We start from the raw sequence: 115343 nt of genomic DNA, 5'->3' as shown, positions 1-115343 counted from the left end.
GTTACTTCGGTACGCATTTCCGGAGCTTTGCATGAGTTTACGACTCTGCCAGGTGTTGAAGAAGATGTCACTGAAATTCTGCTGAACATCAAGGGCATCGTGCTCACCAGTGAGTACGACGAGCCTGTAGTGATGTATTTGCGCAAGAATGGTAAAGGTGAAGCTACTGCTGGAGACATTACTCCTCCAGCTGGTGTGACTATTGCCAATCCTGACTTGCATATTGCTACACTCGCCGAAGATGGTGAACTTGAAATTGAGTTTACTGTTGAACGCGGTCGCGGCTACGTGCCAGCTCAGATGAACAAGCAGGAGAACAGCGAAATCGGCCGCATTCCTGTGGATTCGATCTACTCACCAGTTTTGAAGGTGAGCTATAAGGTCGAAGCTACCCGCGTGGAACAGCGCACGGACTTCGATAAGCTCATCCTGGATGTGGAGACCAAGCCAGCTATTACACCGCGCGATGCTGTTGCATCCGCTGGTTCGACCTTGGTAGAGCTTTTCGGTCTTTGCCGTGAGCTTAACGTTGAGGCCGAAGGTGTAGAAGTTGGTCCAGCGCCAACTCGTGATGATTCTGATTCTCAGTTGGCTATACCGATTGAAGAAATGAATCTTACCCAGCGCAGCTACAATTGCTTAAAGCGCGAGGGTATTCATACAGTCGGCGAACTGGTAGTTCACACTGAGCAGGATTTGCTCGATATTCGTAATTTCGGCATGAAATCCATCGATGAGGTCAAAGAAAAGTTGCAGACTATGGGTCTGTCTTTGAAGGCTTCGCCGATTGGCTTCGACGCCAACAATCTCGAAGGTGGCACTTTCTTCTCGCCTGAAGACGAGTAAAGTCCATCTGCAATCGTCGTAACATTCGGATGTTCGGGTTGATGCCCACCTGAATGATGCGACAATAAGGAGTAATAATGCCTACACCGAAACAAGGCCCTCGTCTGGCTTCCAGCCCGGCTCATGAGCGCCTGATGCTGGCCAACATGGCGACCAGCCTCTTCCAGCACGGTCGTATCGTGACGACGTTGCCAAAGGCAAAGCGTCTTCGTCCGCTTGCTGAGCGTTTGATTTCATTCGCTAAGCGCGGCGATTTGCATTCACGCCGTCGCGTGTTGCGCGTGATTCGCAACAAGTCCGTAGTTCACGTTCTTTTCACTCAGATTGCTGAGCAGATGAAGCAGCGTGAAGGTGGCTACACCCGTATCGTGAAGATTGCTCCACGCCGTGGTGACACCGCTCCTCAGGCTATTATTGAGCTCGTAACTGAGCCAGTAAGCCCAAAGAAGGCTGTTGTGAAAGAAGCTGAAGCAGCTACTAAAGTAGCAGCTAAAGAAGAAGCTGCAGAGTAGTTGGAAATCCAGCTTTACGCATCGGTAAGTAAATCTTAAAAATTAAGCGTTTAATCGCTTCTGTTTAATCGCTTATTTAAAGAATTGCTATAACGGGTCGAGGTTAATTCCTCGATCCGTTTTTTATTTGTATTTTTATTTGTATTTTTATTTATTATTATTAAATTATGTCGAATATTCTTGATTTGTTGCGTAACGATTTTCGCACCTTCGGTCAGCGAAAATTTAATGCTGTAGATGCGCTGATTTTATGCGAATTAGCTTATATAAATATGCCAAAATCCGTGCCTCAATACGATGCAAATTCTAAGAATATTTCGACTGTTCCTATTTCTGAATTGTTGCAGTGTGAATATTTTTCATCCATGTTTTCCTCGGGATCCGTTAAAGTCGACAGATTCCGCAAGAAGCTGCTTTTTGCGGTAGTTGCAAGTCCGCGTTATAGAGGAATGCGCGTAGGGGAGTATCTTGAGCGTTTTGATGAGTCGAATATTGACGAGTATCGCGAGCAGCAGTTTGCTGGCATTACTTTTGACCTTAGCGAGTGCGAGGGAATTGACAATCCGCATACGATTGTTGTGGCGTATCGCGGCACGGACAACACGCTTGTTGGTTGGAAAGAAGATTTTAACATGGCTTTCCGCTGTCCAGTTCCATCGCAAGAGTCGGCGGCGGAATACTTGGATTCGGTAGTTCAGCGCTATAGCAAGAGTTCTTCTAATAAAAACTTTTTGCAAAAACTTTTTGCGCGCTTTAAAAAATCTTCTCCGTCAAATCAAAATAATAGTAGTAATAGTAGTGATAATAGCAAGCCAAATATTATAGTTGCAGGCCATTCAAAAGGCGGAAATATGGCGGCTTACGCGTCTATGCGATTAGACGCAAAAAATGAAGAACTCGGCAATCTTATATCAAAAATATATTCAATGGACGGCCCTAGCTTCGGCTCGGATGTTGTTGATCCGACGGTTTTTGAGCACGTTTCTAGCAGAATCGAAAAAGTTGTGCCGCAGTCTGCTTTTATTGGGCTGATTATGGATACTGGGGTGCCGTATAAAGTTACGACTGCCGATTCTATTGGCTTAATGCAACATTTTGGCATGTATTGGAAGGTTAAGAATGGCGATTTTGATTACTGCGATTGCGTGACTCCGCGCGCGTTGGCAGTTTCTAAGGCTGCGAACGAGTGGATGATGAATTTGCCGTTTGAGGAGCGCAAGCGCAGGATTGACAGCGTTTACAGCATTTTTAGTAATTTAGGTTACCCAACTTTTGATGAAATGGCTTTGCATTGGTCAGAAGTTGTTCCTAAATTATTGAAGGTTGCAATGCATATGGATTCAAAGACTCATGAGCTGATTCGTAGCGTTATGAGTGCTTTTGCGCTTGCGGGTGGGTCTTCGGATAAGAAAAGTTAGTGGAAGTTCTGTTGGAAGGTCTGTTGGAAGGTCTGTTGGAAGGTCTGTTTTGAAAGGTTTTGAATGCGACTTCGCTTAGATTTGGCATATGATGGCGGCGGATTTTATGGGTGGGCTAAGCAGCCGGTTTTGCGCACTGTTCAAGGCGAAATTGAGTCGGCTTTGCACATGGTTTTGCGCGTGCCGGAAGACGATATTTCGCATCCTTTGCGTCTGACTGTTGCGGGGCGCACGGATACAGGCGTGCATGCGTCGCATCAAGTTTGCCATTTGGATGTTTCGGATGATTTGCTGCAAAATTGCATTGGTCATACTGAGCTTGACGCGGTTGGTGCTCTTGAGTACCGGCTGCGTCACGTTTTGCCGCAGGATATTTCGTTACACGGCGTAAGTGTGGCTCCCATTGGTTTTGATGCGCGCTTTTCTGCGCTGGAACGTACGTACGTGTATCGAATTTCGGATGGTTCTTGTAAATCTAATCACGATCCTCGCATGCGCGGATTTGTGCTGCAGCTTGACGATGTGCTGAATGTTGAGGATATGAATGCGGCTGCGCAGCTTATGATTGGGCTTCACGATTTTGGTTCTTTTGCTCGCCCAAATCCCGGAGGCACTACGATTCGCAAGGTTATTGAAGCGCGTTGGGAGCGCATTGGCGAGAGTTCGGAAGATGCGCGCGTTGAGCTTGGCACTGGTTGCGTGCCGCCTGTTGAGCAGGGTTTGATTGAGTTTACGATTGTGGCTGATGCTTTTGCGCATAACATGGTGCGTTCGCTTGTTAACGCGTCTGTGCAAATTGGGCGCGGTAAGCGTTCTCTTGATTGGCTTTACGAGAAGATTAATACGCCGATTCGTGAAGGATCTACGGGTCCTATTGCGCCGCAAGGGTTGACTTTGGAGTATGTGGCGTATCCGCCGGATGATGAACTTGCGTCGCGCGCGGAGCAGATTCGCGCTCGCCGTGATTTGGCTGAGTTTGCGCGACGACCTGCTTGAGCGCATCACAGCGCGCGCGTTTCCTCGTGTTTGTGGACTTGGGTGGTGTGTATGTACACAAATGCGCGCATGGTTCCTCGGTTTTGTGGACTTGGGTAGTGTGTATGTACACAAATGCGCGCATGGTTCCTCGGTTTTGTGGACTTGGGTAGTGTGTATGTACACAAATGCGCGCATAGTTCCTCGGTTTTGTGCGCAACGTCTGCTATGCGTTTCAACGCGCCATGAATTTATATTCGCGGCATGGTTTACAATTGAAAAGTTGCGTTTGTGCGCGCTTTTGTTGCGCCAAATTGCATGTGGATGAATGTCCGAGCGGTCTAAGGAGCACGCCTCGAAAGCGTGTGAGGGTAAAATCCTCCGCGAGTTCGAATCTCGCTTCATCCGCAGAATAATAAGCTTCAAGCGTATTTCGCGCTTGAAGCTTTTTTATTCTGCCGAGCTTTCTCAAAACTGAAAGTGCAGTGCACTTTCAGTGAAAGCGAGGTCTGCCTTCGTCAATAAAGACGAAGGCAGGGCAGGCCAGTGTATTACAACGCAAGCGAGGTCTGCCTTCGTCAATAAAGACGAAGGCAGGGCGGATTGGTTTGGTTGTTTTCGCGCTTTAGGCTTTTTTAATTCGCCGAGCTTGCTCAGGTTGGAAGCACAGTGTGCTTCATGGTTGTATGTAGTTTCGTATTTTTTGTACATCGGATGTACAATTTTTTGTACATTGAATGTACAAAAACTACGATATGCGCAGATTGTGTTCTGCGCGAGGGTCTCTAGTTAGCAGTTTTCGGACTCGCGTGCAGTTTGGTTTCTGCGTTATGGTCTCTTAATCCCGTTCTTCGGACTCGCGTGCAGTTTGGTTTCTGCGTTATGGTCTCTTAATCCCGTTCTTCGGACTCGCGTGCAGTCGTCACGCTGCATTAGTGTCTCATGACCGTTGTTTTCTCAGTTGCCTGGCTGAGTTAGTAACGGTGCTGCTTTTAGTTGAATCTGCTTACTTAAGAATTAGGCTTGTATCTGTTGGGTAGCCGAGTGCGTATGCGCGCAACAATCGCGATGTGATTAGCTTTATTACAGCGTCTTTAAAAGCATTATGCGCTTGAATAGCGGAGTATTCGTATCTTGTTTCGTCGCTATTGTTTTTTGTTTCGCTTCTAGCTTTATTTTCTTCAATAACTATTATTTGATTAAAAGCTTCAAGCTCTTCGCGCGCGCAATCCATATACGCAATTGCCACACTTGGCAAGTCTTTTCCGCTTAACTCATCATGCGCTATTCCGCTTTCTAATACTTTTTGCGGAATATCGTATACTTTTTTGCGCAAATCTGCGCCTTTTGTTGAAGCGTGCATTAAACTTTCTGCATTACTCGCTGCTATATCGCTATATTTCAACGATATTCCGGGAACTTTTTTTGCAGCTAAAGTTTGTAAAATAAACGAAAGTTTGTCTTCTGCTGCAGCTGCTTGAGCTAGTGGATGATGCGTCCATTTAAAGTTTTCGTAATGATCTAAAACTTCGCGCAGTTGAATATATGAATCGTATTCTTCTTGTTGAGTTTGTTGAGTTTGTTGTGTTTGTTGAGTTTGTTGAGTTATTGAATTTTTGTCTTGTGATGATTCGTTTGCAAGCATTGCCCATTGCGCTTGTGCGCTATACACAATACTTTCGCTTAATCTTCCAGGGCATTGTTGAGCTACAATTTTCCAGTTTTCAGCAGCATCTTTCCACACTGATTTTTCTGATTTTTCTGCGTTCGTTGCGTTTTTTGCGTCGCTATTAATCGCATGCTGATTTTTTTGAGCAATCCTGTACGCTTTTGCGCAAGTATTTTCGGGAGCTGCAGTGTGATTCGTATGATCTACATGAATGTTTTGCAATGTGCCACAAGCGCTTAACATAGATGTTGACGATGCGCAAAGAATAAAAACAAATATTATAGTAATCTTGCGCTTTGCGTTCTTGAGCACGGCTTTTAACAAAACATAAAGTGTCTGCATAATCTACTAAAATAGCCACTGACTGTGACCAATATTCGCATTATAAGTAATTGCGTAATACTAGTTGCAAAAATAATAATCATAAATGAATGCGTTATAACGAGAGGACGTGCGCGATGGAATTGGATTTGGCGGGAATGCATCAGCTTGCGGCACAGCAGGGGATTAATGCCGAGGAGCTGGACGAGGCGCTCGCCGAGGCCTTGCGTCTTGCGTATATGAAAACCGCTCATCCTGCAAAGCATGTGCGAGTTGAATTGGACGAACGCGCAGGTTCGTTCACTGTGTGGGCTAGGGATGAAATTCCTGGTGAGCCTACTGAAGATAACCCGTATCCGGCGCCAACGCTGGGCGAAGAGTATGATGATACTCCTCGCGATTTTGGCCGTCTTGCGGCAGCAACAGCTCGTCAAGTTATTAGTCAAATCTTCCGTAAGGCAGAAGACGATCGCGTATTTGGTGCGTTTTCTGGTCAAAAAGGCAAGTTGATTAACGGCATTATTCAGCAGGATGCAAAAGATACTACTAATATTCACGTTGCTGTTGGTGATGTTGAGGCTATTTTGCCGCGTCGCGAGCAGGTTCCGGGGGAGCGTTACCGCCACGGTGAGCGCATTCGTGTGTATGTTGTTAATGTTGCGCGTGGTCTTCGTGGACCAGAAATTGTGGTTTCTAGGTCGCATCCTGAATTAGTTCGTCGCTTGTTTGAGCGTGAAGTTCCAGAGCTTGTTTCTGGTGCTGTTTCGATTATGGCGATTGCTCGTGAAGCAGGAGCGCGCACAAAGATTGCAGTGCGTGCAAATACTGAAGGAGTTAATCCAAAGGGTGCTTTGATTGGCCCTGGTGGTTCTCGCGTTCGTGCTGTAATGGAGAACTTGGGTCAAGAAAAGATTGATATTGTTGATTGGTCAGATGATCCAGCCAAGTTTGTTGCTGCAGCGCTTTCTCCTGCAACTGCTACGCAAGTGCAAGTTGTGAGTGAAAAGAATCAGACTGCGGTTGCTTTTATTCACGATGCTCAGCTTTCGCTTGCTATTGGCAAGGAAGGCCAGAATGCTCGTTTGGCTGCAAAGTTGACTGGTTGGAAAATTGGTATTGAATCGGCTGAAGAGCATGCTAAGAAGGTTGCTGCAGCTCAAGCACAGAGCGTGCAAGATGCACAAAATGCACAATCTGAAGCTGATTCTGCTAATGCTTAATTCTGCTAATGCTTAAATAAGTTGATTAGTTGATTAGTTGATTAATAATTAACTTAAATAAGCTAAGCTCGCAATAATGTAAAGTGGCTGCGCACGCTAGCGTTGCCACAGATAGAGGAGAACACTGGGTGGTTAAAAAGCGCGTGTATGAACTGGCCAAGGAATTTGGCGTAGACAGTAAAACCGTGTTGGAGCGTTTGAAGAGCATGGGTGAATTTGTTAAGTCTGCTTCTTCAACAGTTGAGGCTCCAGTAGTGCGTCGTTTGCAATCGGCGTTAGAAGCAGATGGTAATCAATCTGCTAAATCTTCGAACGCATCTAAAGCTAATGCTGCGAAAGCGAAGTCTCAAGTTGCGTCGCATAAAGCGGCTGCAAATTCCGCAAATTCTGCATCTTCCGCGGATACAACTGCTGCTTCTGCTGCTTCTGCCGATTCTGCAGCTTCTGCGTCTCCTGCAAATTCTGCAGAAAAACGTGAGCATGCTGCAAATGCACATAATGCACCAAAGCCGGGTGTAAATCAGCCTCGTCAAAATCATAATTCTCGTGCAGCTGGTTCTGAAGCTAAGGGCGGCGAGCGTCGTAAAGAAAACCGTGAAAACCGCGAAAACCGCGGCGAGTCCAAGCAAAAGGCACAGGGTCAGTCTCAAGGCCAGTCGCAGTCTCGCGGCGATCGTTCGCAAATGCCTCCACGTCCACGTCCTCATCAGGGCGCTCAGGGCGCAGGTGCTGCAGCTCCACGTCCAGGCAATAATCCGTTTAGCCGTAAGCAGGGCATGCACGCTCCAACACCTGGAGATATTCCTCGTCCTCATCCAATGTCTCGTCCAGGCGCACAAGACGGCCGTGGTGGTCGTCCAGGTCAAGCCGGTAACGCTTCTGGTGCAGGTGCAGCAAATGGCTCTCGCAGCGAGCGCGGAAATCGTTCTCGCGGCGGCCGTTCAGGTCAAGGTCAAGGCGCAGGGCGTTCTTCGCAATGGTCGGGTCAGCGTCGTGGCGGTTCAGGCAGCGGTGCAGGATCCGCTTCGAGCCGTCCGTCTGCAGAATCTCGTTTTGCAGCTCAAGGCGCAAGCTTCCAAGCTGCGGCTGCCGGCGCTCCTAATGGTGGCCCATCTCGCGGCGGCGGTCGCGGTAGGGCTGGTGCTGCAGGCGCATTCGGTCGCCAGGGCGGCAAGTCCTCTAAGGCTCGTAAGAACCGTTTAGCGAAGCGTCGTGAATACGAAGAGCTTAAAGCACCAGTTATTGGCGGTGTGCGTATTCCTTCGGGTAATGGCGCTACGATTCGTTTGCGTCAAGGCGCAACTCTTTCTGACTTGGCAGAAAAGATTGATGTCAATCCAGCAGCTTTGGTAACTGTGCTCTTCCACTTGGGCGAAATGGCAACTGCTACGCAGTCTTTGGATGAGTCAACATTCCAGATTTTGGGTGAAGAAATCGGCTGGAATATTAATATTGTTTCTGCTGAAGAAGAAGATAAAGAGCTTTTGCAGCAATTTGACATCGATTTGGATGAAGAAGAGTTGCAAGAAGATGACGATTTGCAGCCTCGTCCGCCTGTTGTTACCGTTATGGGTCACGTTGATCACGGTAAAACTCGCTTGCTCGACACAATCCGTAAGTCGAATGTTATTGATCGCGAAGCTGGCGGTATTACGCAGCGAATTGGTGCTTACCAAGTAACTGTAAATCTTGAAGGCAAGCCTCGTAAGATCACATTCCTCGATACTCCAGGCCACGAAGCATTTACTGCTATGCGTGCTCGCGGTGCTGAGCTTACAGACGTTGCAATTCTTGTTGTTGCAGCGGACGACGGCGTTATGCCTCAAACTGTTGAAGCAATTAACCACGCTCAAGCGGCTCACGTGCCAATTGTTGTGGCTGTGAACAAGATTGATGTTGAGGGTGCAAATCCAGATAAGGTTCGCGGCCAGCTTACTGAGTACGGTTTGGTTGCTGAAGAGTACGGCGGCGACACCATGTTTGTGGATATTTCTGCAAAGCAGGGCACTAACGTCAATAAGCTTCTTGAAGCCGTTTTGCTTACTGCTGACGCTGAGCTTGATCCTAAAGCAAATCCAAATATGGATGCTCGCGGCGCAACTATTGAAGCTCGACTCGACAAGGGTCGCGGTGCTGTTGCTACTGTTTTGGTACAGCAGGGTACTCTTCACGTTGGTGATTCTATTGTTGCCGGCACTTCTTACGGCCGCGTGCGCGCTATGCTCGACGAAAACGGCAACCACTTGCAAGATGCTCTTCCATCCACTCCTGTTCAGGTGCTTGGTTTGACTTCTGTTCCAACCGCAGGCGACTTGTTCTTGGTTACTTCCGACGACCGTTCTGCTCGTCAAATTGCGGAAAAGCGTGCAGCTACTGAGCGTGCAGCTCAGCTTGCGAAGCGCCGCAAGGTTGTGTCTCTTGAAAGCCTTAAGGAACAGTTCGCTAAGTCTGAAGTTGATATGCTGAACATTGTTATTAAGGGTGATTCTTCAGGTTCTGTGGAAGCTTTGGAAGATTCCTTGATGAAGATTGAGGTTTCTGAAGAAGTTGGAATCCAGGTTATTCACCGCGGTGTTGGTGCAATTACTCAGAACGATGTGAACTTGGCAACAGTTGATAAGGCTGTGATTATTGGCTTTAACGTTCGTCCAAACCGTCAGGTTGCTGATTTGGCAGAGCGCGAGGGCGTGGAAGTTAAGTACTACTCCGTTATTTACAAGGCAATTGAAGATATTGAAGCTGCTTTGAAGGGTATGCTTAAGCCTGAGTTTGAAGAAGTTGTTACTTCGCATTCCGAAATTCGCGAAATCTTCCGTTCTTCCAAGTTCGGCAATATTGCTGGTGTTATGGTTCAAGACGGCGAAGTCAAGCGCGGTACGAAGTGCCGTATTTTGCGCGACGGCGTTGCTACAGTCAACGACCTGGAAATCTCCAGCTTGCGAAGGTTTAAGGACGATGTGCAATCCGTCAGCGAAGGTTACGAAGCTGGTATTAACCTTGGAAGCTTCAACGACATTGAGCTTGGCGACATAATCGAAACCTTTGAAATGAAGCAGATTGAGCGCAAGTAATTATGGCAGGAACAAATCCTAGAGCTGCTCGTATTGCAGCATTAATTCAGCGCGTAATCGCCTCTAATATGGAATCGCAATTGCACGATAAGCGACTTTCTAGCGTGACTATTACGGAAGTGCGTGTTACTAACGATTTGCAAATTGCAAAAGTTTACTGGACTCAGCTTGGTCACGCTGGAAAAGAGCAGGGCGAACGTCAGCGTGCAGCTCAAGCTTTGCAGCAGGCTCACGGACGTTTGCGCTCTTTGGTTGGTGCGAAAGCTGGGTTGCGCTTGACTCCGCAATTGCAGTTCGTTTATGACGAAGTTCCTACGGAAGCGCATGAGATTGAGGATATTCTGGTTGCTGCTCGTCGTCGTGACGAAGAGTTAGCTAGAATGCGCGAAAATGCTAAGTATGCTGGCGAATCGGATCCTTATAAAAAGCCGCATGAAGACGATGAAGACGATGAATCTGATGACGACTTTGAAGAGGATTTTGAGGACGAATCTTCTGAAACTGAAGAATCTGAAGAATCCGACGAATCGCGCGAATAAAATCTCAATTTAATATGACGCAATTCATTCCATCTTCCGGCCTTTTACTTGTAGATAAGCCGCAGGGAGTTACAAGTCACGATGTAGTTTCCTGCGCGCGTCACCTTTTGCACACGAAGCGAGTAGGTCATGCTGGAACGCTTGACCCTATGGCAACAGGCTTGCTAATCGTAGGTTTTGGCAACGCAACGCGCTTGCTCAACTACATGCTAGGTAACAGCAAAACTTACGAAGCAATAATTCGTTTGGGAGAAGCAACTACCACAGATGATGCTGAAGGCGAAGTTTTGCAGCAAAGTGAGCTACAAGTGGGGCCGGGAGTTATTGCAAAATCTGCAGATGATTTGCTTAGTGCGCTTCTTTCTGAAAGCAATTCTTGCGATAATTCTTGCGATAATTCTTGCGATAATTCTTGCGATACAAATCTTATAAACCAAGCTTTTAAGCGCATTAAGCAAGTTATTAAAGAAAACTTAACTGGCAAAATCATGCAAGCTCCAACAGCTTTTTCTGCAATTAAAATTAACGGTCAGCGAGCATACGATTTAGCTCGCGAAGGAAAAACAGTTGAGCTTGAGTCTCGCGAAATAACAATTAGCGATTTTTGTGTTGCTAATCCTTGTATTTCGCGCGGAAAAAGTGGCAGAAAAGTATGCGATATTACCGCGACTGTTTCTTGCAGCAGCGGCACATACATTCGTGCTTTAGCGCGCGATTTAGGGCGTTTGCTTGGAGTTGGTGGGCATCTTATTTCGCTTCGTCGCACAAGCATTGGCGATTTTTCAGTAACAGATCCTCGCGTTCTTAAACTTCGCACGGAAACTCGCGAATTTACCGACCGCAATGGTGAGCTTCAAAAGCGTGCGAAAGCAGTTACGCAAGATGATTTTGATGCGGATAATATGCTTCCTAATTTTTGCTTAAATATGATGGAAACTTCCGAGCATACTCTTCCAACAATTTGTATTAGCGAAACTCAAGCTCAAGACTTGCGTTTCGGGCGTTGGATTTCGCTTGAAAATACTTTAGATTTCGCAAAATATCCTGCAATAGCATACGCTAATATTGCAAATACGAATGAACACGACGTAGTTGCGGTAGTTGAGCAAGCAAAAAATAGCAAAACTAATCAAATCAAACCAATTGTGGTATTTCCGGCAAGCCAGAAGACTGGTAAACTGTATTAAGGATTGAAAATAAGGAATTACGCAAGACGTATTGCGTACGTAAAGCTTCAACGCGGATAGTAAGGATATCATGAAGGTCATCGACATTCGACCAGATGCTAACGGCATGATTAATTGGCCAACGCTAAGTGCAGAACGTAAAGCGGTTGTTACCATTGGTGCATTTGATGGTATGCATAAGGGGCATCGTGAGGTTATTCGCCGCACGGTGGATATTGCGCACCGTCATGGCGCATTTTCAGTTGTGATTATGTTTGATCCGCGCCCGAGCGTTGTGCACGCAAACCCAGATTTGTATGACGACTTTGGCGACATGAACATGGAGCTTCCGGAAGATCCGGATGAGCTTACGAGCGTGCGTCAGCGTTTGCGCGTAATGTCCGAGCTGAATGTTGATCACGTTGTTATTGTGCGATACAGCCTCGCTTTTGCTGCAAAATCGTACCGTTTCTTCTTAGGTCAGCTTGTAGGAAAGCTTGGTATGCGCGCGTTAGTGCTTGGTTCGGATGCTGCTCTTGGCGCTCGCCGTGCTGGAAATATTCAAGCTATTCGCGAATTGTCGCAAGCAACAGGCGTTTTTGAGCTTATTGAAATTGAAGATTTAGGTCCGGAAGATGTTCGCGTGCCAGATCCTATTGTTCGCGAAGTTCCTGAAAGCGATGGGGAGCCGGCTGATCCTTCCGATGGCATGAATAAGGCGGAGTATCGCGCTTGGAGCAAGAGCATGCAAAATAAGAAGGTGCGTGCTTGGAGCTCAACTAATGTGCGCTGGATGCTTGCAACTGGGCGAGTTAAGGCGGCTCGTGAGATTTTGGATCAGCCGCATCGCGTTGAAGGAACCGTCGTTCATGGAGATGAGCGCGGACGCGAGCTTGGATTCCCAACTGTAAATCTTGGCGGCAAAATCGAAGGCTACGTGCCTGTTGATGGCGTTTATGCCGGCTGGGTTGTTGATTTGGATTCAGATAATAAAAACGATATGCGCGCAACGAAGAATGCTGTGCCGGATGTTAGCGTTTTGCGTCGCGACGAGCTTCATTTGGGTGTGCATTCGCCTTGGCGCTGGCCTGCTGCGATTTCGATTGGCACGAAGCCAACATTTAATCAGGACGGCGAAGAAGAAGCGCAGCATACTGTTGAAGCGTACGGATTGTTCGACGATTGGAAGGATTTGTACGGACATCGCGTGTGCATTGAGTTTGCTAGCTTCTTGCGTCCGCAGCGCACTTTCGATTCGGTTGATGAGTTGAAAGATATGCTTAAAGCTAATGTTGAAGAAGTTCGCGCGATTACTAGTGCCGAAGCTGAAGTTTGATTGCTGATTTTGCGCTGATTCTTGCGTTTGATTACGCTTGGTTGCGCTTGGTTGCGCTTGGTTGCGCTAAAGCCCAAGCGCTTGCAACGCATCGCGCACAGTACTTACTTCAATAATCTCCAAGCCCGGAATATCAATCTTCTTTCGCGCTTGACTTCGCACTTGACTGCGCATTTGGCACACAACAGCACGCTTGTATCCTATACGCGCTGCCTCACGCAACCGAGGCTCAATTCGTGGCACAGGACGCACCTGTCCTGTTAAACTAATCTCACCAATCGCACACGTAAAAGGCTTAATCGGCTTATTTTTCGCAGAACTTGCCAAAGACGCAACAATCGCAACATCGCAAGCAGGCTCTTTTGCAAGCGCTCCAGCAATAGTAGAAACGTAAATATCTTTCGCTAAAAGATTTAATCCACCATGTTTATATAAAACTGCCGTAAGCATTGCGATTCGATTCGCATCTACTCCCGAAACTGCGCGTCTAGGAGCTGGCAAAACCGAATTTGTAACAAGCGATTGAATCTCAATAGGCAAACTTCTGTGGCCTTCAAGCGTAAACGTTACGCAAGTGCCTTCGTTTTTAGAATCACTGTTAGAAGAATCGCTGGAATCGCCGCTATAATCGCCGCTAGAACTCAAAAACAGCCCAGAAGGATCCGGCACTTCCTCAATTCCCTCACCGCTCATATCGAAGCAACCAACTTCGTCAGTCGGCCCAAAACGATTCTTCACAGCTCTAAGCATGCGCAACGCAGTCTGCGTATCTCCCTCAAACTGGCATACTGTATCAACTAAATGCTCAAGAGTTCGAGGACCTGCAATCGAACCATCTTTAGTAACGTGCCCAACTAGCAAAATCGGAATATTATTAGCTTTAGCAACATCAATTAATGCGCTCGCAACTTCGCGCACTTGCGTAGAGCCGCCGGTAATGCCATCAACGCCTTGTGCCACAATCGTTTGCGCAGAATCAACAATCGCAAGCGTTGGATGATGCGCTTCAATAAGATCCAAAGCTGTGTCTAAGTCGCCGGTTGTGGCAAGTAGCAAGTGGTCGTTTACGGCGTTAATTCTGGAGGCTCTTAGCTTTACTTGAGATGCCGATTCTTCGCCGGAAATGTATAAAACTGGGGGATTTCCATTTGATTTCGCTTGTTTTGCAATATTTGCTGCGGATTCTAAAAGAAGAGTTGATTTGCCAATTCCAGGCTCGCCTGCAATAAGCGTTACGGAACCGGGCACGAGGCCGCCGCCTAAAACGCGGTCGAATTCGCCGAAGCCTGTGTGAATGCGCATTGCGTCGTCGGCTTTGATTGCGGTTATTGGTTGCGCTGATGTTGCGTATGTTGTTGCGGCTGCGGCTGTATTTCTTGTACTTGCTGCACTTGCTGCATTTCCTGCACTTACCGCACTTCCTGCACTTCCTGCACTTACTGCGCGCGTCATCCTCGATGCGCGAGTTGTTCTAGACAATCCGCTGACTTTCGCTTCTCGAAACTCGTTTACAGTACCCCACTCGCCGCACTCAGGGCAACGGCCGTACCATTTTGAACCGCTCCATCCGCATTCGGAGCATAAATAGTGTAGGGGAGATTTACTAGCCATATCTAGAAGCTATACGTTTTCAAAGACAATGACGTTTTCAAAGACAATGACGCGCTGATTTGCAACGGGATTTGCAACGGTTAAAACGTTTTATTAAGCGCGCCGAGCGTCATCATGATGTGACATAATGCAAGTATGTCGAATATGAATGCTTCAAATATGAATGCGTTAAATACGAATGAGCAAAATGCTCAGAATCCCGCACATAATAAGCTATTTGCAGTATTAGCTTCTGCTACTGTTGTAGTAGTGTTGGCGCTGCTTTCCGCTTTTGTGTGGCCGGGGTGGGCGCTTAATCACGAAACTGTTGCAACTAAAAGCAATGTTGCTATGCCGAAAACGCCTTCTATACAGGCTAAGCCTTTGCCGGCTTCATCAACTGCGCTTTTAAAATCTATGCCAGATACGGTTCTTGATTTTGCGCGAGTGGATGCAATTCCTAGCGCGAATTGGACTGAATCTTCGCCGCTGGAAGAGTATTCCGTAAAATATTCAACCGGACAAGCCAATTCTGAAGTATCTGTAACTGTTGCGCAATGGTCTAATCGCGACTCCGCAAATAAGCAATACGAGACTTTAGTCGACGGCCTTAAGGGTTCCGACGTTGCAAGCGGCAAGATTCAAGTTGCTGGTAAAACTGTTGGTAGCTACGTATTGCGAACTGCGGAAAACGATAAAACGCAAGCAAGCGCATTGTGGCAAAACGATACTGCTGTTTTTGAAATTACTGGACCTAAGCAAGCGGTGGAGCGTTTTTACCACAACTTCCCAATGTAAATTTCTTCAAAAAGAACTGTTATTAATTACGATACTGTTCAAAGTCGTCAAAACGGTGTAACATTAGGCAAGTTGCACACTTTAGATATGAATGGAGGCTTCAGATGGGTTCTGTCATCAAGAAGCGCCGCAAGCGGATGAGCAAGAAGAAGCACCGCAAACTGCTGCGTAAGACTCGTCACCAGCGCAAGTAATTGCTTTAGTTGCTTTTATAATTGCTTTTTGCAATGCGTTGATGCGTGTCTGAACGTTTAGGCACGTAATACTTTTGAAGCGTCGGATTTTCCCGGCGCTTTTTTTATATCTATTTATTTATTTATTTATTGCGCGGCTTGTCTTGAGGCCTTCATGCAGTTGGCGTACTGCGCGCAGGTCTGAAGATTGGTGTTATTCGACCTTCGCGCAGATTGCGTTCTGCGTTATGGTCGAAATGCTGGCGGAATGCGGCTTTCGCGCAGCGCGACGACGTGCCTGAGCGCTTAAAGTGTAGCGCGCGAAGGCAACTCGGAGCGGAAACTCGCTTAAGTTGGAAGTCCAGTGGACTTCCAACGCGAGTTTCGTAAGCGAGCTAACAAGCGAGCGCTAAATAACCAACTAGAGACATTCGTGCAGATTGCGTACTGCGTTATGGTCTTTGGCTGTTGATTATCGGACATTCGTGCAGTTGGCGTACTGCGTTATGGTCTCTTTCGTGCACTCGCGCCACACCAAGCAAGAACTCGCGCCACAATAAAAAAGTAGAGCCCGCATGCGGACTCTACTTGCGATTGCTTAGTTGCGATTAGTTTCGTTACTTATTTGGGTTGGTAAGCGTGCGAGGGCCGTTAGGATCGCCAACGATTACCGTGTCAACCATGTTCAAGAACAAGCCGTGTTCTACGACGCCGACTGTTTCAATCAAATCCTTCGCAAGCTCTTGCGGATGCTCAATGCGCTCCATGTGCAAGTCAACCACGAAGTTGTTTTCGTCGGTACGCACTTCCTTGCCGTCCGCGTCAAGACGCAAAACCGGCTTGTAACCGCGCTTTTCGAACTTACGAATCACTTGCGCGGAACCGAATGGAATCACCTCAACTGGAAGTGGGAACTTGCCAATCGTGTCAACAACCTTGCTTGCGTCCACAATCCACACAATGCGGTCGGAGTTAATGGCCACGATCTTTTCCCAAAGCAGAGCCGCGCCGCCGCCTTTAATGCCGTTGAAGTTCTTATCGACTTCGTCGGAGCCGTCGATTGTGACGTCAATGTGGTCTACTTCGTTAATGTCGAGAATCTTAATTCCGTAGCCTTCAGCCTGCTCCTGCGTGCGGCGAGAAGTTGTGACGCCTGTAAAGCTTAAGCCTTCTTCCTTAACCCTGCGGCCAAGCTCGTCTACCAAAAAGCGCACTGTAGAGCCGGTGCCGAGGCCAACCATCATGCCATTCTTTACAATCTTTGCGGCTTCAATGCCAGCTGCCTTTTTAAGCGCATCTTGCTGTGCTTTATCCATTATTCCTGCTTTCTTATATTTTATTTTGTTATTCCCGAGTTCGCCGATGAACTTCCATCGCATTTGCGGGAGAGGCTTTTACGCTCTATGCTTTTGCGCTTTTATGCGCGCCTCATTTTCTTACATCTCCATATTAGTCTGCGTGCAGATTTTTGAACTGAGCGAGAACGCTTGCACCCTCCAAATGTGATATAGATTCCTCGCGTTTGGAGCGTTATGTCAGTCTAAACCCTCCAAATGTGGGATAAGTTGCGCGCGTTTGGAGCGTTACGCAACGAATAGCCCTCCAAATGTGAGATAGATTCCTCGCGTTTGGAGTGTTATGTCAGTCCAAATCCTCCAAATGTGGGGTAAGTTGCGCGCGTTTGGAGCGATTCGTGACGTTAAACCCTCCAAATGTGAGATAAGTTGCGCGCGTTTGGAGCGTTACGCAACGAATAGTCCTCCAAATGCGGGGTAAGTTGCGCGCGTTTGGAGCGCCACCGCAAAAAATAACCTATGAAAGGTAGAAGGCGGTTGGAGATAAGTGTAAGGTGCCGTCGGGCTCGACGTATCCGCTCACGTTGATTGTGCCGGAAATAAAGCGCGGCTCGCCCGTAAAAGTTGGGCTTGTGTTTGGCGGGGGAGTGAACTGCAGCACGCCAGAAACGGTTAAACCGGGAACGGGTTTCGGCGTCTTTTCTGACTCGCGCGCTTCGTTCGCTTTCTTCGTATCGTTCGCTTCATTCGACTCGTTCGCGTCGTTCGTATTGCGCGCTTCGTTCGCTTCGTTCATTTCGTGCGCTTCATTAGTATCTTGCGATTTTTGCGCATCGTCTTCATTATTTTCGGCAATTTTAGACTCGTCACGAGTTTCTGCAATATCGCGATTTTCTACTTCGCTGCTATCTTCGTCGCTAACTTCTTCGCTAGTTTCCGCAATATCCTTATTCGAATCTTCCGCAAAATCGGGATTCGTATCTTCTCCAACCGCGCGATCAATATGATATTCAGCCGCGGAAATCTTCCCTTCCAAAAGCATTTTCGCGTCAATTGGCACATCCGTACCTTCCGCATATTCCGAAGAAAGAAGCGACTTCCACCCCTCCAAAGGCAAGTATCCGCTATTTACTCCGCTTCTGCAATCTTCCGCGTAGCCGCGCGCTAAAGTATCAACCTTCTCGTTGCCAGCGTTTCCAGCATGCCCTTTAACCCACACGAATTTTACAGCGCCCTCGCGCTTGGTGATTTCCGCGTCAATTGCGCGAATCAAATCGGCATTTTTTACCGGCTCTTTTTTAGAATTCTTCCAACCGTTCTTTTTCCATCCGTGAATCCACGTAGTTGCGCAATTGATTGCGTATTGCGAATCGCTTTCGATTGTAAGCGGCTCGCTGCCTGGATGCGCGCGTAAAGCTTCTAAAACTGCGCATAATTCGCCGATTTGATTTGTGCCGTTAGTAGCACCACCTGCATCCGCGTTGCCTGCATGATGGTGCTCGCTAGCGTTGCCAGCTTCGTCTGTGTGGTCTGCCCAAGCCCAACCCATTGAACCGTTTGGATTTCCCAGAGCTGAACCATCTGTGGAAACAACAATCATGGCAAACCTTTCAAAAAAATACGCTGGTTGCAAAACTGCAACCAGCGCCATTAGCTTTTGTTTTGGGAGACTTCCATTATATGCCAAGGCCTAGTCAATTACGCTAAGCCCTAGCCATTTACGCTAAAGCCCTAGTCAATTACGCTAAAGCCTTGTCGACTACGGCAGTTGCTTCTTCAAGCACCTTGTCGAGTGCTTCTGGAGAAACGAAGGATTCTGCGTAAACCTTGTAAATATTTTCGGTGCCGGATGGGCGAGCGGCGAACCAGTTGTTCTTGGTCGTCACCTTCAAGCCGCCAATCTTTGCGCCGTTTCCAGGAGCTTCCGTAAGCTTTGCGGTAATATCTTCGCCGGCAAGCTTAGTTGCTTCAACATCGTCGCCGCTCAAAGCTGCGAACTTCTGCTTCTGCTCAAGCGTGGTTGGGGTATCAACGCGCTTGTACCAGCTTTCGCCAAAGCGAGCAACCTGGTCTTGGTGAAGCTGAGCTGGGTTCTTGCCAGTCTTTGCAGTAATTTCAGCCGCGAGCAGGTCTGGAATCAGGCCGTCCTTATCGGTGGTCCACACGCGTCCGTCCTTGCGCAAGAAGCTCATTCCGGAGCTTTCCTCGCCGCCGAAAGCAACTTCGCCGCTAAAGAGCGGGTCAACGAACCACTTGAAGCCAACTGGCACTTCCACAAGCTTTGCGTTAATAGAAGCAGCCACGCGGTCAATCAAGGACGAAGACACAAGCGTCTTGCCGATTGCCGTATTCTTCGGCCAATCTGGGCGAGCGCCGCCGAACAAGTACTCCACGCACACTGCAATGTAGTGGTTCGGGTTCATAACGCCCCAGTTCGGGCACACAATTCCGTGGCGGTCGGCGTCCGGATCGGTGCCGCCAACCAAATCGTACTTATCCCAAGCGCCGGCGTTAAGCTGGTCAACCAAGCCCTTCATTGCGTAAGGGGAGCTTGGATCCATACGAATCTTGCCGTCGTGGTCAATCGTCATGAATCGCCAAGTTGGGTCAACTTCTGGGCGCACAACGCCAATATTCAGGCCGTACTTTTCGTTCATAAGTGGCCAGTAATTTACGCTTGCGCCGCCCAAAGGATCGATTCCCAAGCGCACGCCGCTGGAGCGGATAACGTCGAAGTCGATTACGTTTGCCAAGTCGCTTACGTAATGTTCGCGGTAATCGAAGCCTTCTACTAAGTCAGATTTGATTGCTTCTTCGAATGGCACGCGCTTTACGGACTTGTAGTTGTCGAGTAATTCGTTTGCGCGAGCTGCGATTGCGTTAGTTACGTCTGCTGGGGCAGGGCCGCCAGTTACAGGATCGTACTTAAAGCCGCCGTCGGTTGGTGGGTTGTGCGAAGGGGTGACGACGATGCCGTCAGCCAAGCCGTCGCCGCTAAAGCGCTGAGTGCCGTCGGCTGCGCGGTTGTGCGTCAAAATAGCTTGAGACACAACAGGAGTTGGCACGAAGTCGCCGCGAGAATCCACGCGAACGTGAACGCCGTTAGCAACCAAAACTTCGATTGCGGTTTTTTGAGCAGGCTCGGAAAGCGCGTGCGTGTCGCGACCGATATAAAGTGGGCCGGTTACGCCAGCTTTTTTGCGATATTCGGCGATGGCTTGGGTGATTGCCACAATATGAGCTTCGTTAAACGAAGTCTTCAAAGCGGAACCACGGTGACCGGACGTGCCGAAAATCACGCGCTGTTCTGGAATATTGGAATTTGGAACTTCATCGTAGTACGCGCCGACCAAAGCGTCGACATCGACTAGATCTTCTGGGGTGGCGGGCATTCCCGCATTTTTTGCTACCATAATTTTTTATTTTGCCACGGCGCTTGTATTTTATATTATTCGCTCACAGGAACGCTGGTTTTTACGCTTGCCGGCACGCGCACGCACAGTGCTTGCTTGTCAACGGTGAAGCGCAAATGCTTTGTGTAACCCAAAATGTCGCCGTCCACTTGCACCGGCGCCGACTTTTCCAATTTTACTTCCGCGCTAAATCCTTGCGTTTGGTCAATTCTTGAGCCGGCAGATAGCGAATCCTGCTGAAGTGCGCGCCCGGTTACGGTTTGGTGCACAACTCCGCGGAATAAATTAGCCCAACCAATTAATCCGCCCGAAGTGTCAATAATCTCAAAATCAAGCACGCCGTCGTCGTAAGCGGCTTCCGGCATAAGCGAAAACATAGGAATTTGCCCGCAATTTCCAGCCATAAGCGTGCGGAACGTAAGCCCTTTTAGCACGCTTTCGCTTCCGTCGGATCGCATTAAAGTAACGGTTGCGCGATACTTCGGCATAAACAAATGTTTAACTCCGGCCACAAAATAAGCAAGCCAACTAATATTTTTCTTCAGCTTCGGGTCCGTATCGTCAATCATAAGCGCGTCAAAACCGATGCCCGCAATAATCAAAAACGCGTGCCCGTGATCCTCATTCGGCTTGTCAAGAATCGTCACGCGCCCAACGTCAACCTGCCTGGACCCGTGCGAAGTCGCCACGTGCAACGCCGCATCCACGTCGTTCACAGGTATGCCCATGTTTCTTGCAAAAAGATTTCCGGTTCCAATCGGAATAATTCCCATCGCATGCCCTTTGCCGCTTACTGCGCTCGCAACCGTCCTCACGGTGCCGTCGCCGCCAACAGCAACCACAACATTCGCGCCGTTTGAAAGCGCCTCTAAAGCGCACTCGCGCCCGTCTTTATCTAGTTGCGTATCAATAATTTCGTAAGTAAATTTGCGCTTATTGCAATAATTTTTAATACTTTCGCGATACGCTTCGGCTTGCGGTTTTGAAGGGTTAAGAATAAAAGCGTAATGCACTGAATCGCCGTGTCGTTTGGCGAGTTTTATGGCCAAATGATGCCGTTTCATGGTACGCGTAACTATCATGATGACGAACGGCGCAAGTACCAGCGCAAAAACAATCACCATAAGTGCAATAGTTGCTTGAATAGGCATAGTTGGCATACCTTCTATTCTTGCACAATATTTTCTCTACCACTCTAAATTTTGCAGTATGCCACGAATATTTACTGTTTTTACACATTTCTTATATTTCTTATGCTGCTTCTTATATGGCTAAGACTATTATTGTTGCTTATGAGTGAAGGTTCTATTAATTTAAATAATTTAAATAATTTAAATAATTCAAATAATTCAAATAATTCAAGCAATTCAGCTACTAAGTGCGATTCTTTTAAGGATTGCTCGCTTTTTAAGTTGCATAATACGGTTTACCGCGATGTAAAGGCTGCCGATTCAAGCGCCGATTCAAGCAATTCCAGCATTACTCCAATCGTCCTCATCCACGGTTTCCCGGTTGATCACCGCATGTGGGATGCTTGCGCCGATTCTTTGAATGCTCAAATTGACGCCGCTCTTAGCGAAGGCGCGTTGAAGCACGACGTTCCGATTTTTGCTCCCGATATGGTTGGTGCCGGCTTGAGTGAAGCTCCAAAAGCCGAGGGCGAGTTTAGCGAGGCTGATTACGCTCACGCTCTTGACGCTCTTTGCGCATCTTATGTAAAGCTTATTAACGATTTGGGTTACGAGCGCGCCGTGTGGGTTGGTCTTTCTATGGGCGGCTACGTTGCTTTGGATGTTCAGCGCCTTCTACCTAAAGCTGTTGCTGGCATTGCTTTATGCGATACTCGCGCTTGCGTCGACGCTCCTCAAGCTCGCGCTAAGCGTCTTGAAATTGCTTCAGTTTGCGAGCGCGACCACACTGTTGAGCCGGTTATGCATTTTGCTCACGCAACCGAAAAGGATTCCACAGTTAAGCAGTCGCCTGAATTTATTCAAACTTTTGAAAATTGGATTCACGACCAGAAGCCTGAAGGTTTGGCTTGGCGCCAGCGCATGGCCGCTTGCCGTCCGGATATGGAAGATCAGTTGCCTTTGATTACGGCTCCGGCTGCGGTTATTAGCGGCACTTTGGATCCGTCTAGCGCGCCTGAAATTATGCGGCCAATGGCGGATGCAATGACTTCTTCAAAGCATGTTGATTTTACGGTTATTGAAGATTGTGGTCATTTTAGCGCTACTGAACATCCGTATGAGGTTGCTTCTTCTTTGGTTGATTTGTTGTTGCAAGTGCAGCGCAATTAATTAGCGCACTTAAGTCGCGCTTAAGTTATTAGCGGCTCAAAATATGGTTTCGTGCGAAGCTAGTGTTAAAATACTCAAGCGTGTCTTTTCATGTAACTATTAAGCAGAGGTTATGAATATGGCTGAAATGCAGCAAAATCCTGAAGGCGGTGAATCCTTTAACGCGGCTTCAGATTATGTGCCTGATGTTGAGAACGACGATACTGTTGCTTTCAAGCAAGTTGAGCAGAATTCTCAGAATCAGTTTGCGCAAAATCCAGTTGTTGAAGATTCAGTTGCGCAAAATCAGGTAGATAGTAAATCTGCTTATAGTGAAAGCGAAGAAGAAAGCCTTGTTGAAAACTTGGGTGAAGTTTCCGACGAAGACGATAATCAATACGATATTGTTGACGACGTTGAAGCTGCAGTTTCTCGCTATGCTGACAGAAAAGCCGAAAGAAAAGCCGAAAGAAAAGCCGCTTCTGCCGCTTCTGCCGCTTCTGTTGCTTCCGCTTACGCTTCAACTTCTGCAGATAACACAGCTACAGACACATTCCAAGCCGTTACTCCAAAATCTAAGGAATCTAAGAAATCTAAAAATAGTAACGCTCATTCTGCGCTCGCGCTTTTCTACTCGCTTTTTATTTTTGTGATTATTCTTGCGGCAGCATTTTTTGCTGTGCATTGGTATTTCCACGATCGCGTTGCTCCGGGCGTGAATTTTGGCGATTCTGCAATTTCTCGAAATCTTACAGGCGCGCAGGAATCGGCTGTATATAAAGCGGTACAAAATGCTGTTAATCGCACGGAATTAGTTATTAAGGACGATCGCGGAAAAACAGCTACAGCAAGTTTGCAGCAACTCGGCGTTAAGGTAAATACTAAGGCCACGGTTAACGCAATTCTTAACGCTAAGCGAGATAATTTATTTACTCGCATCATGCCTTGGGTTCAAAAAAATGTTTCTTTGAATGCCAAGCGCGACGATTCCAAAATGGACGTGTATTTGTTGCATAAGTTTGTTTTGAAGCACGATCGCGCTTTGCCGTACAGTGTAGTTTTCAATAAAGAATCTGAGTCTTTTGGTGTGCAAGACGGTGTGCCGGGCCGCACAATCGAAACGATGGCAGTGCGCGAAGCTGTGAAAAAGTTAATCGCAAATCCTGGAAAAACCGTAAATGTTTCTGTTTCTTCCAGGCGCACTGATGCCCCTATTAAGCGCGACGTTGCGCAGAAACTTGCTGACGATCTTAATAAAGTCCTTGATAAAAAATTAAAGTTTAGCAATGGCGATGGCGATGATTTTACGGTTCCAAAGAAGGAGCTTGGTACTTGGATTAACGTAAAAGCAGATACCACTCGTCGTAAGCTTTCCTACGAAATTGACGTAGATAAAGCCGACGCTTACTTATCGCAAGTGCTTCCAAAAGCGCTGAATAAGGAAAAAGTTAATCAAGAAGACGCAATTAATAAAGAAGGAAAAGTTATTTTCACAACCATGAAGGGTTCTAATGGCGTTGAAATAACTTATAACCGCTCTTACGCCGAAAAAGCTTGCGATGCTTTGCAAAACGGCGAAGATTTTAATGTTACGCTTCCTGCAAAAGTAACTAAGTTTAGCGTTGAGCAAAAGCTTGTGGAAATGCGAATTGTGGTTGATAAAACAACCCAAACTGCTTCCGTTTACAAGAACGATGAGTTGGTTAAAACATTCCCTGTTTGCACTGGTAGAACCGGCATGGGCGAGTCTACTTCCGGCACGTTCTTTATTTACTTGCGTTACGCTTCGCAAGATATGCGCGGCCGCAACTTTAATGGTTCGCCTTACCTTTCTCCAAACGTTCATTGGGTTAGCTACTATCATGGCGGCGAAGGTTTCCACACTGCTATGTGGAATTACAACGGCATTGCTACTGGCGACCCTGCAAATCACGGCTCTCACGGCTGCATTAACATGTACGAGCAGGACGCTCGCTGGGTATACGACAACTGCCCTCGCGGCACAATCGTGCAAGTTGTGGGCTCTACTCCGGACGGTCCGGTGCGTCAACAATGAGTGAACATGAGAATGTAGAGCAGGAAAGCGGCTCCGCATCTCGCCGCGTTAGTAGCATGCCAATTCCAGTGCATGTTACTGAAACGTTGTTTGATGCGCCTTCCGAGTCTGAACAAATTGATAATAAGCCTTGGTTTGTTCGATTTGGCCGTCGCGTTATTACGTCTACTTTTGGCGCTTGGATGCGCGTTGCAGGACGCGTTGTGCGCAAGGCCGGCTGGTTTCCAAGCGTTGAGCCGTATATTGGTTACGGCACGCATCGTTACGCTCGCTTAATTTGCCGAACCGTGTACGCTCCTGAGCGCGGCCACCGTTCTGCTTTAAAGCGCGGTATTTATGCCATGCTTGTTATTCCTTCTGTTAGGGTTAAGGTTTCTTTGTCGATTGACAATATTCCTGTGGAAACTGCTCAAGTTGGCGATTCTGATGTTTATGACAGGCCGGAAGAAGCTCGTGGTGGAAGTGCGGAATATTGCGTTTCGGATCGCGCCGGATACTTGGATTTAATTACCGAGCGCGCGCTTAGCCCGGGTCGTCACGTAGTTTCGTATGCTGTTAATAATCGTGAGCCTGTGAAGTCGAATTTGTTTGCAATCGACGCAAACGTGCCAATCGGCATTATTTCCGACGTTGACGACACGATTATGGTAACCGAAGCTCCTTCTCCGATTCGCGCTGCTTATAATCTGCTTATTATGAATCCGGCTCATCGTTCGCCTGTGCCAGGTATGGCGAATTTCTTTAATTCTTTAGCTGGATTGCGTAACGATATTCCTGTTTTTTATCTTTCAACTTCGCCTTGGAATGTTGAGGCTTCGATTCGTCACTTTATTGAGCGCGAAAAGTTTCCGGAGGGGCCTTTGCTTCTTCGCGATTTTGATCCGCGTCCAAAAACTTTTATTCCTAACGGTCCGCAGCATAAGTTGGAATTTGCAACTCAGCTTATGGATGATTTTCCGGGAATGCGTTTTGTTTTAATTGGTGACGACGGTCAAAAAGATCCAAGCACGTACGCGAATATTATTCGTAAGCATCCTGGCCGCGTGCTTGCTGTTGGTATTCGTCAGCTTAATAAGCGCGCTACGGTTGACGATTTTCGCCACAAGTTGTCTCGCGATTTTGCGGTTGCTCTTAGCGCTTCTAAGCGTGCGTATGTTTTTGAAAATATGGGGAATGTTGAAAATATCTCGAATTCTGCAGATTTTGCAGAAAATGTTGCGGATTCTGCAGATTTTGACGAGAATATTTCGGATTCTGCCAATCAAATGCGCGTAGTCGAAGCTAAGGATGCTGTTGGAACTCTTCAAGGCGTGCCATTTTTTGCAGCGCCTTTTGGCGAAGGATTATCTAAAGCTATGCTTCCGTTTATTGAAGAAGCAATTTCGAAGAAAAATTAGGAAAGCGCAACTAATCGCAATTCATCTAAACCTAATTTACCGCTTAAATTATCCGTGTTAATATAGTTAAAGGATTTTTCGCGCTCGCGCATAATCCACAGGTAGTTCAACGACGCATCTACTTATTGCTTAATAAAGGGGCAAGCAATGTTGGAAAACAACACTCAGCGTGATGAATTTTCACTGCAAAGCACCGCATTATTCAAGCAGGTTCCGCCTAGCCAAATGAAGGAATTACTTGTTCATTTGCAAAAGTCAGTTTTTAATAAAGGCGATTCGATTTTTAACGAAGGCGATACTGACCACCGCATGTACTTGCTTGAGCGCGGACGAGTAAAGCTGGTTCGTCATTCTCGCGATAATCGCGTGCAATTGCTTAGCATTCACACTCCTGGCGAAATTTTGGGCGAAATTCCTGTGTTCGATCCAAGCGGCGGCCCTCGTACAGCTTCCGCAATTTCGCTCACTAATAATACGCAAGTTTTGTGGCTGGAAAACGACGTGCTTTTTAAATGGATTAACGAAAATCCGCGCGTTGCTGTAGATATGCTTCAAGTGCTGGCTGCAAGAATGCGCGCAAATAATGAGCATATTTCTGACTTAGTTTTTATGGATGTGCCGGCGCGTTTGGCAAAAACTTTGCTTAATTTGGCTTCTCGCTTTGGCGAGCCGAATAGCGAGGGTTTGCGCGTGGAACACAATTTAACGCAAGAGGAGTTGGCTCAGCTTGTTGGCTCTTCTCGCGAAACTGTGAATAAAGCTTTGATGGATTTTGCTAATCGCGGTTGGATTATGCGCCGAGGCCGTTCGATTATTATTTACAAGCCGGGTATGTTGATTCGTCGCGCTGAGCGTTGATAGCGTGATAATAACAATAGCAGCCGCTGTTTTTAGCTTACGCTTCCAAGTAGAGGCAAACCTTTAGAATAGTACGCATGCCGAAAAAGAATTCACTAACCGTTCGCCGTGTGCTCGCGCTTTTCCTTACATACGTTACACTTTGCGTTGCAGGTGGCGTGGCTGCAAGTATTTTATTCGTACCAGGCGTAATGAGCGTGAATAGCGTTGTGAAAACAGTTGTTCCTTCACTTCGCGTTGACGGCATCGATTTTGACGTAACTGCTTTGCCGCAAAAATCGCGACTTTACGCATCTGACGGCAAAACTATTATCGCAACTTTTTACGCACAAAACCGCACTGTTGTGCCTCTTCGACGAATCTCCCAATACATGCAACAGGCAATGGTTGCTCGCGAAGACCGCAGATTCTTTGAACATTCCGGCGTAGACATGCAAGGCGTTATGCGAGCTTTTGTGCAAACATTCGTTAAAAAGTCAGATATGCAAGGCGGCTCTTCCTTAACTCAGCAGTACGTAAAAAACGTTCTTATGATTAAAGCGCGCGAAAATAACGATCCTTTGGCGGAATATCACGCTTCTGAAGGCACAATCGCGCGTAAATTGCGCGAAATGCTTATTGCAATTCAAATGGAAAAAAAGTATTCCAAACTTGAGATTTTGCAAGGATACCTTAATATTGCGCAATTTGGTAGTAATAATTTATACGGCGTAGAAACTGCAGCGCGCCGCTACTTTAATACGAGCGCAGCTAAGCTAAATCTTGTACAAGCTGCAACTATTGCTTCTATTACAAAAAATCCTTCTCATTACGATCCTTCTATTGAAAGCAATCAAAAAGAAGCTCAAGAACAGCGCAATATTGTTCTTGACTTAATGCTTCGACAAGGCTTTATTAACCAAAAGCAGCACGATTCCGCAGTTAGCGTGCCAATAAAAGATACCTTAAATATTCAGCCAGAAGTTTCGAATATTGGTTGCCAAGCTGCTGGAGATGCCGCTTTCTTCTGCGATTACGTTACGAAGAAAATTTTGCACTCTCGCGAATTCGGCAAAACCGCTATAGCTCGCGAAAAGCTTCTTACAGAAGGCGGCCTCGACATTTACACCACAATGGATTTGCGCGCAAGCAAGGCTGCAATGAAAGCTGCTCGAGACACAATTCCAGTGAAAGATAAGAGCGGTTTCGAAGTTTCAATCGCCGCTATTAAACCTGGCACGGGCGAGGTTTTGGCTTTCGGAAGCAACCGTATTTACGACGCAACGGATGCTGCAAAGTCGGATCCAACGCATACTGCTATTAACTATGCTGTGGACGAGCGCGATGGCGGCGGTCTTGGCTGGCAGATTGGTTCTACTTGGAAGCCTATTAATATGGTTGCGTGGATGCTTGCTGGAAAGTCAATCAACCAGCCTCTTCGCACGACTATCCGATACAATAATTCTGATTTTAACTGCAATAAGTTCCGCGGAGTCGGCTCATGGTTTGTGCAAAACTCCGGCGGTGGCACTGTTAACCCAGAAACGCCTTTGCAAGGTCTTGTTCGTTCTCACAATACTACGCAGGCGTCTATGGCTCAGCAAATTAAGTTGTGTTCTATTGCGGATGCTGCTCGAGTGCTCGGGTATCACAATTCGCCAATCGGCCAGGAAAGCGTGTATTCTTCTAACTCTTTGAACCCGCCTATGACGATTGGTTCTGTGCAAGCTTCTCCGCTTACTGTTGCAAACGTGTACGCAACTCTTGGCGCAAACGGCGTATCTTGCGATCCGATTGCAATTAAGCGCGTTGTAGACAAAAACGGAAAGCGCTTAAAGGTTCCTAGCGCGCACTGCCATCAAGCTATTCCAAAGGGAATTGCGCAAACCGTTGCGTACGCACTTAACCAAGGTGTTGTGCAACCTGGCGGTGAGGCTGCAACAACGCAACTTGACGGCGGACGTAAAACTTTCGCAAAAACCGGTACTAACGAGCAGTACTACATGACGACTGCAGGCTTTGTGCCTCATCAGGTTGCTTCGTTTGTGGCTGTTGGTAATGCTGAGTCTCAAAAGAGTTTTAACGGCATGACGATTAACGGCCAGACTAGGGGAGCCTGGTACGGTATGTATATTGCAACTCCTGCGTGGAAGGAGTTTATGAATACGTACCTGAAGGATGCGAATATTCCGATTGACAATGATTATGGAAAACCGGATCCAAAGTACACTGCTGGCGGCAGTCTTTCCGACAAAAAGTCGCCTTTGGAAGATTTGAATGCGAACCTTCCAAAGACGGAGCAGCAAAAGCGCGACGAAGACGCTCGAAAGCAAGCCGCGCGCGAGCAGCAGGAGGAAGCTAATAAAGAGTCGAAGCGTCAGCAGCAAACGCAAGACCAGTACGGCACTGCTCGTCGCGACGACTATAGCACTTCCGGAAGTGACGAGTACTGATTAAGGATTTATCGCTTTTACTCCACATCAACGCCAACAGCGTCAGCTACGTGCTCAAAGCCGTCGCGTTTCAAAAGATCCGCAAGTCCGCGCTTTAGCGTCGTAATCTGCTGCGGTCCTCTATACATAAGCGACGTAATAAACATAACCAAATCTGCGCCGGAGCGAATCTTCTCGTAAGCTTGCTTCGGCGTAAAAACGCCGCCGATTCCAGCAATAGCAAAGCGATCTCCAAAAGCTTTGCGCGTGCGCCTTATCAAATCGTTACTTGCGCTGTAAGTAGGGCCGCCCGAAAGCGCTCCCTGCCAATCTGCCGGCACATCTAGCCCGGAGCGATTCTTTTGCAAATTCGCAATGCTCACGCCGTCAACTTTATGCTCAGCAAGCACGTCAAGAAGCGACTTAAACTGCTCCCAGCCTCCCGGCAAATTAAGCGGCATTTTAACAAGAGTTGGCTGTGGCCTTTTAATAGTGTCAAGGTCGCTAAATAGCTTATCCAGCGCTTCTGGCTCTCTAAAAGGCTCGCCAACGCGAGTATTCGGGCAAGAAATATTCACTTCAATAATCGAGCTGCGCCCAGCCGCGCGCTCCATAGAAATATGGTAGTCTTCAATGCCTTCCTGAAGGTCGCCGACTAAATCGTCGTTTGTGCGCGCAATAGAAATAGAAAGATTCATAGACTTAGCTTTAGTCCACGCTTTTTCTGCGCGCGCAATAACAGCCTCACTGCCGTCGTTTGCTAAGCCGGCATGCACCAAAATCGAATCGTATTCCGGAAGGCGATGGTACCAAGGCTTTTGGTTTCCTTCGCAATGGCGGCTTGTGGTGGAGCCGACTGTTTCGAAGCCAAAGCCGGCGTTATCTAGCACGGTTGCCATCTGGCAGTTTTTATCCAAGCCTGCGCTTAAGCCGAACGGGTTCGCAAAATCCAATCCCATAACATTCGTTTCAAGAACCGGGTCCGTGTAGTTGAGCATTGTGCGAAGAAGCCACATAAGCCCCGGCGTGCTTTCGCTAAATTTGCAAAAGTCAATCATTCGCTCGTGTGCTTCGTCCGGCGGAATGTTGAACACAAAATGCGGTTTGATTATGTGCTTGTAGGAAAAAGTAAAAAGATCCGTCGTGGCTTTATTCACGACGTTGTGCAATGAGTTTTCAGAAACGTAATACATATTTATATAGTAGGGCATTATTTGTGCGTTTGCCACCTTAACGCGCGTTCGTTTTTGTGCGATTAGCTCAAGGATTTGCCGATTTTTGCATAAAAATGTGCGTTCTGCGCGATTTTACGCCTTAAAACGCTCAATCGCGTTTGTTTTTTGCGTATACGTGTGCGATAATGTTCGTATGATTTCTTCACAGCGTCAGCACTTAATTCTAAGCCGACTCCGCACGCGCGGTGCCGTGCGCATAACCGCACTTTCTAAAGAACTAAACGTTTCTGCAATGACTGTTCGAAGGGATATTGCTGAGCTTTCGGATCGCGGTCTTTTAAAGCGTGTTCATGGCGGCGCTGTAACAACCAACACTTTGCTTTCGGAGCCGCTGTTTTCTGTAAAGTCGCAAATGGACATCGGTTTAAAGGACGCTATTGCGCGCTTGGCTGTGGACTACGTTTCTCCGGGGGATGTGATTGCTATTGGCGGCGGCACAACTGCTTACGTGTTTGCGCAGCATTTGCTTGAGTCGCGCAGGGCTTCGGGCATTACGATTTTGACTAATTCGATTCCTGTTGCCGAGCTTGTGCAAGCGTTGGAGTCGAAGGACGTGGAAGTTATTGTAACCGGCGGCGTAATTACGCGTTCGAATTCGCTGGTTGGGCCGATTGCGGATAAGGTTGTGGCTTCGCTTCGAGTGAATACTGTGTTTCTTGGCACGCATTCTGTGTCGCTTCCTCGCGGATTCCTTATGCCGAATTCTTTGGAAGCGGCTACGGATATGGCGTTAATGGATATTGCGGACCGCACTATTATTTTGACGGATCACACGAAGTGGAGTTGCACGTCGCTTTCGTTGTTCGCACGCTTTGATCAGGTTGACACTGTTATTACTGACGATGGGTTGGATGCGGATTCGCAACTTCGTACGCGCGAGCTTGTGAAGGATTTGGTTTTGGCGCCTGTGGGTGAGGAAAGCGGAGACGCTGGCGCGCGCGACGACCTGCCTGAGCGCTGCGATTTAGCGCGCGAAGGCAACTCGGAGCGGAAACTCGCTTAAGTTGGAAGTCCAGTGGACTTCCAACGCGAGTTTCGTAAGCGAGCGCTTATAGTGCGAGCGTTGTCTCGCATTTGGAGTGTGTGATACAACGGTGTGTCGTGCGGGGCGGGGGAAGCGAAAGGCTGATTTTGCAAGGGTTTTGGGGTGAGTTGGGTAGTATGCGCGCGTTTCCTGAGAATTCTCTGAGAAAAATCTTTAAAATTCTTGAAATTGGTATTTTTTACGGTAAGCGCGCGCTGATTTAGTAGAATTTACGTTTATTTATGCAATTTCTGTAATATTTCCCGAAAAATCTTCTGTTTTTTCTTTCTTTATACGCGTGTTGGGGCTTGACTTTTGCGAACGGGGGGGGGGTATCTTAAATAGCAAACGCTAGCTATTCCTAGTTTGGCTAGTGTTGCACAGTTCACCTAGAAGCTGTGCAAGCGAATTTTTCTTCGTGTACCTGCACGAAGGAGAAGAAGAAAGGATAATATTATGTTGAATAAGAAGGCTATCGCCGCATTCGCTGCTGGCGCCACCTTGCTTTCCGGTTTGGCATTCGCCGCACCATCTTTCGCTGATGTTAAGGCTGTGACTTCCTATGATAAGGAATTCACTAACGAAAAGGCTCAGGCAGCAGTTACAGCAGCTGAAGCTACTCTTAAGACCGCTAATGACACGCTTAAGACTAAGAAAGATGCATTCACCACAGCTTACACTGCAACTTCTTTGGATGCTAAGGTTAAGGCTGCTTTTACTGCTGATGCCACTTTAGCTGACGGCTATAGCATTAGTGGCTCTGATATTAAGAAGGGCTCTGACGTTGTAGCAAATGCTTATACTTTCTACACCACTAACGTGAAGCCTGTTGAAGATGCTAAAACAGCGGTTGCGTCTGCTCAGAAGGATGTAGACCAGGCTAAGATGAATCTTAACGCTACTGCTGAGACTTTCCGTAGTAAGGATGTTGAGGCTGTTAAGGCTGCTAAGGGCGAAGTTGACAAGGCTAAGAAGGCTGTCAATGATAGCTTTGATAAGCTTGTTGATGCAACCAAGAAGCTTAATGCTGCTGATAAGACTTTGAAGGCTGCTAAGAAGGCTGTTGCTGATTTTAATTACAAGGTTCCAGATGGTATGGAGAATGTACCTTCTACCTTGGCCAAGAGGTATCCTCTTGATCAGGCCGTGAAGAAGGCTAAGGATGCTAAGGATGCTGCTCAGGACGTTAAGGATGCTGCTCAGACTGCTTTCGATAAGGCATTTGGTGATTACACCTCTAAGCTTGATGATTACGCCACGAAGTTAGCTACTGCTGTTGACCAAGAGGCTGATGTTGCTGCTTATCCTAAGAAGGAAAGGCTCACTATCAATAAGGCAGATTACAATGCTGATCTCGTTGCTTTGGTCGGTGGCTCCACCAATGACAATGGCAACGGCGGTGAAGGCCAGGGTGGCGATTCCACTACCCCAACTCCTGATCCAAAGAAGGTTGATTACAAGGCTGTTGTTGAGTTTGCAGTTAAGTATGTGAAGGATGCTAAGTCCGATGCCAAGACTGTTGCTTCTCTTAAGGCTGCTTTGGCTAAGGTTACCGCTGCTAAGAAGGCTAAGGATGCCAAGGCTTTGGTTGCTGCTCTTAAGGAATTGAAGGCTCTTGTTGAGCCATTGATGAAGAAGGCTCCAGCTAAGGATACTGGTAAGGCTTTGGAGTCCATCTTCGGCTCTGATGTTCTTTACACTAAGTACAAGGGCTTGGCTGTTGATTTGATCAAGCTTGGTGTTACCAACATTGGCGCTTACGATGGTCTTCTTAACCAGCTTGAGTTTGGTTTGAGCCGTTTCGGCTGGGATAACGTTGTTAAGAACTTCCCAGAGCACGGTCCTAAGAACAACTGCGATTTCTTGGCTTGGTTGCGTCGTCACTTGACCAAGGCTGTGAAGCATTACGGTCACGTTGAGGCTGCTGTTAAGGATATTCAGGCAGAGCTTAACGAGGATATGAAGGATGCTCAGGCTCGTCATGATTGGGATGCTGTTAAGGTAATCGATCAGAAGATTGCTTTGGCTAACGGTTTGCGTGAGGTTGCTCATCACAACCTTACCCGTGCTAAGGCTTTGCTTGATTCCGCTAACGATCACGCTCGTGATTTGAGCTGCGATACTGCTGCTAAGGAAGTTCGCGCTGCTATGGATAAGGAGCCAAACTCCCCATTCAAGAAGAGCGGTCAGAAGAACAATGGCCAGAAGCCAAATGGCCAGAATGGTCAGAAGCCAAATGGTGGCGCTGCAAGTCATCAGCTCGGCAAGACCGGCGCAACTGTAGCTTTGGTTGCTGTTGCTGCTTCCGTGCTTGCTGGTATGGGTGCTGCTCTTCGCAAGATCCGTCACTAAGCTAACTGTTCGGGTACCTTCTTCTCCCGAATAATTGGGTAAATCACTTAGTCTAGCGTGCTAAACGGTGCGCTAGGCTAAGTGTTTTCTTAAAAATTTTGTGCTTGACGCGGCGCAAATAATTTAATATGTGTTGCAAATCAGTCAGTTCTATGGACTTGTTTGATGCGGTTTGCCAAAAATTTTCCTTTTTTATCGTTGATGCAAATTCGTAAATTGGCTGTGACTCAAGCGCATTTGCGCGCTGCTTACCGCTAGGTACGGGTAGCGGCGGCGCAAGGTTCAAGGCCTGAGTAGCATTTGCCCAGGCCTTGTGTTTTAGATGTTTTAGCTTTTTGAGGTTTGTTAATTCTTTCGGCAAAGAAGCTGAACCTTAAAGAAACCTGAAAAAACTATTAAAAACTTCTGTTTATGGCGTGTCGCATAATTTTTTCGATAATTTGAGCAAATAATCGTAAATATTATTCTTTTTTAAATAAAAAACGCAAAATTTATCAATATTTTCCTATTTTTCGCATGTTCGACTCTGAATTTTGGTATTGAGTTTTCTGAGAGCATGCGGTAAGTTATAAGTCAGTTACCGGAGGAATACCTAGTTCAACCGGTACGCACGGGAAACCGTGATTGGCAAATTTTTCTTCGTGTACCTAGCACGAAGGAGAAGAAGAAAGGAAAATATTATGTTGAATAAGAAGGCTATCGCCGCATTCGCTGCTGGCGCCACCTTGCTTTCCGGTTTGGCATTCGCCGCACCATCTTTCGCTGCTGGTGAAAACAATGCTCCTAAGAAGGAAGAGTGCACTCCAGCTACTAACGCTGAGCTTCTTGCTGCAAACACCGCTATTGATAGTGATAATGAAGACGTTCTTACTGCTCAGAAGGCAGTTCGCTCTGCAAACAAAGAACTTCATGAAGCTAACCGTACGCTTAACGAGTTGAAGCGCAAGATGGATACTGCTAAGGGCAAGTCTGATGCTGCTAAGACGGCTTATGATGCTGCTAAGACTGCTGCAGACAATGATAAGAAGGCTTTTGTCGCTGCATACTTGGATAAGCATGCTGATAAGACTCCTACAGATGCTGAGACACAGTACAACTCCGCTACCGAGGTGAAGGATGTCATTACTAAGGAGCAGATTAAGAAGCGCGATGAGCTTAAGAAAGCTTTGACCGATGCTAAGACCAAGTACGTTGGTAAAGAAGATGCTAACACTGAGGATGCTCCTGCTGCTGGCTCCCTTCTCAAGGCTTACAATGATGCAAAGTCTGCTTATGACACTGAGAATGATGGTGCCGTTGCTAAGGCTAAGGGTGAGCTTGAGACTGCTCAGCAGAACTTGAAGGATGCTCAGGCTAAGTTGAAGGAAGATAAGGCTTACTTGGCTAAGCTTCAGTGCAAGGAAGTTCCTACACCTCCAGCTCCAGTTAAGCCAACCCCAGTAACTCCTGCTGATGTTAAGGCTGTTGTTGAGTTCTCCTTGAAGTATATTAAGGATGCTAAGTCCGACGCTAAGACTGTTGCTGCTGTTAAGGCTGCTTTGGCTAAGTTGCAGGCTGCTAAGGATAAGGCTGCTAAGGCTGCTGCTTTCAAGGAATTGAAGGCTCTTGTTGAGCCTTTGATGAAGAAGGTTCCACCAACTCCTGAAGATAATGCTCCAGCTTTGAAGTCCATCTTCGGTTCTGACGTTCTTTACACCAACTACAAGGGCTTGGCTGCTGATTTGGTAAAGCGTGGCATCACCAACATTGGTGCTTACGATGCTCTTCTTGACAAGCTTCAGTATGGTTTGCGCAACGGTGGCTGGGATAATGTTGTTAAGAACTTCCCAGAGCACGGTCCTAAGAACAACTGCGATTTCTTGGCCGGTTTGCGTCGTCATTTGACCAAGGCTGTAAAGCATTATGAGCATGTTGAGGCTGCTGTTAAGGATATTATTGCAGAGCTTAACGAGGACTTCAAGGATGCTAATGCTCGTCATGATTGGAAAGCCGTTGAGGTAATCGATCAGAAGCTTGGTTTGGCTAACGGCTTGCTTAAGGTTGCTGATAACAACCGTACTCGCGCTGCTGCTTTGTTGAACTCTGCTAACGATCACGCTAAGGATTTGAGCTGCGATACTGGTGCTAAGGATGTCCGCAAGGCTATGGATAAGGAGCCAAACTCCCCATTCAAGAAGAGCGGTCAGAAGAACGATGCTAAGAAGCCAGAAGCTCAGAAGCCAAACGGTGGCGCTGCTGATGGTAGCCACAAGCTCGGCAAGACCGGCGCAACTGTAGCTTTGGTTGCTGTTGCTGCTTCCGTGCTTGCTGGTATGGGTGCTGCTCTTCGCAAGATCCGTCACTAAGCTTAAATCAAAAGCTAATGGTTAAAAAGCTAAGCTAAAAGCAAAAGCCAAGCTTAAGCTAAAAGCTGAAGCTTAAACCATCGGGGACTGATTAAATCAGTCCCCGTTTTTTTTGGAACATTTGCCGGAGTTTTGCCCCGTGTTTGTGTACTTGGGTTGGGTGTAAGTACACAAATGCGCGCATACTTCCTCGTGTTTGTGTACTTGGGTTGGGTGTAAGTACACAAATGTGAGCACTTCTCCTCGTGTTTGTGTACTTGGGTCGGGTGTAAGTACACAAATGCGCGCGCCTTACCTCGTGTTTGTGTACTTGGGTCGGGTGTAAGTACACAAATGCGCGCGCGTTAGTCGTCACGAGCATGGGGTAGAATATGAAAGTTATGTGTGAATTTATTGCTGAAAACTCGGCAAACCACAATCACGCATAAATTGCAAACACACTCCTGCTGTGGAAGGGCCACAGCCGATAGTCCGAAGGAGGTGGGTGATGTCTGCACATAAGTATGAACTGATGTTCATTGCAAATCCTGAGCTGGATGAGCACGGTCTTAAGAAGTTGACCGAGCAGTATCTTGAGCTTGTCACCAACGAGGGCGGTTCCGTTGACGGTACCGACTACTGGGGTCGCCGCAAGTTTGCCTACGAAATTGAAGGCAAAACTGAAGGTAACTACGTTGTGGTGAACTACACTGCCGAGCCAGCCGTAAGCGACGAACTTGACCGTGTTTTGAACCTTAACGAATCTGTAATCCGCACGAAGATTCTTCGCAAGGACGCCAAGTAAAAGTATTAAGTAAAAGCATTAAGCGAAACTAGTATCTAATATTAAGCAAAACTAGTATCTAGTAGCGGGAAAGAAAAGGCACGCTATGGCAGGTGAAACTATTATTACTGTGGTTGGAAATCTCACTGCGGATCCTGAAGTTAGGACGCTTTCAAACGGTTCTGCTGTTGCAAGCTTCACCATTGCGTCCACGCCTCGTACGTTCAATCGCAATACGAATCAGTTCGAGGACGGTCCTGCATTGTTCATGCGTTGCTCCGCGTGGCGAGACCTTGCGGAACATTGCGCGAACAGTCTTTCTAAAGGCATGCGCGTGATTGCGCAAGGCCGATTGTCGCAGCGCTCGTATCAGGCGCAAGACGGTTCTAATCGCACGGTGGTGGAACTTACCATCGACGAGATTGGGCCATCGCTGCGCTATGCAACCGCGCAAGTTACTCGCCAAAGCTCGGCAACTGGGTTTGCTGGGGGAGCGAGGGCGATGGGTGCTGCTGGTGCTGGTGCTTCTGGTTTTGGCTCTGGCTCTGGTGCTTCTGGTGCTGGTGCGATGGGTGCTGGTGCGTATCAAGGTGGCGGCTATGCTGGCGGCGCAAATTACGCTGCAAATCAAGCCGCAAACCAAGCTGCGCAGGCAAATCAGGCCGCTTCGCGCGCGCAGTCCGCAAACGCAACTGCCGCGGATCCGTGGAGTGCTGCCGGCCCAACGAACGACGCGTTCACAACCTTCGGCGCTGGTGCTGATTTCGGCACAAGCTCCGATTTTGGCGCAGACGCGGAAGAGCCGGAATTCTAATCGCAAATAGTGCTAAATAAATAGTGCTAAATAATTAGTGCTTAATGCTGGAAGTTGCTTTTACTGCTTAAACTACTTCTTATAAAATCATCAGTTACGCGTTATGAAAACCATAGCGCATTTAAGAGAGGACATCTTATGTCACGCAAAAGGCCGCAACCACCGGTCAAGCCTTTCAAGAAGAAGCCAAATCCTCTGAAGGCTGCCAAAATTACCGAAATTGATTACAAAGACGTCGCTTTGCTGCGCAAGTTCGTTTCCGACCGCGGCAAGATTCGTTCCCGTCGTATTACCGGCGTAACCGTGCAGGAACAGCGCAAGATTGCGAAGGCCGTGAAGAACGCTCGCGAGATGGCTTTGCTTCCTTACGCCACTACCGGTCGCTGATTGAGAGGTTGTAACAATGGCTGAAACTAAAGTTATTCTTACCAAGACTGTTGCCAACCTCGGTCACTCTGGTGACGTTGTTGAAGTGAAGGCTGGCTATGCTCGCAACTACCTGATTCCACAGGGACTCGCTTTCGCGTGGAACAAGGGTGCCGCTTCCCAGATTGAGGCAATGCGCCGCGCTCGTTTGGCCAAGGCTGTTGCCACTCGCGAAGAGGCTGTTGCTGCTAAGGCTCAGATTGAGGGCACCGTTGTGGAGCTCGCTGCTAAGGTTTCCGAGTCCGGCAAGCTCTTCGGCGGCATTTCTGCCGACAAGATTGCTGCTGCTTTGGCTCCAAAGGCCGCTGTGGAAGCTCGCGCAATCAAGGTCGCTGCTATTAAGACCACCGGTGAGTTCCCAGCAACCGTGACGTTGCATCCGGAAATCACTGCTTCCTTCACCGTGAAGGTTGTGGCGGAGTAGTAACTTTGTGAATTTTACAAAACATGTTGCAACAAGCAGATTCCTGCTTTTAGTGGTTTTCTGCTTGTAATACGTGTGGATTGAACTTAAGCATTGGCTCTGCGTAGCGCTGTTGCGGTGTTTCTTTTACCCGCAACTCGCTCGCAGGGCTTTTTTTTTATTCATTGTTTTTGGCGGAAACATTTGCGGGGTTATAGGCCAAAAAGTGTGTAAAGCTAAGCTGATGAATATTCTGCGGGTGTAAGCCGCAGCCTCAGCACTGTTAAAAACTCAGTCAGCGAACTGAGAAAATAACACTCACAGCTCACACACCGTTAAAAACTCAGTCAGTGAACTGAGAAAATAACGGTAATAAGCTCAACACTGTTAAAAACTCAGTCAGCGAACTGAGAAAATAACGGTAATAGGCTCAACACTGTTAAAAACTCAGTCAGCGAACTGAGAAAATAACGGTAATAAGCTCAGCACTGTTAAAAACTCAGTCAGTGAACTGAGAAAATAACACTCACAGCTCACACACTGTTAAAAACTCAGTCAGTGAACTGAGAAAATAACGGTAATAAGCTCAACACTGTTAAAAACTCAGTCAGCGAACTGAGAAAATAACACTCAAGCCGAATCGCCGCCAATATCCACAATCCACGTGCCGCACGCGCCCGCATTTCGCAACGCCGCACTAACGCGCTCGGCCGCATCCGCACTATCCGCAAGCGCAATAACGCATCCGCCGCCACCGCCGCCGGTAAGCTTCGCACCCAGCGCACCATGATCGCACGCAGCGCGCACCAACTTATCAAGCTGCGGAGTGCTCACGCCCAAATCCGCCAAAATCTTATGCGCGCGATTCATCCTCGCGCCCATATTTTCCGCGCGCCCCAACGCCAAATCGTCCTCTGCCTCAACCGCAATCGCACCCAAATCATCAAGCTGCGCACCAACTTCGCCAGGATGCGCGTCCAACTTCGCGCGCAGCGCCTCCACGGTTTCGCGCGTCATGCCTTTGCAGCCAGAATCCGCCAAAACAAGCCACGCGCGCATGCAAATATCCATCCGCGAAAACTCGCCGCGCTTAAAACGCACGGGCCACGAAGCCGACGTCGCCGTTGCATCCAACCCCGACGAACGCCCGTGCGCCACGCGCTCAGCCGACTGCGTCAACGCAAAAATCTCGTCCTCACTAGCGCGAATTTTGTAGTAGTCAAGAATCGCGCGGATTACGGCGCCGGCCGAAGCCGCAGACGACCCAAGCCCGCGCTCAGGCGGAAAATCAGACTCGGTTGTAACGTGCAGCGACTCGCCGTTCCACCCTGCAAACTCAAGTGCTGCGTGGATTGCGGCGCGAATGCTGCTAAATCGCGGCGGGATTTCGGAAAGTTTGCCGGTGAAGCCGAGGCAGGAAAGCGTAATGCGCGAGTCGAGGGGGAGGGGGGATTGTGTTTGGGAGGATTGGGTTTGGGAGGAGTGGGTTTGGGGGGATGCTGGGTTTGCTGCAGATCCGCAATCGTCGGCAATTACGGTAGCGCGCATTCGCAAATTTTTCAGCGGCAACGCGACTGCGGAATGGCCATAAACCACGGAATGTTCGCCGAAAAGAATTACCTTCGCGCAAGTTTCGCCGTATCCAGTTCGGCGGTGATTTGCGGAAGCCGCGGAAGTTGCGGAAGTTGCGGAAGATGCGCTTACGGAAGCCGCGCTTACGTAATCTGCAGAAGCCGCAAAATCCGCAGAAGTTGCGCTTGCGGAAGTTGCGGAAGTTGCGTTTTCAGAAGCCGCAGTTTCAGAAGTCACAGAAGCCGCGCGGCGATGATTTGCGCGCGTGCAATCCGCAATTTCGCCAGCATTGCGCGCTTTTACACCACGATTAAGCTCGTTAGCCAGTTCATATTTCTGCAGCACAGTTTGCGTCTCCTACACGATTTGCTCAATTTTCCAACTGTTCTAATTTAGTCGCGACAAATATAAAAAACTACGATACGCGCGCGACGCTTACAACACATTCACATTTGCGGTTCAATGCGATCCTTGTCGCGCAGCGCGACGACCTGCTTTCGCGCTCAGAGCGTAGTGCGCGAAGGCAACTCGGAGCGGAAACTCGCTCAGGTTGAAAGCACAGTGTGCTTTCAACGCGAGTTTCGTAAGCGAGCTAACAAGCGAGCGCTAAATAACCAACTAGGGACCTTCGTGCAGTCGTCGTACTGCATGTGTGTCTCATTTTGCCTGTAATTCGACCTTCCTGCAGTACGCTTACTGCGTTAAGGCCTTTGGTGGCGGATTATCGGACATTCGTGCAGCGCGACGACGTGCCTGAGCGCTTGGAGCGTAGCGCGCGAAGGCAACTCGGAGCGGAAACTCGCTCAGGTTGAAAGCACAGTGTGCTTTCAACGCGAGTTTCGTAAGCGAGCTAACAAGCGAGCGCTAAATCATCAACTAGGGACCGTCGTGCAGTCATCGTACTGCGCGCGGGTCTGAAGACCGGCAGAATTCGACCTTCGTGCGGTACTCTTACTGCGCGCGGGTCTCATTTTGCCTGTAATTCGACCTTCCTGCAGTACGCTTACTGCGCGATTGTCTCTTGCGCTCTTGCGCTCTTGCGTAATCTTACTTAACTACTTATTTCCTGCGCTCAATAACCTTTATAACCACGCGTCACCTTTTATCTACCCTGCGCTCAATACCCTTTATAACCACGCGTTACCTTTTATCTACCCTGCGCTCAATAACCTTTATAACCACGCGTTACCTTTTATCTACCCTGCGCTCAATAACCCTTTATCTACAATTCACCATACCCTTTATCCACAATGCGTTACCTTTTATCCACAATGCATTAATTTGCTTGCGCAAGTATTGTCAGGTCGAATAATCTCAGTCATATGATTGAAGCAAATACTAGTACTATCGGCATGGTTTCAAACGCTGAACAAGAGCGCACATGCATTCGGCCTGTCACCAATGCGCAAAGGCAGTATCTAAAGAGGCGCGTGAAAAGCGGCACTTTTGTGCGCACTTTCCGCAATCTTTACTCGCAAACTGAGTACTGGAAGAAGCTGTATATGTCCGAACGCATACGTCATGTAGCGCTTTCCTTGATGGATATTTACCCGGATTGGAAGTTTACGGTGACGAGCGGGGCAGCGTTATTAGGCTACGATGTTGTTGAAGATTATGACGCGCTGTTTGCTAGTGGCAAATATGATTTGCAGAACATTAATTTGCAAACGCTTCCAACGCAGATTTATATTCGCTCAAATATTAACAAATCTACGCACGATAATCCGCAATTGCATCGTATTCGCGCAACCGGAAAAGAGCAGGATGCTACGAGCGATGACGTGCGCATTGTGCAGCCGAGTCGCAAGTATGACGGGCAGCTTATTACGCTTCCGCATTCAAGTGACAGGGTAAGTTATGAGATTAGGAGTCATGTTGTTGATAAGAGTACGTTGCTTCTTGATGCTGCTAACAGTTTGAGTTTTAGGGCTGCTTTGCCGATTTTTGATTCTGCTGCGCGCGATAACGTGAACTTTAACAAGGTTATTGAGATTTGCGGGAGAAGATACGGCGGTAGTGAGGACTTTGAGGAGGTTAGCGGCGCTGGCGTTGGCGGCGTTGGTCTTAGTGGTGTAGCTGGTTTCGGCAGTAATGCGGATCCTATTCTTAGGCTGCGCCGCCTTTGCCTTTTTAAGAATGGTGCGAGCGAGAATGGCGGTGAGTCTTTCGCGCGCGGCACGATGATTGATCTTGGGTTTATGGTGCCTGAGTTGCAGCATGAGTTTGTTGTGCCGAATTCCAGGGTTAAGTATAGGTGTGATTTTTTGTGGCGGGTTTCGGGCGGTGGCCTGATTGTTGGTGAGCTTGATGGGTATGACAAGTATTTTGTTGATTCGACTAATTCTACGCATGCGAATATCAACTTTAATTCTTCGTCTGATACTCAAATGTTGCGTAATTCCTACAATCAGGCCACTATTAATCGCAATATTGATAGGCAGGCGGAGCGTGAATCGGTGCTTTTTAGGGAGTGCGGCGTGAGTAAGATTGTACGTTTTAATTTTGCGGATGTTGTTGGCGTTAAGAATCTTGAGCGGAAGCTTGTTGAGGCTGGTGTGCCGCGGATTATGCGCGTTGGTTGATATCGAGCGCTCAATCTGCGCGAGCATTAACTGCGCGCGTAACGTATGGTTGTCGGATTAGTAAAGATATTTAGATAATGTTGGAGGTTTATTTCATGGCAGAAGAAAACAGAGAAATTGTAGTGATAGATGAAACTACAGTGAAAAGTAAGATTCACTATATAAGAAATCAAAAAGTTATGCTTGATTTTGAACTTGCTGAAATATATGGATATGAAACAAAAACATTTAATCAGCAAGTAAAGAATAACATAGAAAAATTTGATGAAGATTTTAGATTTCAACTTACAAAAGATGAATGGGAATTTTTGAGGTCAAAAATTTTGACCTCAAAATCAGATGAAGGTTCAGGTGGTAGAAGATATATGCCTTATGCCTTCACAGAACAGGGCATCTATATGCTTATGACTGTATTAAGGGGAGAGCTGGCAATTAAACAGAGCAAAGCTTTAATACGAATGTTTAAGCAAATGAAAGACTTCATTGTTGAAAATAGAGACTTTCTTAGCTCAAAAGAAATGTCGCAACTGTTATTGCAAACAAGCCAAAATACAAATAACATAATGCATCATTCGCAAGAAATAGCAAATATAAACGATAAAATTAGCACCTTTGCAACAAAAGAAGATCTGAAAAAGGTAATGGATAATTTTATAGATAGCAACACTTACAAGCATTTTCTTTTGCTGAATGGAGATAAGATAGAAGCCGATGTTGCCTATACAAAAATATACAAATCAGCAAAGAAAAGCATTTATGTTATCGACAACTATATTGGGCTTAAAACATTGGAACTTTTAAGAGCTGCAAGAGATAATACGCAAATTGTAGTTTTTAGCGATAATGTGAGAAATAAAGATATGCTTACGAAAAATATCTTAGATGATTTTAGAAAAGACTATCCTAATATAGATTTGCGTCTGAAGATGGCCGATAAAAAATACCACGATAGGTATATTGCAATAGACTTTGGGGCGGAAAATGAGGCCTTTTATCTTTGTGGAGCGTCGTCAAAGGATGCGGGAAATAAAATATCGAGCGTTACAAGGATAGAAGAATCGTCGAAGGATATGTATCATGCGATGTTTGAGGGGATGCTAAACAATAGGAATTTGACAATTTGATGTGTGGGGGGTGGGGTAGATGGTTGGGGGGGGGGTAGGTTGGTGTTGGTGGTGTTGTTGGGGTTGTTGGGGTTTAAGTTGTATGGTGTTTAGGTTGTATGGGGTTATATGTGGTTTGGGGTTGTATGTGGTTTGGCTGTATGGGCTTTAAGTAAGGCGGCAGAAGCGAAAATCTGTCGTCTTTTTTTAAAAATTGCAGCAAATTAGATAGCAGAATTGCGCGCTGCGGTTTGTGGCGACATTGGTGCAGATTGTGTTCTGCGCGAGGGCCTCTGGTTTGCAATCTTCGGACATTGGTGCAGTTGGCGTTCTGCGCGCGAGTCGGATTTCGCTTATGGTGCGCTTATGTAGTAAAAATATCGATTTTGGGGTAATTTGGCGAAGCAAAATTGTTGATTTTGGGGTAAATTGCGGTAATAAAAATTGCCGATTTTGGGGTAATTTGCTAAAATAAAAATGTCGATTTTGGGAAGAAAGGCGGAATTGCAATGGTTTACGAAGGTAATACGTCATCTAAAACTCATCATAATCTCACGCAACAATCGTCAGACGCAGCACGTAGCGAGTCGCAGAATGAAGCACGTAGCGAAGCACGTAACGAAACACGTAGCAAATCGCATAGCGAGTCACGTAGCGAGTCGCAGATTAAAGTGAGTAACGAATCAACCCTCAAATTCCAACGCAAAATCTACTCCGAAATGCTCGTCTGGAAGCACGAGTCCAACGGCAAAACAGCGCTGCTTATCGAAGGACCGCGTCGCGTGGGCAAATCGACAATCGTAAAAGAATTTGCTCAAAACGAATACGAAAGCTACATTCTCGTCGACTTTTACACAGCATCGAAAGAAGTAAAGGAGCTATTTGACGACCTTTCGGACATAAACTATATTTTCTTGCAGCTACAGCTTGCGTACAAAACAAGCTTAAAAGAGCGCAAATCTTGCATTGTCTTTGACGAAGTACAGCTTTGCCCTAAAGCGCGTCAAGCCATAAAAGCTTTAGTGAGTGACGGCAGATACGACTATATAGAAACCGGTTCGCTAATTTCGATTCATAAAAATGTTAAGGATATTCTTATTCCGAGCGAAGAACGCAAGCTGAAAATGCACCCAATGGATTATGAGGAGTTCACTCGCGCGCTTGGTGATGAAGTTACGATTCCGCTTCTGCGTAAACTGTATGATTCTAAAAAACCAATCGGTCAAGCGGCTTGTAGGAAGATTCTGAGAGATTTTCGTCTTTATATGCTTGTTGGAGGAATGCCGCAAGCTGTAGAAAGTTACATTGGAACTAACGATTTTAGTGCTGTGGATCAAGTGAAACGTGACATTCTTTCACTTTATGAGGATGATTTTAGGAAGATTGACGCGACTGGTAAGATTTCCGCAATTTTCGACGCTATTCCAGCGCAACTTATGTCTAACACGTCGCGATACCACGTTTCTAGCGTTCTTGCTGGGAATGGTGCGGATGATATTCTTGAGCAGCTTGCACAGCTAAAGGATTCTGGGACCGTTCTCATTGCGAATCACACTTCTGACCCTTCTGCAGGAATGGCTCAGTATAAGGATTTGACTAAATTTAAGCTTTTTCTTGCGGATACTGGATTGTTTGTTACGCTGGCTTTTAAGGATAAGTCGTTTACGAGCAATGATATTTACGCGCGATTGTTGAGCGGCAAGTTGCAGGCGAATCTTGGGTACGTTTATGAGAATATGGTTGCGCAAATGTTGAGTGCGCATGGGCACGAGTTGTATTATCACACTTTTGTGGAGGATTTGGTTGATGAAGGTGATGGTGCGCATGTTGATGGTGCGCATGTTGATGGCGCGTTAGGAAATCGCAATTACGAAATTGATTTTCTGATTGCGGAAAATAATAAAATTGTGCCGATTGAAGTGAAAAGTTCTGGCTATAAAACTCATGCTTCGCTAGATGTTTTCTCGCGCAAGTTTTCTTCGCGTATTGCGCGCGAGCTGCTGATTTACACTAAAGATTATCAGCGCGTTGGCGGGATTGAATGTTTGCCGATTGTGATGGCTGAGTTCCTGTAAATGTGGGTGCTCAAGCAGATCGTCGCGTGTTGAAAGCACACCGTGCTTTCCACATTGAGTCGTCGCGCACGTTTGGAGCGCCAAACCCTCCGCAACCCTCCAAATGTGAGAAACTTTCCTCACGTTTGGAGCGCCGCGCAACCCCAAACCCTCCAAATGCGAGATGATTCTCTCACGTTTGGAGCGCTACGCTTTAAGCGAAAAGCGCGCCACATTAATCTGCCCTGCCTTCGTCTTTATTGACGAAGGCAGACCTCGCTTGCGTTGAAAGCACACTGTGCTTTCAACTTTGAGCAAGCTCGGCGCTCCGAGTTGCTTTCGCGCGCTAAATCGCAGTGCTCAAGCAGGTCGTCGCGTGTTGAAAGCACACCGTGCTTTCAACTCTGAGCAAGCGCTACCGCATTGGGTCGCTTTTCGCGCTACGCTTAAGCGAAAAGCGAGTCAATGCGACACGCCGAGATTATATTTGTGAAGATTTGTGAAAATTTTGAAAAGAAAAAACGCAGATAAGGAAGCAGTGGCGTTCATAATGGTATTCAAAAAGCGCTGATATACAGGGATTTCGTTCGTTGCAGGGGGGGGGGGTGTTTAAAAGCATAAACATTTGTTGGTATGCGTAATATGTCTGTTTTACGTCTTATTAACGATTAAACTTGTACTTACTCAAAGTTGAGCGCTCGCGTCCAACTTGCTAAAAATTGCTAAAAACAACAAGGTCTTTGCAATAACTTTTTTAAAATTCGTTATTACATTATAACATTGTTATAATTAGCTTTTTGTAAGCCAAAAAATATAAATCGACACAAGACGTTCCTACAAGAAGAGGGGTAATATGCGTCTAAACAAAATTTCATTAAAACAGGCTGTGGCAATGCTTGCCGCCACCTGCACGCTAGGCACGTGCTGCATCGCCGGCTCAGTCGCCTGGGCTGAAGATGGTCAAAATAAGGTTAACACAGCTAATATTGACACTACCAAAAATAATCAAACTTCCATCACCATTCACAAGTACGAAGGACCTGAAACATCTACTCGCTCTAACGGTAATAAGATGTCTATTACAAACAATAAGCCGGTTAAGGATGTTGTGTTTACCATTTGGCGATTGAAAAAGGCTGGTAGTCCTGCAGAAGAAATTGATCTTTCTACGGCTGCTGGCTGGACGAAGATTAAAGACCTCGACAAGTTGGTTGGAACTGCAGAATCTGGCAAGAAAGTTGCTTCCGAGTTTGTGAATGGTCAAAACCCAGAGTTCGTAAAGTATACAGATGCTGGTACTGGCGTTGATAAAGCTTCTGGAGCTACATGCACCACTGACGACAATGGATCATGTACAGTCGGCACCCTCCCAATGGGCTTGTACTACGTTGAGGAAACGGATATTTCCAACGCCAAGACGTGCGAAACAAGTGGCACTAAAACCACCTGCACGCCGGTGTCTGTTAAGAATCCGGTAGCTCCGTTCTTTGTAACAACTCCACTTCCAGATTCGAATACTATTAGCGCCGAAAAGTCTTGGATTTACGAAGTGAACGTGTATCCAAAGAACGACGTGAGTAAGAACCGTCCAAGGAAGGAAGTTGAGGAGCTGAGTCGTAAAGATTTTGTTCCAGGTGACGGCGATGGTCACACCACTATTACGTGGAAGATTTCCGTGCCTATTTCCGCTCCAAAGGATGGAAAAAAGTATGAGAAGATTGGCTTTGTGGATAAGCTTACAAATGGCTTAGCTTACGAAAGTATTAAGAGCGCAAGAATCGTGACTCTTGATGAAGATGGTAAGAAGGTTGCTAACACTAGTGATGTAGAGCTTAAGGGTACAACCAACTATTACACGGTTGACTCCACTACTACTACCGATGTAGTCAAGTTCACTTTGACGGACACTGGTACTGATAACGGCCTTAGCAAGGCTCTTGCTGCTTACAACACAGTTAAGAGTGAAACAAATAAAACCGCAACGCTTATTGTTGAGCTGGTTACAAAGTTCAAGACTGGCACTACTGTTCAAGATTTCGCTAACGTAGCTAACACGTTCGTTGACGACAACAAGACCGGCAGCGGTGACGACACTAAAAATCCATGTAAACCTGGCGATACGACTCCTCCATGCGGTGACGATAACAAGCCTAACGATACTGCTTACTTCGGCACCCTTACTGTTAACAAGTTCGTTGAGCAAACGGATAATGCTAAGACTAAGCTGCCTTTGAACAACGCAAAGTTCAAGGTGTTCGAAATCACTGGAACTAAGACGAGTGGCACTACAACATCAGCGTACGCAGCTAATGAAATCAAGAGTGTAGACATTTCCAGAAGTGGCGAGAATAAGAACTATACCTTTAAGGGTGAGAAGCCTCAAACTGGTGATGCTCCAACAATAACCAGCTCTGCTGTTTCTACTGGATTGGAAACCAAGGATAAGACTGTAACTGAAAATCAGGCGCAGAAGACACTCCACGGTACTGATTCTATAGACTTGTTCGTTTACAAGAAGAGCGAAGAAGCAAAGGGAACTACCAAGGTTTACTGTGCAGTGGAAACTGAAGCTCCTACGGGCTACTTGCTCGACACTACTCCTTACTGCTTGGCCTTGAAAGCTAATTCCGCAACAGATTCAGCAACGAATAACAAGTTGGACGTGCCTAACAAGAAGGCCACTGGCTTGGATAAAATCCTCAGCGCGCTGCCTATGACCGGTGCTCGCGGCTTGGTGATTTTGACGCTTTGCGGCATTGTTGGCATCGCTAGCACGTTCTTCTACATTGTGATGAAGCGTCGCAAGGAGCAAGAACAGGAGTAAAACTTAATCGGCTGGCTGAGTGACTTAGTTGGCTGAGTGGCTTGAACAATTGTTCGGCTGATTTGCTCTGCCGGTTGCGCAGTTTGGTTTCGACCAAGCTGCGCAGCTGTTTTGAGCGGCTCAATGCGCTCAAGCAGGTCGTCGCGCAAACGCCGGAGAATCTCCCGGGAATGTTCCAGAAGCTTTGCAGTTGTGCTTTGCAAACGGTGTTCATGTAGCTTTGCAGTAATGCTCTGCGGACGGCGACTATTTGTTGCTTAGAGAACACTGGCATTCGCGCTGATGCACACACCACACCAAACACTCTTCCTGCTACACCAAAAAAATGGTGGGTGGATTTACGCGTGAGGGGTGGGTGTTGCTTGCGAGGTACAAATATTCGTGAGGTGAGATTTGAGATTTTTCGCACTGAGCGCGGCGAACGTCAGAGCCGCAGGCTGCTGATTCGCCAAGCGAAGAAGAAAAATCGAAAAATCTCTGCGATTGAATGAGGTTATTAAAGATTAAGCACGCAGAGTTTGGGGGATTTCTCTACGAGTACTAAAAGAGGACTGCGCATTGACTTGCCGGAGCGCTTAAAGCGTAGCGCGCGTAGGCACTTCAATGCGGAAACTCGCTTAAGTTGGAAGTCCAGTGGACTTCCAACGCGAGTTTCGCAAGCGAGCGTAATAAAACGCGAGCGTATCGTTAAGAACGTTTAAAAATAGAGCGACGAAGGAACGCTCACGCGCAAAGCGCGTTCGCTGCTGAGCTTGCGTTGAAAGCACACCGTGCTTTCAACTTGAGCAAGCTCACGCTCCGAGTTGCTTTCGCGCGCGCAATACTGCGCGAAAGCAGGTCGTCGCGCACGCGAGGAGAGAAATCCCCCGAAACTCGCGCCACACCAAACGAAAACCCGCGCCACGAGTTGCTTTCGTGTGCGAGCGCTTTCATGAGGATTTACTAACATGTTTAGGTTTTTTGAGAGTCGCATTGTTGCGGTTAAGCCAGATCAACGCGATTATCGTGATGAACACGGTCATCGTGACACTCAAGCCTATCCAAACGCAGGCGACACCAAACCTCAAACAACCAAAACAACCAAAACAACCAAAACAACCAAAACAACCAAAAAAACCAAAACTAAAACCAAAAACAGCACTTCCAACACCTCCAAAAAGTGGCACTTCTCCAAGTCCTGCATAGTCCCGGCTTTGCTGCTGCTTGCGTCGTTTGCGTCGCTGATTTATCCGCATGCCGCCATGTGGCTGAGCCAGTATCACATGTCGGAGGTTGCGGCCGAGTACGCGAAGCTTATTACGCACGCGGTTCCGGCGCCGCACGAGCAGCTGGCGCGCGCTCGCGAGTACAATCAGAAGCTTTCGTCGGGCGCTATTTACGAGGCGAATACGAATATTCCGACTTCGCATGGCGAAACTTCGGATGCCAGCCAGGATTACTGGGAGCAGCTGAAAGTGAACGACGACGGCTTGATGGCGCGCTTGCGAATCAAGAAAATCGACCTTGATTTGCCTGTGTACCACGGCACGGAAGATGCCACGTTGCTTAAGGGTCTCGGCCATTTGCGCGGCACGTCGCTTCCGGTTGGCGGCAAGGGCACGCGCTCGGTTATAACCGGCCACCGCGGCCTTGCGAGTGCGGAAATGTTCACGCGCCTGGACGAAATCGTTAAGGGCGACACCTTTACGATTGAGGTTTTCGACGAGATTCTTACCTACAAGGTAGTCGACAAAATCGTTGTGAACCCGGACGAGACGAAGAAGATTGCGGCAGTGCCTGGCAAGGATTTGGTGACGCTGATTACTTGCACGCCGCTCGGCATTAACACGCAGCGCATTTTGGTGACTGGCGAGCGAGTTGTGCCAACGCCTGCGGCGGATAAGTCACTTCGCGGCAAGAAGCCGGATGTGCCGCGATTCCCGTGGTGGGTTTTGGGCTGCCTCGGCAGCCTGTGCGTGGTGGGCGGCTACATTTGGTGGGCCGGCCTGCCAATTAAGAAGAAAAAGAAGGAAGACGAAGAGGATAGCGAGAAAGATAAGAAGGAAGATAGCGCGAAAGATAGGGAAGAAGATAGCAGAGAAGATAGCAGAGAAGACAGCAGGGAAGACAGCGATAAAGACAGCAGGGAAGACAGCGATAAAGACAGCAGAGAAGACAGCGCTGTAAGTAACGCAATTAGTAGCACAGATCTTGAGCGCGAGGAAGCTAGGGCGATTGCGAATCGGCCAAAAAAGCGACCGAAGGTCAAAAAGTCTAGCTTGCGTAAGAAGCGCAAACATGGAGATCGCGGCGATAAAACGCTCGATTGGCTTATAGACATTCTTGGTTTATGAGTGTCATTTAAAACTTAACAACTAAAACTTAACAACTAAAACTTAATAACAAACTTGCGTTGCTGTGAGGCGACGCAAAGCAGTGTAAAACAATGCAAAACAGGTGGAAACAATGAAGAGTATTTGGACGATTACGCTAAACGTTCTGGTTCGCATAGGCCGATTGACCCAGTGCGCCGCTCGTGCGGCTAAGCGTGCGGCTCAGCATATGTATAGTGCGACTAAGCGTGCGTCGGTTCGTGTGCATAGTGCATCGGATTGTGCGCATAGTGCGTCGGTTCGTGCGCATCGCGCGTCCGGCAGCGCTTTCGCTAGCGCGCTTAAGACAGTGCTGGTTTGTGCTCTTTCGGTGGCTATGTTGCTGCCTGTTTGCTTGAGTGCCGAAACCGCGGTTGCGGTGGAGAATGCTAATTCATCTTCTGAGACTTCCGCTAAGCCTGCTGAAAAGCCTGCTGAAAAGCCTGACGCAACTTCTTCTGAAAAGCCTTCTGAAAAGCCTGCTGAAAAGTCTGCTGCAAATACTTCCGCAAATCCAGATTCTCATTCTGGTTCTAAGCCGGTTTCTAATTCCGCCGATTCTGCCGCCTCTGCTAATTCCGTCGATTCTGTCTCCGAATCATCTCAATCCGCCTCCTCTTCCTCCTCCGACCTTTCCTCATTCCAAAGTTTCGGAAACAATAACGTATTCATGGACGAAAGCAGCCCGTTAGCGCGAGCCTTAAGATCGCTTAAAAGCCGCGGTTCGTCACCTCTTGCGCGCGATGCCAAAGAAGCCCAAGCCAAAGCACAAAACCGCGACGCAAATAATTATTCAGCTCGTGATTCTTACGAAGTGTATCGCCCTGGATGCAACAAGGATTACGCTTTAGGCGCATGCATTACTACTGACGGCGACGGCGCTGGTTTGCGCGCCACGAACGGCCACGATTTGGACGTTAATAGTCTTGGATACAACTTGGAATCTGGTGACCCATTTATTGGCGCAGCAACGAGACCTCGCGGCCACTACGAGAACGGTCCTGTGCCTGAAGATCCTTCCGGCACGGATCATTACGGCGCAACTTACTTCACTCCATACCCTAAGGGCACTTTTATTATGGGCCGCTTCCGCAACATGGCCTTTAACCATAAGGGTTCCGGCGTCGACCGAATGAACTTGCCTATTGACGACACTTCAGACTTCGTGTTTGTAAAGCGCACTCCTAAGCTTTCCGGCGGCGGTTTCGTGTGGGATGTTATTTTTAACGCTGGCGGCCGTACTCAAGGCGCTGGTGCTGCTCTTGATTACTTTACGATTCCAAAAGGTCAGATCCTAGACAAGGGTAGCGAAGGCGGAAGGCAGTATATTCAGCGTGTTCTTTACAGCGGCAGGGAAGCTACTGCTTTGTATAAAAAGAATCAAGGCAACAAGAATCCTCCTCGCGAAACCTGCTCATTCTCGTGGGATAATCCTAACGGTTTGTGCAGTATTAAAACTGACGGTAACGATTTTGATACTGGAGACGACTTAGTCGCAGCTTGGACTAAGATGCGCGGCGACGACGACAGTAAGAATGGCAATTATTCTAGGCTCCTTCCGAATGCTGTAACAACTACGGATTTGAGTAGTACTGAAGCTATTGGTTGGTGCCGTGATGGTCAAGGTTTGGACTGCATTAAGTCCAGTAGCTATGGTGCTTTGGATGAAGGCGATCTTAGAGTCGTTCCTAAAGTTGAAGGAAGCTATAGCAGAGGCTATAGCCCTGCTTATGTTGCTCTTGTGCAAAATCTTTATCAATCTATAAAAGGTGACACGCAGCGCGTATTTAGTTTTGTGAACAAAATTAAGTCTGGCGAGATTGCTTATACGTATAAGATTCACTTCACTACTACAACTTCTACGAATAAAAACGACTCATATTGCACTGCTAACAAGGGCGATGGCACGGGTTGCGAAAACTTTTCATTCTTCTACGCTGCGGGATCTTACTACGGTAAGAGAAAGAGCAAAGGTTTTTATGGTGATACTGACCCGTTTGGTGTTACTAAAGCCAGTAAATACTCCATGACTAATTTTGGACGTGACGCTAACCTTTACATGTACACTATCATGCATCAGCAGTGGTATGGTGCGCCGCGAATTATGGATATTCAGGCTCCTAGATACCACTTCCTTAAGGGTACTGGCTTGGGTCCTTACAACAGTGACAGCGGTAATTATCTTGAGCACAGGCATATTTCATTCTCTAGTGTGTTACTTGGAGTAGTAAATAAGCCTTTGGGATACTCAAGTCTTATGAACGAGAACCAAGATATACGCTTATTGCCTGATTATTATTCCCCGAATAACGGCTATGCTCGAGGCAATCAGTGGTTCCGTAATCCTGGTATGAACGACCATAATACGAAGGATTCAACGCCTGGTAGACACAAACTTGAGCTTAGATATAACGATAGAACGTACCACATGAGCGAAACTCAGGATTTGTGGTATAGGATTATTACGCAAGCGGACGTGTTTAAGCCTTTGCAAACTGAGGAATATGACGAGAATAACGAGACTCCTAAGTATTATTCCTACGATCAGCCGCTTCCTAATCCTCTTATTATTGATAAGAATGATAATAATGCTGGGTTTGTGAATTTTGTTGGTAAACGTTCCGACTTGTATAAGCAGGTAATGGCTTTTGATCCTAACTTGTTCCCGCCTGTTAATAAGACTGATTATGGTTCAAGAAATAGGTATGGTTCCATAAGGCAGAAGAAGGGCGCTAAGGCAAACGATTATCCGCTTGATGAGAGTTATTTGACTAATGATCCGGATGGAGATTCTAATACTCCTCTTAAGAATCTTGCTGTTTATAAAGCTGAGTGGACGAATAAGTGGGGTGATGAGCCTCGCTCGAATACTCTTAAAGATGCTGATTTAAGCGTTGCTGCTAAAGTGCCTATTGTCAGCGTTGTAAATCCTTGCGGACATTCTAAGATTCTTGACGAATACAAGGATAAAATTAACGGTCAATCTAGGTCTTCTATTCAATTTAGATCCGTAGATAGCGACGATAATTCCGCTGTGAATGACGATCGTGCAGCTATTGGTGAGGATCGTGAAGACAGCATGCCTGAATGCTGGCCTAAAGCGCAAAATGCTACTAAGCGTAATGTTTGGTTTGTAAGTAACGCTCCTGAGAAGGGTGATGACGGTAAGGAGTTGAAGCCTGGAGATCCTGTAAAGCAAGACTTGCATGACAAAGTCTTGGCTAAAATCAAGCGTGTTTACAGAACTTGGATGCGCAACAAGTATAGTGCTCAGTTGCAGGATGGCAAGGAACCTAAAGTTTTGCCAAATTACGTGTTTGTAAAGTACGTAAAGATTACGTTCTGGGATAATTCGACTACTGTTATACCTGTTGTATTCCCGTATGTTGATTACGAGAAGCCAACCTTGGATGTAAAAGTGAGCGTAAATAACGGAAATCCTATTGACGTTCCAGCTGATGGTTTGAAGATTCCTGTTAATAGCAAAATTAAGTTCTGGGTTAAGGGTCATGACGATAAGAGGATTTTGCTTGGCGTGAAGCCGAAGGAAGCTACCGAATACTTTACTAACAATAAAAATAAGAGATTCTTTGATAATAAAAAAGTCGTTGTGCGCAATGATTTCGATATGATTAAGACTAATCGTGATAAGAAGAATAATTGTGATACCAGCGGTTGCGGCGATTTTACTACAATAAGCTACAATCAGTTCATTCATAAAAATGGTGAATCTGATAGTAAGACGGATCAAGTTGGATGGGTTATTAACAGCGATAATTCTAAAGATGAGGGTTCTCCTACAGTATTAGTTGGCGATCAGAATAGAAATCGCGGTGTGCATGATTTGATATTCCACGGTTGGGATGCTGCAGGTAATTCCGTAATAAAGAAACTTAGGCTGATTATTGTATCTCCTGGTTACGGTTTGCCGAACGTTTGGTGGGATAAGAAGCCGAATGGGCATTATGTTGGGCGCGTGAATCCTTGGGATGAAGATAAGCGCGTGCGCTCGATTATGGTACGCATTTGGGCGCGTGGTCAGAAAAAGCCTGGCAATGAGCACAACTACGATAAGATTTGCCCAAAGGATGGCAGCTGCTACGGCATTGTTATTCAGCGAGACGGTAATAAGAAGACTGATCTTTGGCATCAGGTTAATACTTATAACCACAATAATGATGCTGCAAGCCCGGATGGGTCTAGAGCTGCAGGGGATAGGTCTGCTGAGGATAGGGCTGCTGAGGATAAAGCTGCTTCGGAGGACAGAGATGCTGCTGACGATAAATCGGCTGACGGTAAGTCGGCTGATGGCAAGGCAGCTGATGGCAAGGCGAAAGTTGACGGCAAGGATAAAGATAAATCTAAAGCTGATAAATCTAAAGCTGGCGACAAAGCGAAAGCTGGCGACAAGGCTAAAGCTGATAACGAAAAGACTGAAAATGCCAAACATGGGGAGAAGTCTACCCAAAATCAGCAAAAGCTGAAGGAGCAGCAGCCGCAAAAGCAGCAAAATCAGCAAAAGCAAGAAAATAAGCAACAGCAAAATCAGCCGCAAAAGCAAGATAAGAAGCAGGAACAGCAGATTCCGCAGAATCAAGCTAATAACAAGCTTGCTTCTTTGAAGATTTCTAAAGCAACGAAGAAGAACGCAAAAAAGAATTCTAAGAAGAAGAACGCTAAGAAGCGCAATGTTCCTGGAAGGAGCGGTAAAGTAAGATTTGCCGTTCTTAAGGAAAACGAAAACAAGAGCACTGATAGCAAGCTTGAAAATAAGCAGAGTGCTGATCAGAAGACCAATCAGAAGCCAAGCGAAAACGCTGCAAATTCTGAAAAAGCTGCAAATTCTGAAACCAAGAACGTTCCAAATAAGAACGATACAAATAAGAATGTTCCAAATAATGGCAACGAAAAGCAGAACAAAGCAGGCGATACTAACGCGTCTACGGGAGTAAATAAAGACGTTAGGAAACGTTCGAAGCGAAGCACTCAAAACAAGGATGGCAAGAACGGTAATACTGGCAAAGACAGCGAAACTAGCAAAGACCGCGAAGACAAGGCTAAAGAAGACGCTGAAAAACAGGATCGAGATGCTGAAGACGAAGATCGTTCTACTGCGAAAAGTAACGATGATTGGCGTAAAGAATTTAGTAAGCGCATTATTACAGCAAATCTTGGAGATCATATCAAGGGTTGCACTACTAACGGCGACGATAAGTGCGAAATCACTTTTGATCCTGTAACTGGAAATATTACGATTCCGGAATACTTTGCGGAAATTGGTTCCAGAATTTACGTAGACGTTTACTCTGTGCCAGAAAATAATCCAGATGAGCGTCAACATAAACTTTGGAAGCTTATGGATCCAGGAAATATGCAGGATTACGAAGAGTCCGATCCGCTTCCGCTCGATATTGCGTGGCCAAACGGCTTAGTGCAAGTGAACCCACTTGAGCTTAATAATAACGAAATCGTGGCAATGCTTTCTTGGATGAGGCACGATAAGCGAAACGAGCGAATCTTTGGCTACCGCAAGGAAGAAATTGGCGTTAAGGGCGAAAATAAGTACGATACTTACGACCAGTACGACAATGGTTTTAATCCTGCAAAAACTACAGCAAAGTATGCTTATGGTGAAGATAAGCCTAAATACTCATGCGCGTCGAAGACGAATCAGCAGTGGAAGCTGTGCTTAGGTGGTGTTACTGGTTTACACAATATAGGCTCAGAAGAAAATCTTAGCGAAAAGAAGTATGCTGAAAAGAAGCTTGTTTTCAATAAATTGGAAGCTGATGACGAGACTATTCTTAACCCGATTGAGCATAAGGTAACGCGCTTCGTTGATATGCGCAAGGACTATACGTGGGGATTAGTAGATAACAACAAGAAGAGTGTTGACGGGCGAAACGATCCTGGATTTGACGGGCCGCAAAATGGCTTGCATGGAAATCAGAAGTATGGCACGCAATACTTTGTGTACAAGTGGAACATAAACTCATACCGCAAGGGCGGCAATGGTAAGCCGTTAAACCTTCAGGATGTGCTAAAGCTTATAAAAGGTACGCCTAGTATCAATACGAAAGATGAAAATAGTCCGCAGCCTTCTCTAACTCCTATGAGCGCGGCGGATAATAAGCAATTTGATGCGTGGAATGGTTTGTATCCTATGCGCGGTGATGGATCATATGGTTTTGCTATTAAAGACAATATTTGTAGTTCCTCTATGCGCGGTTCTGCTGTTGCAGGTAAATGCCAGTGGCGAAATAAGCTTAATTTGGTGAAGCATACGCCTAAAGAATTTATTATGGATCGTTCTTCATTCTCTTACGACGCTTCCGTAAATATGAAGAACGGAAGTGAAGTACATATTACAGATAGGCTTGTTGAAAATAAGAATAGCCAACATGCTGATGAAGATAAGTATGTTAGTGAATATGCTATTCACAAGGACTTCCTTATGCCTGGCGGTGAAGATCTGAACGGTCAAGCAGACGGCGAAAATATTGGCGACGTTATAACTAAGAATATTGATGTCGACACTATGAACGACTACGACGCGTACGGTGAGGGTGCTTCAACGCCTGAGGGATACGCAAATAACAGGCCTTTCATGCATGCGCAACTTTATGTGAATAATGGTCAGGTTACGAACGATCTTCTGCTTCGCGATCCTGGTAAGACGCCGGATAACACAACGAACGTAATAAACGTGTGGTTTATGCCGGTTGATAATGAGAAGCCGACGATTAGTGCGAAGAAGTATGGTTCAAATGGCGCTCCATGGGATATCCATGGTGACTGCTTGCCTAAAAATGGCGGTGATGTCCACAATTGCCAAATTCGTCGCAATAACAAAGGTAATGATGATGTAAATGATTACGTTTACTTGGATGATACGCGATACTCTTTAGGTGGAACAAGTAAATTACCTTGGTATGCTGCTGATCAAGCAACTATGATGTTACCTTATGCGTTGAAGTTAGACGATGATTTCAATGCGTATACTAATGGTTTAAATACTAATAGTGAGGGTTATCAAAGCGATGGCACATCTAGTAAGATTCTTCAGGATAATTTGCAAATAGATATTGTTGCAGATGGTGTTAAGGATAGTAATGGGAATGCGTTGAATCCAAGTGTACGATTCGTTCGTAATGGTGTGATAAATAGGCATTTGCTTAGAAGGTTTGTTGAAAAATACAGAAGTACGGATTTGCAAAATCCAAGTACGGATAAGCAAACTGTATTTAAAATGTATGCTAAAACTACCGATAGTGATGGCAAAGAAAGTGCCGAAACCTCTGTTGGATGCTTCAAGGCGACGTGGACAGATGTGGTAAAGCCATCCGTTGTTGCATATGATGGTGAAACAGATGAGGTTGCAAAAGAAGATAAATGGTTTAATAACAGCAAGACAGACCGCGACTATAAGGTTGTAGTTACAGCAGGTTTTGGTGCGCACAGAATGGTAGTTTACTATCACCCTGCTTCGGAGCTTGAGAAAGATAAAATTGCAACTTTTAAAGCTGCCGCTAATAGAGGATTTGATGGAATTGCTGGAAGATCTAGCGTAGATGGAAATAAATCTGACGTAGAAAACAGCATTGGCAAAACAATTTCCATCTGCTGGGTAGAACACGGATTGATGGGAAGAAAAAGTAAGTGGGAAGTTTGCCCTGGTACTTCCAAGCCGGACGAAGTGAAGCTTGAAAATGTTAGCACTGCCAAAGGATTGAAAGGTGTTCTAACATTCCCTAGCGGTTTCTTAGCTCCAGGAAGCGTGGTTCGAGCGCGTGATCGCAAGGATGTTGGCCCATGGAGTAGTATGCCTGGTGTTAGAAGCCCTGAAGATCTTGCTGATGACTCAGGTAATAGAGACGGAAACAAGACTGCAAGAAGTAGCGAAAGTGGCGGAAACGGCGGAAGCCGTGGAAGTGCGCGTGCTGCAAAAGATAAAAACTCTTACAGAGACGACGCTAGTTCAGAAGATACTCTTGACGTGCTGCCAATGGCTTACGCAAAAGAAAAGCCTAGCGAAGTATGCCGTCCGGATTACTGGACTGCAGGCAATTGGGAAGGTCAACTTAAGCCGTCTGACTGCGTGTACTTCGACGTTACGATGAAGCGTCAAATAGTGCAAGTACACCCAATGTTGCTAAGTGGTCATGAGGAGCGCGCAATACGAATGGATTTGCGTAGCGAAAACAACTTTGCAAACGAACCAAAGAAGGGAATTTGGCTTCCAAACGATAGCGAAATCGTTACGAATGAGGATCCAAGGCTTGGACCTGGTAGAACTATGGTGACGTTCAGGCAGTATGACTATGACAGCGAGTTTATGACGTATCATAATGGTGAGAATAAGCCTTTTGGTGTGCCTGACTATGGTGATCGCAAATCACAAGTAGGAAATAAGCAAGACGTTGCTGTTCTGACTCGAGGCTGGAGAAGCCGCGTGCTCGTGCCAAATCCGCAAAAAAATAAGATTACGCGATTTGTGCGATTGCGTGCGCCTGAAAACGTCGATAGCGAGAATGGTGGTGATAGTAAGGGTGCTGCAGACTACTTAGCTGATGCGCCTACTAGCTTCAAAGAAACTGAGGATAATAGTAAAGCTCTGCGCGTAAAGGATCGTCCGTATGATCCAGGATTCATTCTTTCGCAAGATAAGAAGTCTCTTCTGTATCTGTACAATGCTTCAACTAAGCGCAACTTTACGCTTAATGATTTGCAATCTGCGTTGAAGCTTAAGCGTAATGGTACTTTGCACCCAGCAAACGAGTGTGGAAAGTATGTTGATGGAAGTGACTGGGACTTTGCTGATTGCCAGCCATCTTTGCTGCCGGAAGTAAGAGGTAGCGATAAGGTTGATGGTGAGCATAACCAAAACGGCTTCAGCTTTGATGGGAATACGCACTTATATACGTATGATCCATCTGAAGACCACAGGTCTGGTGCTAACGGCGCTAGTAACGACAATGGTGGCTCTGCTGCTGCAGAAACTTGGTACGTAAACGTCATAGATATGATTTCAAAGGGCGGTACCGGCGGTGGATATCAGATTCCTAATAGCTCTGGCGTGACGTCTGAGAGTAGCAATACTGGTCTTGCGCTTACTGGCTTCGCTGGTGTTGGCCCATGGGGTAGGTCTGGCGCGATTGATAAGAACTTAATCAATCATAAGATTTTCGAAAATCCAGATAATCGTTTGTCGGTTATTATGACATATGGCGATAGCTGGGTTGGAAATACTCATAGCACGCGAGGTAAAGCTGGCGGCTGGGATAACGATGCCAACTACGAATTCGTAATGCCGGTGTACTTGATTCCTGTAGATAACGAGAAGCCAACTGTTGCTGCAACTGCAGGATCGCTTCTAAGCGGCCACACGGATGCTAATAATCCTTACGTTGTAACGATGGAGGAGAAGGACTACGATAAGCTCACGGTTAAGGGTAATCCTGTGAAATACGAGAACGGAAAAGTTTCGAAGTCGGAAAGCAAGGAGAGTGGAAAGACTCTGTTTGCGGATGTTCACGACGATTACGATAGTTTCGGTGATCTCAGCAACCTTAGCTTGGTTGCATGCAAAGTAAGTAAGCTTGGCAAAACTGAATTTGACACTTGCAAGCCGATAATGGGCAATAATGGCTCCGTAAATACTGCGGCGTTTAAGCAGCTCAAAACTGACGGTAACGGAGTTGAGTACGCTTTGTACGGACGTGCAAAAGATAAGTCTGACAATGAGAGCGACGGCTTTGGTGATAACAATAACGTAGGTCGCTTAGTCGGATACTTCAGCTTCGGATACTTGGTGCGTCCGGTTGCGCTGCCTTACAGCGGCGGTCAGGCTGCAATATGGTTCAGCTTCATGTTCGGCGTGCTGTTGGCGCTGTTCTTGGCCTCCGGCGCATTCGGTAGGCGCGGATGGCTCAGCTCGGTGCTTAGCGGCAACGGATTTGGCTCGCTTACAGACAGCAAGCACTGCGACGCTTCGGCTGAAGCGCTTCGAAGCGGCAAGCTGTTCAAGTTCAAGTTCAAGCTCAAGTGGCTTCGGCTGTGATGCGTAAAGTGCGCGCAAATGTGGACTTGGAGCGTGTGTAAGTACACAAATGCGCGCATGTTTCACCGAAAATGTGGACTTATAGCATGCGTAAGTACACAAATGCGCGCATGTTTCACCGGAAATGTGGACTTAGAGCGTGTGTAAGTCCACAAATGCGCGCATGTTTCCCCGAAAATGTGGACTTAGAGCGTGTGTAAGTCCACAAATGCGTGTGTCTACGCAATATAATAAAAGTATGACGCTAGTATCAAGTAAGCAGCATACGGAATTGTCTACGCAGCAATCAAATCCAATCATTCCGCGCGTTTTAAGCGTAGCTGGCACAGACCCAACGGGCGGAGCCGGGATTCAGGCGGATCTTAAGTCAATCATGGCGGCAGGCGGCTACGGCATGTGCATACCAACTAATCTGGTTGCGCAAAACACGTGCGAAGTGCGCGAAGTGTTCACGCCGCCGGTCAGCTTTTTCCGCACTCAACTTTCGTGCGTGTACGACGACGTTACAGTTGACGCGCTAAAAATCGGCATGCTTGGTTGCGCGGAATACATTGAGGCTATGCGCGATTGGATGCGTGATAATCCGGTTCCTGTAAGCGTGCTAGATCCGGTGATGATATCGACTTCCGGCAAGCGTTTGCTTGAGGCGAGTGCTGAAAATGCGATGCGCAAGTTTATAAGTTGCGTTGATGTTGTAACGCCAAACGTGCCGGAATTGGCGGCTTTGAGCGAATCGCCAGTTGCGGAAAACTTTGAGGAAGCTTGCAATCAGGCGCGCGAGTTAGCTGCAAAAAATAGCGTTGTTGTAATCGTAAAAGGTGGGCACTTAACCGGCGAAGACGTTGGAAATACTGCGGTTTTTCCGGACGGTGACGCGCGGCACGTGCCAAGCGAACGCGTTGAAACCAGCACAACTCACGGAACCGGCTGCTCGCTTTCTTCTGCGCTCGCTACGAAAATTGGGCTTGCTTTGCGCGAGGGGAAGAGTTTAAGCGATCACGATACTGTGATGCGCGCGCTTGAATGGTCAACGGCGTGGCTTCGCGAGGCGATTGCTGCCGGAAGCGTGTTGCACGTTGGGCGCGTAGGCGAGCGCGGCCACGGACCTGTAAACCACTCCGTGCGCATCCTTCAGCAAACTAAGTAATATTGGCGTGCTGTGATTTAGCGCGCGTTTGTGGACTTGGGTGGGGTGTAAGTCCACAAAAACGCGCATGTTTCCCCGTAAATGTGGACTTGGGTGGGGTGTAAGTCCACAAAAACGCGCATGTTTCCCCGTAAATGTGGACTTGGGTGGGGTGTAAGTCCACAAATGCGCGCATGTTTCCCCGAAAATGTGGACTTGGAGAGGCCGCAAGTCCACAAATGCGCTCGCACTACAAGTGCTCGATGCTTACTCAGTAATCACGCGCTTAAGCTCGCGCGCAACTTTCCCAGCATCCTCAGCGCACATAAGCGCCGACACAGTGCAAACTCCGTCAAGCTCAAGGCCGCGAATAGGGAACACTGTATTCTCGTGAATTCCGCCAATTGCCAACGTTTTTACGCCCATAGAGTGCGCAACTTTCGCAACTTCGTTCACTCCGTCAACTCCCAGCGGCGGCACGTCGTGCGCTTTCGTATGCGTTTCAAAAGCGGCACCGATGCCAATCACATCCGGCAGCGGAACGTCGTTTTCTTTGCACTCGCGGTAAGCTTTCTCCATCAAATCCGGGCGCGCGCAAGAAAGTCCAACCATCCACTCAGCCGGCATCGCCTTTCGCGCCTCAACAAACGGCGTATCCTTCTGTCCAACGTGCAAGTTGAAACCAAGCTGAGCCGCGCAATCAACATGATCGTCAATAAACACAGGCACATCGCCGTGGCCGGAATCAATAAGCGCGTGACGCAGCTTCTTCGCTTTGGCCGAAATCTCCGCGTCGTCGGAATACTTATCGCGCAATTGCACAACCGTAACTCCGCCTTCAATCGCCTCCACAGCCACTTCTTCTTCCGGGCGATTTCCCATTCGCGGATCCGTTACCAAATACAGCGTCCAATCCACAGGCTCCACCGTAAACTCAATATTCGTCAAACTAAACATGTCGTTTACGCTAAGAGTTGAAAGCGCGTCCATCCACAGCGTGCGGAATGTGCCGGGAGCTGTGGTTTGGCGAGCTGCCCAAGTTCCAGCGGCGGCTGCATGCACGTGCGCTGCGACGGTTGCAGCGAGCGGACGCTCCGGATTCGCGCCAACGTACGCTGCAACTATCGCGCCCAAAGCGCAACCGGTTCCGACTACCTTGGTCATAGCTTTGTGGCCGCCGGTTACGCGAGCTAAGCATCCGTGGCCGTAAATCGCGTCTTTTTCGCCGGAAATTGCCACTACAGATCCGTATTTTTTAGCTAATTCGCGAGCAGCTTGAAGCGCGTCGTTTACGTTATCGTGAGAATCTACGCCTTTTCCGTTGCTTTCTTTGCCTGCAAGCGCCATGATTTCGGAAGCGTTTGCGCGAATTACGGTAGGGTGGTGCTTAATAATTTCGTGTATGAAGCGCGCTCGAGGTGCGAGTGCTGGCACGCCGATTCCAACTGGGTCAAGCACCCACGGGGTATCGGCTTTTTCGCATCCTTCAACGGCGGCGCGCATGTACTCGGAAGTTTCAGGCTGATGGAACGTGCCGACGTTGATGAGCACGCCGGCGGCGATTTGCGCGAGTGCGTGCGCTTCTTCCGGGTCGGTTACCATAATTGGCGATGCACCGGCGGCGAGGAGCGCGTTGGCTGTGATGTCTTGCACGATTACGTTCGTAATGCAATGGGTGAGTGGTTGCTGCGTGCGCACGCGTTCGATGCATTGGCGCACGTCGTTTAGGAACATGCGGCGGCGCGCGCGTGCGGAGAAGCATGTGTCGATTTGCGTTGTTGCGTTTGTTGCGTTTGTGCAGTATTCGTTTGTGCAGTATTCGTTTGCTTCGTTGCGATTAGTTGTTTTTGCACTGCTGTCTGTTGTCATAATGTTTCCCTTCGCTAGCATTATCTAGATCAGGTCCTTACGGATTTAATCTCAGCGCCGTCCGCGATTTTGCGGCGATTGCGCACTCCGAACCATCCTTCGACTATATCTTTTGTTCGTGACTTACTTGCTTGTGCTGGTTACGTGCGTGCTACGTTCTAAGCTCGTGCTCCAAACGTGGGTAACTTGTCTCGTGTTTGTAGCGTTGCAGTGGCTTTGCATGTATCTACAAAAATCGCGCCGCATTTTTGCAACTTCTTCTACAGATTTTTGCTTGCGATTATGTAACTATAAGTATGGTAAAGAATAAGAGATTAACATAAGTTACGAAAGTGAGATAACATGGCAAACGATTCCATGCTCGAACAACAAACCACAGCCGCTGCAAATCCGCTCACAGCTCGCGAATACGCGGCGCGCACAGCAATTCGCGCAATCGCCATCGTCGCGTCCGTTTATGGAATGGCCGCTTCGTGGCAAGGCTGGATGACATTCACTTACTTTACGAATCTTTCTAATCTTACGATTTGCGTTGCTTTAGCAGGTTCACTTGCGCTTGATACAGTTGCGTTTATGCGCGCGCGCACTTCCGCAGCTTCCACCGCGCAGTCAGCTTCCACCGCAACCACTTCCACCGCATGGTTCGACTCAAAATCCAACGCTTGGTACATCTTCAAATTCATGATGACAATCGCCATCGCGGTCACTTTCACGCTTTACCTTTGCTTCCTCGCGCCTACAAACAAGCTCGGTTTCGTCGGCGCTTACCTTACTAACGGCTGCAGCAGTCTTTGCGTGCACGCAATCGCCCCGCTTCTTGCAATCGTTGATTTTGTGCTTTTTGATTACCGCTTCCGCTCTTCTCGCGCGCACATTTATTTCGCTACGATTCCGCCTCTTGCTTACGTTGCGTACGCTGCTATGCTTAGCGAGTTTGCGGGTGTGCGTTGGGGTGTTCACGCAATGCGCGCGCCTTACAATTTCCTTAATTATGGCGCTCCTGCCGGCTGGTTTGGTTTCGCGCCGCAAACTTTTAACGCCACTACTTTGGGCGTTGGCGTTGCGTATTTGCTGATTATTTTTACGCTGATTTTTATTGGCGTTGGCCGCGTATTTCTTGCGCTTAAGGATGCTCGTGCGCGCGCAATGTTGAAAGAATAGTGTTGATTATCGCTCCACTATTGTTGCGTTTTTGTGGTTGATTATCGCTCCACTATTGCCTCGTTGCTAGAATTGAGTGTATGAGTGAGCATACTGCATTACAATCGCTATTTGACGGCACTTTACGCAATTCTTCCGGAAACGCGACTTGCGCATTGCTTGTGTATGGTGCGCCAAATACTGGTAAAACGCAGTTTGCTGTGCGCGCCGCGATTGCTGGTTACAAGCGTTGGCCGCATAAAATCACCGCGATGGCTGTTCAAAACCGCACGCTGGCTGCGAATATTGACAATATTATTATTCGCTCTATTGGTGTAAGTGAGCAGTCTAGGCATGTTGGAACATTGGCGTCGCTTGCTTTCCGTATTATTTCCGCAAATTGCAAGTCGCAGAATTTGCCTTCGCCGAAGCTTCTTAACGGTGCTGAGCAGGATGCTCTTCTTCGCAATGTTGTGCGCGCACATATTGAGCATGTTATTCGCGGAGATAATGGCGATTGCGCAGTATGCTCACTTTTTGAAGAGTATTTTGGTACGTCTACTTGGGTTAATCCGTTGACTTGCGCTGGCGAGTTAAATGCTTCCGCCGTTTCCGCCGCTTCCGCCAATTCTTCCAACATTAGCAACGCTTTTATGCATCAATTGCGAGATATGCTTGCGCGCTTAGATGAACTAGGAATTAGCGGTGAACTAGGAATTAGCGGTGAGCTAGGAATTAGCGACGAACCCGGAATTAGCAACAATCCTGCAATTAGCAACAACCTTAAAGAGCAAGATATTCTCAATTCCCTTGATTTAGCTCAGTCTCGCGCTAAAAGTGGCGATATTTTGCAAACAACTGTGCTTGTTAAGCGTCGTCGCGCGCAATGGCGTTTGGTTTTTGCGCTTCGCAATGAGTATAGGAAAATGATTGCCGACGTTTATAAGTCTTCCTTCCGCCTTGACACTTCTAAGCTTTTGGTTGAGGGTGCGAAAGCGGCGCGCGAGTTGGGTGAGCAGAGCGTTGTAAATTCGGAAATTCCGGCTCTTCTTGTGATTGACGATTATCAAGATATTACTTTGGCTGGTTTAAGTTTTGTGGAAACTTTGAGCAGTCTCGGCACGCATTTGGTTTTGCTTGCGAATCCGGATGAGTCCGTGCAGTCGTTTAGGGGAGCGTACCCGGATTACGCTATTTCGGCGGCTTTGAACGTTTTGAATGCGGCTGAGCAAACGCTAGAATATGAGGCTTCTTCGGTTTCTTCCGTTCCTTCCGCTTCTTCCGACTCAACTTTCGAAGCTCGCCCTAATTCTCGCCCTAAAGCTTCCTCAATGCTAGACTTGCTCGCTTCCCGCGTTTCTCTTTCGCTTTCTTCTCAACTGGATTCTTCTATCGCAACTCCTAATCGCCCTTGGAAAATGCCGTCTTTTGCTGGAGCATTTCCGGTACAATCTTTAAATCAGATTAACAATATTCACAATTCTCAAGATTCGCAAAAATATTTACGCATAAACGAAGACGGAACCGTAAATACTGCGCTGTACCGTTCTCAGCGCGAGGAATTGGACGCTGTTATTTGGCAAATGAAGCAATCTCACGTAAATAACAAGCGAAAGTGGAGCGATATGGCGCTTATTGCGCACGATAATTCCACCGTTCGTCTTTTTGGCGAGCAGCTTCGCGCGGACGGCGTTCCTGTGCGATATTCCTTAGTAACTCGCCCTTTAAAAGACGAGCCGTTTGTGCAAGGATTATTTGCGATTATTGAGTTGGCGCAGTTTGCGAATTCTGGTTTTTTGGGAATTGCAGGTAAGCTAAATTCCGGAAGAAGCTTAAAAAATTTGGCTTCGTGGGTGCGTTTGCGAGTGCAAAATATTATGGATAGTCCGCTTGCTTCAATTTCTCAAATGCGCGCTGGTTCCAAAATGCGCGCTGGTTCTTACGCTGAGGATAATTCGGATTCTCCTGCTAAGTTGCACTCGGTTGAGTCGCTAATGCGCTCTATTGCTTCGCTTTCGGCGGTTTTGGATGCTAAGAAAGACGAAGATGATTCTGCTGAAATTAAAAATATTCCTTTGCGAAATCTTATGAATACGTGGTGTGATTTTAGGAATAAGTTGCAAAATGCGTTGCGTTCTAATGCTGATTCTGCGCAAATTTCAGTTGATAATCGCTTTATTGAAGGCGATTTAAGTAGCGATTTAAGTAGCGATTTAAGTAGCGATTTTAGTGAAGATACGCGCTCGCTTTCTTTAGATGCTTGCTATTTGCTTTGTGTTGCATATGTTGCACATTGTGTAGACGCTTCAGACGCTTCAGACAATCCAGACAATCCAGACAATCCAGATGGCCCAGAATCTTCCCAAATTTTACAAATATTGCAAAATATGGCACCTCGAAATCCGAATGTTACTGCTTTCGTAAAAATGTGGAAGAATGTACAAACTTTGGCTTTGCGCTTTAAAAATCACCCTGATTTGCTAAATGCTCAATATGCTCTTGGCGAGGCTTGGAATATTTGTAATGTTGCGGAGCGTTGGCAGCGCGCGGCTTTGCAGCACAATAGCGAAGGCAGACGCGCAAATGATCGCCTTGATGCTGCAATGCGGCTTTTCGATTACGTTTCTTCGTACGCTTCTTCCGAATCTTCTTCGTACGCTTCTGCAGAATTTTCTGCAGCATTTTCTTCCGAATCTTCTGCCGAATTTTCTTCCGAATTTTCGTACAACAATTTTCCTGACGATACTTTTGATCAGGAAAATATTGTAAATATTGCAGATTTTATAGCTCAAGTGCGCGGAATGGAAATTGAGGCGGATTCTTTAGCTAAAGTTGCTCCCGTGCCGGATGCTGTAACTCTTACTACTCCTGCTGGGGCTTTGGGAAAGCATTGGCCGCTTGTGTGGATCCCTACTCTGCAACAGCGCGTGTGGCCAAATCTTGCATCGCGCAGCACAATGTTTGGCGCGGAAAGTTTAGCGAATATTATTTTGGATTCGAAGTTGCGCGCTATGAGTCAAAAGCAATTAGATTCAGATTCGTCATTAAAACCGGCTTCGCAATTAGATTCGGCTTCGCAATCTCCTCTATTTATATCCGCAAATCTTCTTTCTTCTAACGATAAATCTGCTGTTTTTGCAGGCGAGCAGCGCAGCTTTTTGCTTGCAATTACGCGCGCGACTGAAAGTTTGTATATTAGCGCGCAATACAGCGATAGTGCTGTTCCGAGCGATTTTCTTTACTATTATTTGCCTGAGCGCTACTACAATAACGAAAATTCTCGCACGCCTTTTACGGAGATTACAATTCCGTTTGCAGGTTTAGATATGGATGCGCGTGGATTGGTTTGTGCTGCTCGCGCTCAAATTTCGCGTGTTGTTGCCGGAAAGTCGCCTTGCAATAATGCTGATATTCCGAACAGTGCCGATATTCCGAACAGTGCCGATATTTCAAACAGCTCCGAATTTGCGGATGTTATTTATGATTCCGCTAAAGCTTTGCAATTATTGCGTCAGTATGGAGTTGATTGCGCTGATCCGTCGCAGTGGGATTTTATGAACGATGTTGCAAAAGATTCTACGGAGAATACGGCCTCTTCTTCGAAAGATTTTGCTTCTGAGGATGCTTCTTCGAAAGATTTTTCTTCGCGCGCTGATATTTCGGAAGATTCTTCTTGCGTAGTTAGTTTGTCTCCTTCTGCTGTAGATAGTTTGTGGGCATGCCCGGTTTGCGGTCTTTTGAATCGCCAGCTTTCGGGGCCTCAGCCGGGAAGTGCGGCAACGTATTTTGGTACGTTAATTCACGAAACTGCAAGATGGGCGAGCGAAAATCAGCATTACGATATGCCGGAAACCGAAGTTGCAGAAACTGAAGTCGCAGAAACTGAAGTTGCAGAAACCGAAGTTGCAGAAACCGAAGTTGCAGAAACTGAAGTTGCAGAAACCGAATATTCCCCATACTCTGCGCAAGTGCGCCGAATCAACGCAATCGCAAATCTTATGGAAAAGTATTACGCAAGTATTGCTCCGGAACTTGCCGATATTCGAAATAGCAGGGAGCGTTATTCTGCGCTTGCTCGCGAAACGAATATTTCTCGCGCTCTTCACACTATTGCGCAATATTTCGTCACGTCTTACGATCAATCAACTTACGATTTTGACGCAAAAAAGTCAGATGAAGGCGTACTGGAATCTCTTACAAAAAGCGAAAAATCTTTGGAAAGTAGCATAGGCGTATTGCAAGAAGCATATTGCGAGTTTAAAACAAGCGCGCATTTTGGTTTTGAGAATATTGCGATGCTTGTAAATAACGCGCTTAAAGCTTCGAATTTGCAAACTATTAAATTGCATGACGTTTACGAGTTGATGGGCGCTTTAGTTGGCGGTTGGCCGGATGGCGCGAACGAAAATCTCATAGTGCATATTCACGGTCGTATTGATCGCATGGAAAAGCGAAAAAATTCCGACGGTTCTAAAAATATTCGCTTAATTGACTACAAAACTGGAAAAGTTCCGCCTTCTACGGGAGTTTTTAACGATTTACAGTTGGTTTGCTATCAACTTGCTTTACTTTTTGCGGATAAAGATCCGCTTATTTCTGACTTTAATGCGCCAACAATTTCGCGTAGTGTGCTATTCCATGTGGTGAGCAATGATTATCCGGCTCAAGATCATCATGTGGCAGAAAACGTGTATCAGCCGCCGCTTTGCGTTGGTAATGCTTTGAATAATCAGCCGCTTGAAACTCGCGTTGGTTTTAAAACAATGTCGAGATTGATGGATTGTCCAAATCTTGCACAAATTATGAAATCTTGCCCGAGCGGTGTAAGCGAAGAAGCTTGGCAGTCGTTTAGAGCTTTAAGCGAAACTGCAAAATGGTCGCTTACTATGATTTCTCGCGTTTTTTATGCAGCTGCAGCAACGAATTCCTGGCAAATTGTTGCGCGCCCAACTTCGGAGCATTTGAAATATTGCCGTTCAAAACAGGTATGCCCAGCATGCGCAGGCTCTATAGACACTGTATATGAGGTACGCCAATTATGATAGATAAAATCAATAGCAAATCTTTGCGAAAGAATACGGATAGCGCTGAGCAATCTGCAGCAATTCAAGCTCCAGCAAACAAAAACATGATTATTGTGGCAGGAGCCGGAAGTGGCAAAACTTACACAATGACTCGCCGCGTTATTGATCTTATTGATCGAGGAATTGCTCCAGAAAGTATTTTGGGACTTACGTTTACGAATAAAGCTGCGTCGGAATTGCTGGCAAGAGTTGCGCAAGCTGTAAGCCAGCACTCTAGCGAAAGCCAGCACTCTAGCGAAAGCCAGCACTCTAGCGAAAGCCAGCACTCTAGCGAAAGCCAGCCTACTATCGCAACTTCGCAATCGCAAAATATCAATACTTCCAACGCATTTTTAAAACCGGAAGTAATGACTTACGACGCATTCTTCCAGTCAATTGTGCGCCAATACGGTTTGCTAGTTGGATTTGATCAAAATACGCAGCCTTTAAGCGATGCCGGCGCTCGCGAATTAATAAAACCTTTAGTAAATTCTTACGTTACAACGCATCCGGAAGTGCTTTCTTGGTATAGTTTTGACGCGCTTATTGACGACGTTCTTGCGCTTGCTGCAGATATTTCTTGCTCAATGATTGGCGTAAATAGCAAAGGGGAGTCGTTAGATAGCACTTCTAAAGCGGTTTTAGAAATTCAAAAGTGGAATAATGCTTGGATTGAGCATTTGCAAAAAGCGCTTAATTCTGCTGCAAAAACCGAAATTATTGCAAAAAAGCCGAGCGCTATTAAATTGCGTCGCGGAAAAAACGATACAGACGAAAAATATTTTGAAAAATGCGTAAATTACGGAAAAGAATACGTAGAATACCTAAATATTACGCTAAAAAATACGTGTTACGATTCTTGTAATAAATTATTTGAGACTGCTAAAAAGCGCGCAGCTTTGCTTGATTTAGTTTTGGCTTTTGACGCTGCAAAGAAAAGCGCAAATATGGCGCAATTTAGCGATTTTACGATTGCTGCTTATCGTTTGGTTACGAATTTTCCTTCGATTGCGGCGCAATATAGAAGGCAGTACAGTCAAGTTTTGCTTGACGAATATCAAGATACGTCTACTACGCAAGCAATGTTGATTGCAACGCTGTTTCATAACGAAAGTGGAGAAGGCGCTGAAAGTAACTCTTCCAACTCTAATCAGCAAACGCATATTGCTGCAGTTGGCGATCCATTCCAAGCTATTTACTCATTCCGAGGGGCTAGCTCTGGTGCGTTTAGAAAACTTGAGCAAGTGCTTAATATAAAAAGCGAAAGCGAATTTTCGCTTACTCAAACTCGCCGAAATTCTAGGCTTATTTTGCAAGCTGCAAACGCTATTACTAAGCCGTTGCGCGTGCCTGCACTTCGCAAAAGTAGCGCGTTATCTACAGAAGTAGAAGTTAAAAATTTGCAATATCTTGAAAATGCTCCAAACGGCATGTTGGCAGTGCTAAATGCGCCTACGCAATATCAAGAAATTGAAGCAGTTGTGCGATTTGTTAATAAAGTTAAAAATACTGCGTTATGCGAAAAAGACGCTGTTAATTCTGCAAATTCTGGTGCTAATTCTGCAAATTCTGCAAATTCCACTTCAGCTAGAGTTGCAGTGCTATTTCGTAGTAAAACAAATATTGCGTTATACGAAGAAGCGTTGCAAAAAGCAGGTTTGCGCACTTTAACAGTCGGATATTCTGCTCTTCTTGAAAAGCCGGAAGTAAAAGACGTTCTATCTCTTCTTGCTGTGTCAGCTGATCACACGAATACTGCAGCTTTAATGCGACTTCTTGCAACTCCTCGTTTTTCGCTTAATACTGACGATTTAAAAACTATAGCTAATATTGCAACTTCGGAAAATATTGAATACATATTTCGTGCTTTAGTGCAAGCTGGTTTGGCTGATCCTAAAGCGCCTCGCGAAAAGTGGGGGAAGATTGTGCAAGAGCAGCAATCTAAAGGCGAGCAGACGAATAGTATTCACGGTGGAGTTTTTATTGCGGATGTTCTGCTTGAAGCGTACGCGGATCCTAGTATTTCAAATCTTAAAAATACTTTAAGTACTAAAGCTTATGATGCTGTTCTTCGCGTAGGGAAAATTTTGGACGCTGTCGAGCGCGCGCAATCTGCTTCTTTGCATGACATTGTGCGCACAGCTATTGAAAGTCTAAATATTGATATTGATGTGGCTGTTTCAAACGCGCTTATGAACAACAATTCTACTAATGCCACATTGTTGCACGATATGCGCAGCACTTCCGACGCAATATTTACGCTTGCAGATTCGTATTTGCAGGAAATGAGCGATTTTACGCAGCCTACTTTGCGCGGATTTATGGATTGGATTCAAAATATTGACAAAATTGACGATCAGCCTGCGTCGGTTGACGAGCCTGCTGACGTTGTTTTGATGACAATTCACCAATCTAAAGGCTTGGAATGGCCGGCAGTTGCGATTGTGGGGCTTAACGAGGGTGCTTTTCCAAGCAATCAAGGTGACGGCTTGCGCGTAAAGCAAACGCAACAAAATGACGCGTATTTTGAAAGCGCGTACGCAACTCTTGAAATCGCATCGAAAGTGCCTGCGCCGATGAGAGTTGATGCGGATATTCTTCCGCGATTTCCTCACGATGCGGATTTAATCGCAAGTATGAATCCGCAAGAATGCTTAAAAAATATGGAAAGCGTTGAAAAAATTGACGCGGAAATATATGGCTCTCGTGCGCAAGCAATGCTTGATTTGGCTGGAAAATTCTACGAGCACGAATCTGCTCCAGCGGAGGCGATTCCTTTAGAAGCGCGCGAAGTTTACGATGCTGCAATGAAAACAGGCACTTTGCCGCTTTCGCAAGTAGAGGAGCGCGGGCGAGCTTTGCATATTGACGAGCGGCATCTTATGTATGTTGCTTTGACGCGTGCGAAGTTTGCGGCTCTTGTGACTTGTAGCCATACGAATGCTATGGCGGCGGCGGATTCTGGTGATTCGGGTGCTGCTGCTGGTGATTCGGGTGCTGCTGCTGGTGATTCTGCGGCTTCTGCAAATAGTGCGGCGGATAATAGCGCATCTTCTCGCGCAAAAAAGCCTTCCGTTTTTTGGAATGAAATGAATGACGCAATTAAACAATTTGGCGAAGAAGCTTTTGAAGTGAAGAATTCTTCTAGCGAATTGGGATATGTTGTGGGCGATTTAGCTTCTGATTTTGCGAAATTATTTAGCGAGCCAAGTGGCATACCAAGCGAGAATAGAAAACAACTATTAGCTTGGCCAAGTTCATTGACAAAAACTATAAGGGACGTTTTGCGGAAATCTGCAGATATAACCGAAAATCTTTCTACAGATGCCGATTTTGCAGAATTAAATAATGCAAATAATGCAAATATTGAAAATAATGCAAATAATGAAACTTCTGAAGATAATTTATTGCTTTCGCGCGCTCAAGCTTTAGTGCAAGATGCTGATTTGATGCCGCAAATTGATTGGTATCACAATATTCATGCCCTGAAAAACCGCGCGGAACAGCTTTCTAAAGGCGAAAATGTAAATGTTACGGCTGTGCAAAGGCGAGCAACGTTTAATAGCGATTATTTGCAAGAAAATAAAGATTTTAATGACGCGGATGCTAAGCGTTTGCGAAACGAGTGGATGGCAATTATTCGCCCTATTCCGCGCATTTCTTCGCCGACTGCAAGTTTGGGAACTCGCTTCCACGCTTGGGCGGAGCAGTTTGTGAAGGCTAGATGCGCGAATCAAAATTCTGCGCAATATGATGTTGTTGAAAGTATTTCTGAAAAACTTGCGCAAATTGAAAAAATTACGCAAGCTGAAAAATCTTCCGGAAATTCTTCCGAAAATTCTTCAATAAATTCTTCAATAAATTCTTCCGAACGCAAATTGTTAATTTGGGAAAAGCGCTTAGCTACTTCAAAATGGGCGCATCGTCGTCCTATTGCAGCCGAGCAGCCAATCGTGGCGCATGTGCCAGAATTGGGCAATCAAATTATTAACGGAAAACTCGACGCTGTTTTTGCAGGCGGCTTAGACGAGAACGATCCGAGCAAAATATATACGGTAGTTGATTGGAAAACCGGCAAAAAACCAACGAATCCGCAAGATATTGCTCTTAAGCTTGGTCAATTAGACTGGTATCGTTTGCTACTTTCGCTTATGACGAATGTGCCGCTTGAGGCTATCGACGCCACCCTTTACTATGTAAATATAGCGGATGAATGTGAACGAGAGATTAAAACGGAAGCAAAAACAAAAGATGAAATCCTTGCCGAGTTACATTCTGACACGTTAATCTCCCTCGATGATGACGCATAAACGAATTATGAGTAAGGAAAAGTCATGACTGTAGAATTTCGCGACGTAAAATTAGGCGATATTGACGCAATTGTAAAAGAATACGAGCGCACTTGGGGCATTTCTAAAGAAGTTGGTCAGGACGCTTCTTTAAGCCTTTCGCGCAGATTCGTTTTGCACTATTTAGAGCCTTCTACGCACGGAACTATTGCTGAAGTTGACGGAAAATTTATGGGATTGCTTTTGGCGCGAGTTTTTGACGCTCCAGTTATGTTCCCAGAAATAAGAAGAATGCTTCTTGAGCAAGAGCGCGAAATGAAATCGCAAAATGACGAAAATTACGCGCGCGCTTTAGAAGAAGCGTACGCAATGCGCGCTTTAGAAACTAAGCTTGAAGCAAAATCGCATATTAATGATTTGACTCAAGCTGAATTGGAATTGTTCCTAGTTTCTCCGGATGCTCGCGGTCATGGTGTTGGCGGCGGCTTGTGGAGGCGCACAATGCACATGTTGCGACATAATGGCGTAAATCGCTACTATTTGCACACGGATTCTGCTTGCGATGTGAGCTTTTACGATTATCACGGGCTTAGTAAAGACGCGTCTTGGCTTCATAAAGATCATCCTTACGATATTGAGCGCGCAAAATCTTTAGTTGAAGATTTGTATATTTATTCGGGGGAGCCGATGGTGCGTTCGAAACGTGCAAATGCGCGTTCTAATACTAAAGCGTAAAAAATAAAGACGCGAAGACGTAAAGCGTAAAAAATAAAACGCAAAGACGTAAAAAGCGTAAAAAATAAAAAGGAGTAACACAATTTATGTCGTCTCAAACGACAGGAAAGAAGTCCACAGTAATTTCGCAATATGCGCGACTATTTTCACTAAATGGAGCTAGAGCTTTTTGCATTTCTGGAGCAATTGCACGTTTACCAATGTCGATGATTGCTTTAGGAATTGTTCTTGCACTTAATCATTTGTACAATAACTGGACTGTTGCTGGAGCAATGTCTGCATCCTACGTTCTTGCGCAAGCTGCAGTAACGCCGGTTTATGCTAAGCTTTTTGACCGTTTTGGTCAGCGCAAAGTTGGTGTTATTGCTCTTAGTGCGCAAGTTATTGCAATGCTTTCTTTTGCGCTTGCTGCTTTATTTAGAGTTCCGCTAGTTCTTCTTTTTGTGCTTGCGATTGTTATGGGCGTTACGCAGTTTGCTTTTGGAGCGTTGGTGCGTACGCGTTGGGCTTATACACTTCGTGCGGAAGACGACGATTCTTTGCTAAACGTAGCGTATGCTTTGGAATCTGGCATTGATGAGATTGTGTTTATATTAGGTCCTATTTTGGCAGCTTGGCTTGCAACTTCCGTGCATCCAGTTTCGCAATTATTTGTGCCAGTATTTGCAAGCGGATTGGGCGGAGCGTGGTTCTTCTCGCTTAAAAATACTCAGCCTGCAGTGCTTAAAGTAGTGGAAGTTCCAACTGCTGCAGCTGAAGATGTTGACGTATTAATCGCATCTCAAAAAGAAAACGAAATCTCTGCAGTCGAATTAGAATCGCAAAAACAAAATTCTAAGCGCAAGTTTATTGACAAATTTAGTCTTAAACAATTGCATAATCACCATCCAAAAAAGCGCGGCAAAAACGTGCTGCTTTACCGCGGAATTATTCCGCTTGTGCTTATGTTCGTTGTGTTTAATATGAGTTTTAGCGCTTTTGACGTGTCTGTTACGGCTGCTATGAAAGCGCAAGGACTTGAGCATTTTATTGGTATGCAACTTGCGCTGTTTGCGTGCGGATCGCTTGTGGGCGCAATAATTTTCGGATCGCGTAAATTCCGCGGATCTAACTGGTCGCATCTTATTGTGTTCTTAACTGTGCTAACTATTGGCTACGTGCTTATGAATCTTAATCTGGATCGGCTTATGCTTATGAGCGTTTTTGAAGTACTTTCCGGACTTTGCGTATCGCCAATTTTCGCAACTGGAAATCTTATTGTGAAAGCAACAGTGCCGGAAGAGTCTCTTACGGAAGGGCTTTCGTGGCTGCCGACTGCCTCGGCTGTGGGGTGCTCTTTGGGGTCGATGGCTGCGGGTGCGGCGATTGACGAGTGGAGTGCGCACGCTGGCATGATGGTGCCGTGGATGTCGACGCTTGCGGCAATTCCTATAGCCGCACTCGGGTGGTTTATTGTAGTCGTGCTTAAAAAACGATAGTTTCTTTACATCTGTGTAGAAACTAACGAGTTGAGTCCTAACGGTACACTAGAAAACAGTGCGCAATTGCGCAAGATGTAGTGAGATGAATATGTCAACTGAATTAAGAAAAAATACAAAAACTCGTAAAGAAAAAGCTAGTTCCGCTCGTCGCAGCGGCAAAGTGCTTCCTCCTGTAGTAAACGATCAGCGTGAAGGTGCGCTTATTGCGCCGCCAAAATATCGCAAAGGTTCAATGAGAATTGTGCCGCTTGGTGGCTTGGGCGAAATCGGCCGAAATATGAACGTAATTGAGTACAACGGTCATATTTTGCTTATTGATTGCGGCGTGCTTTTTCCGGAAGAAGAGCAGCCGGGAGTTGATTTAATTCTTCCTGATTTCCACTATATTCAGGATCGTCTTGACAAAGTTGAAGCTTTAGTTTTAACGCATGGTCACGAAGATCATATTGGTGGAGTGCCGTATCTTCTTAAGATGCGTCCGGATATTCCGCTTATTGGTTCGAAGCTTACTTTGGCTTTTGTGGAAGCAAAGTGCCAGGAGCATCATATTGAGCCGAAGCTTACTCGCGTTGAAGGCCGCGATAAGATGAAGGTTGGCCCGTTTAATCTTGAGTTTATTACAGTAACGCATTCTATTCCGGATGCGCTTGCTGTTTGCGTAAAAACTCCAGCCGGAACGCTTATTGATACTGGCGATATTAAGCTCGACCAGCTTCCGCTTGACCATCGCATTACAGATTTGGTGGAATTTGGCCGCTTAGGTGAGCAGGGTATTGATTTGCTTATGGCAGATTCCACAAACGCTGAAGTTCCGGGATTCGTGAAGCCAGAAACTTCTATTGGACCTGCTTTGGATCGCGCTTTTGCTACAGCAACTCGCAAAATTATTGTTGCTAGCTTCTCAAGCCACGTGCATCGCGTGCAGCAAGTAGTTGACGCAGCGCACAAGTTTGGGCGCAAAGTTGTGTTCGTGGGTCGCTCGATGGTTCGCAATATGTCGATTGCGGCAGATCTTGGCTACTTGCATATTCCTGAAAACACTGTTGTGGACTTAAAGCAAGCAAAAGATATTCAGGACGACAAGCTCGTGTACATGTGCACAGGTTCGCAAGGTGAGCCGATGGCAGCTCTTGGACGAATTGCGGATGGCAGCCACAAAGATATTACTATTGACGAATTCGATACTGTTATTCTTGCAAGCTCGCTTATTCCTGGAAACGAGCACGAAGTTTACAAAGTTATTAATAAGCTTGTGCAACTTGGTGCGCGCGTAATTAATAAAGATAATGCGGCAATTCACGTGTCTGGCCATTGCAATGAAGGCGAGCTTTTGTACTTGTACAACATTGTTAAGCCAAAATGCGCTATGCCAATTCACGGCGAGCATCGTCACTTGGTTGCAAACGGATTGATTGCTGTAAAAACTGGCGTTGATCCAAAGAATGTTGTGTTGGCTGAAGACGGCGATGTGGTTGATTTGTACCACGGAAACGCTGCAGTTGTTGGCTCTGTGCCTTGCGGATACGTTTATGTTGATGGCGATTCCGTTGGCGAACTTACGGACGAGGAGCTTGAAAAGCGCAGGATTTTGGGCACAGAAGGCTTCGTTTCGAGCTTTGTTGTAGTTGATACTGAGAATGCGAACGTGGTTTCCGGTCCTAAGATTTTCTTGAATGCTGTTGCCGAAGACGAAGCTGATTTTGAGAAGGTTCGTTACCAAATTGTTGAGCAATTGCAGGACGCTATGATGCGCGGAGAGCACGATACGTATAAGTTGCAGCAGATTATGCGACGCACTTTGGGTAGTTGGGTTGCTCGCGCGTTGCGCAGGAAGCCTATGCTTGTGCCGGTAGTTGCGGATATTTCGGAAAATAATCAAAACTAAGCGCAAGCATGCCGAAAATAAGCGAAATTATTCGAAAATTGCCGGAAATAATCGGAAATAATCGTAAATAATCGGAAAAATAATCAAAAATAAGAAAAATATAAGGAAGGTACATATGCCAGGAGCAAATCTTACTCGCGTAGAAGCTAAAGAGCGTTTCGACGCTATCAAAATGCCAATTCATTACGACGTTGCGCTTGATTTAGGCAAGGGTGGCCGCGATTTTACTTCGCGCACAAAAATTGAGTTCGACGCAAAAGCAGGTTCGGAAAGCTTCCTTGATCTTATTGCAAATAGCGTAGAATCCGTTGTATTAAACGGCACTGCTCTTGACGTTACGAAAGTTTTTGCAGACAGCCGAATTGCGCTCGCAAATCTGCTTGAACACAATACTGTAGAAGTTGTAGCAAACTGCCAGTATTCCAACACGGGCGAAGGTTTGCACAGAAGCGTGGATCCTTCCGACGGAAACGTTTATTTGTATACGCAGTTCGAAGTTCCGGATGCTCGCCGCGTTTATGCTGTGTTTGATCAGCCAGATTTAAAAGCTGTTTTTGACTTTACGGTAGACGCTCCAGAAAGCTGGATTGTAACTTCCAACATGCCGGTTAAAAGCGAAACCGCGCTGGAAGGCCGCGAAACCGAAGCCGGCACTTTGGAAAACGGCGCTGTAGAAGGCATGAAGCGTTGGGTGTTCGAGTCGACTCCAAAAATGAGCTCCTACTTAACTGCAATTTGCGCAGGGCCTTACGCTGGATGGCACACCGAATACCAAAACGAGGACGGTCGCGTAGTGCCAATGGCAATGTACTGCCGTCAAGCGCTTAAAGATGCTTTCGCAAAAGACGTTGACTACTTGTTCGATATTACGAAGAAGGGCTTTGCTTTCTACGCGAAGACTTGGGGAGTGCCATATCCGTACGCAAAGTACGATCAGATTTACGTGCCAGAATACAACGCTGGTGCTATGGAAAACATTGGCATGGTTACAATTCGCGACCAGTACGTGTTTGAATCCAAAGTTACGGACGCTTACGCTGAGCGCCGCGTTGTAACAGTTTTGCACGAGCTTGCACACATGTGGTTCGGTGACTACGTAACAATGAAGTGGTGGAACGACTTGTGGCTTAACGAATCCTTCGCAGAATTCACCTCAACTCTTGCCACCGCTGAAGCAACAGAATGGCACGACGCTTGGAGCACTTTCAATTCCGGCGAAAAAAGCTGGGCGCTTAATCAAGATCAGCTCCCAACAACGCACCCAATCGTTGCTCCAATCAATGATTTGAACGACACTTCCGTCAACTTCGACGGAATCACCTACGCAAAGGGCGCTTCCGTTTTGAAGCAGCTCGTAGCTTACGTTGGTCGCGAAAAGTTCTTTGCAGGAATCCACAATTACTTAAGCAAGCACGCTTACAGCAACGCAACTTTGGCGGATCTGCTTCAAGAATTGGAGACTACAAGCGGACGCGATTTGAAGGCGTGGAGCGCGCAGTGGCTTGAAAAAGCTGGAATTAACACGATTTCTACGGAAGTTGAAGAAGCAAGCGACGGCACTGGCACTATTGCCTCCTTGCGTTTGCGTCAGAGCGCGCCGGCTGAGCATCCTGTTCTGCGCGCGCATCGCTTGGCCGTCGGTTTCTACGATTTGGACGAAGCAACTGGCGAAATCAAGCGCACGAAGCGAATCGAACTCGACGTTGACGGCGAAGTGACGGAAGTTGCGGAAGCTCGCGGCGAGAAAATGCCTGCGCTTATTCTTGTAAACGACGACGATTTGACTTATACGAAGATTCGCTTCGACGAAAAGTCGCTTGAATTCGCTGCAGAAAACTTGTATCGTTTCAAGGATTCTTTGACTCGCTCGCTTATTTGGCTCGCATTGTGGGATATGACTCGCGACGCAGAATTCCCAGCAGAACGCTTCGTGGAACTCAGCCTTAAAGCTTTGGCAACAGAGCGCGAATCAACTACTTTCCGATACGCACTTGGTCAAGTAAAAGTAACCGCAAGCCACTACGTAGTGCCTGAGCGTCAAGCAGAAGTCGCAAAGCATGTTGCTCACGAACTCTGGCAGTTGGCTTTGGCAGCTTCGGCAGGCTCGGACGAACAGTTCCAGTTGCTTAAGGCGTATCTTGGCTACGGCGAAGTTGGAGATGCTGAGTTTGTGCGCGTAGCTAACGGCTTGCTCGACGGATCCGTGGATCTGGAAGGCTTGGAAATCGACAACGACTTGCGCTGGAGCATTCTTATTGCGCTCGCAGGCGTAAACGAATTGGATGAAGCTGGAATTGACGCGGAACTTCAAAAGCGCGATACTACCGAAAATCGCGAATACGCTTACCAAGCTCGTGCGGCGCGCGCAACAGCAGAAGCTAAGGATTGGGCTTGGGATCAAGCTTTGCGCAATCTCGATTTGACGAATATGCAAATGGGTGCCGTTGTTGCAGGCTTTGCAAGCACAGCTAAGGGCGATTTGGTTAAGCCTTATGTTGAGCGCTACTTTGCGGATATTGATTGGGTTTGGAAGAATCGCACATTCCACATGGCTGAGGCTCTGATTGAGGGCTTGTATCCTGTGCACGCGCCGGTTGAGGAGCTGGTTGCGCGCGGTGAGAAGTGGCTGGAGGAGCATAAGGATGCGGATCAGGCTTTGCGCCGCATGGTGCTCGGCGGCCTCGATTCTTCGCGCCGCACGCTTAGAGTGCAGCACTACAACGCTTCCTTGCGCTAAATTTCGGACATTGGCGCAGTATGTTTTCTGCGCCAGTGTCTTAAAACAGTCAGAATGAGACATTAGTGCAGTTGCTAATCTGCGGCAGTGTCTTAAAACAGTCAGAATGAGACATTAGTGCAGTTGCTAATCTGCGGCAGTGTCTCAAAACAGTCAGAATGAGACCCTAGTGCAGAAAACGTACTGCACTAGGGTCTCTTTTGGTGGTTTAACTCTTACTGGTTAGCTTGGCCAATGCGCTAGCGCGTTATGTAATGCTACGAGTAAGATAGCAAGCAGTGTGTGATGCGCTAGTAAGCAATGCTGTTTGCTTGCGCGCAAAGAAAGTGACTTTTGCGAAAGAGGCTTTATTATGCCAAGAATGTTTGGTACGGATGGCGTGCGTGGATTAGCAAATCGCGATTTAACAGCGCAACTTGCTTTAGATTTAGGTGACGCTGCGGTTCGAGTTTTGGGAGATAAGCACGCGCCGGTTGCGTCTAGTGCTACTGAAAGCGATCCTTCCTCTCACGCTCGTCGCCGCGCGCTTGTTGGCAGAGATACGCGCGTTTCTGGCGATTTTCTAGCTTCCGCGCTTGCTGCAGGCATGAGCGCCGGCGGTTTCGACGTTATTGATGCCGGAATTATCCCAACTCCTGGAGTTGCGTTCTTAACCTCCGTGCTAAACGTTGAAATGGGCGCCGTAATTTCCGCATCTCATAATCCTATGCCAGATAACGGCATTAAATTCTTTGCGCGCGGCGGTTTTAAGCTTCCGGATAGCAAGGAAGATGAGATTGAGGCTGTGCTTGGCCAAGATTGGGAGCGTCCAACCGGCGCCGGCGTTGGTCGAGTTAGCCACGATACTACTACCGCAACAAACCTGTATATTGATCACTTGGTTTCTGCAGTTGCGCCTTTAAGCAACGGTTCCACTACACGCCCGAAGCCGCTCGCAGGTTTGCGCGTCGTGGCAGATTGCGCAAACGGCGCTACTTCCGTTGTTGCTCCTGAAGCTCTTCGTCGCGCAGGCGCGGAAGTAGTCGTAATTAACGCTTCTCCTGACGGCTACAATATTAACGATCACGCAGGCTCCACGCATCCTGAGCAATTGCAAGCCATGGTTAAAGCTTCTAAGGCTGATTTAGGCGTGGCTTTTGATGGTGACGCTGATCGCTGCTTAGCTGTTGACGAGAATGGCAATATGGTTAATGGCGATCAAATTATGGGAATTCTTGCGCGCGCTAAGCAAGCTGAAGGTAAGCTTAATCACGATACGCTTGTAGTTACAGTTATGAGCAATCTCGGCTTAAAGCTTGCGCTTAAAGATATGGGAATTGCGACTGTGCAAACAAATGTTGGCGATCGTTACGTTTTGGAAGAGATGCTTAAGCATGATTATTCTCTTGGCGGCGAGCAGTCCGGCCACGTAATTAATCGCGAATTTGCAACCACAGGCGATGGCACTCTTACTGCTTTGACTTTGTGCCGCGAAGTCGTGCGCTCCGGAAAGAAGCTTTCTCAAATGGCAGCCGACTTCCCGCAATTGCCACAATGCTTAGTAAATGTGCCAAATGTAGATAAAATGGCTTCCAAAACTAACGCAGCCGTGCTTGCAGCTGTGGAGAAAGAGTCGAAACTTTTGGGAGATACAGGTCGCGTTCTTCTTCGCCCAAGTGGCACTGAGCCTCTTGTGCGCGTTATGTGTGAAGCAGCAACTCAAGCTCAAGCAGACGAAGTTTGCGCACGACTTGCCCAAGTTGTGGTTGATAATTTGAAGCTATAGCGCTTGCTTGCTTGCGCTTGCGTCTGCTTACGTTTCAATATGCTCTAGCAGTGCGCAAATAATTTTGGTACAATTAACACCTTGGTGCTTGTTTCACGTAACGTCAATGTGCGTACGTAACGTGTGCCGCTCAAACTTTCTTATACAACTTCGCGTCTATTGCCGCTACGGTAAAAGGAGACCTATGTTTACGCATCACGCAAGTGTCGATACGAAACTCAGTCGCGCTGTTGAGCGCTTGCTTGATTCCGCTACAGAAGATGGTATTTTGCCAATTGTGCAAGCTGGCGAGCCTGTTTTGCGCCAGCGCACTGTGGCATATGACGGCCAGCTTACGCGTGCTACTCTTACGAAACTTATTTCTCTTATGCACAGCACAATGCTTGAGGCTCCAGGCGTAGGTTTAGCAGCTCCGCAAATTGGTTTGGGTCTTGCTATTGCTGTTATTGAAGATCACGTTCGTGACGATGAAGACGATCCTCGCGATATTGCAGAGCTTCCGTTCCGCGCTATTATTAATCCTCACTACGAGCCGATTGGTACTCAAACTCGTAGTTTCTACGAAGGTTGCTTAAGCGTTTCTGGTTATCAAGCTGTGCGTCAGCGTTGGCTTGACATTCAAGCGACTTGGCAAGATGAAGACGGAAAGCAACATTCCGAGCGCTTGCATGGATGGCCTGCGCGTATTTTCCAGCATGAAACTGACCATCTTCGTGGCGAGCTTTATATTGATCGCGCCGAAATGCGTTCTCTTTCTACAGACGAGAATCTTGAAGATTATTGGGCTGATGAAGCGGTTCCTGTAGCTGCCGCTCGCACGCTCGGTTTTGCAATATGATTTTAAAGTTTTAAAAATTATTGCTATATCGGTTTGTGCATTTCAATAGTAGTAATAGAATGTTCATGTGTGCTTTTGCAATTTACTGCTTGAGCGCTTGTATTTACTACATTGAATAAAGGAGAGACAAATGAAGGTTTGTTCTCAATGCGGTACAGCAAACAACGATTCCGCAAAATTCTGTAAGGGTTGCGGTAATAATGTTGAAGCCGCTCAACCAGTAGCTCAGCCAGTAGCTCAGCCTGTACAGCCTGTGTCTCAGGCTCAGCCAATGGCTCAACCAATGCAGCAGCCTGTTCATATGGCTCAGCCTGTGTTTGCAAATTCTCAGCCAGCTCAGCAGTATGCATCTCAGCCGACTCAACCACAGCCAACGCAGCCAATGCAACCAGTGTCTCAGCATCAAGCTCAGCCAATGTTCGTTCAGCAGAATCCGCAAATGGCTCAGCCAGCTCAGCCAGCTCAGCCAACTCAGCCAACCCAGCCAGCTCAGCCTATGATGCAGCAGGCTCCAGCAATGCAAGGTGCTCCTCACTATACTCAGCCAACGAATCAGATTAATCCTGAACAGATGATGCACTTCTTCCATTGGCTTATTAGCGCAATCAAGAAGCCTTCCCAGCAGTACCATGTATCTAGCTTGTACGCTGTGCTTGTGTTTGTAATTAGCGCGCTTGTGTCTGCAATCCAAACTTATTGCACGGTTCAATCTGGTGCCAATGTTTTCAACTCTTTTACTAATGCTGGTGCTAACTTCCTTTCGTCAATGTTGGAGCGTTCTATTTCTGCTCCACGAGTTTCCGTGCCTATTTCTGTATTCATTGCAGCTTTCTTCGCAGCAATGATTAGCGTTTACATGACATTCGTTGTGGCTTTGATTGGTGCAAAGATGTTTGGTGATCCAATGTCTGCATCTCAGTTGCATGTTCAGTTCGCTCAGAAGATGGTGCCGATTGTAACAATTCAGATTTGCGCAGCATTGCTTGGCATTCTTACTCTTTCGACTCCTTCTGTGTTCTTGCAAATCTTTGCAGGCTTCTTGACGTTGCTTCTTCCATTCTCCTTCGTATCTCACGCTGAGTGCACGCGTAAGATGGATCGCGAATGGTTGTGGGTTATTTACGTTTTGGTGGCTGCGATAATTCTTATTATCGTATTCTGCGTCACGATGGGAATCGTAACAAGTGCTATTTCTTCCGCAATGTACGGAGCTTTATTGCACTAAAGGAATTTTGCTAATCTAATGTAAATAATTCTATAAAAGCTTTTTAATAGAGTATTTTTCGTAAAATTTACGTTAGTTTAGCAGAATATCTTAAAATAATTTAAAGAAATTTTATTTCAAAAGTGCTTAGCGTATGAATAATATGCTAGGCACTTTTGTGAAATAGTAGGAGTCAAATATGAATTGCACTCAATGTGGAAACCCTATAGATAACGGTTCATCGTGGTGCTCAAATTGCGGCGCAAAAGTAGAGAATGATAACGTACAGCAGCCGGCAGCGCAATTTAATCAGCCTGTATCTCAAACGCAACAGTTTGCTGTAAATACGTATCAGACGCAAGCTAATACCACTGTTTTGCCAAATAATGTAAACAACGCGAATAATGCAAACAACGCAAACAACGCGAATAACGCAAATAACGCAAATAACGCGAACAACGCGAATTTCTCAAATAACTCTAATGTAGTTTCAGTAAAGATGAGCAAAAAGAATAAAATTATTCTTAGCATAGTTGGAGTTTTGGTAATAGCTCTTGGTGCTGCATATTATGCGATTCAAAACTATGTTTATTCTCCAGAAGCTACAATGAAACGATACGTGAACGCTTTGGAAAGCGGAGACTTTACGGAAGCAAGCAAACTTGTTGAATGGTCTCCTAACGATATTCAAGAAGGCTCCCGTATTCTTTTGACTAATGAAGTCGGCAAGAAAGCTAAAAATCGTATTGAAAATCCAGTAATTACCAACGTTAGCTTTGATTCCAGTGTAGTCTCCTACAAAATTAACGGGAAAGAGAATAAAATGTCGCTTCAAGTCTCTTACCCTAAAACTGAGTGGCTTATATTTAAGTCGTATAAGCTGTATCCTCGTGTGAACACCATGTATGTAACTGTTCCTAATAGTGTTAAGAAGATTAAAATTAATGGCTATTTAATTGATTTACCACAGTATAAGAAGCAACTAAATAAGGAAGGCAAGTTCGGATATAGCGAAGAAACTGCATATACTAGATACTCATTCCCTACTTATCCGGGATCTTATCGAGTTGAGGCTAGTATAGACACGCCATTGTTGAAGGTGTCAGATCCTAAAGAAGTCGTTGTTGCATCTAGCTACGGAAGTGCAGAGTCGGCTGAATTTTATATTGATGCTAGCAAGAAGCTAGAGAAGAAAATTATCAATGCTGTTAAAAAGCAAATTAAGCAGTGCGTTAGCGCTTCAAATGGATCAGCAGTCCCTGCGAAGATTTGTGCTTTCGGTACTTCCTTGCGTAAGAGGAACTTAGGACTCTTTACAGCTTACGATTATTCGTATTCGGATGTTAAGAGAAGTGTTAACGGATATCCTAAACTTGCATATCTTGATGCAGAAGGTGGAAAATTCTTTACAGATGGATTTGAAGAAACTGTAACGTTCCGTCGTAAGGCTAGCAACAAAGACGAATGGTCTGATGGTAAAACTATACAGAGATTCCACATCAACGGAGTGTTTAAAATCAAAGGCGACGACGTAAATATTAAGTTTGAGAATAATACGTATCAAGAACAAGATTACTAAAGATAGGTATTAACTAAACTCGTTGCCGACTTGACACTCGTGCAGAACGCAAACTGCGCGAGTGTCTTTGTTTTGCGATTTTCGGACATTCGTGCGGCGCGACGACCTGCTTGAGCGCTGCACAGCGCGCGCGAAAGCAACTCGGAGCGGAAACTCGCTCAGGTTGGAAGTCCAGTGGACTTCCAACGCGAGTTTCGTAAGCGAGCGCTTAATCAGCGCGAGCGCTGACTGCATCAATGTCTCAAAACAAGCTAAATGAGACACTCACGCAGAACCGTACTGCACTAGAGCCTCATTTCGCACATCTTCCGACTGTAGCGCAGTAACTCTTCTGCACCAATGTCTCAAAACAAGCTAAATGAGACACTCACGCAGAACCGTACTGCGCTAGAGCCTCATTTCGCGCATCTTCCGACCGTAATGCAGAAACGTACTGCATCAATGTCTCAAAACAAGCTAAATGAGACACTCACGCAGAACCGTACTGCACTAGAGCCTCATTTCGCGCAAAAAGCCGACCCGCGAAATCGTAGAGCCGGCTTTTTTATATTGTGGTTATAAGTGTTCATATGTTATACTGGCATACCGTATGTTCGCATACTATATATTTGCATACTATATATTTGCATACTATATACAGTTATTTTTTCAATGTGGAAAGGTAGTCGATGACGTTTATCTCTCGTGCAATACGCTACATTCTGAGGAAACGAATAAAAACATTAATAGTTTTCATTGTCCTATTTCTTATTTCAACATTATTATTCGCAATTTCTGCCGTTTCGAGTGCTGCTAATAACGAGGTGCGAAAAGTTGAATCGCAAGCGGAATCTAGTTTCGTACTCGCAAATAATCCGCAAGTAAATCCTGGAACTCCTAGAGGAGCTGGAACTGTAAAACCTAAAGATGTGCAAGCAATCGCAAAGTTGCAGGGAGTTGCATCGTACGTAGTTCGCCAAAATGTAACAGCTGATTTGGTTAATGCCAAAGCTGCGAGAATTCCAGGCGTTCAGGATTATGATCAAAAGCGCGAGCAGCAGTTTGGAAATGCAGTTAATATTGAGGGAACCAATAATTCTACCGCTCTTAATGCGTTTAAAACAAAAGCAATAAACGTATCTAAAGGTAAGCATTTGCTCGCTAGCAATGTTCACGCATCTCTTATTCATGAAGATCTCGCTAAAGCTAATGGATTACATGTAGGAGATGTTCTTACGCTTCGCGCTAATCCTTACGATGCCGACAATATTAGGCAATCAACCGCAACCGTAAAAACTCGTATTGTTGGAATTTATTCGGGAGCAAATAAGCGCCACGTTGCAACTAGGGCGGAGCTTACTGCCAATACTGTGTATACAGATTTGCAAACTACGCGCGAATTGTATAAATATAAGCCAGGAAAAGAAATATATCAGGACGCAAGTTTTAGGGTAAAGCGCGGTGAGGATGCGGATAATATTATGGCGCAAGCTGCCAAATTGCCTATTGATTTGCAAAATTATCAACTAACTCGTGACGATCAGTTCGTTGCTGGCTTATTGAGAGTCGCTAAAGGCGTTCATTCAATGATGACTATTACGACTATTGCTGTAATATCTTTCGCTATTATTGCGCTTGGGTTGGTGCTTTTGTTGTGGATGAATGAGCGGCGCCATGAGATTGGTGTATTTACTGCTATTGGCAACAGCAAGCTGTCTATAGTTTGTCAGTACGTTAGCGAGGTGCTACTTATTGCAATACCTTCGCTAGTTGTTGGGTACTTTTTTGCAAAAATCATAGCTCCGTGGATGGGTTCTGCAGCTCTTGGATCCGTAAAATCCGCTGCTGCTGATGATTTGAGCACTATGGGTCAAGCTGGTGGAAATCTTGAATCAACTTTGGCAACTAGAACTTTGGACAAACTTATTGTGCAAGTAGACTTGCAGTGCTTTGTTGGAGTTTCTGCAATAGTATGCGCTGTAGTTGTTGCTGTAGTAGTGCTGTCTTATTTGCCAATTATGTGCAAATCTCCTCGAGAACTGCTTGGATTGCAAAAATAAAATATTGCGTATTTTTAGCAAGTTTTAGCAATTTTTAGCAAATCTTAGTAAATTTTCGCAAGTTTTCGCAGATTTTCGCAAAGTTTATCAAGTTTATAAAGGTTTATTGGGAGTGATTATGAGTGTTGATCTAATCTCTTTATGCTCTAGAGCGTGGCTTGCAATATTTCGCAAGCCTCGACGCAACGCAATAATTGTGCTGATTATGACTCTTGTTTTAAGCGCGCTAGTTTCGCAAGCTGGTATTAGTGCTTCTGTTGAGGATGCTAGGAATCATCTTCAATCCAGTATTGGTTTAGGTTTTACTGTACGAGCAAAAACGCGCGGTGAAACTCTTCCAGAGCGAATGAATGCAAATTCTAATTCCGGTACTAATTCTTCTACTAATTCTTCTACTAATTCCGATACTAAAGTACCTAATTCCGCAATTCCGCAAGATTTGGACGCGAATGAAGGAATTAGCTCTAGTCAAATTCGTAAATTTGCTGCGATTTCGGGCGTAAAAACTGTAGTGGAGGAGCGCGATGTTTTAGCTACGCCTGTTGGAAAGCAAATTTTGCTTCCTTCGCAAGGCCCTCGACTAGACGATGATGTTTTGGCTCATGCTGCTGGAATTACTGGCACAACGGATTCTCGATTATCTCAAGGTTTTCAAGAAGGATTGTACCGTTTAGAGCAGGGTGAGCATATTACTAATCGTTCTGCGGGTAGCGCAATAGTGCATCGCGATTTTGCTAAGAAAAATAATCTTAAGATTGGCTCTACTATAACTCTTAAGCAAGGGTTTAATGTAAAAGTTAGTGTTGTTGGTATTTTTGCCGGCAAATTGCAAACTAAGGGAGCTCTTCCTTCGGATACTTCAGAAAATCGCATATTTACTGACTTAAGTTCGGCGTTGTCTTTGGCTGGCTCTGCTAAGCGAGGTGTTCTGCGCTGTGTTGTTGAGCGTTCTGATTTATTAGCTAATGCAATACGGCAGGCTAAAACTATTGCCGGAAAGTGGGCGGATGTAGAGCAGAATGCTTCGCAATTATCTGGTGTAATAAACTCAGTTAATTCTGTGCAACAACTTGTGCGAATGATTTTTGTTGCGCTAAGTTTTGTTGGCGTTTTAGTGCTTGGGCTTGTATTAGTGTTCTGGGTTAGAGCGCGTATGCACGAGATTGGCGTACTTATGTCTATTGGATTGTCGAAAGCAGTAATAGTTAGCCAATTGCTTGTTGAAATAGTGATACTTAACATTGTGTCATTCGTTATTTCGCTGGGATTGGGTGCTGCTTTTTCTGGCGTTATTGGTTCTGCGATTTTGCGTAGTGCAGATTCTTCATTTATTGCGGACGGCGTTACGGCATTGCCATTGGCGCAAACGTTTACTGCTTTTGTTATGGGCTTGCTTATTTCAATAGTTGCGTTGATTGTTGCAGTGCTGCCAATCTTAATAAAGAAGCCGCGGCAAATACTAAGCGCTATGAGTTAGCAGAAGCACAATCGCAACTAGCGTAATCGTATAAATGAAGCGAATCTCATAAATGAATCAAATCGTATAAATCATATTTAAATTATGTAAAAATAAGGAGCTTATTATGTCGGCTTTATTGCAATTAAAAAATGTGAAGTACACTTACGGACCTGCAAATATTGCGGTACTAAATGACGTGAATGCAGAGTTCGAAACTGGCAAAATGTACAGTATTATGGGAGCTTCTGGAGCCGGAAAGTCCACTATGCTTTCGCTTTTAGCTGGATTAGATACTCCGTATAGTGGCGAAGTGCTTTTTAACGGTGAAAATATTGCGAAAACAGGATATTGTGAGCATCGCAAAAAGCATATCTCGCTTGTTTTCCAAAATTTTAATCTTATTGACTATTTGACGCCGTTAGAAAATTTGCGATTAGTAAATTCGCGCGCGGATGCTCAAGTGCTATTAGATCTTGGGTTGACTGAGGAAGAAATAAATCGCAATATTACGCAACTTTCCGGCGGACAGCAGCAGCGTGTTGCAATTGGGCGAGCCTTGGTATCTTCTGCGCCGGTAATTTTAGCGGATGAGCCTACAGGAAGCCTTGACCCTGCTACGACTAAAGAAGTTATTACAATATTAAAGAATCTTGCTAGCAAACACGGCAAATGTGTGATTGTAGTTACTCATGATTCGAAAGTTGCGTCTCAAGCTGACGTAAAGTACGTGCTAAAGAATAAGCAGCTAACGCAAAAATCTGCTTGAGCGCAAAAATAGGCGATTTTCGGACACTGGTGCAGAACGCTTACTGCGTTACGGTCGGAAGATCGGCGGAATGAGGCGCTCGTGCAGATTGCTTACTGCGCGCGTGTCTGAAGATTGGCGGAATGAGACTTTCGTGCAGATTGCTTACTGCGTTACGGTCGGAAGACCGTCGGAATGAGACTTTCGTGCAGAACGCTTACTGCGTTACGGTCGGAAGATTGGCAGAATGAGACATTCGTGCAGCGCGACGACCTGCTTGAGCGCTGCGATTTAGCGCGCGAAAGCAACTCGGAGCGGAAACTCGCTTAGGTTGAAAGCACAGTGTGCTTTCAACGCGAGTTTCGTAAGCGAGCACTTATAGCGCGAGCGTTGCGGTGTGCGTAAGTACACAAAAGCGCGCATAGTTCCTCGGTTTTGTGGACTTAAGAGTTGCGTAAGTCCACAAAAACGCGCGTGTTGTCTCGTGTTTGCGCGAGTAATAAAAAAGCCGACCCCGCGAAATCGTAGGGCCGGCTTTTTCGTTAGCTTAGCTTAGATTAGATTAGCTTAGCTTACAAATCAGATGTGGAAGTAAAGCTCATACTCGAGTGGCGTTGGAGCCAAGCGAGCCATATCCATTTCCTCATGCTTCAAATTCAGCCAAGTTTCAATCAAATCGCTTGTAAACACATCGCCTTGCATAAGGAAGTCGTGATCCTCTTCCAAAGCTTGCAAAGCTTCACCAAGCGAAGACGGAACCTGCTTAATTCCCTCATGCTCCTCTGGAGGAAGCTCGTACAAATCCTTGTCAACAGGAGCAGGAGGCTCAATGTGATTCATAACGCCATCCAAGCCAGCCATAAGCTGAGCGGAGAATGCCAAGAATGGGTTGCAAGAAGGATCCGGAGCGCGGAACTCAATACGCTTAGCAGCAGGTTCCGCACCAGCAAGAGGAATACGAATAGCTGCAGAACGGTTGCGTGCAGAGTAAACCAAGTTCACAGGAGCTTCGTAGCCTGGCACCAAGCGATGGTAAGAGTTAAGCGAAGGATTAGTAAAAGCAAGCACAGAAGAAGCATGCTTAATCAAGCCGCCAATATACCAACGCGCAATGTCGGAAAGCTGAGCGTAACCGGTTTCCGCATAGAACAGTGGCTTGCCGTCCTTCCAAAGAGACTGATGGCAGTGCATGCCAGTGCCGTTATCGCCAGCAATTGGCTTAGGCATAAAGGTTGCAGCCTTACCAGCCAAAGCAGCAGTCTCATGAACCACATACTTGTACTTCATCAAATCGTCGCCAGCATGAACAAGCGTATTGTAACGATAGTTGATTTCCTGCTGACCTGCGCCGCCAACCTCATGGTGAGAGCGCTCAAGAATCAAACCAACTTTTTGCAAATTGTAAACCATGTCGTCGCGCAAATCCTGATTATGATCAACAGGAGGCACAGGGAAGTAGCCGTGCTTTACGCGATTCTTAAAACCAATATTATTGCTGCCGTCATCCTCGGTATCAATGCCGGAATTCCAAGGAGCCTCGTTAGAATCAACCTCGTAGAAGGAACGCTGCATGTCGTTTGCAAAACGCACCTTGTCGAAAATAAAGAACTCAGCTTCTGGAGCAAAGCTTGCGGTATCTGCAATACCGGTGGACTTCAAATAAGCCTCAGCCTTAATAGCTACCTGACGAGGGTCGCGAGAATAAGGCTCATCGGTTACAGGATCAACAATAGAGAAAGCCACATTCAGCGTCTTATGCTTACGGAATGGGTCAATGTAGGCGGTATCAACATCCGGAATAAGCTTCATATCGGATTCGTTAATAGCCTGGAAGCCTTGCATTGAGGAGCCGTCGAATGCCATGCCGTCGGTGAATGCGCTGTGTAAGAATTCGTCAGCTGGTACAGTAAAGTGTTGTTGAACGCCAATTAAATCAGTAAATCGTACAGAAACGTACTCAATGCCTTCCTTTTCAATAAGGGCTGCGGCATCTTCTTTCGTTTGCAAAGTGGTCATGGCCACCATTCCTTTCTTAAAATCTCACTAACGAGTTTAGAACTTTGTAGTCAATTTTGGATTTCAGCGACTCGACTATCTCGTTACGTTTGTGTTACATGTTGCTGTTTTTATGTTACGTGCCGTTACGTGACGTAAATGCAGTGCCGTTACGTTACGTAAATTCCGTTTCGTTACGTTACGTAAATTCCGTTTCGCTACATGCCGTAAATGCGGTTCATCAGTTCGCGCAAGTACAATAGAAACCATGACGTATCAGGAGCAAGAAATGCATGAATCTTCAATGCATGAACACAATGCGGAGAATGGAAATAAGCTAGATTTAGCCTCGCTTTTCCCTGCAAAAGGCGACGACAGACGACCGCCTGATTGGCTTGGACGCGCGCTTATTTATGTGGCAATTGTTGCTTTTGTGTCTATTTTCTTATGGTTTGCGTGGAGCAGTATTTCCTTCATTGTTTTCGATGTTGTGATTTCTATTTTTATTGCGCTCGCAATGGAACCTCTTGTTGTGAGATTAATTAAGCACGGCTGGAGGAGAGGCGTCGCTTCCGGCTTTACACTAACAGCTTTACTTGTTGTTATTGGATTATTGCTTGCGCTTTTTGGCAATCTGTTTGCGCAGCAGGCTGTTTCCATGGTTATGGGTTTGCCTGATTTATACCATCAATTTGCAGGTTTCGTGCTTCGCTCCACAGGCTTTAGAATGCCAAATATTGAGCAGCTTGGAATGGAAATTCTAAAGCATGTGCAAACGTCTTGGGTTGTGGATTTTGCCGGTCAAGCTTTGAATACTACTTGGGGTTTGTTAGCTGTTTTGCTTGATATGCTCACAATTCTTATGGTTACGTACTATATTTCCGCAGCCGGCCCTGCAATGCGCAGAAGCATGTGCCGCTGGATGAATCCTCAATCTCAGCGCCGCTTCCTATTTATTTGGTCGGTTGTGCAAGAGCAGATTTCTAGCTTCCTGTTTTCGCGCATTATTTTAGCTGCTATTAACGCCATTGGAACCGCAATATTCCTCATAATTATGAATATTCCGTACTGGCTGCCACTTTCTTTGTTCTGCGGAATCGTTTCGCAATTTGTGCCAACTGTTGGAACTTATCTTGGTGGAGCGTTGCCGATTTTATTCGCATGGGGTTCGAATGGTTTTGGCGCAGCGGTTGCAACATTAATTTTCATCACAATCTACCAGCAGATTGAAAATATGGTTATTTCTCCTAAAATTTCCGAAAAAACTATGGATTTGAATCCTGCTGTAGCATTTCTTTCAGTTTTGATAATGGGTGCTGTGTTTGGTGCTTTAGGAGCGTTTTTGGCTTTGCCGGTTACTGCAAGTTTGCAAGCGATTTTTAAAGTTTGCACTAAACAGTATCATTTGGTTTCCTCACCGCTTATGGGAGATCCAAAGCCTGAGCATACTTCGATTATTGTGAAGTCTGTTGACGCAATAGGACGTAACTTTATGAAGCCTGTTAGCGACAGCGTGCAGCGCGTTATGAAAGGCACAAGTTCGCGCGTCTCTATGAATGAGGATATTTTATATTGGTATAAGCAAGCGTATGTATCTGATTCAGAAGACGCAAATAGCGACAACGCAACTTCTTCTGATTCGGATCAGATTGACGTGTTAGAAACAATGCCAATTTCGCGCGAAGTATTAGATAAAGTAAATAAAGATATTTCTTCGAAAAATAAAGAAAAAAGCGTAAAAAATAACCCACGGAGCGGTTGGAAGCAATGATTTTTCTATCAATATTTGACGTACTAGTAATAATTATTGGCATAAGCAGCGTCGTGTATCAGGGTGTGTGCGCTGTTGCGTCGCTATTTGCTAAGCCTATTGTTTTCCCGGACGCGCCAATGGATAAGCATTACGCAGTGCTGATTTCTGCGCGTAACGAGGAAGCAGTTATTGGGAATCTTATTCATTGCATTCGCACGCAAACATACGATGAAAATCTTATTGACATTTGGCTTGTGGCCGACAATTGCACTGATTCAACCGCCAAAGTTGGGCGAGATGCCGGATGCAACGTAATCGAGCGATTCGATAAAGAGCATATTGGCAAGGGTTTCGCGCTCAGCTATTTGCTTGACCATATTATGAAAATCGGCGCGGATAAGATTTACGACGCTTACTTCGTTTTTGACGCGGACAATAAGCTTGATCCTCACTATTTTGAGGAGATGAACAAAGGTTTCCACGCAGGATACCAAATCTTAACCAGCTACCGAAATTCCGTAAATCTTTCCGACAACTGGGTTTCTTCCGGATCTGCGCTTTGGTTTATTCGAGAGTCGCGCTTTACTAACAATTCGCGCATGCTTTTCGGCTCAAGCTGCCACGCAGGCGGAACCGGCTTTATGTTCTCGCGCGAAATTATGCACAGAAATCGCGGCTGGAAATTCCATCTTCTTACCGAAGACCTTGAGTTTACAATGGATTCGATTTTGCATGGCGACAAAGTTGGTTACTGCGGCTCGGCAGTGCTTTACGACGAGCAGCCAGTGTCGTTCAGGCAAAGTTGGAGGCAGCGACTTCGCTGGAGTAAAGGCTTTTTGCAAGTATTCCGCTACTACGGAGCCGCTCTTATACGCCACGGTATTCGAGAACGCGATTTTTCGTCCGTGGACTTTACGCTTATGCTTTGCCCGTTCATGGTGTTGGCGATTGTGCGATTAATTTTAGGATTCGTGTTCGCTGCCTTCGGATTCGTAACGTGGACTAGCCAAATTGAGTCCTCGCTAAACCTCATAACCACTACTGTTACAAGCGTTTTTGGAATGATGGTGTTCGTGTCGCTTACGATTTTAGTTGAGCACGATAAACTTGGGGCCACGAATAAGGAGCTATTTGCGTACGCTCTTAGCTTCCCGATTTTTATGCTTTCGTACGTGCCTATTGCGTTCCAAGCTATTTTCTCCAAAAGTGAGTGGAAGCCGATTCAGCACACCGGTCACTGATTTGGTGTGGTGTGTGCGGCAGCAAGGTGGGAGGCTTGCTGAACAATTGCGGGTATGAGATAATAGAAGCCCTGGTGTAAACGTGCAATTGCGCAATTAAAGTGGCGCAATACGTGCGTTTATCTGTATGTTGCGAGGTTTATATGGTAGATTCTGTTCCAGTTTTTGGCGCAAACACTTACGCCGCTGACAGCGAAGAAGTTCCAGCGGTTTCTATTCGCGGATTTGTTAAGACTTTTGGCAAGAAAGTTGCTGTAGATAATCTTTCGCTAGATATTCCAGCAGGATCCTTCTATGGATTAGTAGGCCCTAATGGTGCTGGCAAAACTACTACGATTAAAATGCTTACGGGCTTGCTTATGCCAGATGCTGGCTCGGCTTCGATTTTTGGCAACGATGTTTGGAGTGACGTAAATAGCGCTAAGCGCGCAATCGGTTTAATGCCTCAAGCAGACGAGATTTTTAAGACGATTACGGGCCTTCAGCTTTTAACATACGCTGGCATGCTTCGCGAGATGAGCCGCGCAGAATCCGTAAAGCGCGCAAACGACTTGCTTTCTGCTTTCGACTTAACAGAAGCTGCAAACACTATGGTTTCTGACTATTCAACTGGTATGACTAAGAAGATTTGCCTTGCAACAGCAATGATTCACAGCCCTCGCGTGCTTGTGTTGGACGAGCCTTTTGAGGCGGTTGATCCTGTTTCTAGCGCAAATTTGAAGGATATTCTCGCCGAGTATGTTTCTACTGGCGGCACGGTGATTATTTCTTCGCATGTTATGGAATTGGTTGAAAAAATGTGCTCGCACGTGGCGATTATTAACGAAGGTCATGTTGCAGCTTCTGGCACTCTTGAAGAGGTGGCTCAGGGCAAGGATCTTGAAGATCGATTCCTGGAGCTTGTTGGCGGACGTCACGCTGCTGCGCGCATCGACTGGCTTAACGGTGGCAATAGCGAAACACCAATCGCAAGTAATTACAACGCGTAACGAAAGGTGGTAAGTAATCATGTCTATGATTTTTACAATGGTTCGCCTTCGCTGGGCGCTTACTTTTTCTGTTATGCGAAAGTCGAATTGGCAAAAAATTGGCTTTGGTATAGTTATTGTTTTTGGACTTGCGCTTATATGCGCTCTTGGTTTTGCTGGCTGGCAAACTGGCAAGTACATTGGTCCAGGAATGATTGCAGATACTAAAAATTGGCAGGAATTCCAACTTGCTCCAATAATGGTTATGTCGATTGTGTCAATTTTTACGCTGTTTATGAACCTGTTTATGTTAGGCAGCGACACAACACTAAAATCGCGCAGTTTTGCGCTTTACGGCATTCCTTACGTAAAGCAGCAAGCTGGCATGCTTCTTGGCTCTCTTTTTGGAGCATTTTCAATAAGCTGCACAATCGCGCTTGCTTTGTGGTCTTTAGCGTACAGAAGCTTTGGAATTGTGCCAGTTTTAGTCAGCGTAATTGCAGCTCCGCTTTACGTTGTAACAATCGTGTCTTTAAGCAAAATGCTTATTGAGCTTTTGGATACTATTTTAATAAACAAGCATTCAAGAAACATTTTTTACTTTGCTATTTTTATAGCGTATATGATTTTTGTTGCCACTGTGAATATTGGTAACAAAAATCCAAGCGGAATTGTGTTTGGCTTCGGTTTTTGTGCTGCGTCCGCTTTTACGCCATTAAGTGCGGCTATCGCTTTGCCGCTTGACGCTATTAATGGCAATTGGTTTGCGCTTGTTATTCGCTTCTTTATTTGCGTTGTAACGATTGCTGTTTGCTTTGCAATCTCTGTGTTCTGCGCAAAGTTAGAGCCAAAGTTGCTTCGCGGAGAGCAAAAAACAGTTGTTAAAACTAAGGGAATTGGCTTATTTGCAGCAGTTCCAGACAACACAGTCGGTGCGATTATTGCTCGAATTGTTAGCGTTATGAGAGGAGATATGCGTCAACTGTTTTTGCTTCTTATGCCGCTTTTTATGCTGTTTGTTTCAACTGCAAGTGGCTTTGGTGGCAGAGGCTTTAAGGGCATGGCAGATGGATTAGGCGTTTCTAACTGGATGATGTATGCTGCTTTGCTCATAGGCATGGTTGTTGGAAACAATATTGCATACGATGGCACAGCTTTTACTATGCACGCGATTATTGGCGTAAAAGGTTTGCACGATCGATTAGCGCATGCAATAGTTTGGTCCGTGCTTTGCGCTGTGTACTTTGCAATTCTTGGAATAGGGGTTTACGTTTTCCTTTTCTTCGTAGCAAATGTTAAGCAAAATGTGAATGCAGTTATGTTCCAAACTCTTTCTCCAATTGGAGTAGCTTTTGCGACCATAGGCATTGGCTTAATTTCTTCGTGCGTTGCAATGTACCCTGTAGCGTCAATCGAAAAGCCATTTTCTAGGCCGCAAGGTTCTGCAGGCGCTAGATCTTTTGCTCCAATAGGTTTTTCGCTTCTTTCTGCAGTATGCATGATTCCGTCTATTGCTGCAGTTATTGCGTTTATGATTCTTGCGCCGCAACTGCTGTGGATTGCAAGCATTCTGTTTGTAGTAAACGGATTGATTGTGCTGGCTGTTGGCGTAATTCTTGGCGGCAAAGTAATGGATAAGCGCATGATTCGCATTGTAGAAAACTTGCGCAGATTCTCGTCTATTACTGCGTAACTTACGCACGCTTTGTTGCAAGCGCAATGTATAGTTAAGCGCGGTATTTGCAATCGATTTAAAGGTGTGCTCGCATGGAAAGTAGTAAAGGCTCAAACGATGCCTTAAATACTCCTAATGCAAGCACACCAAAATCGAGCGATTTCATAGAACCAGTCGATTCCCTAAAATCAATCGATTCTAAAAAACCAAGCAAATACGCTGCTATGGTTTTAAGAAGCCAGTATCCATCTCGTTGGCGTTTTCTTATTGCAAGTTTGGCTGCAATACTTAGCCTTGTGATTATGGCTACTTATGTTTCGCTTGACGTATGCGATATTTTGCCAGGTCCTCTAACTTTGCGCTTGCAACACAAATCAACTGTCGTGTCTTCTCCTCGCGCTTTATTGCGTGCGCAATCTTTAGCAAAAGGTGCGTCTTACGGAAAGCCAATTAATCGCGAGCAATCTCAGAAGCTTATTGACGCTTTAATTGCCGATCCTTCAATAAGTGATAATACTTCTGTAGTAATCATGGATGCTAATGGAAGTGTGATTGCTTCTCACGAAGCGAATACTCCTCGAGAACCTGCGTCAACTCTTAAAACCCTAACTGCAGCAGTTGCTTCAAGAACTTTGGATATGGGTTCAACTCTTGATACTCAAGTATTTTTGCAGCCTAAATCAGCTAAAAATTCTGAGCAATCTTCCGGCTCAAAGTCCGGCTCAAACTTACGTAAAATTGTGCTTCGTGGCAATGGTGATATGCTTCTTGGCGTTGGTGAAAACGATTGGTCTCACGTAAACGGTAGGGCTGGTTTAACAACTTTAGCTAAAAGAACTGCATCCGCCTTAAAACTCGATAATATTCACGAAGTTTCTCTTTCGCTTGATGATTCGCTTTTTGGTGCAAAGCGCGCTCCTGCTCTCGTTTACGAAACGGATACTGAGCGACGTTTTTATGCCGAAACTTCATCTATGGCTATTGACGACGCTCGCCAGCGTAATCTTCAAATTCTTGGTATTGATGCCGATGCAATAACAGATTTTCCGCTTTCGGATCCTCATCCTGCTTTAAGCGTAGGCCAAGTCTTTGCAAGGCTGCTTATTAAGCAAGGAATTAAAGTACGAAATTATTCCGATAAAACAGATAAAAAAGCGGAAAATTCTACTGAAAATTCCTCGGATAGCGGCAAAAATTCCAAAAATAAAAATAAGTCGGAAGATTCTCAAAATCCTGAAATTGAAGTAAGCGAGACGCGCACGCTAATATCCAAAAATTCGCGTCTTCTTGCGCAAGTTTCTTCAGCGCCTCTTAATGAAGTTATGTCTTATATGCTTCGACTTTCAGATAACACTTTAGCGGAAGAATTTGGTCGTTTAACTGCTATTGCGGCTCATAAAAGCAATTCTCCGGAAGGCGCGGTTCAAGCGGTAGAAGAAGGCTTGCATAAGCTTAAAATCAGCACTCGCGGATTGCATATGTCTGATTGCTCGGGATTATCTCCAAAATCTCATGTTCTTGTTACAACTTTGGCAGAAGTTCAAGTGCTAAATATTAAGGCAGATTCTGGGGGAGCTGCTTCTTCTGAAGGATTGTCCTTGCCGGGCTTAGTTGGTACTTCTCGAAAGCGTTTGGCAGATGAGTCTGCAGCAGGACTTTTGCGCGTAAAAACCGGTTCCTTAAGCGAAGTAAGTTCCATGTCTGGAAATGTATCTCGAAAAAGCGGCGGCGTTTTAACTTTCGCTGTTGTTGCAAATCAGCCACACGATTTTTGGGGAGCCTTCGTTGCGATTAACAAATTCATGGCTCAGCTTCCAAACCTCTAATATTTTGCTTGGTTATTTTTTGCTTGGTTATTTTCTGCTACTAATAGCGCTAAACTAGACGATATGGTTTACTCATCTCGCATGCGCGCAGGTATTGGAGCAATAAAACGCTGTTTTGACGAATTGCAATTATTTGAACAAGATTCTTGCTTTTTAGAACATGGCAATCATGAAGCGAATGAGAATGCGCCGCTAGTTTTGGTTGCATGCTCTGGAGGCAGAGATTCGCTTGCTCTTACAGCGCTTAGTGCTATTGTTTGTGCGTCTCGAGGTCTTCGTTGTGCAGTTGTAATCGTGGATCATCACATGCAAGCGCATTCAACAGAAATCGCCAAAGAAGCTGCAAACCGTTGCGTTCAAGTTGGAGTGGATCGCAAATATGTGTACCTTGAATCAGTGAATGTTAAAGATTCAGGCGAAGGTGAGGAGTCTGCGGCTCGAAGTGCAAGATACGAGGCGATTATAAAAGTTGCAAATGCTAATAAAGCAGCAGTAGTTTTACTAGCTCACACGGCGAACGATCAAGCAGAAACCGTGCTTATGGGATTAAAAGATTCAGCAGGATTAGAAGCAGTTGCTGGAATGAAAGCAATTACGCAACGTCAAAACGTGCGTTTTGCGCGGCCTCTTATTGAACTTACTCGAGAAGACACAACAGGAATTTGCGAAGATTTGGGAATCGCATGGTGGGATGATCCTACGAATGGCGATAATATTTCAAAAACGCAAGAGCTTTGCGAAAATTACCCTTTGCGCTCTAGAATTCGCCACACGCTTATGCCGTACCTTTCGCACTTTTTAAAAGCAAATATGGTGACTTTACTTTCTAAAGGTGCAAAACTTGCGCAAGATGATCTTGATTATATTAATTCAAAAGTTGACGAAGCTTATTCAAAAGTAACTATTATTGACGAAAATGAGCAAATCGTAAGCTTAGAAGCAAAAAAATTAGAGCAATATCATCCTGCGATTCGCCGGAGGATAATAGCAAGAGCATTAACAGCGCTTTGTCTGCGTTTCTCGTCTAGTCATGTACAAGCAATTGACGAACTTTGCACAAATTGGCACGGGCAGAAGCCTTTTTCTCTTCCAAACCATTACGAGGCGTCAAGGCGCGCCAAGTATATCGTCATTCGTTTATGCAAAGATAGTGAACATGCAAATTGCAGATATACGAGATGACATCGACTATGAATTAATCACTCACGAAGACCTTATGAAGCGTATTCGTGAAGTTGCCAAGCAAGTGAGCGAAGATTACAAAAACAGTAATATTTTGCTTGTTGCTGTTCTTAAGGGAGCTGTTAATACTCTCGCAGTATTTTCGCAAGAACTTAGCATCAACGCTCCAATGGACTTTATGAGCTTGTCAAGCTACGGCAGTGGCACTCAAACAAGCGGGCAGATTAAGGTTCGTGAAGATTTAAGTACTGACGTGCGTGGGCGTGACGTGCTGATTGTTGAGGATATTGTTGACTCAGGTCGCACATTGGCTTGGTTAGTGGATGAGCTTAAAAGCCGCGGAGCTAACAGTGTAAAAGTTTTTGCTTTACTAAGTAAGCCAGCACGACGCGAAGTAGAAGTGCAAATCGACTATTCGGGATTTGAAATTCCTGACGCATTCGTAGTCGGTTTCGGAATGGACTACGATGAGCGTTACCGCAATTTAAACAGCATTGCGGTTCTAAAACCATCCGTGTATGGCGCTTAATTAATTACAAAATTCTTACTAAAACTTATTAAAAATATTAAGAATTTTTATATAGGGAGTTTGAAAGGAGCCTTATTACATGGGCGCTTCTCCTATGATGCCTAACGGCCCGATGGGCGGTTCTGGGCGCGGAAACAACGGTAACAATCCGTTCCTTAATCCGCGAAACCCTAGGAATTCTCAAAATAACGGCAATCAAGGCAAGAATAATAAAAATAACAATAGCGAAAACAACAATAACGGTTCGCGCCGCCAGTTCTGGCAGTCGCCATGGACGTGGATTGTGCTAATCGTGCTGCTTGCTGTTGTTGGATTCCAAATGTTTGCGCGTGGTGGCGCACAAACTATCGATACTCAAGATGGTTTTGAGCTGCTGAATTCGCATAAAGCAAACTACGCGGAAATTATTGACAATAAGCAGTTGGTTAAGCTTACGCTTGATGCTCCGTTTAAGAAGTACGATAAGCGCAATAAGCAGGATCGTGACTTTGGCAAAGATGTGCAATTCTACTACACATTGGCTCAAGGTAAATCTGTTGTGCAGGAAGTTGAGAAAGCTAAGCCTGCAAATGGTTGGACTGCAAGCTTGCAATCTCAAGGTATTTTCTCGTATCTTATTACTTCGCTTGTGCCAATATTATTCTTCCTTGGCATGATTTGGTTCATGTTTAGTCGTATTGGCGGCGCTGGCGGTAGCATGCTTGGCATGGGCGGCGGCCGCGGACGAGGAAAGCTTTTGGAAGGCCAAACGCCTAAGACTAAGTTTGCTGATGTTGCTGGCGAGCAGGCTGCTGTGGAAGAAGTTGAAGAAATTAAGGACTTCTTAAAGGATCCTTCTCGATACAAGGCTTTGGGTGCGCGTATTCCTCGAGGCGTGCTTCTTTACGGCCCTCCAGGAACCGGTAAAACGTTACTTGCTCGCGCAATTGCTGGCGAAGCTGGCGTACCATTCTACGCAATGGCTGGTTCGGACTTCGTTGAGATGTTCGTTGGCCTTGGTGCTTCCCGTGTTCGTGAGCTTTTTGACGAAGCTAAGAAGAATGCTCCTGCAATCATCTTTATTGATGAGATTGATGCTGTTGGTCGTCGTCGCGGAAGTGGCATGACTGGTGGTCACGATGAGCGCGAGCAGACGCTTAATCAGCTTCTTGTGGAAATGGATGGTTTCGACAACGATACTAATTTGATTATTATTGCTGCAACTAACCGTCCAGATGTGCTTGATTCTGCACTTTTGCGCCCGGGTCGTTTTGATAGGCAAGTTGCTGTTGAAGCTCCTGATTTGGAAGGCCGCGAGGCAATTTTGAAGGTTCACGCAAAGGGCAAGCCTTTCGTTCCAGACGTTGATCTTCATATGGTTGCTGTGCGCACTCCTGGTTTTACGGGTGCTGATTTGGCTAACGTACTTAACGAAGCTGCTTTGCTTTGCGCTCGTTCAGGCGCGCAATATATTGATAACCGCGCTATTGATGAGGCTATTGATCGCGTGCAAGCAGGTCCTCGCAGAAAGTCTAAGGGCATGGCTTTGGACGAGTTGCGCAATACCGCTTACCACGAGGGTGGTCACGCTTTGGTTGCTGCAGCTTTGCATAATACGGATCCTGTTACTAAGGTGACGATTTTGCCTCGCGGACACGCACTCGGCTACACTGCAGTGATGCCAACTACGGATCGCTACTCTCAGTCTCGTAACGAATTGCTTGATCAAATGGCTTATGCTATGGGCGGTCGTACTGCTGAAGAAGTGGTGTTCCACGATCCAACAACCGGTGCTTCTAACGATATTGAAAAAGCTACGGCTATTGCTCGAAAGATGGTTGTTGAATTTGGTTTCTCTGCAAAGCTTGGCGCTGTTAAGTGGATGGATGCAGACGACGATTCTTCCGGTTCACTTGATTCTTTGCAACCGCGCAAGTTCTCGAATCGTACTGCTGAAGTAATTGACGATGAAGTTCATAAGCTTATTGAAACTGCTCATACTGAAGCGTGGGAGATTATTAACAATAATCGCGACGTATTAGATGAGCTTGTTCGTCAGTTGCTTGAAAAAGAAACGCTTAACGAGAAGGAGCTTAAGGAAATCTTTAGTAAGATTCGAAAAGCTCCGGAGCGTACTCTTTGGCTTTCTAACGATCAGCGTCCGGATTCTAATATTCCGCCTGTTGAAATTCCGGAAAGTTTAAAGCGAAACGTGGCTGGCAAGACGGAGGCTGGTAAGACTGAGGCTGCAGAAACGCAAGCTGCTGCTGGAGCTGAGTCTGCTGCCGAAACGCAAGCTGCTGAAACGCAAGAATAATCTAATAAAATAATCTAATAAACGCTGATAGCAATACTTTTTGTTATCAGCGTTTATTGTTATATATAAAAAAGAAGCAATTATTGGTAGTGGTAGTAGTAGTATCTATTCAAATCGCAAATAAGCTTACGGTTATGCTGTTAGGCTACGGAGAACAGGAGAAGACATGGATACAGTGCGTATATCCGGCATTCGGCCTAAAGGTGAAGATGTAGTTATAGGACTTTACTACAACATATTCATTGACGTGAGTCTAAAACTAAATTTAGATAGGGCATTAAACGGCAATGAAACTGGCGCAATCGATATTCCGCAAATTTCGGATCGACTTGCTTTTATGCTTCGCCGATGCGAAAAAGACGATGAGATTATAGATCATCCAACTATTGCGCTTGAGCTTATTGCGAATTCTGTTGCGGACTCAGTAATGCGAACGTGGCAGATTTTGGAAGCCGATATTACGGTTCATGCTTCTTTAAGAAGCGATTATTACGGTTTACAAAGCAATGTGGACGACGTGTCTTTGAGCTTGCATCGTGTTTCTAATAATAATTTTGAAGAGCCTACTGCAATTCCGGAACCGGCTGCTCGAGCTGCATTCCGAAGTGGCGACATAGTTATTGACGAAGATGCGGAAGGTGAACTCGCAGACTTTTATCGTTCGCTTATTGAGGAAAATAGGCAAGAAAAACAGCGCAGGGAAGACGAGGAAGCTGCTGCCGCTGCACAAGCTGCTATTTATATAGCAAACGCTGCAGCTGACGATAATCTAAATTCCGGTGCTGTCGGTGATGACGGTAATAGTGAAGATACTGCAGATAGTGCAAAATATGAAGACGGCACAAAACGCTGTACCGATCTTGTTAAAAACGAAAGCAATTCGCCACTTTTTGGCATATGCCCGCTTCCAATGAAAACAATTGGAGTCGTTGCAATGAAGGGTGTTGCCAAAGATAGTACGCGTTCTGCTATGCTGAGAACAGTTGCAATGCTTGAGCAGGATAGAGACTCTCGTGTTGAAGGCGTGTCGGCATTATATGTTGATAATGAGCTTGACGGCGACTACTACACGGCTGTACTTACCCTGTCTTCTAGCGGCGACGAGTATGAATTGTTAAGTTTCGTTCGTGCTGTTTCTTCTTTGCATAGAGATGAAGTTACAGTGCGAGTGTTTGGAGTGCGTTCATATAACGCGCCTGCAACTGAAACTAGAACAATTGATACAGAAGGATTACCGCAGGAAATGGCAAAAATGGTGATGGTGAATCCTAAAACACCAGAGCTTATGCCATGGATGCAAATTGAGTCCGATGCGGCTTTGGATAAAAGTCCAGTTTCGTATTCGCTAGCGTTGTCTATGGATACTCAAACCGTTGGCGTATACTCAGAGAAGTGGCTTATAGGGGATGATTACTAATGAAAGCGTATCGCACACCTTGGTGGTATCTGGTACTTGGACTTTTATTTGGCTTTGTACTGGGTGCGTTTTTGGTATCATCAACTGAGTCTAGCGCAATGTCTTTGGCTGGAGCGCCGTGGGTTGTTGTGGCAATAATGGTGATTGCTGGAATCGTGACGTTTGTTATGGCTTGGCAGACGCGTCAAAGCGTAAGCGATAAAGCTAAGAAGAAGAATAATAAGCGTCTTAATCCGCAATTTGCTGTGGCTGCTCTTATGCTGTCGAAGTCTTTGGGAATGGCGGGCGCTATTTTATGCGGATGGTATGTTGGTCAATTGTTAATGAGTTTGCCGCATAGTGAAATAACGCTTTATAGTTCTGTGATTCGAGAATGCGCTATCGCAGGTTTTGTGTGCTTTGTAGATATGCTTGTTGGCATTTTGGGCGAGTGGTTCTGCCAGTTGCCTCCGGAAGATGGTCCTGAAGCTGCAGCTAATAAAGCAAATCGCACTACCGCAACTTGCTAATTTACGAAGCAGCAACTTGCTAATTTACGAATCGAAAGATAATCGAAAGCAAATATAAAGCGAATCGAAAGTAGATTTAGTAGATTTAGTAGATTTAGTAGATTTATTGAATAAACGCTGGAATTTCAACGTTTTAAGGATGGTATATTACTTTGGCTGAATTTATCTATCAGATGATTAAAGCGCGTAAGTCTTACGGAGACCGCGTAATTCTCGACGACGTTACTTTAAGCTTCCTGCCGGGCGCAAAAATCGGCGTTGTTGGACCGAACGGCATGGGCAAGTCGACGCTGCTGAAAATTATGGCAGGACTGGAGAATGTTACGAATGGTGAGGCTTCTCTTACTCCTGGCTATACTGTAGGTATTTTGCAGCAGGAGCCGCCGCTGGACGAAACTAAGACGGTTGGCGAAAATATTAAAATGGCTTTTGGTGAAATTGCGCAAAAAGTGGCGCGTTTTAACCAAATCGGCGAAGAAATGGCAAATCCTGACGCTGATTTTGATGCCTTAATGGAAGAAATGGGCAAGCTGCAAACCGAAATTGATGCAGCAAACGGATGGGATTTGGATTCGCAACTTGAGCAAGCAATGGATGCTTTGCAGTGCCCGGATCCGGATTCTCCTGTTTCCGTGTGCTCAGGCGGTGAGAGGCGTCGAGTGGCATTGTGCAAGCTTTTGCTTGAAGCACCAGACTTGCTTCTTTTGGACGAGCCTACGAACCACTTGGATGCGGAATCTATTTTGTGGTTGGAACAGTTCCTACACAAGTATGAAGGCGCTGTTATTGCCGTAACGCACGATCGTTACTTTATGGACAACGTTGCAGAGTGGATTTGCGAAGTTGACCGCGGCCAGCTTTACCCATACAAGGGCAACTATTCCACGTACTTGGAAACCAAAGCCAAGCGTATGGAAATTCAGGGCGCTAAGGATGCCAAGCTTGCTAAGCGTTTGAAGAATGAACTCGACTGGGTGCGCAGTTCGCCGAAGGCTCGCCAAGCAAAGAACAAGGCGCGTTTGGAGCGTTACGACCAGATGGAGCAGGAAGCACGCAATTCCAAGAAGCTCGACTTTTCCGAAATTCAGATTCCAGCAGGTCCACGCTTGGGTTCGCAAGTTTTGGAAGCAAAGCATATTCACAAGGCTTTTGGCGACCGCGTGCTGATCGACGACTTGTCGTTTACGTTGCCGCGTAACGGTATTGTTGGCGTGATTGGCCCGAACGGTGTTGGTAAGTCAACGCTTTTCAAGACGATTGTGGGCTTGGAACCGCTTTCTGGCGGCGAGCTTATTGTTGGCGACACTGTAAAGATTTCTTACGTTGACCAGAATCGTGCAGGCTTGGATCCAAACAAGAACTTGTGGGAAGCTGTTTCCGGCGGACTCGATTATATTGAGGTTGCAGGAGTTGAAATTCCGACGCGAGCATACGTTGCAAGCTTTGGTTTTAAGGGTTCGGATCAGCAAAAGCTTACGGGAGTGCTTTCCGGCGGCGAGCGAAACCGTTTGAACTTGGCTTTGACGCTTAAGCAGGGCGGAAACTTGCTGCTTCTCGATGAGCCTACTAACGATTTGGACGTTGAGACTTTGGAAAGCTTGGAAAATGCTCTGATTGAATTCCCAGGCTGCGCTGTTGTGGTTTCGCACGATCGCTGGTTCCTTGACCGCGTTGCAACGCATATTCTTGCTTGGGAAGGTGATGACGAGAATCCTGCGAAGTGGTACTGGTTCGAAGGAAACTTCCAAGCGTACGAAGAAAATAAGATTGCGCGCTTAGGTGAGGAAGCTGCTCGTCCGCATCGTTTGCATCGTAAGCTTACGCGATAGTTAGCGGTAGTTTTAGTTTTGCGCGCTTGCTCGCTTTGGTGAGCTTGCGCGCTTTTTTGCTTTGGTGTGGCGCGAGTTTCCTTAATGTGGCGCGAGTTCTTGGGGATTGTTATTTGATTGTGCGGCGCTTGTGCTAGGCTCAGTTAGTTCACGGTTTGAAATTTAAGTTTTGAATACACATCTTTTACGAAAGGCTATTGTGCCGCATACTCATAATGCTGCGTCTCATCAAAAGCGAGGCGCGAAGAATACTAAATCTACTATCGCAAAAAACAGCGCAAAAAACAGCGCAAAAAACAGCGCAAAAAATGCGAAGACTACTATCGCAAATAATATGAAAAATAGTAGCGCAAAGAAGTCCGCAAAAAAGCGCAATCCATTTGAATATCAAGGGAATCATAAGAATCACGGAGTAAAGAGCGGATCTAATAACGCCTATAATCACTCTTCTAATCATTCCTCTAATCACGAATTTAATGCGCGCAGAGAGCGCAATCGTAAGGCAGAAAAGGCGCGTGAAAAGGCGCGTCAGAAAGCTTTGCGCTACGAGGAGACGGCAATTCGCGACGCTGAGCAGGATTTCGCTAATAAAGAAAATAGTAGGAAAGAAAATAGTAAGAAAGATTTTGCTAAGAAAGATTTCGCTAAAAAAGATTTCGCAAATCAAGAAAATACTAAGAAAGATTTCGCTAAAAACGATAAATCTTCTCAAAATTCAGTAATAATTCCGGATTCCGCAGTAGATTCTCGCGAAAATTACGAAGACGACGTAACTTTTGCGCAACTCGGTGTGCAGGAACCGCTTGTGGAAGTGTTGCGCGCGGATGGCAAAACCACAGCCTTCCCAATTCAGCAGGCCACGCTTCCGGATTCCTTGCGCGGCGCGAATATTCTTGGGCGTGGTCGCACTGGAAGCGGAAAAACTTTAGCATTTTCGATTCCGCTGGTTGCGCGTTTGGCGGAAAATTTCGTCGATTTAATTAAAACCGGCAAAAAGCGTAACCAAAACGAAAGTGGCGATATTCCGGCTCCTCGCGCAATGATTCTTGCGCCAACTCGCGAGCTTGTGCACCAAATTGACGACGTAATCGCCCCTCTTGCTGCCGCTTACGGCATGAAAACTGTAACAGTGTACGGCGGCGTGCGATACCAGCGTCAGGTATCGCAGCTTAAGCAGGGTGCGCAAATTGTGCTTGCTTGCCCGGGTCGTTTGGAAGATTTGCTTCGCCAGGGTGCGTTGACTCTTGAAAAGGTGATGGTAAGCGTTCTTGACGAGGCTGACGAAATGGCAGACATGGGCTTTTTGCCAGCTGTGACGCGACTTCTTGAGCAGGTGGCGCCGGACGGGCAGCGAATGCTGTTTTCTGCAACGCTTGATAAGCAAGTTTCTACTCTTGTAAATCGATTCCTTCCAGATGCAGTTGTTCATGCGGTAGATGATGCGGATTCGCAAGTTGACACTATGACGCATCACATTTTTGCAGTGTCTGCTGGAGATAAGTACGAGGTTTTGCGAACTCTTGCTTCTGGGTGCAAGCGCTCCATATTCTTTACGCGCACAAAGTATCAGGCGAAGAATATGGCGAAAAAGTTCGTGCAACAGGGCATTCCTGCAGTTGATTTGCAAGGTAATTTGTCGCAAAATCAGCGCGATCGGCATTTGGCAGTATTTGCGGAAGGCTTGGTTCGCGTGCTTGTTGCTACGGATGTGGCGGCGCGAGGCATTGATATTAGTGACGTTGCGCTGGTTGTGCAAACGGAGCCGCCGGAGGATCCAAAGTCGTTCTTGCACCGTTCGGGTCGTACCGCTCGCGCAGGCGAAGAAGGTGACGTGGTAACTCTAGTGCTGCCGAACCAAAAGCGAGCTGCGCATATGATGCTTCGTAGAGCTGGAATTCATGCGAAGGCGGAGGATGTGAATCCTGCTTCGCCGATTTTGCGCGAAATTGTGGGGGAGGCTGCGGAGCTTCAGGAAGGGTGGAGTATGCCGGAGCCTGAGCAGCAGAAGCGCAAGGGGCGCGGACGTGGACGCGGGCACGGGCGCGGGCACGGGCACGGCGGAAGAAGTCGCGAGCGCAGTGAGCGCAGTAATCGCGGCGGAAGAGATCGCAATCGCAGTGAGCGCAGTAATCGTGTGGAGCGCGAACAGGCACCGCGAAAGTAGCTACATTTGCCGGGAATTTTCCGGCAAATGTAGTCAAAACAGACTAGCAGAGACTCGCGCGCAGATTGGTTACTGCATTAGAGCCTCATTTCGCACATCTTCCGACCTTAGCGCAGTACGCCAACTGCACCAGTGTCCGATAATCACCAACCAGAGTCCCTGGTGCAGTAAGCGTACTGCACCAGTGTCTCAAAACAAGCGAAATGAGACCCTCACGCAGAACCGTACTGCACTAGTGTCTCAAAACAAGCGAAATGAGACACTCACGCAGAACCGTACTGCACTAGTGTCTGAAGAATGGCCAGCGCGCTTTTGTGTACTTACACTCAACCTAAGTACACAAAACCGAGGAAAATCTCCGGCAAATGTTCCATGGAAGCGCGAAAGTGATTATTACTATACGTGCGTGTATAAAAAATAACGCAATCTCGCTAAATGCGGACAATTACTTTACATGTGCGTAAAGAAACTGTCGCCGCTTTACTTGCTTACGTGCTTACTTGCTTTGGCCCTTGCCAAATGCACGCAACTGAACGCCATTCCAATCTGTGCTTACAGTTAAAGGCGTTGCGGCGTTCATGCCTGCGGTTTTAGCGGCTGATTGCACGGTGCTAGAACTTGGGGAACCTTCGCGCCCTGGCTTTGGAGTAAGAACCCACATAGGCGCATCGTCGTCAAGCATATTTGTGGCGTCCATAATGGTGTCTGCAAGCTCGTCTTCGTCGTCGCCGTCGCGCCACCAAATAATCACGCCATCAACAGCAGCATCGTAGTCCTCGTCCACCAGTTCTTCGCCGGTGAGTTTCTCGATGCTTTCACAAATTGTTTCGTCAACATCATCGTCCCAGAGCCATTGTTGAACAATGTCACCTGGCTGGAATCCGAATTCCTGTGCATGCTGAAAAGCTATCTGTTCCACGTGACTCAATATATCAAAGCGCCACGAAGTGCGCGCCCGCAACGGCGTGTATTGCACTTACATCAGTTCCTTATTGCTTATCAATTACGACACACCAGGACACGCCTCAAAAATCGCGCATGTGACATAAATCACTACATATAGTTGGTCATCTTTGCACTTTGCCCTAGATATTGGGCATGAGTTGGACTATAGTAGAGCAGGTTGTTAGAAGTAGTTCCCACGTTTGCAACGAGAGAATTGCGAGAAGGAACGGTATTGGAGAAAGGTCTGTACTGATGCAGGTTTTGGAAGAAACTGATGTCAAAAGCGCAGAAGTTAGCATGGAATTTAGCATGGATAATAGTGTTGCTGAAGCTCCAGTTTCCCGCGTGCAGGTCGAGAAGCGTGATGGTCGCGTAGTTGATTTTGATCCGCTGAATATCATTATGGCTATTAAGGCTGCTTTTAAGGATTTGGGCAAGGAAGTCGGTCCGCAAGAAGAGCAGATGATTCGCAATATTTCGGATCATATTGAAGCCGAAATTCAAGATCGTTACAATGGCCCTGCAAAAATCGAGGATATCCAAACGCTTGTTGAGCACGGTCTTATTGAAAATCATCTTTATGAGGTTGCTCGCTGCTACACGAGCTACCGTTTGAACCGCGACATCGATCGCGCGAAAGCTACCGATATTAACGAAGCTGTGAATCGCCTCGTAAATCGTGACGAAACGCTTGTGCGCGAAAACGCAAATAAAGATTCCAATGTTTACGCAACTCAGCGCGATCTTCTTGCAGGCGCTGTTTCCAAGGCTTCCGCGTTCTCTATGCTTCCTCACGCAGTTTCTAACGCGCATATGAAGGGCGATATTCACTTCCACGACGCTGATTATTCGCCATTTACTTGCATGAGCAACTGTTCTCTTCCTGATTTTGGCGACATGCTTGCTAAGGGTTTTGCGCTTGGTAACGCAATGATGGACAGCCCGAAGTCTATTGGCACTGCTGCAACTCAGGTTACGCAGATTATTAAGGATATTGCTGGCGCGCAGTACGGCGGACAGACGGTTAATCGCACTGATGAAATGCTTGAGCGTTACGCTAAGTGCGATTATGACAAGAATCTTGCTATGGCACACGCAATGATTCCTGATTCCACGCCAATTCAAGTCGCAAAAGATATGATTGATGGCCTGAAGGCGCAGGAGCCTAAGAATCTTCACTGCTCCGACAGGGATCCGCTTCCTGCTGATACTCCTTTTGACGAGAATTTGAGTGAGCTTGATCAAATTCGTGAGATTTACGCGAAGATTATGACGCGTAAAGCTATTTACGATGCTATGCAAACTATGGAATACCAAATTAATTCCAACCGTGTTTCTAACGGTCAGACTCCGTTCGTAACAGTTGGTTTTGGCTTGGGTACGTCTTGGTTTGCTCGCGAAATTCAGCGCGCTATTTTGCTTAATCGTATTCGCGGCCTCGGCAAGGATCGTCATACTGCTATCTTCCCTAAGCTTGTGTTTACTATTAAGCACGGTGTAAATGCGGACCCAGGCGATCCGAATTACGATTTGAAGCAGCTTGCGCTTGAGTGCTCTACTAAGCGCATGTATCCGGATGTTGTGTTCTACGAGAATATTGTTAAGATTACCGGCTCCTTTAAGGCTCCTATGGGTTGCCGTTCCTTCCTTCAGGGTTGGATTGATCCAAAGACTGGCAAAGATGTTGAAGACGGCCGCATGAATCTTGGCGTTGTAACTGTTAACATGCCGCGTATTGCTCTTGAATCTCACGGCGATGTGACTCGCTTCTGGAAGCTTTTCGACGAGCGTATGGAAGTTGCTCACCAGGCTTTGCGATTCCGCATTATGCGTTGCAAGCAGGCAACTCCTGTGAACGCTCCAACGTTGTTCCGCTACGGTGCTTTTGGCCGTTTGGAAGCTAATGAAAGCGTTGATCAGCTGTTCCGTAACGAGCGCGCTACAGTTTCGCTTGGTTACATTGGCTTGTACGAAACTACTGCAGTGTTCTTTGGTAAGGATTGGATGAAGGATCACAGCTGGAATGAGGATGGTAAGCAGTTTGCGCTTTCTTTGGTGCGCCGCATGAATAAGCTTTGCCAGCAGTGGTCGAAGGCGGAAGGCTACCACTATTCCGTTTACTCAACTCCTGCTGAGTCTTTGACTGACCGCTTTAACCGCATGGATCGTCAGAAGTTCGGCCGCATTGAAGGCGTTACCGATCACGACTTCTACACCAACTCCTTCCATTACCCGGTTTGGTTGCAGCCAACCCCTATGGAGAAGCTTCGTTACGAGGTTGACTTCCCGTATCTTGCTTCCGGCGGCTTTATTAACTACTGCGAGTTCCCTTGCTTGCAGGCGAATCCTAAGGCTTTGGAAGCCGTGTGGGATTACGCTTATAAGATTGGCATCGGCTACTTGGGTACGAATACTCCTATTGATCACTGCTTCGTTTGCGGTTTCCAGGGCGATTTTGAGCCGACTAAGGAAGGTTTCCGTTGCCCTGAGTGCGGCAATAGTGATCCGGATAAGTGCAATGTTACGAAGCGCACTTGCGGCTACTTGGGCAATCCTGTTCAGCGTCCAATGGTTCACGGCCGTCACGAGGAAATTGCTCATCGCGTAAAGCACATGTCTGGCGAAACTGGTCACGTGACGCTGGATAATGGTGAATCTCGCGAATGGTATGAGGAAACTAAGTAACTTAAGTAACTTAAGCAACTTAAGCAATCCTTATAAATAAATAGCGCTTATTGTGTTTATTTTTAGGTGATAATCTGGCCGTTAGAATGTTGATTGCGTTTTGTGATTGCACTTTCTAGCGGCTGGATTTATTTTATTTGTGCAGATTATTTTATTTGCGCAAGTTATTTTATTTGTATAGATTACTTTATTTGCGCAAGTTACTTTAGATTATTAGTTAGCAGATTATTTAGTTCCAGCAGATTATTAGTTTTAAGGAGGTGGGTATGGCACGCATTACTTTGCATGATTTTGCGCCGAATGACGCGAATCGCGGGCCGTGGATTCCAACCTCTCTTTCTAATAATCCGCGCGCCGGTCAGTGGTCGAGTGATCGCATGAGCCAGGGAATGGTTGCCGACTATAAGCGCTTTTTGATGACTGACGGTGAGGGTATTCGTTGCTCGCTTTACGTTTCCGGCTGCCCGTTCCATTGCGTTGAATGCTATAACGAGTCGATTTGGGATTTTCGCGCAGGTCACCCTTATACCCAAAAGCTTGAAGATCAAATTATGGAAGATTTGGCGGAGCCTTATGTGCAAGGTTTAACGCTTCTTGGTGGCGAACCACTGCTTAACACAGGTATTTTGCTGCCTTTGTGTAAGCGTATTCGCAAAGAGTTTGGCAATACAAAAGATATTTGGAGTTGGACTGGCTACACTTGGGAAGAGCTTATGCGGCCGGGGGAGACTCCGGATAAGCTTGAGCTTCTGCAATATATTGATATTCTTGTTGACGGCCGCTATATGAAGGATTTGCATGATTCGCTTTTGCAATTCCGCGGCTCTAGTAATCAGCGAATTATTGACGTGCCGAAATCTTTGGAAAATCCAAGCAATCCGCCTGTAATTTGGGAAAAGCTTCACGATCAGGAGCGTTTTATTCCGTCGATTTACGGCAAAGATCGCGCGCAAGGCGAAGGCGATGCTTCATAATCCATGAATTTAACCACAAACGCGCGCAACTTTTCTCGCGTTTGGAGGGTTATTGCCTGTGTTGCGCTCCAAACGTGGGCAACTTTTCTCGCGTTTGGAGGGTTATTGCCTGTGTTGCGCTCCAAACGTGGGCAACTTTTCTCGCGTTTG

At 46.3% G+C, this 115343-nt stretch carries 70 protein-coding genes, 1 tRNA gene and 1 riboswitch (1 of these 72 running past the window's edge); of the genes, 59 read left to right on the top strand and 12 right to left on the bottom strand.

The window, feature by feature from the left end; genetic code table 11:
• The 5 genes from ACTJLE_RS02620 to ACTJLE_RS02600 all read left to right on the top strand — a co-directional run.
• Positions 1-846, top strand: partial view of a DNA-directed RNA polymerase subunit alpha gene (locus ACTJLE_RS02620; RefSeq protein ID WP_481267326.1) — the 3' portion only. 150 nt of this gene lie to the left of the window's left edge; the window shows 846 of its 996 coding nt (coding positions 151-996); the start codon falls outside the window, past its left edge; the stop codon is at positions 844-846.
• A 77-nt stretch (positions 847-923) separates the two neighbouring features.
• Positions 924-1358 (top strand): 50S ribosomal protein L17, encoded by a 435-nt coding sequence (gene rplQ / locus ACTJLE_RS02615; RefSeq protein ID WP_004129014.1) that lies wholly within the window; start codon positions 924-926, stop codon positions 1356-1358.
• Positions 1359-1525: 167 nt separating this feature from the next.
• Positions 1526-2776 (top strand): Mbeg1-like protein, encoded by a 1251-nt coding sequence (locus tag ACTJLE_RS02610; protein ID WP_481267325.1) that lies wholly within the window; start codon positions 1526-1528, stop codon positions 2774-2776.
• A gap of 63 nt (positions 2777-2839) precedes the next feature.
• Positions 2840-3772, top strand: coding sequence for a tRNA pseudouridine synthase A (locus ACTJLE_RS02605; protein ID WP_481267324.1), 933 nt, complete (start codon positions 2840-2842; stop codon positions 3770-3772).
• A gap of 301 nt (positions 3773-4073) precedes the next feature.
• Positions 4074-4159 (top strand) — tRNA-Ser (locus ACTJLE_RS02600).
• A 598-nt stretch (positions 4160-4757) separates the two neighbouring features.
• Here the strand turns inward: ACTJLE_RS02600 and ACTJLE_RS02595 are convergent.
• A complete protein-coding gene (locus tag ACTJLE_RS02595; RefSeq protein WP_481267323.1) occupies positions 4758-5762 on the bottom strand; it encodes a hypothetical protein in 1005 nt (334 codons plus the stop codon).
• A gap of 116 nt (positions 5763-5878) precedes the next feature.
• Between ACTJLE_RS02595 and nusA the strand changes: the two genes are divergently transcribed.
• The 5 genes from nusA to ribF all read left to right on the top strand — a co-directional run bounded on the left by nusA (position 5879) and on the right by ribF (position 13073).
• A complete protein-coding gene (gene nusA, locus ACTJLE_RS02590) occupies positions 5879-6961 on the top strand; it encodes a transcription termination factor NusA (RefSeq protein ID WP_481267322.1) in 1083 nt (360 codons plus the stop codon).
• Positions 6962-7089: 128 nt separating this feature from the next.
• Positions 7090-10032, top strand: a complete 2943-nt coding sequence (gene infB, locus ACTJLE_RS02585) for a translation initiation factor IF-2 (protein WP_481267321.1) — start codon at positions 7090-7092, stop codon at positions 10030-10032.
• 2 nt (positions 10033-10034) lie between these two features.
• A complete protein-coding gene (gene rbfA, locus ACTJLE_RS02580; protein WP_481267320.1) occupies positions 10035-10571 on the top strand; it encodes a 30S ribosome-binding factor RbfA in 537 nt (178 codons plus the stop codon).
• A gap of 14 nt (positions 10572-10585) precedes the next feature.
• The gene (locus ACTJLE_RS02575) at positions 10586-11758 is read left to right on the top strand and encodes a tRNA pseudouridine synthase B (protein WP_481267319.1); all 1173 of its coding nucleotides are present in this window, start codon (positions 10586-10588) and stop codon (positions 11756-11758) included.
• A 70-nt stretch (positions 11759-11828) separates the two neighbouring features.
• The gene (gene ribF / locus ACTJLE_RS02570; protein ID WP_481267318.1) at positions 11829-13073 is read left to right on the top strand and encodes a bifunctional riboflavin kinase/FMN adenylyltransferase; all 1245 of its coding nucleotides are present in this window, start codon (positions 11829-11831) and stop codon (positions 13071-13073) included.
• Between the two features lie 66 nt (positions 13074-13139).
• Here ribF and radA read toward each other — a convergent pair whose 3' ends face one another.
• Positions 13140-14684, bottom strand: a complete 1545-nt coding sequence (radA, locus tag ACTJLE_RS02565; RefSeq protein ID WP_481267317.1) for a DNA repair protein RadA — start codon at positions 14682-14684, stop codon at positions 13140-13142.
• A gap of 144 nt (positions 14685-14828) precedes the next feature.
• Between radA and ACTJLE_RS02560 the strand changes: the two genes are divergently transcribed.
• Complete coding sequence (locus ACTJLE_RS02560) at positions 14829-15461, top strand: hypothetical protein (protein WP_481267316.1); 633 nt, start codon at positions 14829-14831, stop codon at positions 15459-15461.
• Positions 15462-15565: 104 nt separating this feature from the next.
• Positions 15566-15655: a 30S ribosomal protein bS22 gene (locus ACTJLE_RS02555; RefSeq protein ID WP_004268639.1), complete on the top strand. Its 90-nt coding sequence runs from the start codon at positions 15566-15568 to the stop codon at positions 15653-15655.
• Positions 15656-16251: 596 nt separating this feature from the next.
• On the opposite strand, the gene rpiA is transcribed toward ACTJLE_RS02555, so the two are convergent.
• The 4 genes from rpiA to ACTJLE_RS02535 form a co-directional block, all read right to left on the bottom strand.
• Entirely contained in the window at positions 16252-16950 is a 699-nt protein-coding gene (rpiA, locus tag ACTJLE_RS02550; RefSeq protein WP_004105437.1) for a ribose-5-phosphate isomerase RpiA, read from the bottom strand.
• 496 nt (positions 16951-17446) lie between these two features.
• Positions 17447-18529, bottom strand: a complete 1083-nt coding sequence (locus ACTJLE_RS02545) for a ribonuclease H family protein (protein ID WP_481267315.1) — start codon at positions 18527-18529, stop codon at positions 17447-17449.
• A gap of 139 nt (positions 18530-18668) precedes the next feature.
• Entirely contained in the window at positions 18669-20342 is a 1674-nt protein-coding gene (gene pgm, locus ACTJLE_RS02540) for a phosphoglucomutase (alpha-D-glucose-1,6-bisphosphate-dependent) (RefSeq protein WP_004134346.1), read from the bottom strand.
• Between the two features lie 35 nt (positions 20343-20377).
• Positions 20378-21502: a diacylglycerol/lipid kinase family protein gene (locus ACTJLE_RS02535; RefSeq protein WP_481267314.1), complete on the bottom strand. Its 1125-nt coding sequence runs from the start codon at positions 21500-21502 to the stop codon at positions 20378-20380.
• Positions 21503-21634: 132 nt separating this feature from the next.
• Between ACTJLE_RS02535 and ACTJLE_RS02530 the strand changes: the two genes are divergently transcribed.
• The 5 genes from ACTJLE_RS02530 (at position 21635) to ACTJLE_RS02510 (ending at position 29364) form a co-directional block, all read left to right on the top strand.
• Complete coding sequence (locus ACTJLE_RS02530; RefSeq protein ID WP_481267313.1) at positions 21635-22642, top strand: alpha/beta fold hydrolase; 1008 nt, start codon at positions 21635-21637, stop codon at positions 22640-22642.
• 118 nt (positions 22643-22760) lie between these two features.
• Positions 22761-24677 carry a L,D-transpeptidase gene (locus ACTJLE_RS02525; protein ID WP_481267312.1) on the top strand — a complete coding sequence of 639 codons (1917 nt, stop codon included), beginning with the start codon at positions 22761-22763 and terminating at the stop codon, positions 24675-24677.
• On the top strand, positions 24674-26074 hold the full coding sequence (locus tag ACTJLE_RS02520) for an App1 family protein (RefSeq protein ID WP_481267311.1): 1401 nt from the start codon (positions 24674-24676) through the stop codon (positions 26072-26074). Before ACTJLE_RS02525 ends, ACTJLE_RS02520 begins: the two co-directional genes overlap by 4 nt.
• 147 nt (positions 26075-26221) lie before the next feature.
• Positions 26222-26932 carry a Crp/Fnr family transcriptional regulator gene (locus ACTJLE_RS02515; RefSeq protein WP_481267310.1) on the top strand — a complete coding sequence of 237 codons (711 nt, stop codon included), beginning with the start codon at positions 26222-26224 and terminating at the stop codon, positions 26930-26932.
• A gap of 77 nt (positions 26933-27009) precedes the next feature.
• Positions 27010-29364, top strand: coding sequence for a transglycosylase domain-containing protein (locus tag ACTJLE_RS02510; RefSeq protein ID WP_481267309.1), 2355 nt, complete (start codon positions 27010-27012; stop codon positions 29362-29364).
• Between the two features lie 17 nt (positions 29365-29381).
• Here ACTJLE_RS02510 and ACTJLE_RS02505 read toward each other — a convergent pair whose 3' ends face one another.
• Complete coding sequence (locus tag ACTJLE_RS02505) at positions 29382-30536, bottom strand: quinone-dependent dihydroorotate dehydrogenase (protein ID WP_481267396.1); 1155 nt, start codon at positions 30534-30536, stop codon at positions 29382-29384.
• 175 nt (positions 30537-30711) lie between these two features.
• On the opposite strand from ACTJLE_RS02505, the gene ACTJLE_RS02500 reads away from it, so the two are divergent.
• Together ACTJLE_RS02500 and ACTJLE_RS02495 are read left to right on the top strand one after the other, a co-directional pair.
• Positions 30712-31581: a DeoR/GlpR family DNA-binding transcription regulator gene (locus ACTJLE_RS02500; RefSeq protein WP_481267308.1), complete on the top strand. Its 870-nt coding sequence runs from the start codon at positions 30712-30714 to the stop codon at positions 31579-31581.
• Between the two features lie 477 nt (positions 31582-32058).
• Entirely contained in the window at positions 32059-33954 is a 1896-nt protein-coding gene (locus ACTJLE_RS02495; RefSeq protein ID WP_481267307.1) for a hypothetical protein, read from the top strand.
• A 52-nt stretch (positions 33955-34006) separates the two neighbouring features.
• On the opposite strand, the gene ACTJLE_RS02490 is transcribed toward ACTJLE_RS02495, so the two are convergent.
• The gene (locus ACTJLE_RS02490) at positions 34007-34315 is read right to left on the bottom strand and encodes a hypothetical protein (protein WP_481267306.1); all 309 of its coding nucleotides are present in this window, start codon (positions 34313-34315) and stop codon (positions 34007-34009) included.
• A 319-nt stretch (positions 34316-34634) separates the two neighbouring features.
• Here ACTJLE_RS02490 and ACTJLE_RS02485 point away from each other — a divergent pair, with 319 nt between their 5' ends.
• The 5 genes from ACTJLE_RS02485 (at position 34635) to rplI (ending at position 38726) form a co-directional block, all read left to right on the top strand.
• Positions 34635-36299 carry a hypothetical protein gene (locus ACTJLE_RS02485; RefSeq protein WP_481267305.1) on the top strand — a complete coding sequence of 555 codons (1665 nt, stop codon included), beginning with the start codon at positions 34635-34637 and terminating at the stop codon, positions 36297-36299.
• 487 nt (positions 36300-36786) lie between these two features.
• On the top strand, positions 36787-37083 hold the full coding sequence (gene rpsF, locus ACTJLE_RS02480) for a 30S ribosomal protein S6 (RefSeq protein WP_004128903.1): 297 nt from the start codon (positions 36787-36789) through the stop codon (positions 37081-37083).
• An 85-nt stretch (positions 37084-37168) separates the two neighbouring features.
• On the top strand, positions 37169-37876 hold the full coding sequence (locus tag ACTJLE_RS02475; RefSeq protein ID WP_481267304.1) for a single-stranded DNA-binding protein: 708 nt from the start codon (positions 37169-37171) through the stop codon (positions 37874-37876).
• 138 nt (positions 37877-38014) lie between these two features.
• Positions 38015-38263, top strand: a complete 249-nt coding sequence (gene rpsR, locus ACTJLE_RS02470) for a 30S ribosomal protein S18 (protein WP_004105399.1) — start codon at positions 38015-38017, stop codon at positions 38261-38263.
• Positions 38264-38279: 16 nt separating this feature from the next.
• Positions 38280-38726, top strand: a complete 447-nt coding sequence (rplI, locus tag ACTJLE_RS02465) for a 50S ribosomal protein L9 (RefSeq protein WP_119487601.1) — start codon at positions 38280-38282, stop codon at positions 38724-38726.
• A 609-nt stretch (positions 38727-39335) separates the two neighbouring features.
• Here the strand turns inward: rplI and mvk are convergent.
• Positions 39336-40622 carry a mevalonate kinase gene (mvk, locus tag ACTJLE_RS02460; protein WP_481267303.1) on the bottom strand — a complete coding sequence of 429 codons (1287 nt, stop codon included), beginning with the start codon at positions 40620-40622 and terminating at the stop codon, positions 39336-39338.
• A gap of 977 nt (positions 40623-41599) precedes the next feature.
• On the opposite strand from mvk, the gene ACTJLE_RS02455 reads away from it, so the two are divergent.
• The 7 genes from ACTJLE_RS02455 (at position 41600) to thiD (ending at position 62398) form a co-directional block, all read left to right on the top strand.
• Positions 41600-42859 (top strand): AMP-dependent synthetase, encoded by a 1260-nt coding sequence (locus ACTJLE_RS02455; protein WP_481267302.1) that lies wholly within the window; start codon positions 41600-41602, stop codon positions 42857-42859.
• Positions 42860-42954: 95 nt separating this feature from the next.
• Positions 42955-43983 (top strand): ORF6N domain-containing protein, encoded by a 1029-nt coding sequence (locus ACTJLE_RS02450; protein ID WP_481267301.1) that lies wholly within the window; start codon positions 42955-42957, stop codon positions 43981-43983.
• Between the two features lie 698 nt (positions 43984-44681).
• The gene (locus ACTJLE_RS02445) at positions 44682-46037 is read left to right on the top strand and encodes an ATP-binding protein (RefSeq protein WP_481267395.1); all 1356 of its coding nucleotides are present in this window, start codon (positions 44682-44684) and stop codon (positions 46035-46037) included.
• An 832-nt stretch (positions 46038-46869) separates the two neighbouring features.
• Entirely contained in the window at positions 46870-48840 is a 1971-nt protein-coding gene (locus ACTJLE_RS02440) for a SpaH/EbpB family LPXTG-anchored major pilin (RefSeq protein WP_481267300.1), read from the top strand.
• A 947-nt stretch (positions 48841-49787) separates the two neighbouring features.
• Positions 49788-51173 (top strand): class C sortase, encoded by a 1386-nt coding sequence (locus tag ACTJLE_RS02435; protein WP_481267299.1) that lies wholly within the window; start codon positions 49788-49790, stop codon positions 51171-51173.
• A 112-nt stretch (positions 51174-51285) separates the two neighbouring features.
• Positions 51286-61251 (top strand): hypothetical protein, encoded by a 9966-nt coding sequence (locus ACTJLE_RS02430; RefSeq protein WP_481267298.1) that lies wholly within the window; start codon positions 51286-51288, stop codon positions 61249-61251.
• 238 nt (positions 61252-61489) lie between these two features.
• Positions 61490-62398, top strand: a complete 909-nt coding sequence (gene thiD / locus ACTJLE_RS02425) for a bifunctional hydroxymethylpyrimidine kinase/phosphomethylpyrimidine kinase (protein ID WP_481267297.1) — start codon at positions 61490-61492, stop codon at positions 62396-62398.
• A gap of 246 nt (positions 62399-62644) precedes the next feature.
• Here thiD and thiM read toward each other — a convergent pair whose 3' ends face one another.
• Positions 62645-64246, bottom strand: coding sequence for a hydroxyethylthiazole kinase (thiM, locus tag ACTJLE_RS02420; RefSeq protein ID WP_481267296.1), 1602 nt, complete (start codon positions 64244-64246; stop codon positions 62645-62647).
• Positions 64236-64346, bottom strand: a riboswitch (TPP riboswitch). Its footprint overlaps the gene before it by 11 nt.
• A 242-nt stretch (positions 64347-64588) precedes the next feature.
• On the opposite strand from thiM, the gene ACTJLE_RS02415 reads away from it, so the two are divergent.
• The 14 genes from ACTJLE_RS02415 to ACTJLE_RS02350 all read left to right on the top strand — a co-directional run bounded on the left by ACTJLE_RS02415 (position 64589) and on the right by ACTJLE_RS02350 (position 91226).
• Complete coding sequence (locus ACTJLE_RS02415; RefSeq protein ID WP_481267295.1) at positions 64589-65407, top strand: hypothetical protein; 819 nt, start codon at positions 64589-64591, stop codon at positions 65405-65407.
• Between the two features lie 80 nt (positions 65408-65487).
• Positions 65488-70428, top strand: coding sequence for a PD-(D/E)XK nuclease family protein (locus tag ACTJLE_RS02410; protein ID WP_481267294.1), 4941 nt, complete (start codon positions 65488-65490; stop codon positions 70426-70428).
• Positions 70425-74759, top strand: coding sequence for an ATP-dependent DNA helicase (locus tag ACTJLE_RS02405; RefSeq protein WP_481267293.1), 4335 nt, complete (start codon positions 70425-70427; stop codon positions 74757-74759). Before ACTJLE_RS02410 ends, ACTJLE_RS02405 begins: the two co-directional genes overlap by 4 nt.
• A gap of 24 nt (positions 74760-74783) precedes the next feature.
• Positions 74784-75473: a GNAT family N-acetyltransferase gene (locus ACTJLE_RS02400; protein ID WP_481267292.1), complete on the top strand. Its 690-nt coding sequence runs from the start codon at positions 74784-74786 to the stop codon at positions 75471-75473.
• An 86-nt stretch (positions 75474-75559) separates the two neighbouring features.
• A complete protein-coding gene (locus ACTJLE_RS02395) occupies positions 75560-76951 on the top strand; it encodes an MFS transporter (protein ID WP_481267291.1) in 1392 nt (463 codons plus the stop codon).
• An 85-nt stretch (positions 76952-77036) separates the two neighbouring features.
• On the top strand, positions 77037-78839 hold the full coding sequence (locus tag ACTJLE_RS02390; RefSeq protein ID WP_481267290.1) for a ribonuclease J: 1803 nt from the start codon (positions 77037-77039) through the stop codon (positions 78837-78839).
• Between the two features lie 115 nt (positions 78840-78954).
• A complete protein-coding gene (pepN, locus tag ACTJLE_RS02385) occupies positions 78955-81576 on the top strand; it encodes an aminopeptidase N (protein WP_481267289.1) in 2622 nt (873 codons plus the stop codon).
• Between the two features lie 352 nt (positions 81577-81928).
• Complete coding sequence (gene glmM / locus ACTJLE_RS02380) at positions 81929-83341, top strand: phosphoglucosamine mutase (protein ID WP_481267288.1); 1413 nt, start codon at positions 81929-81931, stop codon at positions 83339-83341.
• Positions 83342-83525: 184 nt separating this feature from the next.
• Positions 83526-84179, top strand: coding sequence for a peptide deformylase (locus ACTJLE_RS02375; RefSeq protein WP_004107289.1), 654 nt, complete (start codon positions 83526-83528; stop codon positions 84177-84179).
• A 130-nt stretch (positions 84180-84309) separates the two neighbouring features.
• Complete coding sequence (locus ACTJLE_RS02370; protein ID WP_481267287.1) at positions 84310-85404, top strand: DUF6574 domain-containing protein; 1095 nt, start codon at positions 84310-84312, stop codon at positions 85402-85404.
• 178 nt (positions 85405-85582) lie between these two features.
• Complete coding sequence (locus ACTJLE_RS02365) at positions 85583-86962, top strand: zinc ribbon domain-containing protein (protein WP_481267286.1); 1380 nt, start codon at positions 85583-85585, stop codon at positions 86960-86962.
• Between the two features lie 668 nt (positions 86963-87630).
• Positions 87631-89001 (top strand): ABC transporter permease, encoded by a 1371-nt coding sequence (locus ACTJLE_RS02360; RefSeq protein ID WP_481267285.1) that lies wholly within the window; start codon positions 87631-87633, stop codon positions 88999-89001.
• Positions 89002-89119: 118 nt separating this feature from the next.
• A complete protein-coding gene (locus ACTJLE_RS02355; RefSeq protein WP_481267284.1) occupies positions 89120-90478 on the top strand; it encodes an ABC transporter permease in 1359 nt (452 codons plus the stop codon).
• Positions 90479-90584: 106 nt separating this feature from the next.
• Complete coding sequence (locus ACTJLE_RS02350) at positions 90585-91226, top strand: ABC transporter ATP-binding protein (RefSeq protein WP_481267283.1); 642 nt, start codon at positions 90585-90587, stop codon at positions 91224-91226.
• A 558-nt stretch (positions 91227-91784) separates the two neighbouring features.
• Here the strand turns inward: ACTJLE_RS02350 and glnA are convergent.
• The gene (gene glnA / locus ACTJLE_RS02345; protein WP_481267282.1) at positions 91785-93221 is read right to left on the bottom strand and encodes a type I glutamate--ammonia ligase; all 1437 of its coding nucleotides are present in this window, start codon (positions 93219-93221) and stop codon (positions 91785-91787) included.
• A gap of 247 nt (positions 93222-93468) precedes the next feature.
• Here glnA and ACTJLE_RS02340 point away from each other — a divergent pair, with 247 nt between their 5' ends.
• The 12 genes from ACTJLE_RS02340 to ACTJLE_RS02285 all read left to right on the top strand — a co-directional run bounded on the left by ACTJLE_RS02340 (position 93469) and on the right by ACTJLE_RS02285 (position 110589).
• The gene (locus ACTJLE_RS02340) at positions 93469-94971 is read left to right on the top strand and encodes an AI-2E family transporter (protein ID WP_481267281.1); all 1503 of its coding nucleotides are present in this window, start codon (positions 93469-93471) and stop codon (positions 94969-94971) included.
• A complete protein-coding gene (locus ACTJLE_RS02335) occupies positions 94968-96194 on the top strand; it encodes a glycosyltransferase family 2 protein (protein ID WP_481267280.1) in 1227 nt (408 codons plus the stop codon). The genes ACTJLE_RS02340 and ACTJLE_RS02335 overlap by 4 nt, the downstream gene beginning before the upstream one ends.
• Before the next feature lie 143 nt (positions 96195-96337).
• Positions 96338-97183, top strand: coding sequence for an ABC transporter ATP-binding protein (locus ACTJLE_RS02330; RefSeq protein WP_481267279.1), 846 nt, complete (start codon positions 96338-96340; stop codon positions 97181-97183).
• 19 nt (positions 97184-97202) lie between these two features.
• Positions 97203-98855 (top strand): hypothetical protein, encoded by a 1653-nt coding sequence (locus ACTJLE_RS02325; protein WP_481267278.1) that lies wholly within the window; start codon positions 97203-97205, stop codon positions 98853-98855.
• Positions 98856-98929: 74 nt separating this feature from the next.
• Positions 98930-100663, top strand: coding sequence for a D-alanyl-D-alanine carboxypeptidase/D-alanyl-D-alanine-endopeptidase (locus ACTJLE_RS02320; protein WP_481267277.1), 1734 nt, complete (start codon positions 98930-98932; stop codon positions 100661-100663).
• A 63-nt stretch (positions 100664-100726) separates the two neighbouring features.
• Complete coding sequence (gene tilS, locus ACTJLE_RS02315; RefSeq protein WP_481267276.1) at positions 100727-101845, top strand: tRNA lysidine(34) synthetase TilS; 1119 nt, start codon at positions 100727-100729, stop codon at positions 101843-101845.
• Positions 101820-102374 carry a hypoxanthine phosphoribosyltransferase gene (hpt, locus tag ACTJLE_RS02310; RefSeq protein ID WP_119487406.1) on the top strand — a complete coding sequence of 185 codons (555 nt, stop codon included), beginning with the start codon at positions 101820-101822 and terminating at the stop codon, positions 102372-102374. Before tilS ends, hpt begins: the two co-directional genes overlap by 26 nt.
• Positions 102375-102453: 79 nt before the next feature.
• Positions 102454-104670 (top strand): ATP-dependent zinc metalloprotease FtsH, encoded by a 2217-nt coding sequence (gene ftsH / locus ACTJLE_RS02305; RefSeq protein ID WP_481267275.1) that lies wholly within the window; start codon positions 102454-102456, stop codon positions 104668-104670.
• A gap of 166 nt (positions 104671-104836) precedes the next feature.
• Positions 104837-106087, top strand: coding sequence for a dihydroneopterin aldolase (locus ACTJLE_RS02300; protein WP_481267274.1), 1251 nt, complete (start codon positions 104837-104839; stop codon positions 106085-106087).
• Entirely contained in the window at positions 106087-106596 is a 510-nt protein-coding gene (locus tag ACTJLE_RS02295) for a DUF3180 domain-containing protein (protein ID WP_481267273.1), read from the top strand. The genes ACTJLE_RS02300 and ACTJLE_RS02295 overlap by 1 nt, the downstream gene beginning before the upstream one ends.
• Positions 106597-106748: 152 nt before the next feature.
• A complete protein-coding gene (gene ettA / locus ACTJLE_RS02290) occupies positions 106749-108425 on the top strand; it encodes an energy-dependent translational throttle protein EttA (RefSeq protein ID WP_102694551.1) in 1677 nt (558 codons plus the stop codon).
• Positions 108426-108624: 199 nt separating this feature from the next.
• Entirely contained in the window at positions 108625-110589 is a 1965-nt protein-coding gene (locus tag ACTJLE_RS02285) for a DEAD/DEAH box helicase (protein ID WP_481267394.1), read from the top strand.
• Between the two features lie 496 nt (positions 110590-111085).
• On the opposite strand, the gene ACTJLE_RS02280 is transcribed toward ACTJLE_RS02285, so the two are convergent.
• A complete protein-coding gene (locus ACTJLE_RS02280; protein ID WP_116431569.1) occupies positions 111086-111508 on the bottom strand; it encodes a DUF3052 domain-containing protein in 423 nt (140 codons plus the stop codon).
• Positions 111509-111786: 278 nt separating this feature from the next.
• On the opposite strand from ACTJLE_RS02280, the gene nrdD reads away from it, so the two are divergent.
• Together nrdD and nrdG are read left to right on the top strand one after the other, a co-directional pair.
• A complete protein-coding gene (gene nrdD, locus ACTJLE_RS02275) occupies positions 111787-114219 on the top strand; it encodes an anaerobic ribonucleoside-triphosphate reductase (protein WP_481267272.1) in 2433 nt (810 codons plus the stop codon).
• A 266-nt stretch (positions 114220-114485) separates the two neighbouring features.
• Entirely contained in the window at positions 114486-115193 is a 708-nt protein-coding gene (nrdG, locus tag ACTJLE_RS02270; RefSeq protein ID WP_481267271.1) for an anaerobic ribonucleoside-triphosphate reductase activating protein, read from the top strand.
• Positions 115194-115343 lie beyond the last annotated feature (150 nt).

The sequence above is a fragment of the Gardnerella sp. CCPDSM genome, from assembly GCF_056754715.1.
Note: the sequence above shows the minus strand (reverse complement) of the source record. Positions and strands in the feature narration are given on the sequence as shown.

Bases quoted from the DNA above. Each gene is read 5' to 3' on its own strand.
- ACTJLE_RS02330 (WP_481267279.1), top strand. From the start codon at position 96,338: ATGGTAGATTCTGTTCCAGTTTTTGGCGCAAACACTTACGCCGCTGAC.
- glmM (WP_481267288.1), top strand. From the start codon at position 81,929: ATGCCAAGAATGTTTGGTACGGATGGCGTGCGTGGATTAGCAAATCGC.
- ribF (WP_481267318.1), top strand. From the start codon at position 11,829: ATGAAGGTCATCGACATTCGACCAGATGCTAACGGCATGATTAATTGG.
- ACTJLE_RS02440 (WP_481267300.1), top strand. From the start codon at position 46,870: ATGCGTCTAAACAAAATTTCATTAAAACAGGCTGTGGCAATGCTTGCC.
- thiD (WP_481267297.1), top strand. From the start codon at position 61,490: ATGACGCTAGTATCAAGTAAGCAGCATACGGAATTGTCTACGCAGCAA.
- ACTJLE_RS02390 (WP_481267290.1), top strand. From the start codon at position 77,037: ATGAATATGTCAACTGAATTAAGAAAAAATACAAAAACTCGTAAAGAA.
- nusA (WP_481267322.1), top strand. From the start codon at position 5,879: ATGGAATTGGATTTGGCGGGAATGCATCAGCTTGCGGCACAGCAGGGG.
- ACTJLE_RS02355 (WP_481267284.1), top strand. From the start codon at position 89,120: ATGAGTGTTGATCTAATCTCTTTATGCTCTAGAGCGTGGCTTGCAATA.
- ACTJLE_RS02595 (WP_481267323.1), bottom strand. From the start codon at position 5,762: ATGCAGACACTTTATGTTTTGTTAAAAGCCGTGCTCAAGAACGCAAAG.
- ACTJLE_RS02475 (WP_481267304.1), top strand. From the start codon at position 37,169: ATGGCAGGTGAAACTATTATTACTGTGGTTGGAAATCTCACTGCGGAT.
- ACTJLE_RS02295 (WP_481267273.1), top strand. From the start codon at position 106,087: ATGAAAGCGTATCGCACACCTTGGTGGTATCTGGTACTTGGACTTTTA.
- glnA (WP_481267282.1), bottom strand. From the start codon at position 93,221: ATGACCACTTTGCAAACGAAAGAAGATGCCGCAGCCCTTATTGAAAAG.
- ACTJLE_RS02575 (WP_481267319.1), top strand. From the start codon at position 10,586: ATGACGCAATTCATTCCATCTTCCGGCCTTTTACTTGTAGATAAGCCG.
- ACTJLE_RS02350 (WP_481267283.1), top strand. From the start codon at position 90,585: ATGTCGGCTTTATTGCAATTAAAAAATGTGAAGTACACTTACGGACCT.
- ACTJLE_RS02405 (WP_481267293.1), top strand. From the start codon at position 70,425: ATGATAGATAAAATCAATAGCAAATCTTTGCGAAAGAATACGGATAGC.
- ftsH (WP_481267275.1), top strand. From the start codon at position 102,454: ATGGGCGCTTCTCCTATGATGCCTAACGGCCCGATGGGCGGTTCTGGG.
- rplQ (WP_004129014.1), top strand. From the start codon at position 924: ATGCCTACACCGAAACAAGGCCCTCGTCTGGCTTCCAGCCCGGCTCAT.
- ACTJLE_RS02340 (WP_481267281.1), top strand. From the start codon at position 93,469: ATGACGTATCAGGAGCAAGAAATGCATGAATCTTCAATGCATGAACAC.
- pepN (WP_481267289.1), top strand. From the start codon at position 78,955: ATGCCAGGAGCAAATCTTACTCGCGTAGAAGCTAAAGAGCGTTTCGAC.
- rpsF (WP_004128903.1), top strand. From the start codon at position 36,787: ATGTCTGCACATAAGTATGAACTGATGTTCATTGCAAATCCTGAGCTG.
- ACTJLE_RS02605 (WP_481267324.1), top strand. From the start codon at position 2,840: ATGCGACTTCGCTTAGATTTGGCATATGATGGCGGCGGATTTTATGGG.
- ACTJLE_RS02505 (WP_481267396.1), bottom strand. From the start codon at position 30,536: ATGTATTACGTTTCTGAAAACTCATTGCACAACGTCGTGAATAAAGCC.
- ACTJLE_RS02395 (WP_481267291.1), top strand. From the start codon at position 75,560: ATGTCGTCTCAAACGACAGGAAAGAAGTCCACAGTAATTTCGCAATAT.
- ACTJLE_RS02510 (WP_481267309.1), top strand. From the start codon at position 27,010: ATGCCGAAAAAGAATTCACTAACCGTTCGCCGTGTGCTCGCGCTTTTC.
- rpiA (WP_004105437.1), bottom strand. From the start codon at position 16,950: ATGGATAAAGCACAGCAAGATGCGCTTAAAAAGGCAGCTGGCATTGAA.
- ACTJLE_RS02400 (WP_481267292.1), top strand. From the start codon at position 74,784: ATGACTGTAGAATTTCGCGACGTAAAATTAGGCGATATTGACGCAATT.
- ACTJLE_RS02300 (WP_481267274.1), top strand. From the start codon at position 104,837: ATGGATACAGTGCGTATATCCGGCATTCGGCCTAAAGGTGAAGATGTA.
- ACTJLE_RS02430 (WP_481267298.1), top strand. From the start codon at position 51,286: ATGAAGAGTATTTGGACGATTACGCTAAACGTTCTGGTTCGCATAGGC.
- ACTJLE_RS02485 (WP_481267305.1), top strand. From the start codon at position 34,635: ATGTTGAATAAGAAGGCTATCGCCGCATTCGCTGCTGGCGCCACCTTG.
- ACTJLE_RS02515 (WP_481267310.1), top strand. From the start codon at position 26,222: ATGTTGGAAAACAACACTCAGCGTGATGAATTTTCACTGCAAAGCACC.
- ACTJLE_RS02445 (WP_481267395.1), top strand. From the start codon at position 44,682: ATGCTCGTCTGGAAGCACGAGTCCAACGGCAAAACAGCGCTGCTTATC.
- ACTJLE_RS02415 (WP_481267295.1), top strand. From the start codon at position 64,589: ATGGCAAACGATTCCATGCTCGAACAACAAACCACAGCCGCTGCAAAT.
- ACTJLE_RS02500 (WP_481267308.1), top strand. From the start codon at position 30,712: ATGATTTCTTCACAGCGTCAGCACTTAATTCTAAGCCGACTCCGCACG.
- ACTJLE_RS02555 (WP_004268639.1), top strand. From the start codon at position 15,566: ATGGGTTCTGTCATCAAGAAGCGCCGCAAGCGGATGAGCAAGAAGAAG.
- ACTJLE_RS02325 (WP_481267278.1), top strand. From the start codon at position 97,203: ATGTCTATGATTTTTACAATGGTTCGCCTTCGCTGGGCGCTTACTTTT.
- ACTJLE_RS02360 (WP_481267285.1), top strand. From the start codon at position 87,631: ATGACGTTTATCTCTCGTGCAATACGCTACATTCTGAGGAAACGAATA.
- nrdG (WP_481267271.1), top strand. From the start codon at position 114,486: ATGGCACGCATTACTTTGCATGATTTTGCGCCGAATGACGCGAATCGC.
- tilS (WP_481267276.1), top strand. From the start codon at position 100,727: ATGGTTTACTCATCTCGCATGCGCGCAGGTATTGGAGCAATAAAACGC.
- ACTJLE_RS02545 (WP_481267315.1), bottom strand. From the start codon at position 18,529: ATGATTGTTGTTTCCACAGATGGTTCAGCTCTGGGAAATCCAAACGGT.
- ACTJLE_RS02320 (WP_481267277.1), top strand. From the start codon at position 98,930: ATGGAAAGTAGTAAAGGCTCAAACGATGCCTTAAATACTCCTAATGCA.
- ACTJLE_RS02370 (WP_481267287.1), top strand. From the start codon at position 84,310: ATGAAGGTTTGTTCTCAATGCGGTACAGCAAACAACGATTCCGCAAAA.
- ACTJLE_RS02450 (WP_481267301.1), top strand. From the start codon at position 42,955: ATGGCAGAAGAAAACAGAGAAATTGTAGTGATAGATGAAACTACAGTG.
- ACTJLE_RS02495 (WP_481267307.1), top strand. From the start codon at position 32,059: ATGTTGAATAAGAAGGCTATCGCCGCATTCGCTGCTGGCGCCACCTTG.
- pgm (WP_004134346.1), bottom strand. From the start codon at position 20,342: ATGGTAGCAAAAAATGCGGGAATGCCCGCCACCCCAGAAGATCTAGTC.
- hpt (WP_119487406.1), top strand. From the start codon at position 101,820: ATGCAAATTGCAGATATACGAGATGACATCGACTATGAATTAATCACT.
- ACTJLE_RS02455 (WP_481267302.1), top strand. From the start codon at position 41,600: ATGATTGAAGCAAATACTAGTACTATCGGCATGGTTTCAAACGCTGAA.
- ACTJLE_RS02435 (WP_481267299.1), top strand. From the start codon at position 49,788: ATGTTTAGGTTTTTTGAGAGTCGCATTGTTGCGGTTAAGCCAGATCAA.
- radA (WP_481267317.1), bottom strand. From the start codon at position 14,684: ATGGCTAGTAAATCTCCCCTACACTATTTATGCTCCGAATGCGGATGG.
- ACTJLE_RS02410 (WP_481267294.1), top strand. From the start codon at position 65,488: ATGAGTGAGCATACTGCATTACAATCGCTATTTGACGGCACTTTACGC.
- ACTJLE_RS02375 (WP_004107289.1), top strand. From the start codon at position 83,526: ATGTTTACGCATCACGCAAGTGTCGATACGAAACTCAGTCGCGCTGTT.
- nrdD (WP_481267272.1), top strand. From the start codon at position 111,787: ATGCAGGTTTTGGAAGAAACTGATGTCAAAAGCGCAGAAGTTAGCATG.
- rpsR (WP_004105399.1), top strand. From the start codon at position 38,015: ATGTCACGCAAAAGGCCGCAACCACCGGTCAAGCCTTTCAAGAAGAAG.
- thiM (WP_481267296.1), bottom strand. From the start codon at position 64,246: ATGACAACAGACAGCAGTGCAAAAACAACTAATCGCAACGAAGCAAAC.
- ACTJLE_RS02365 (WP_481267286.1), top strand. From the start codon at position 85,583: ATGAATTGCACTCAATGTGGAAACCCTATAGATAACGGTTCATCGTGG.
- ACTJLE_RS02520 (WP_481267311.1), top strand. From the start codon at position 24,674: ATGAGTGAACATGAGAATGTAGAGCAGGAAAGCGGCTCCGCATCTCGC.
- ACTJLE_RS02535 (WP_481267314.1), bottom strand. From the start codon at position 21,502: ATGCCAACTATGCCTATTCAAGCAACTATTGCACTTATGGTGATTGTT.
- rplI (WP_119487601.1), top strand. From the start codon at position 38,280: ATGGCTGAAACTAAAGTTATTCTTACCAAGACTGTTGCCAACCTCGGT.
- ACTJLE_RS02610 (WP_481267325.1), top strand. From the start codon at position 1,526: ATGTCGAATATTCTTGATTTGTTGCGTAACGATTTTCGCACCTTCGGT.
- ACTJLE_RS02525 (WP_481267312.1), top strand. From the start codon at position 22,761: ATGGCTGAAATGCAGCAAAATCCTGAAGGCGGTGAATCCTTTAACGCG.
- rbfA (WP_481267320.1), top strand. From the start codon at position 10,035: ATGGCAGGAACAAATCCTAGAGCTGCTCGTATTGCAGCATTAATTCAG.
- ACTJLE_RS02530 (WP_481267313.1), top strand. From the start codon at position 21,635: ATGAGTGAAGGTTCTATTAATTTAAATAATTTAAATAATTTAAATAAT.
- ACTJLE_RS02560 (WP_481267316.1), top strand. From the start codon at position 14,829: ATGAATGCTTCAAATATGAATGCGTTAAATACGAATGAGCAAAATGCT.
- ACTJLE_RS02335 (WP_481267280.1), top strand. From the start codon at position 94,968: ATGATTTTTCTATCAATATTTGACGTACTAGTAATAATTATTGGCATA.